The following is a 113,019-nucleotide window of genomic DNA, read 5'->3' on the forward strand; positions in this document are numbered from 1 at the left end:
GCGATTCCCGTGGGACGTAGTCGCCGCTGCCGCCAACCAGGAAGTCGAAATCGACCCCGGAATCGGCCTGCATGACGTGGTCGACATAGAGCCGCTCATAGCCGCGCGCATAGGGCGACGCGAAGGGCTTGAGTTGGGCGCGACGACGCGCCAGTTCGGCGTCGTCGACTTCCAGGTGGATTGATCGGCCCGGCACATCGAGCGCGATCATGTCGCCGTCGCGGACCAGGGCGAGGGGGCCGCCGGCGGCGGCTTCCGGCGCCACATGCAGCACGACGGTGCCGAAGGCGGTGCCGCTCATGCGCGCATCCGAGATGCGCACCATGTCGGTAATGCCCTCGCGCAGCAGCTTGGACGGGATCGGCATGTTGCCGATCTCCGCCATGCCGGGATAGCCGCGCGGGCCGCAGTTCTGCAGCACCAGCATGCTGTCCTTGTCGACCGGCAGGTCGGGATCGTCGATGCGCGCCTTCAGATCGTCGGCCGAGGTGAACACGACGGCGCGGCCGCGATGGACGAGCAGTTCCGGCGTCGCGGCCGATGGCTTGATCACCGCGCCGGAGGGGGCGAGGTTGCCGCGCAGCACGGCGATGCCGGCCTTGGGGCGGAATGGCTTGTCGAGCGGCAGGATGACCCGTTCGTCATGGCGCACCGCGGCGGCATTGTTTTCCGATTGCGTTCGGCCGGTGACGGTGAGCGCGTCTCCGTTCAGCAGCGACGCGATCTCGTTCAGCACGGCCGGCACGCCACCGGCGCGGAAGAAGTCCTCCATCAGATATTCGCCCGATGGCATCAGGTTGAGCAGGCAGGGCACGTCGCTGCCGAGCCTGTCCCAGTCTTCCAGCGTAAACGGGACGCCGAGCCGCCCGGCGATCGCCAGCAGATGCACCACGGCATTGGTGGAGCCGCCGAGCGCCGCGTTGAGGACGACGGCGTTTTCGAAGGCTTCGCGTGTCAGGATCCTGGAGAGGCGCAGGCCTTCACGTGTCATGGCGACGATGCGCTGGCCGGCCTCGAAGGAAATGGCGTGGCGACGCGCATCGACGGCTGGAATGGCGCCATTGCCGGGGAGGGCGACGCCCAGCCCTTCACAGAGGCTCGCCATGGTCGAGGCGGTGCCCATGGTCATGCAGGAGCCGGTGCTGGGCGACATCGCGGTTTCCGCCGCCATGAAGTCCTGCAGCGACATGGTGCCGGCGCGCACCGCTTCCTTGAAGCGGATGACGTCGGTGCCCGAGCCGATGCGGCGTCCTTCCCAGGAGCCCGAAAGCATCGGCCCGCCGGAGACGACGATCGTCGGGACGTCGACGCTGGCCGCACCCATCAGCGCGGCCGGGGTGGTCTTGTCGCAGCCGACCAGCAGCACGACGCCATCGATCGGGTTGGCGCGGATCGAGGCCTCGACATCCATGCTGGCGAGATTGCGGAACAGCATGGCGGTCGGGCGCATCAGCGCTTCGCCGAGCGACGTGACGGGAAACTCCAGCGGGAAGCCGCCGGCGGCATAGACGCCGCGCTTCACATGCTCGGCCAGTTCCCGCAGATGGCCGTTGCAGGGGTTGAGGTCCGACCAGCTGTTGCAGATGCCGATGACCGGGCGGCCGTCGAACATCTCGGCCGTATGGCCCTGGTTGCGCAGCCAGCTTCGATAGATGAAGCCGTAGGAATCCTGCCGGCCGAACCACTCCCGGCTGCGGAAACCCTTCTTGTCCCTGCTGTCGTCTGCCATTTCGAATCCATCGGCCGCTGGAGGTCAGTTCAGGCGAGGGATGCTCGCTCAGACGGCGAGGCCGCCATGCCACCAATGTTCGAACGGATTGGAATTCAGGATGTAGTCGATCGTCGTGTCGGCGACGCGCGGCAACGGCGTGCCCTCGACCTGGCTGTTGATGTTCTTCAGTCCTTCGACCGATTCCGCGACGCGGGCAAACGGAAAGTCCGTGCCCCAGAAGATCTTGTTGCGATCGGTGATGGTGTATTCCTGGGCGCATACCAGGATGTTGTAGAACTGCCACGGGCGGTAGTGCAGCGCCGATACCTCGCAATAGACGTTCGGCTGCTTGCGCGCGACGATGATGCACTCTTCGTACCAGGGGTGGCCCATATGGGCCATGATCATCTTCAGGTCCGGATAGCGCAGCGCGATCGTATCGACGTCGAGCGGGCGGCCATAGTTGACCGGCGCGTTGCGGCCATAGGTCGTGCCCATATGCATGGTAAGCGGCAGGTTGTTCTTCTGCAGATACTCGTAGACCGGCTCCAGCCGCGGATCGAGCAGCGAGACGCCATTGTAGATCGGGCCGAACTTGACGCCCTTGAGCTTCAGATCCTCCACGGCGTGGACCAGGAGATCCATGCAGTTGGGCATGCGGGGATCCACGGCGGCGAAACCGACGAACTTGTCGGGATATTTGGCAACCGCGGCGGCGGTGACCTCGTCATTGCCGTCGACGCCGATCGAATCCTTGTAGCGCAACGAGAAGATGATGGCCTTGTCGACATCGGCCATTTCGCGGGCCAGCGTATCCGCATCCGCCTTGGGGGCGAGGCCTGCCGCGCGGGCCAGGCCTGCCTGCTGGCCATAGAGCGGAGTAACCTGGTCATCGTTGTAGATATTGACGTGGCAGTCCACCAGCATGATCGGCCCCTCGTTTTTCCAGGATCTGCGTCTGTGTTGTTTAACGTTAAATTACACCCCACTTGACCCTGTCAAGAGGCGGATCGTGAAATGGGGGATTGCTTCCGGCGGCAAAAGCCGCTGAATGATCCGTTAATTCGAAAGTTGAAGCGTTGAATCGCGGGCCGGGGTGGACAAACGAAGCCCAAGGGCCAAAAGAGGATGAACGAGTTCCATGTCGGACAATGATTCCGGCCGCGCCCCGCGAAAGCGTGTCACGATAAAGGATGTCGCCAAGGCGGCCGACGTTTCGCCGATGACCGTTTCCAACGTGGTCAACGGCAAGCATCAATTCGTCAGCGAGCGGACCCGCAAGGCCGTCGAGCGCGAGATCGCCCGCCTCAACTACCGCGTCCAGCACAGCGCCCGGAGCCTTCGCGTTTCGCGCCGCCGCTCTGTCGGCATGATCTTCGTCGATGAGTCGCCGTCCTTCCTGGTCGATCATTTCAACGCCCATGTCGTTGCCGGCCTCTGCAACGTGCTGAGCACCGCCGACCACACCGTTACCGTCCAGGGCATCCGCGCCGGCCAGTTCAACCAGTCGTCGATCATCCGCAATTTTGCGGTCGACGGCTTTTGCGTCGTGCTGTCCGGCCCGCCGGACGAGCGCAACGCTATCCTGAACAGCCTGATCAACCTGGATCAGCCTCTGGTCCTGATGCAGGAGCCAATCGCCTCGCCCAATCAGGAAACCTGCATTGTCCGCCAGGATGATGCCGGCGGCGGCAGGCTGCTTGCCGACCACCTGGCCGCCCGTCGCGTCGGGACCGTGCTGGTGGTCGTGCCGAGCCAGAACTGGCCGGCGATCGATCAGCGCGTTGCCGGCTTGCGCGAGGGGTTCCTGGCGGCGGGGGGCGATGTCCGCATCGATGTGGTGCACGCGGAAACCGAGGAGTTCGACAGCGCCCGGGCCGCCGTCATCGGCTATCTCGACCGCCACCCCCTGCCGAACGCGATCGTCGGCGGCAATGATCGCTTCGCCATCGCGGCAATGTCGATCCTGCTCGATCGGGGCATCGCCGTGCCGGAGCGGGTGAAGATAACCGGCTTCAACGGCTTCGAGCAGCGCCGCTACGCCAGGCCGCTCGTGACGACGGTCATTTCCTCGGCATATGAGCTCGGCGAGCGGGCAGGGCAGATGCTGCTCACCCGTTTCGAGGAGGGACGTTTCCCGACCCGCGAACTGGTGCTGCCCGTCTATTTCGAGCTGGGTGAAACGACCTGAGATCGCGGCGGCCGTCCGGAATGCCGTGGAAGGTTGGCTTGAGGGGGCAAGTCAGCGTATGAGGCCTTGTTGAGTTCCACCGGGCGTGTTCCGCCGGGTGGAACCGGATGAGGGAAGCGACGCCGCGATGGACATCAATCCGAACAAGGTCAGCCGACAGGGGCTTCCATCCCAGGTCGCCGCCTTTGTGCGCTTCGAGATCCTGCGCGGAACCCTGAAGCCCGGAGACCGGCTGCCGACCGAGCAGGAATTCTCGGCCCAGCATGGCGTCAGCCGCGCCGTGATCCGCGAGGCGATCGCCAAGCTCCGGCATGAGGGGCTGGTCGTCTCGCGCCAGGGCATCGGCGCCTTCGTGGCCTCGCCCGAGGCAGCCAATTCCCTCACGCTGGAGCCAAACAGCCTCGCGGTTCCGGAAGACTACCGCCACCTCTACGAATTGCGGCTGATGCTGGAGACCGGCGCGGCCGAACTGGCCGCGATCCAGCGCACCGACGAAGATCTTGCGGAAATGGCCCGCTGCATCGACAATCTGGCCGAGGTCAAGGACCTGCACAGCGCCTATGTCGAGACGGACATCGCGTTCCACCGCGCCGTGGCCGGCGCGACGAAGAACCCGTTCGTCTCGTTGTTCATCGCCTTTGTCGACGTGAAGCTGAAGGAGAGCATTCTCATGGCGCTGCGCTCGCTCGACTTCACCAGGACGCAGGCGATCGCGCACGGTGAGCACCAGCGGATTTTCGAGGCGATCCAGGCGCGCGATCCCGCCGCCGCGGCCGCCGCGATGCGCTCGCACCTGACCAACTCGTCTCGCCGGCTGGGCCTGTAGAGCCAGCCTTGAAACGCCAACCGCCCCACCGGTTTCCCGGCAGGGCGATGGGGATCGTGGGGTGAACGAGCGAGGCTTATGCGACGTCGGCCATCGTTCGTGTCTCGCCCGATTTCAGCATGGCCTCGACCACCTGCACCGAGCGCAGGCCGACCTGTGCGTTGCCGCAGTTTTCGGTCGGGATGCCGAGGCAAATGTCGACGAAGGCCTCCACCGGCGTGACGCAGGTATAGGCGCCCGCGCCGGGCTCGATCGCCATCGCCTCGTCCTGGCCGTCGAGCCGGCGCAGCCAGAGCCGCTCTCGCTCGACGTCGAGCAGCAGCATACCCTCCGTACCGAACAGGCGGATGTCGACCTGGAACGGCGATCCGGGCGGCACCGAGGCGGAGCCCGACAGCGAACCGGTGGCGCCGCCGGCAAAGGTCATGGCAAGCGCATTGTGGATGTCGGTGTCGATCGCCGACTTGCCGAGCAGCGCGAACACGCTCTCCGGCTCCAGATCCGTCACATAGAACAGGCCGCCCAGCATGTGGACCAATTGGCCCCAGCCATAACCGCCAGTGCCGGGATGGGCCCAGGTGGCGCGTTCGGGCCGGAACATCTCGTTCTCGGTGCCCTGCAGCTCGCCGCCCGAGACGAGGTCCTCGATCGGCGTCGCCATTTGTGCCGAGACATGGCGGATGCGGCCGATGCGGCCCGAGGCGACCAGTTCGTGCGCCTTCTTGAAATAGGGCTGGAAGCTCCAGCCATAGGGCACGAGGATCTCGCGGCCGGCGGCTTCGGCGGCCGCGATCAGCTTGCGCGCGTCGTCCGAATTGGTCGCCATTGGCTTCTCGACCATGACGTGGCTGCCCTTGGCCAGCGCCGCCATGGCCTGTTCGGCGTGCAGATGGTGCGGCGACGCGATGATGACGCCGTCCATCTCGACATTGGCGAGCAGTTCCTCATAGGTCTCGTAGGCGTGCGCAAAACCGAACGCCTCCTTGACCTTGGCCAGTTCCGCGGCGCCGGGCCGCGCGACGCCGACCAGCTCGACGCCCGGATGGCGCTTCAGGATCGGCAGGTGGTTGGCGACGGCCCAGGAGCCGGCGCCGATGATGCCGATGCGCGCCTTGCGCCCGGCCTGGGCTGTCTCAGCCATGTGTGCTCCTTCCGGTCGGACTAGCGGCGCTTGGCGCCGGGGACGAAGGGCTCGCGGTCGAGCCACTTGCGGTACATGTCCGGCACGGCGCATTCCGGGTCGTTGAAATAGGCCTTGTAATCGACGCCGCCGACGAGCGCGATGTTGCCCCAGGGGTCGAGCGCGCCGGAGCGGACGATGACCTTGGCCTTCTGCGCCAGCGGACCGACGGTATCCTCATAGGTGACGGGCTCGAAGTCGCGCTCGTCGAACCAGGTGGTGAGCGAGCGATAGAGCGGCTTGTTGTGCTCGGCGACCTGGGACGCGAACATCACCTTCTCGACGATCAGTTCCGGTGCGATCACCGAATAGAGCTGGTCGAGCGTCGGGAGGTCGGCGCTGATGGCGAGGTCGATGCGCCAGGCGTCGCTGGGGATCGGGAAGCCCGCATCGACGATCATCATGATGTCGCCATGGCCCATCGTGGCAATGGCTTCGGCGAGTTCGGCGTTGAGAATACCGGAGCGCTTCATGGGTTTCTTCCTCTGTTAAGCCGCGCTGATCGCACGGTCGAGTTCGGCATGGGTAACGTCCCGCACGATCTCGTCGACGATCTTGCCGCCGCGGAAAAGCAGGATGCGGTCGGACAGGCGCGCGAGTTCCAGCGAGTCCGACGAGGTGAAGACGACGGCGGCGCCGGAATCGGCGATGCCGCGCAGGATATGATAGATCTCCGACTTGGCGCCGATATCGACGCCCCGCGTCGGGTCATCGAGCATCAGCACCTTCGGATCCATCACCAGCCAGCGGGCGATCAGCGTCTTTTGCTGGTTGCCGCCCGAGAGCGAGGTGATGCGGTTCAGGATCGACGACGTTCGGACCGAGAGGCGTTTGATAGCGGCCAGCGCCTTGCCCCGGCGCGTCGACCCGTCGCTCGCGTGCATGGCTTCATCGGTCGCCTCGGCGTTCCGCAAGACGCTCATCAGCGGCAGGATGCCCTCGCGCAGCCGGTCGGCCGGCAGATAGGCGATACCGCTGCGGATGGCGGCGCGGGGCGTGGAGCGACCGATGGGCCGCCCCGAAATCGAGATCGTGCCCGAGGTGGCGTGGTCCATGCCGAAGATGTGGCGCAGCAGCGAGGAGGGGCCGGAATCCGGCAGGCCGGCCAGGGCGACGATCTCGCCGGCGCGCACCTTCAGCGAGGCACCAGCCAGTTCGCGGCCATGCACGTCGGCGACGTCGAGCAGAACTTCCTTGGTCGGACGCGGCTTGACCTGGACCGGGAAGATCTCGGCCGGCTGGCGGCCCAGCATCGCGTCGACCACTTTCTCATGGTCGAACTCGGCAACCGGACGGGTGGTGATCAACGTGCCGTCGCGAATGACCGAAATGCGGTCGGCGATCGAGAAGATCTCGCCGAGCTTGTGCGAGACATAGATCACGGTGACGCCGACCGAGCGCAGGTGGCGGATGCGCTCCAGCAGGCGGGCGGCTTCGGCCGCGTTCAGCGCCGAGGTCGGCTCGTCGAAGATGATTACCTTCGCGTCCCAGGTCAGCACCTTGGCGACGGCAACCAGCTGCTTGTCGGACGAGGAAATGTCGCCGACTCGCATCGAGGGAAGGATTTTCTGTTCCTGGAGTTCGTCGAGCGCCTTGCGCGCCCGCGCCGCCATCTTGTCCTTGGACGGCTTGACGAAGCCGCTGTCGTCGATGCCGAGCGCGATGTTCTCGGCCACCGTCAGATTGTCGAACAGGTCGAGTTCCTGGTGCACGACGCCGATGCCGCAGGAGAGCGCATCGCGCGGCGTCTTCATCTTCAGTTCGGTGCCGAGGGGGCCGATGATGGCCCCCTCGCTTGGCTGGTAGACGCCGGCGATCAGCTTGATCAGCGTCGACTTGCCCGCGCCGTTCTCTCCGACGAGTGCATGAACCTCGCCCTGCTTGAACTCAATGCTGACATTGCGCAGCGCCCAGAAGCTCCCGAAGGATTTTCCCAGGTCGCGAAGCTGAAGCATCGAAGTCATCGGCGAATACTCTCGTTCTGGATCAATTGGCAGGGCAGAAAGGCAGCGGGCCTTACTCGGCCTGGTGCTTTTCGACGTTGGACTTGTCGATGACTTCGACGCCAGTGTCGGTGTGGCTCGGAGGCATCTTGCCTTCGGCATAGATCTGGTTGAGCACGAGCACGGCGTCGTGGCCCTGGCGCTGCGGGTTCTGCGTGATGGTCGAGGTCAGCGCGCCCGAAATGATCAGTTCACGCGTCTGCGGCAGCAGGTCGGAACCGACGACCGGGATCTTGCCGGCCATGCCGTTGCGCTCGAGATACTGGCCGATCGCGGGGAACGAGCAGCAATCGAGCGAGATGATGCCGGTGATATCCGGATTGGCCAGAACGGCGTTCTCGATCGCGGCGTAGATCTGCTGCGGCTCGTTGGTCGTGTTCACCAGGCTGGCGATGGTGATGCCGGGGTGCTTGGCGAGCGCCTGGCGGGCGCCGTTCTCGCGATCCTTCGACCACTGGGCAGCGGCGTCGACCGTGAAGATCAGGATCTTGCCCTTTTCGCCCATTTCCTTGACCAGCGTCTCGCCCATGACGACGCCGGAATAAACGAGGTCCTGGCCGACGAAGGTCAGGCGCTGCGAAGCCGGATTGTCGGTGTTGAAGGTGACGACCGGGATGCCGGCGGCGAGCGCCTTGTTGATCACCGGCGCGAGCGCGTCGGTCGAGGAGGACGAGACGGCGAGGCCGTCGACGCCCTTGGTGATCCAGTTCTCGAGCTCGGCAACCTGCTTCTCGGCGCCGCCGCCAACCGGGCCGGTGAACAGCGCGTTGACGTTGAATTCCTTGCCGGCAGCCTCGACACCGTTGCGCATCGGCACGGCGACCGAGAGCGCGGGGTCATGATAGGAGACGACGAAGGTCGGCTGTTCCTTGGCGGCCGCGCGGGCTTTGATCGCCGGCGACAGCGTGAAGTCGGCGGCCGCGGCCGGCACGAGCAGCGCGAGGGTCGCGAGGCCCGCAAAGAGTGTTGCGCGTAGCATGGTGGTATCCTCCCAGATGAAGTTCGTTCAGTTGATGGGTCGAATGGCTATTTCTTCGACGTCAGTCCGCCGATCAGCGCCGCGGTCAGCACGACCGCTCCGATCAGCGTGGTTTGCCAGAAGGGCGTCACACCCAGCAGGATAAGGCCGTTGCGTACGACGCCGATCAGCAGCACACCGAGCAGGGTTCCGGGGATGGAACCCTCGCCGCCTCCAAGCCGCGTGCCACCGATGATGACCGCGGCGATGACATCCAGCTCCAGGCCGATGCCCGTGACGGGCTGGACGTTTTCGAGAAATCCGAAATTGATGATGCCGGCGAAGGATGCGAGCAGGCCGGCGATCGCGAAGGCGATGATCTTGGTGCGCGAAACCGGCACGCCGACGATGCGGGCGGCGCGGTCATTGCCACCGACGGCGAAGATGTGGAAGCCGAAGGTCGTCTTGTGCAGCAGGAAGAAGCCGAGCACGGCGACGACGATCAGGACCAGCACCTGGTTCGACAGGTTGCCAAACAGGCTTCCCTGAGCCAGCCCGGTGAGGATCGGGGCGGCGCCCTGGCCGTGCGGCAGGGAAACCGGCATGCCGTTGCTCATCACCAGCGTGGCGCCGCGGATCAGATAGAGCGTGCCAAGCGTGGTGATGAAGGAGGGGATGCGTCCCGCGACCGTGATGGCGCCGTTCATCGCGCCGATCGCGAGGCCCAGCGTCAGCGTGATCAGGATCGCGGCGACTTCCGGCACGCCACTGACGATCAGCAGGCCGCCGACCATGCCGGCGAAGCCATAGAGCGAGCCGACCGAGAGATCGACCTCGGAGATGATCAGGACATAGGTGGCGCCGATCGCCAGCACGCCGAGCAGTGAGATCTGGCGCAGCAGGTTGAGGATATTCTGGCCCGTCAGGAACACGGGACTCGCGATGGCGAAGACGATGCAGAGCGCCAGCAATGCCCCGAAGACACCGGCCTCCCGGGTCAGCAGCAGCCCTCGCGCCGATTGTACCAGTCCACCCTGCGCGGGGCTGCCCGTTGCGACGTTCGTCATCATCCTATCTCCCTCGCATCGTCGCAGCTCAGCGTGCGGACGATTCCGTATCCGTTGGTCCACGAGGCGGCGCGCAACGATGCGGCCCGGCTCGCAGGGTGTTGATTTCATGAAATGGCTTGGCCCATTGCCGTATCGGGCAGGGCGGACGGACGGGCCGGCGGCGCAAGGCCGCCGACCGGCCGATTACTTCAGTTCGCCGGCGAAAACCGTCAGCTTGATATCCGGCAGAATGGTCGCGAGGTTGTCCTTGCTGACCGTCAGGATCGGAAGCACGACTTCCTTCTCCGTCTTGCCGCCTTCGAGCTTGGCGATGACGCTTTCGCCCGCCGTCTTGCCCATCAGGTAGGGCTGCTGCATGCCGCTGGCGACGATCGAGCCGCCTTCGATCATGGGCAGGAATTCCGGCACGCCGTCGAAGGCGGCGATCAGGGTCTCGCCACCGCGACGCATCGCGTCGACGGCGCGCTTGGCGCCCAGCGTCGGGGAATCCGTCTGGACGAAGATGCCGCGCATTTCGGGATGCGCCGTCAGCATGTCTTGCACGAAACGATAGGTTTCGTCGGCCGTGTAGGTCTGCATCTCGTTGCGGGCTACGATCTTGTGGCCGGCTTCTTCCATCGCCTTGACGAAGCCGTTGGTCCGCTTGACGCCGTTCTGGCGGGCCTGGGAGATGGTGACCATGCCGACTTCGGCATTCTTCCAGCCCTTGGCTTCAAACGCCTTGGCAAGCGCCTTGCCGACGTCATAGGCGCCCGCCTCGTCATTCGACGTGACGAAGGTGACGTATTCGCCCGAAGTCGTGCCGATGCCGGCGAAGCTTACCGGGATGTTCGCCTTCTGGGCGAGACCGAGAACGGCCGGTGCGGTCGAGGAGTCGGTGGGCGACAGGACGATGCCGGTCGCGCCCTTGACGATCGCATCCTGCGTATTCTGCAGCTGCGTCTGGGTATTGTTGCGGGAATCGAGCGCGACGAAGTCGTAGCCGTGCTCCTTCGCCGCCGCCTCGACGCCCTTCGACACATAACGCCAGAAAGGCGCGTCGAGCCCGGCCGAAAGATAGACGATCTGCTTGCCTGCGGCCTGCGCCGCCGGCATCGCGACAGAAGCCAGCAGGCCGAACGCGCCTGCCAGAGCGATGAACTGACGCTTGGTATAGGTCATGGTATCCTCCCTCATCGACGGCGGCATTCGCCGCCCTTCCTCGCGCGCCTAGGGCGCGCCGATAACGCCTTCCGAGATCAGACGGTCGATCTCCTCAGCCTCGAAACCCGCGGCACCAAGGACCTCGCGACTATGCTCGCCGACCAGCGGCGCGCCTCTCTCCACCGTCGACGGGGTCTTGCTGAAGCGGATGGGAAAACCGGGGGTCTTCAGATGGCCCTCGGAGTGATGTTCGTATTCGACGAAGCTACCATTGAACTTCACCTGCGGATCCTCGACCGTCTTGGCGAAATCGTTGACCGGGCCGGCCCAGAGGCCAAGCGCCAGCATCGCCTCGATCAAGTCGGCCTGCTTCCACTTCGCGCTGTGCTTGGCCACCAGCTGGTGGATCAGGTCGCGCTGCTCGAACGGATCGACGTCGTCATTCATCGCCAGGAAGGCGGGCTCGTCGAACAGTTCGCCGAGCTTGGCGAGTTGCGGGAAGGCGAGGGCGACATAGCCGTCCTGTGTCGCGAACACGCCATAGGGCGCTCGGATATAAACGTGGCCGTGCGGCTCCTGCGTGCGCTTCTGCGGCTTGCCGTCGATGGTGAAGACGGAAAGCTCCTGCATCTGGAAGGAGATGGCCGCGTCGAGCATGTTGACCTCGACGAGCTGGCCCTCGCCGGTGCGCTCGCGGTGCAGCAGCGCGGCCAGCGCGCCTTCGAAGGCGGCATAGGCGGTGGTCGCGTCGACGACATACTGGCCGATCGGCTGGGGCGGTCCGTCCGCCTGGCCGGTCGAATACATCGCGCCGGAGAGCGCCTGCAGCAACAGGTCCTGGCCGGGCCGGGCAGAATAGGGGCCCTCGGCGCCATAGCCGGAGATCGAGACATAGATCAGGCGCGGGTTGATCGCCTTCAGCGTGTCGTAGTCGACGCCCAGCTTCTTCGCCACATGCGGGCGATAGTTCTGCATGAAGACGTCGGCGTCCTTGACCAGCTTGTGCAGGGCGGCCTGGCCTTCCGGAGCCTTCAGATTGATCGCCAGGCTGCGCTTGTTGCGGTTCAGCGACAGGAACGAGGCGTTGATCTTGCGATTTCCGCCGCCCGCCGGCATGCGCCGCTGCCACTCGCCCTCGACCGGCTCGATCTTGATCACGTCAGCGCCGATGTCGCCCATGCGCTGGGCCGCGAACGGACCCGACATCGCAACCGTGCAGTCCAGCACGCGGTAGCCCGAAAGGATCTGGGCCTTGTTCCGCTTTTCCTGGCTCATTGCCTCTCCCGCTCGAATTTTTTCGCCAATTGAAATATGGCGGCTGTGTTGATCGTTGTGATAGCGCTAACAAGTCGGTATATTTGTTAGCGCCAACATGGGAGGCTGTCAATGCGTCGGAGACGATTTGGAAATGCTCCAGCCGGGGCGGGTGTCGTCACGATGTCGGACGTCGCCAGCCGGGCCGGAGTCTCGGCCCAGACCGTTTCCCGCGTCATCGGCCGGCCGGAGATGGTGACGGAGGAAACCCGCAAGCGCGTGCACGACGCGATTCGCGAGCTGAACTACATTCCCAACGAGGCGGCGCGGAACCTGGCCTCCAACAGCAGCCGCGTCGTGGCCGTCATCATCCCGACCCTGTCGAGTTCGGCCTTCTCGGCCCAGGTCAAGGCGACGATCGACACGCTGGAGATGCGCGGCATCTCGGTGGTCATCGGCAATAGCGAGTATTCGGCCGTGCGCGAGGAGCAGATCATCCAGACTCTGCTGGAACGGCGGCCGATGGGCTTCATCCTGACCGGCCTGCATCACACGCCGCGCGCCATGGACCTGATGCGCCAGAGCGGTGTGCCGGTGGTCGAGACCTGGGATACCGACACCGCGCCGCTCGATTGCGCTGCCGGCTTCTCCAACATCGCGGCCGGCCATGACGTCGGCTCGCTGCTGGCGGCCCGCGGCTCGCGCCGCATCGCTTTTGTCGGCGGTGCCGCGCACCAGGATTCGCGCGCGAACGGCCGTTTCATCGGCCTCTCGAAAGCGCTGGAGGAGGCGGACCTGCCGCCGCCGCTCCGGATCGAACTGGTGCTGCCGATGAGCACCCAGGACGGCATCAGCGGCCTCGACCAGGTGCTGCAGAAGGCGCCGATGACGGATGCGATTTTCTTCTCGGCCGATAGCCTGGCGCTCGCGGCGCTGCTCGAATGCAACCGGCGCGGCCTGCGGGTACCGGAGCAACTGGCGATCTGCGGCTTCGGCGATTTCGACCTCGCCTCGCTGGTGACGCCGGCGCTCACCACGGTGAAGATCCAGCCCGACGTGATGGGGCGCGCCTCGGCCGAACTGCTGCTGGCGCGACTTGATGGCGACGACAAACCCGCCAGCGTCGTGCTCCAGCACCAGTTGATCCGTCGCGGCAGCGCCTGACGCCGCCGCGACCTTTTCATTTATCTCCAAGGGATAGCGGCGATCCACTATTCCTTGGACATGCGCTAGATCCGGTACCAGCCTTCGGCCGTGGTGCGGAAAAGCTGGCGCTGCTCGTCGGCCGAATAGCCGGATACGATCTCGCGATAGGCGTTGACCACCGTCGGGTAGTCGCTGAACAGGCCATCCAGCGGCCAGTTGGTGCCGAACATGCAGCGCGACGGGCCGAAGGCCTCGATGCAGACCTCGATCCAGGGGCGGATCGTCTCCACCGTCCACTCATGATCGACCATGGCAAGCCCGGACAGCTTGCAGGCGACGTTGGGCGCCTTGGCGAGATGCTGGATGCCTTTGCGCCACTCGTTGAAATAGGGAACCGTGCGCTGCTTCGGAAATCCGCAATGGCCGAGGATGATGGTCGAGCGCGGAAAATCGCGGGCTAGATCAAACGCCTTGCCCATCTGCGGCCAGCCGGCATCCATGTCGTAGATCAGGTCGCGCTTCTGCAATTCGTTGAAGCCGCGACGGAAAGCCGGGTCATCGAGGAAATCGAGGCCGATGAAGGAGAGCATGCGCACGCCGCGGAAATTGGCGTATTGACGGTGCCGGTCCAATTCCGAGGCCGCATTGTCGGCGGCGAGATCGACCCGCGCGATGATGCCGTTCGGCATGCCGTGTTCGTCGGCGACCTTCTGCAGCCACTCGGTCTCGCGGACCGTATCGACCTCTCCATCGGCGGTTTCGATATGCACGGACTTGATCAGGTTGACCGGCGCGCCTTCGCGCTGCAGGTCGGTGACCAGATAGTCCTTCATGATGGCGGAATAGTCGCCCGAGGGGTGGCCGACGAAGGGCTTGTCGGTCAGCCAGCCGTAGCGGATCCCGCTCTTCAGGTCCCACAAATGGTGGTGGGCGTCGACGAATTCGAATGGCTCGTTGGTCATTGTTTCCTCCCGTCAGTGTCAGGCCGGCCGCGCCAGGACCATGGTGGTGAACGCGCCCAGCTGCACGATTTCGTCATTCTGATTGTAGACGGCGATATCGCGCACGATGACGCCGCGATCGCCCTTGCTGGTCCGGCGCGTGCTGCCGACGGTCAGCTTCAGGCGGATCGTGTCGCCGAAGAATACCGGCTTCTTGAACTGCCAGTTGACGCCAAGCAAGGCCACGGCGGTGCCGTCGAGCCCACCATCCCGGTCGGCGAGGCCGGCCGAGACGATCAGCGCCAGCAATCCATGCGCGATCGGCTTGCCGAACGGTCCCTTGGACGCGAACTGGTAGTCGGTATGGGCGGGGTTGTAGTCGCCCGAGAGTCCGGCAAAGGCCATGACGTCGGATTCGGTGATGGTCCGGCCGGGCGACCAGAGCTCATCCCCCTCGTGAAAATCTTCGAAATAGCGGGCCATTGTCGTCCTCTAACAGCGCTTCTTGTTAGCCTCTTGTTAACCGGCGAGGCCATTTTCGCCGATTGGGGCCGATGTCAGGTTAGCGCTATCATTAATGCACTACAAGCGGTGACCGCCGGGCACCGCGCGGGGCCTTTATGGCCTCGTAAACACGCCGGGCGAGGCTCCCCCTGCGGCATTCGGGTGGCGCTGCGCCTTTCGGCCTGTCCCTTGATCTGGCGCAAGGTCGCCCATCGACCGGCGTGACAGGACTGGCTGGGCTGGAGCAATGGATGGAGTGACGATGTCTATCGGGACATTGATGGTTCATATCGATGATACGAGGTCGGCTGCCGCAAGGGTGGACGCTGCCTGCAATCTTGCCGAGCGTTTCGATGCGACGCTGATCGGCATCGCGGCCTGCGCCTCCGAGGCGTCGTTGCTCGACCCGCTCACGGTCGGCGCCATGGTCGGTGAATACTCGCTGTTGCAGCGCGACACGGCGGAGACGGGGCTGAGGAGCGCCGAGAGGCTGTTCCGCAATGCTGCCGATCGCAGCGCCGCGCGGATGGAATGGTGTTCGGCCATGACCTATCCGGCCGGCTTCATCGCCGAGCAGTCGCGTCGGGCCGATCTCATCGTGTTGGGGCGGCGCGGGGCGAGCGCGCCCAATAATTCGGTCGAGCCGGGCGATGTGCTCATTCGCGCCGGGCGGCCGATCCTGCTGCTCCCGCCGGATACGCAGGCTCCGACTGGCAAGAACATCGTCGTCGCCTGGAAGGACACGCGGGAATCGCGCCGCAGCGTCACCGACGCGCTGCCCTTCCTGCGGCGGGCGAGCCGTGTCTCGATCCTGACCATGCCGTCGCCGGAAAGCGAGTCGCGATGGCGGCGGGGCGCGGAGGACGTCGTCGCCTTCCTGGGGCGGCACGGCATCGCCGCCACCTCTGTTGCGCTCGGGGAGAACTCGGAGCCTTCCGCCACCCGGATCTGCAACTTTGCCGGGGAGCAGGACGCCGATCTCGTCGTCATGGGCGGCTATGGCCGGGCCCGCGCGCGGGAATGGGTATTTGGCGGAACGACGCGCGGCATGCTGGAAACCGCCACCGTGGCCTGCCTGATGAGCCACTGAGCTCCAGCCGGGCGCAATCCGGCAAGGAAGGCCTACAGGCCCAACCGATAGAAGGCGTTGGCGTTGTCGCGATAGATTTTTCGCGTGTCGGCTTCCGAAAGGCCGAGATCGGCAAAGGCTCGGTCCAGCACCTCGACCCAGCGGGGCAGGGTGGTTGCCTGCAGGCAGACGGGATAGTCGCCGGCATAGATCACCCGGTCGAGGCCGAAGGTCTCGATCGTCGCCGCGATGAAGGGACGGAGATCCGCCTCGGTCCAGCTTCGGTGGTCGGCTTCGACCGGCAGGTCGGAGAGCTTGATCCAGAGATTGGGGTGGCGTGCCAGTTCGGCGATGTCGGCGCGGTACTGTTCGATCGCGCCGGCCCGGATGCCGGGCTTGCCGCAGTGATCGAGGATCAGCGGCACATCCGGGACATGCCTCACGAAGTCGCGGACGATGTCCATCTGGGTGTAGTTGACGTTGATCTCGAAATGCATGCCGAACCGGTCGAGCAAATTCACGCCGGTGATGAAGTCCGGGCTCAAGGTCAGCGCACGGGGATCGGCGTCGAACTCGACGATCCGGCGGATGCCCTTCACCATCGGATGCGTCTCGGCCATCTCGGCCAGGATCGGCTCTACCCCCGCGCCGCGTTCGAGCGGCGCCATCGGCACGATCGCCGTCAGGCGCGGATCGCGCCTTGCCTCGTCCTCGACGAAGCGGACTTCCTCCAGATATTGCCCGCGCTCGGCGTCGAAATCGGCGAAGCATTCGAGGAACACCATCGCCTCGACCGCGACCGATCCCAGATCGCGGGCGTAGTCCTCGACGTGATAGGGCCGGTCGAACAGCGGGTTGCCCTGGATCCAGGCGTAGTCGAGGCGGGCCGGATCCCAGAGATGCAGATGGGTGTCGACGATCGGAAAGGCGGGCATCGGCGGCTCTCTTTTTCGGTTTGCCTCAGGGCGTCGGCGCATCGGCTCGCAGCAGGCCCTCATGCTTCAACTCGGCCCAGAGCGCGTCGGGGATGGGGTGCTGCATCGAGGCGATGTTGCGGGTGACGTGATCCGGGCGGAAGCCGCCGGGGATCACCGACGCGACGAGGGGATGGTGCAGCGGAAACTGCAGCGCGGCGGCGGCGAGCGGCACGCTGTGGCGGGAGCAGACGGCCTCGATTCCGCGCACATGCGCGGCCTCGGCCGGCGTCGGCGGGTGGTAATTGTAGGTCGCGCCGGGAACGACGCCGGTCGCCAGGATGCCGGAGGCGAAGACGCCGCCGATGACGATGCCGACGCCGCGCTCTTCGCAGAGCGGGAATTCGTGGTCGAGCACCGGCTGCTCGGCGAGCGTATAGGGCAGGGCGACCAGTAAGAAGTCGAGGTCGAGCAATTCCAGGAAGCGCGGAATCGTGCCGAGCCGGTTGATGCCGGCGCCGATGGCGCCGATGCGGCCGGCCGCCTTCAACTCCTGCAAGGCCCGCATGCCGCCGGTCGCAAGCTGCGTCAGATGGGCGGATACCAGCGCCTCGGAACCGAGATTGGCGAGGTCGAGATCGTGGATCAGCAGCGCATCGACGCGGTCGAGCCCGAGCCGCTGCAGGCTGTCCTCATAAGCGCGCAGGACGCCGTCATAGCTGTAGTCGTGGCGGTGCTCGAAATGCAGCCCGTTCGGCCAGTCGCGCTTACTGGCAGCGAAAGCGTCGGGGTCGGCGGGGGCGGTAAAGACACGGCCGACCTTGGTGGTAAGCCAGAATTCCCCACGCGCCTGCCGGCGCAGGAAGCGGCCGATGCGGTGCTCGGAGAGCCCCCGTCCGTACCAGGGCGAGGTATCGAAATAGCGCAAGCCCGCGTCCCAGCCGGCCTGCAGCGTCGCCTCGGCCTCGTCGTCGCTGACGATGGTGAAGAGGTTGCCGAACGGCGCGCCGCCGAAGCCGAGTTGCGGCAGGCGGAGGGGAGTGCGCCCGAGCGTGCGCCGTGCAAACGGATCCATGATTCAGGCCGCGAGCCGGCCGAAGGGCATGGCGGTCGGCACGATCTGTGCGATCAACTCCTCGATCTCGCGCGCCGTGATCGGGTCGATGGTCGTCGTCGGGCTACGGACGAAGGCGGTGCGGATGACGCCGCGGCGGACCAGGATCTGCTTGTGAATGAAATAGAAGATGTCGCCGCCCTGTATGGCGAGGCGGTTGATCGCCATGATCGTCGCGTCGAAGTGCTGGCGTGCCCTGGCCTCGTCGCCCTGGCGGAACGCGTCCCAGACGGCGACGAAATCCGCCGGCTGGCTGCAGAACGGCATGGTTCCCAAGGCCCCGCGCCGCAGTTCCTCGATGAAATAGCTGCCGCCGGCGCCGCCGAAGATGGTCAGGTGGTCGCCGGCCTGCTGCGACATGGCGGCGACCTTGCTGGTGACCGGCAGGGTCTCGACCTTGATGTAGCGCACGTTCGGGCATTCGGCCGCGATCTTCAGCGCCAGGCCGGGCGATATCGGCGCCTGCGGCACGTCCTGCAGGATAACAGGGATGCCGACGGCGGCATCGATCGCCTTGTAGTAGTCGAAGATCTCCTCGGCGCTGATCGGCATGAAGGAGGGCGGAATCACCATCAGCATGTCGGCCCCCGCGGCCTCCGCCGCCTTCGAATAGAACACGGCGAGATCCGTGCCGGAGGCGCCGGAATTGATGACGATCGGCACGCGCTTGGCTGCTGCGTCGATCACCACGCGCGTCACCCGGGCGCGCTCGGCCTCGTTGAACTTGAACACCTCGCTGCCCAGCGCGACGCCGAGCCCATGCACACCGGCTGCGATGTTGAACTCGACCAGGTTGGCGAGGCTTTCCTCGTCGATCCGGCCGTCGTCATGGAACGGCGTAACCAGGATCGGCACGACGCCGTGCAGCGCGGGGAGGGACATGATGTTCTTCTCGGCTCTTCGGAATGAATGCTTGTCTGGGTCTGGGGCGCGTCTTCGTGCGAAGCGGTATCGGTTCGCGGGAACGCCCTAGGATTTGTGGAACATTTCTTCGAGGGGCGCCTGCCAGGGCGTGCCGTCGTCATTGTATTCCATGTAGGGCTCCATCATCTTCCACCAGCGCAGCGTGACCGGGTCGTGCGGCGCGCCGGGTGGCGGCTCGTGATCGCGTTCGAGATAGGCGAAGAGCAGCAGCCCGTAGCGATAGATCGAGAAGTTGCGGATGCCGTCGCGCTCCATGTTGGCCAGCATTTCCGGCCAGATCTCGTCGTGCTTCTGCTTGTAGATCGCCTCATGGCCTGGCTTCAGCTTCATCACCCATGCGACCCGCATGTCCGCCCCTCACTGTTTCGCTTCGCCGGCGGCGGCCGGCCAGGTGCCGCGAAAGCCCAGGCGGCGGCTGACATGGCCGCAGGCCTCGTTCAGCATCGCGACCAGCGGCAGGATTTCGGGGCCGGGCTTCTTGGGCGACGGTCCGGTGATGCTCATGGCCCCGACCGGTCGCGCCATGGCGTCGAAGATCGGCACCGAAACGCAGTAGACGCCGAGCACCACTTCCTGGTCGTCGATCGAATAGCCGCGATGGCGGATGCGCTTCAGTTCCGCCTCCAGCACACCGGCATCGGTGATCGTCTTCGCGGTATAGGCGGGAAGGGCACCGTCGAGCACCTCGCGCTGTTCGGCCTCGCTCATGAAGGCGAGCATCGCCTTGCCGGCGCCGCCGCAATGAAGCGAGCCGCGCGCGCCGATCCGCATGTCGAGCTGCATGCCGTCATTGCCGCGCACCTTGTCGATGCACACACCATGCTTGCCGCTCAATGCGTTGATGTTGACCGTCTCGCCCGTCGTTTCGGCGATCTTCTCGGCAAACGGACGGGAGAGCGCCGGCAGGGCGATCCGCTCCAACTGCAGGCCGCAGATTTCCAGCAGGCGGAACGACAGCTCCCATTCGCCGCCGGGCGTGCGCTCGGCGATGCCCTCCTGCTCGAGATCGAGCAGGAGGCGATGCACCGATCCGAGCGGCAGGCTGAGCTGGGTGGCGACGGCGCGCACGCCGAGCGGGCTCTTGCGCGCCAGCAGTTCCATCACCTGCACGGATCGGCGGATGCTCGACATCGCGGCTACCAGAACTTCTTTTCGAGCGCCAACGGGTCGATCAGATTGTCGTCGATGTAATCCCACTCGATCTCGTAGCCCATGCCGGGACCCTTGGGCATGTGGACATAGCCCTCGCTGTCGATCCGGTCGCAGGTATTTTTCAGGTACGGATGCGGCGCGTCATAGTCGACGCCGGGGGCCAGCAGGCCCTTCTCGTAATATTCGGAGGTGTCTTCCGAGGTAGCGCCGAGTACCTGGAGGTTGCCCCAGCCGGCCATGTGCATCTCGCAGCGCAGGCCATAGGCCTCGGCGACGATGGCCGTCTTGCGGGCGCCGGTGATGCCGCCGCGCACGACGTCGATGCGGCTCATGTCGCCGGCGCCGCGCAGGATCCATTCGGCGCGGCTGAACACGCCGCCGGCGACGATCTCCGGCGACAGGATCGGGATCGACAGCTCGCGCGACAGGCGGACATAGCTTTCGACCCGGTATTCCGGCATCGGGTGCTCGTACCAGTAGAAGTTCAGCTTCTCCAGCTCGCGGCCGACCTGGATCGCCTCCTCCATGGTCATGTAGGTGCCCCAGGGGTCGAACATCAGCACATAGTCCGGGCCGACCGCCTCGCGAACGAGATGGCAGGTCTCGATATCCGCCTTGATGTTGGAGGGGCGTCCGGGCGTCGGCTGGCCGGTCTCCGGGTTCCAGAAATAATGCGGGTGGATCTTGTAGGCCTGGTAGCCTTCCTCCTTGCAGGCGAGCGCGTGCTCGGCATAGACGCGCGGCACGCCGATATTCGGATAGGTCGAGGCATAGGCCTTGACCTTCTCGCGGCCTGCGCCGCCCATCAGCTTGTAGACCGGCGTGTTGAAGGCGCGGCCCGCGAGATCCCACAGCGCATTGTCGATGACGCTCGCGACGTTTTCCGGGATGTTGGCGACCCAGAGCCATTTCCACACCATCTCGCGGTCGAGCGGATCCTGGCCGCGCAGCAGCGGCAGGATGCGGCCGCGGATCATCTGCTGGTCGACGACGTTCAGCCCCTCGGCATCTCCATGCGAGCCGCCGCCGAAATAATAGCCGGTGACGCCCTCGTCGGTGTCGATCGCCAGCACGGTCTGCATCAGGTCGGCCTTGGGGACGGGCAGAGCGTGGCCCACGTCCCAGCGGTCGGCCCAGGTCTTGAACGTCTTGATCTTGATATCGGTGATTTTCACGGATGCAGTCCTCTGGCAGGCGAAAGGGCGCGAGATGAAGGCGAGGGTCTATTCATAGGCGTCGCCCCCGCGCATCCGGTCGAGCAGCACGGCCGCGAGCAGCAGCAGGCCGACGATGATGTTGACGTAGTAGGGGCTGACCGCCTTGAGATCGAGAATGTTGGAGACGCCGGCAACGGCGAGCAGGCCGAGCGCGCCGCCGATCGGGTTGCCCACGCCACCGCGCAGGATCGAGTAGCCGCCGATCATCAGCGCGGCATAGACCTGGAATTCGAGGCCGAAGCCGGTGGCGCGGGCGGCGCTGCCGAGCTGCGCCGTGAAGACGATGCCGCCAAGCCCGGCGCCGAACGCCGAGAGCAGCAGCGCCGCGACGCGGATCCGCTTGACCGGAATGCCGGCGCGCGCGGCGGCCTTGTCGTCGCCGCCGACCGCCTGCACATGCCGGCCGAAGCGCGTCCTGGCGACGACGATGGCGGCGATCACGGTGAAGCCGATCGCGACCAGGAAGAACAGCGGCAGGCCGAACAGGGTCTGGTTGACCAGGTCGGAAAGGCCGGGATGGAACGAAAAGATCGCGCCCTGCGGTCCGAGCAGCACCCAGGTGATGCCGCGCAGCGCCACCAGCATGCCCAGCGTCGCGGCGATCGCCTCGGCGCCGAAGCCGACGATGGCGATGGCGTTGATGGCGCCGAAGCCGAGGCAGGCGGCGAGCGTCACGGCCGCGGCCGCCCACGGGTTCCAGGCGAGCGTCAGCAACAGCGCGAACAGCGCCGAGGAAAAGCCGACCATCGAGCCGATCGAGAGATCGACGACGCCGGAGAGCAGGGCGAAGCCGGCGCAGGCACCGACCACCAGCGGCACGATGAGGAAGGCGCCCATGATGCCGACATTGCCGAAGGCGAGGAAGCGCGGTCCGATCCATATCAGGCCGACCGCGACCACGACGATCACCGTGAAGGCGATGCTGGCCACCGGGCCAGTCAGCAGGTCGCGCCACGGACGGTGCGGCACGATATACGGTGCCGGCGCGTTGCGCGGGGCGGTGGCGTCGGTCATGGAGTTCCCCTCCGCGCGCGGTAGCCATCGAAGGCGACCGCCGAGATCAGGATCAGGCCCTGGAAGATCGATTGGGTGTCGGAGCTCAGACCGAAGAAGACGAGCGCCGTCGGGATGGTCGAGAGGAAGCCGACGCTCAAAAGCAGCAGCCAGAAATTGCCGCGTCCGCCGGAAAGCGAGATGCCGGCCAGGATGACGCCGGCGATGACGTTCAATTGCAGCGCATTGGCCGAGCTCGGATTGAACGGGCCGCTGGTGGCGCAGAACAGTACGCCGGCAAAGCCGACGAAGCCGCCCGCCGCCGTGAAGATGGCGAAGCGGGTCGCCTTCAGCGAGATGCCGCGGGCGCGCGCCGCCATCCGGTTGCCGCCGACCGCGATGGCGCGGCGGCCATAGCGGGTGCGCGGGATCAGGAAGCCGACGACCAGCACGAGCGCCAGCATCGGCCACCAGATCGCGGGCAGGCCGAAGAGCTTGGCCCGGCCAAACTGGTGGATCGCCGAGCCGAGCGGCACTTCGGCCAGCTGGAAGGCGAAATAGAGCGCGGCGAGGCCGATGAAGTTGGTGGCGAGCGTGACGATGACGGGATTGAGCTTGGCGCCGACGATGATGACGGCGTTGGCGAAGCCCCAGGCCATGCCGGTCAGCACCGCACCAAGGATGACGACGGCGAAGGGAAGGCCGGCCTCCGACAGGCGGACGGCCACGAGGCTGGACGCGATCAGCGCTGCCGGCTGGCTCAGGTCGAGGAAGCCGCCCGAGATCGCGACCAGACCCTGGCCGATCGCCATCACGCCGACGATCGACATGGTGAAGCTGACGGCCAGCACGGTCTGGTGCGACAGGAAATCGGGCCGGTAGAGGCCGGTGGCTGCGATCAGCAGCAGCCACACGGCCAGAAGCGTGAGGCCGGTGCCCCAGCCCTGCAAACGCATCCCGGGCGATCGTATCCGGGCCGGGCTTTCGAGGCGTTGATCGAGGGACATCGGCGAACCCGGTTCTACTTGTTCGGGCAGAAGAGCGAGTAGGCGGTCGTGCCTGCCGGCGCTTCCAGCAGCTTGGCGACCCGCTCGGCCATGGCCGGCACCGCCTTGGCCTGCTCGGCGCTGACCGGGCAGGGCTCGACGCGCGATGCAGGATTGTCGGCGGCGGCCTTCAACGGCGGGATGTTGCCGGCGGCGATCGGCGCGATCACGTCGCGGATGGCGTAAACGGCGTAGCCTTCCAGGAAGTAGAACACCGAGCCGGCGAGATGCGGATTGACGTTGTCGCCGGTGATGAACGCGCCGTCCTGGCCCCAGCCGATGACCTCGTCGGCGCGGCCGAGCTGTTCGGCGGCGTTGATCAGCGACAGCACGCCGCCGTCATTGAGGCCGACGACCGCCATCTTCTTGGCGTCGGGATGGGCGGCGAGCAGGTCGCGCGCGGCCGGCAGGCCGACGGCCGCGTCGCCCTGGCTCTCGAAGCTGACCCATTTCTCGGCCGGAATGTCCGGGCAGATCTTTTTCAGGCCGGTCCGCATGCCGCCCGTGCGCCACTCGTTGACGATGCCGGCGGCGGCGCCCTCGGCCGAGACCACGAGATCGGGGTTGCAGGCCCATTTTTCCTTGATGACCTTGCCGAGCTGCTCGCCACCCGCGACGCCGGCTGCGAGATTGTCGATGCCGACGAAATACATGCCGGGATCGGCGATGTCATAGGTGACGACCGGGATCTTGGCGGCGTTCATCGCCTGGCTGATCGCCGGGTTGGAAGCCGGCTGGCCGTTGAACTGGATCATCGCGTTGACGCCCTCCTGCGCGAAGATCCTGGCGTTCTTCAGCGCGATGGCGGGGTCGTTGTTGTTGGAGAGCTCGATGTAGTCCCAGCCGTTCTTTTCGGCGAGGGCGCGGGCGACATCGCCCTGGGCCTTCATCCAGTCGCAGCAGGTATTTCCGCCGACGGCCATGCCGAGCTTGAACTTCTCGGCGGCGTTGGCGGACCAGGCGACGCCGAAGGCGAGCGGGACCGTGAGCGCCATCGTTGCGATGACGCGTTTCGAAATGCGCAACATGCTTCCTCCCTAAGGAAATGGTCAGTCTGGATGGTCCGCCACGGGCCGGTTGATCCGGTCTCAGGCGGGGATGGCGAGCTTGGCAGCCTCCGCTTCGGCATCGCCGGGGATCGCCCCGGTGATGAGGCCGACGATTTCCGATACCTGCGTGTCGCGCACGCTGCGCGTGGCGATCGAACGGCCGAGGCGCATCACGGTGATGCGGTCGGCGACGCTCATCAGCTGCTGCATGTTGTGGCTGACGACGATCACACTGACGTCGTGATTGCGCAGGTCGCGGATGACATCGAGTACCTGACCGGTCTCGCGCACGCCAAGTGCGGCGGTCGGCTCGTCCAGGATGACGATGCGCCGGCCCCACAGCAGGGCGCGTGCAATGGCGAGGCATTGGCGCTGCCCGCCGGACATGCCCTTCACGCTGACGTCGATCGAGGGGATCTTGACCGCCAGTTTGTCGAGGACCTCGCGCGCCCGGCTGCGCATCTTGCGGTCGTCGACAAGATTGAACAGCCGCGCCAGCGGATTGGACGAGAGTTCCTCGCGTCCGAGATAGACGTTCTGGAAGGCGCTCATCGTGTCGACCAGCGCCAGGTCCTGGTAGACGGTCTCGATGCCGGCATCCATGGCGTCCTGCGCCCGCTTCAACTGGACGAGCTTGCCATCGGCGAAGATCTCGCCGCTCGATGCGCTGATCACGCCGGACAGGATCTTAAGGAAGGTCGACTTGCCGGCGCCATTGTCGCCGACCAGCCCCAGGACTTCGCCGCGCCCGAGCGTCAGCGACGCGTCGGCCAGGGCGACGACGGCGCCGAAATGGCGCGTGATGTGCCGCGCCTCAAGTACAGGCGTGGTGGTTGTTTCTCGCATTCAAGTACGCCTCCATTCTGTTCCAATATTGGAACAGCCGTACCATATAATGAACGGTACGAAGCGGAGGAGAGCTTGTCAACGAGGGGAATGCGAGAAAGCGGATCTTGTCGCTCTTTGCGTCATGGTCGCTTTTGATGTCGCGGCGCGGCGATTTCTCATGCTGCGTTGCAAGACTATCCGCGTGGCTGGCGCCGTCGGATCGGCCCGCGTCAACTGGCGGGACGTTCCGGGCGAGCGCAACGATGCGGCCCACGGCGCATTGATAAGCTACCGAGAAACGTCAGGAGTGCCGCATGTCGGACGACAAAAAATCTGCCAGCAAGGATACGCCGAAAAAGCCGGCTCCGATGCCGCCCGAGGGGCCGCATGCGCGACCGGATCTGACCGACAAGGAGAAGACGCCCGGCACCGGCTCCTTGCCCGACCCCGACACAAAGGGCGTCGATATCGGGCCCGGCTGAACGGCGCTCGCTTCGCTCCTCATGGAAAGGCGGCGCCACGAGCGCCGCCTTCTTCGTTCTTACGTCTCAGGTGGACGATCAAACGCCCGGTTCGGCGCCGGCGACGTTTTCGATCGCCTTCAGGCAGAGATCCAGCACTGTCTTCTCGTCCAAGCTGGTATCGACCACGACATGCGGCAGGTCGATCGGCTCGAACTCGGCCCGGATCCGCGCGGCCTTCTCGGGATCCCGCTGGGCACGCACATTGCGCTCGTCGGCGAGCCCTCGCCGCAGCCGGCCCTCGATGACGGCATCCGGTGCCACGCAATGCAGGATCAGCAGGCGCGCGCCGCTTGCCTCGACCAGATTGGCCACCGTCTCGATTTCGGCCTTGCGCGAGAACGGCTTGCCATCGACGAGGATGAAGCCGGGCTTGGGCCGGAACAGAAGATAGTCGAGCACGCCGAGCAGCGCGTCCGTGCCGACCTGGTTCTGCTCGCTGCTGTAGTCGAGCAGGGCCTCCGGGAAGATCGCATCACGGATGTCGTCGCGGCTGAGCGTCACCGCGCCGATCGCCGGGGCGAGCCGGCGAGCGAGCGTGGTCTTGCCCGCACCGGGCAGCCCGACCAGAAGAAGGACCAGGGGAGGCGCACCGGGTTTCACGTCAATCAGCCCGGTTCTCGGCGCCGAACCACCGGATCCGCTCGGCGACGGCTTCCACGGCCAGGCTGCGGGCCTCGCCAAACGGTACGCGGGTATCGACGATCGGATCGTCGACGCCGTAATGGCGCTGGAAGGTGGAGCGGAACGCGCCCTTCACGGCGGCGTCGATGTTGATCTTGGCGATGCCGGCGGCAATCAGCTGGGCCACGGTCGCCTGCGGCACGCTGGTGCCGCCATGCAGCACGAGCGGCATGTTGACGGCGGCCGAGATCGCCTTGACCAGCGGCACGTCGATCGGCGCGTTGTCGGCAAGCTGGCCCGGCGTGTTGCCGATCGAGATGGCGAGATAGTCGATGCCGGTATCCCTCACGAACTGCACGGCCTCCTCGACGGTCGTCTTGCGCTCGATGACCTCGCCGCCTTCCTCGGCCAGTGTCTCGCCGATCTGCGCCTCGACGCCGACGCCGTGGCGACGGGCGAGCGACACGACGCGGCGGACGAGATCGACATTCTCGTCATAGGACGCGCTCGATGCGTCGATCATGACGGAATCGAAGCCGGATTCAATGCATTCGCGCACGATCTCATAGTGGGCGCCATGGTCGAGATGCAGGATCAGCGGGGCGGCCGAACGCTTGCGTGCGACGGCGGCCATGGCGACGAAATAGTCGAGGCCGACATGCTGGATGCCGCCCATCGTCGTGGAAAGCATGACCGGCGCCCGGTTGCGGTCGGCCGCCGTGGCGATCGCCTGCGTCGCCTCGAGATGGTGCGCGTTGAACATGCCGACGGCCCAGCCTTCGCGGTAGGCCCGGCCGATCCAATGCGTTGCGCTTTCCCTGATCATGCGATTTCCTTCAAGAGCAGTGCGGCGCCCCGGAGATTGGGGTCGGGGACGTCGCTGATGACGAGTGCGGGTTGGACGATGCCGGGATAGGTGAGTTCCGGCAGAAGGCGGCGGAGGCGGTCGAGATCGAACCAGGGCTGGCTGAGCGCGCCGCCCGTCAGGATGACGATCTCGGGCTCGAGCAGGGTCAGCGCCGCGGCGATCGCCTGGGCGAGATCGGCGAGCGCGCCCGGTGGCGGCTGGTCGGCAGACTGGGCCAGGCCCGAGGCGGTGGCGCAGAGGCAGCCGCGGTGGCCGCAATAGCAGGGGATTCCTTCCGGCCGCAGCACCATGTGGCCGAGCGCATTGGCGCCGCCGACGGCCCCACGCCAGACCTGGCCGTTGAGGATGAAGGCATGGCCGACGCCGGTGCCGACCGATATGTAGAGCGCCGATCCGGCCGCGCGGGCATGGCCGCTGGTCGCTTCGAAATGCGCGCCGCAATAGACGTCGGTCTCGACGACGACGGGGCGATCGAACGCCGCGCCGAGCCGCCGGCCGAGCGGCGCATTCCACCAGCGCAGGTTTTCCGCCCGCACGATGTGGCCGCCGGCGCCGACCACGGCGGCGACCGAGACGCCGATGCCCTCGACCTCGCCGCGATCGACACCCCATTCCGCGAGCACGTCGCCGACCGCCGCGACGAAGGCTTCCGGCGTCATGCCGTCCGGCCGGCGCGATCGGTGGCCATGCCGCCAGGGGCCGCTGCCGTCGCCGAGCGCCAGGCGCAGATGCGTTCCGCCGAGATCGATTGCGAGCCTCATTTGACCCCCGCGGCGGAAACGCCTTCGATGAAATGGCGCTGGAAAGCGATGAAGAAGAGCGTCGTCGGAACGGCGCCGAAGATGGAGACGGCCATGACCTGGCCGTACTGCGTGTTGAAGGCACTCTGGAACGCGGCCATGCCGAGTGGCAAGGTGCGCAGGCCATCGTCGCTGGCGACGATCAGCGGCCAGAGATAGCTGTTCCAGCTCAAATTGAAGGTCAGGATCGCGACGACGACGGCGCTGGGCGCCACCATTGGCAGGATCACCGAGAACAGGATGCGCGGCTCGCTGGCCCCGTCGATCCGCGCCGCCTCGATATAGGCGTCGGGAATCGCCACCATCGCCTGGCGGAAGACGAAGATGCCGACGACGTTGAAGGCGGTCGGTAGCAGCAGCGCCGCGTAGGTATTGGTCCAGCCGAAAGCATGCACCTCGAGGAACAGCGGGATCACGATCGCCTCGAGCGGGATCATGATCGAGGCCAGCACGATCAGCGCGACGGCGCCGGAGAAGCGGTACTGGAACTTGGCGAGGCTGTAGCCGGCGAGTGCGCCGAACACGACCGTGACGATGACCGAGACCAGCGCGGCCAGCACGGAGTTGAACAGATAGAGGAAGAACGGGCGCTGGCTCAGCGACGAGGTGAAGTTGCTGAGGCCGGCGCTGCCCAGCTCGAAGAGGCTGCCGGAGAACAGCTCCGAATTGGTCTTCAGCGACGCCGCCAGCATCCAGACGATCGGATAGAGCGTCAGGACCGTCGCGAAGACGACGATGGCAATGGCGAGCAGGCGCTCGGCGAGGGACCTATGCATGGCGGTGACGGTCCCTCAGAAGCCAGATCTGCAGCAGGCTGATGACCAGGATGCCGGTGAACAGCACGACCGAATAGGTGCTGGCCTTGCCCATCTGCAGGAAGCTGAACGAGGTCTTGTAGATCAGCAGCGTTAGGATCTGGGTCGAGCCGGCCGGGCCGCCATCGGTCATGATCTGCTGGAAAGCGAAGGTCTTGAGGCCGTTGACGGTCGACAGCACCACGACGAGCGCGATGGTCGGCTTCATCGAGGGCAGGGTGATGTGGCGCAGCACCGACCAGCCGCGCGCGCCGTCCAGCGCCGCCGCCTCGTAGTGGTCGCGCGGGATCGCGAGAAATCCGGCGAGGAAGATGATCGTGTAGTAGCTGGTTGCGTGCCACCAGCTGACGAGGATCAGCGCCCAGGGCGCCATGGCGCTGCTGGTCAGCCAGGAAACCGGCGCCATGCCGAGGAAGCCGAGGCCGTCATTGACCGGACCCTGGACGTTGAGCAGCAGCTTCCATGTCAGCGCCACGGAGACGAGCGGCATCACCGAAGGCAGGAAGATCAGCGTGCGCCAGACGCCCCGGCTGCGGCCGAGCTTGGTCAGCGACCATCCAAGCCAGAACGCGATGCCGAGCACCGGCACGACCGTGTAGACGACATAGGTGATGGTGATCCCGAGCGAGCGCAGGAACGCCTTGTCGCTGGCGAGCCCCAGGTAATACTTGAAGCCGACATAGCGCGGCGGCGAAAGCAAATCGTATTCGTGCAGGCTGATGAAATACGAGAACAGCACCGGGTAGAGCTGGAAGATGGCGATGAAGAGAAGAGCGGGCAGGCAGAAGAGGAAACCCCAACGGCCATAGCGGCTCGGTCCCGAGGCGGTTCGCGTCATGGAGAGCAATCCTGTTGGGGACCGGCGCGGCCGGGAGCGCCGCGCCGGTCCTGAGGTCCGGAGGAGGACCTTCGTCAGTTGGCGCGGATCTGGTCGATCTCGGCCGCGGCCTGATCGAGCGCCTCCTGGACCGGAACGCCCTGGGCGAACTGCTCGATGGCGTTCTTGATCGCCGTGCCTTCCTGCGCCCAGGTCGGCGAGCGCCAGACGAAGCTGCCGTGCTTCTGGCCTTCGGCGAAGACGGCGCTGCCGCGCGTCTGCTTGGCGACGTCGGTATCGGCCCAGCCCTTCAGGCCGGTCACGTAGCCGGTGGCGGCGAGATAGCCGTCGCTGTCAGAGGTCAGGAAGCGCAGGAACTCGAAGGCTTCCTTCTGGTTCTTCGAACCGGAGGTGACGGCGAGCGCGTAGGAGTTCAGCAGCGTCGCGGGCTTGGCCACGTCGCGCTGGGGCAGGGCGGCGACGACGTAGTCGGCCTTGACCTCATCGGAATAAAGCGGCGGCGCCCAGATGCCCGCGATCGCCATCGACTGGCGTCCCTCGCTGAAATCCTGCAGCGCGTTGACCGGGTTGACGGTGGCGAGTTCCGGGCCGCCGGTGCCGTCGGTGATCATGCGCTGCCAGGTCTCGGTGAACGCCTGGACGCAGGCCGGAGAGTTGATGGCGGCCTTGCCATCCGCGCCGATCACATCGCAGCCATACTGGACGAGGATCGGCCAATATTGCTGGGCGTACCAGTAGGGATCGAGGTTCCAGACCCAGTTGAAGCCGAGCCGGGTCGTCTTGCCGGACTCGTCCTTCTTCTGCAGCTTCTTCGACAGCTCGAATACGTCGTTCCACGTCTTCGGCCAGTTGGCCGGATCGTTGGCGTCGAGACCGATATCGGCGAAATGCTTCTTGTTGAGGAAGAGCGCCAGCGTGTTGAACTCTTCCGGCACGCCATAGGTCTTGCCGTCGATGGTAAGGCCCGAAAGCGCCGACGGCTGGTAGAGGGCTTCGAGATCGGCCTGCGACTTCTGGCCGAAGGCGGCCGGATCGACCGGCGCGAGAATGCCCTTGGAGGCATATTGCGGGAACAAATAGTCGAGAACGTTGATGATATCGGGCGGATTTCCGGCGGCGATGGCGGCGGTCAGCTTGACCTCGTAGTCGCCATGCGGATCCTCATGCAGCTTGATGGTCACGTCGGGGTGCTGGGCCGTATACTCCGCCGCCTTCTTGGCGATGAAGTCGGTGGCCGGCGGATAGGTGTGGTGCCAGAACGTCAGTTCCGCCGCGGTCGCCGAACCGGCGAGTGCCAGGGTAGAGGCCCCCGCCAGAGCCCAGCTCAGCAGAGCAGATTGGAATTTGCGCATGCGTCATCCTCCCTCGATCCCGCGCACTGCCGCGCCGCGATCGAACCGTCTCGTTGATCTCAGTCATGGGATGGAACCGGCGGGTGCCAGACCGGGCTACGCCTCTCCTCGACGTGCCCTTCGTTCCGATCCTGAGCGGACGCTAGCACGACACATTATGTGTCGCAATATGCTGATCAGGTGAATATTTGATGCATAACGTTTCTATATTGAAATTCGCGCTGCAGCATGAGGTGTCACCATGAGCGAGGCCGCCCCGGGTGAAGTCGCTTCCCTTCTGTCCCGCGTTTCCAGCATGCCCTTCTCGGCGGCGGAGAAGCGGGTTGCCGAATATCTGCTGAGCATCGCCGAATATGACCTCGCCGGGCTGACCTCCTCCGAACTGGCGGAGCGCACGAACACCAGCCGCTCGACCATCGACCGCCTGTCGAAGCGGCTGGGCTTTGCCGGCATCAAGGAGATGCGCAAGGCGCTGCTGCAGGAAAGCCGGGCGATGCAGACGCCGATCCGCGCCGCCTCGACGCTGGAGCCGGCGATCATCGCATCCGACGGTTTGGGCGAAATCGCCTTCAAGGTGTTCCAGAGCGCCTCGATCCGGGCGTTGAAATTTGCCGAGATCCTGTCCAACTCGCCGGAACTGGGCGAACTGGTCGAGGCGATCCGCACGGCGCGCAGCGTGCAGGTCTTTGGTGCCGGCGCCTCGGCGGTGGTGGCGCTCGACATGCACCAGCGGCTGCTCCGCCTCGGCATCCCGATCAATTTCTCGGAGGACCAGCACAACCAGATCGCCTGCGCAGGACTGATGAAGCCGGGCGACCTGGCGATCGCCATTTCCTATTCCGGGCGCACCAAGTCGACGCTGCAGGCGGCGGAAGTGGCCCGCTCCCAGGGGGCGCGGATCGCGGCGGTGCTCGGCGGCAACCGTTCGCCGCTGGCGACGCTGGCGGATATCCGCATCGTCACGCCGCCCGGCGTCAGCCTGTTCGGCGCCGACGCGGTGATGACCCGCGTGCTCGAACTGATGTTCAACGAGGCGCTGTTCCATTGCCTCGCCATCCAGAACCCGGAAATGCTGGAGAACGTCCGACGGATCGAGCGCATTCTCGGTGACGAGCGGGTCAAGTGACGTGCCCGATGTCGCGGCGCCTGCCGGTCAATCCATCATGCTGACATGCGCCGCTGCGACCTTCCAGCCGTCCTCGGTGCGGATCCAGGTCTGCATCTGGCGGCCGACCTGGCCCGGAAAGTCGGGGCGATGGAACAGCGTCGAGGCAATCGCGACGTTCTGGCCATACGTCGTGATGACGGTCTGAGACAGCGTGCGCTCGAACGGCTTCTGCACCGAGCGGAACTGCCGGACCTCGTCTATGCCGTGCTGCACTTCCGCGACGCCGTAGCGGATGGTCTGGCGCGAATGCAGGAACATCGCGTCGAGCGTCGCGCCGTCATTTTCCAGCAGCGCCTTCTCATAGGCTTCGAAGATCGCCGTCACCTCGGCGACCAGATCCGGGTCGTCGACAACAAGGGGCTCAGCCATCGGCCATGGCTCCTGCGAAGGCCGTCTCCAGCGCGGCGAGCGGCGCGGACCAGCCGACAATGCCACCCTGCGCCACGATCATCTCGATCGCGGCCGCCTTGAACTCCGGGAAGTAGCTCTCGGTCGCATCCTCGATCAGCAGGCATTCATAGCCGCGGTCATTGGCCTCACGCATCGAGGTCTGGACGCAGACTTCCGTCGTCACGCCGGCGAATACCAGTTGGCTTATGCCGCGTTCCAGCAGGGTCTGGTGCAGGCCGGTCGCCCAGAACATGCCCTTGCCGGGCTTGTCGATGACGATCTCGCCGGCGATGGGCGCCAGTTCGGCCAGGATCTGGTTGCCGGGCTCGCCGGCGATCAGGATCCGGCCCATCGCGCCTTCATCGCCGATCCGCAGGCCCGGCTTGCCGCGAAGGAGCTTGGCCGGCGGGCAATCGGAGAGGTCGGGCTTGTGCGCCTCGCGGGTGTGCACGACGAGCATGCCTTGCTCGCGGAAGAAACCGATCAGCGCCGCGACGGTCGGCACGATCGCCGTCAGCCGCGATACGTCATTGCCGAGCACGGCGCCGAAACCGCCGGGTTCGATGAAGTCGCGCTGCATGTCGATGACGACGAGCGCCGTCCTGGCCGGGTCGAGCGCGAAGTCATAGGGGCGGGCGGATACCGAAAGCGCCATGCTCAGTGCCCCGCCATGTGCTGGCCGATCGTGTTGCGGTCCGTGTCCTCGATCGCCGCGACATAGCCGATTGCCCCGCCCGACATCACCGCGACCCGGTCGGCGAGTTCGAGGATCTCGTCGAGATCCTCGCTGACCAACAGCACCGCCGCGCCGCGGTTGCGCTGCTCCATGATCTGGCTGCGGATTTCCGAGACGGAGGCGAAGTCGAGGCCGAAGCAGGGGTTGGCGACGATCAGCACGTCGACATCGCCGGAAAGCTCGCGCGCCAGCACCGCCCGCTGGACGTTGCCGCCGGAGAGCGTCTCGATCGGCGCGTCGGCCGAGGTCGTCTTGACCCGGTAGCGGTCGATCAGTTCCTCGGCGCGCTTGCGCATCGGGCCGGGCGACAGCCACCAGCCGAGGCTCGCCATCGGCGCCTTGTCGAAGGCGCGGAAGGCCATGTTCTCGGCAACGCTCATGCGCGGCACGGTGGCGTTCTTCAGCGGCTCCTCCGGCAGGCCGAACACCTTGAAGCGGTCGAAGTCGCCGCGCTTCGGTTCGAACGGCTTACCGTGGATGAAGATGGCGCCATCCTTCAGCGGTCGCTGCCCGGCCAGCGCCTCGACCAGCGCGCTCTGCCCGTTGCCGGAGACGCCGGCGATGCCGACGATTTCGCCGGCCTTCACCTTGAGATTGATCGCATTGAGCACGGGCCGGCCTTCGCCATCCTCGGCGACGAGGCCGGCGAGTTCGAGCACGGCCGGGCGATCGTTGTGCTTCCGCCGTTCGGCGCGCTCGCGGATCTCGGTGTCGCCGATCATCATCCGGCTCATCTCGGCGACGGTCGCCGTCTGGGCATCGCCCGCGCCGGTCAGCCGACCCCGGCGCAGCACGGTGAAACTGTCGCAAAAAGCCTTCACTTCGCGGAATTTGTGGCTGATCATCAGCACGGTGACCTCGCCGCGCCGCGCCATGTCGCCGAGCAGGCCGAGCACTTCGTCGGCCTCGCCGGGGGTCAGCACCGAGGTCGGTTCGTCGAGGATGACGAAGCGCTGCTCCAGATAGAGCAGCTTGAGGATTTCGAGCTTCTGCTTCTCGCCGGCCGAGAGCGAGGAGACCTGCTCGTTCAGCGGCACGCGGAAGGGCATCCGTTCCATGAAGGCTTCCAGCCGCTGCTTCTCCGCCTTCCAGTCGATGATGGCCGGTGCGTCGGCGCGCGAGATGACGAGGTTCTCCGCCGCCGTCAGGCAGGGAACCAGCGTGAACTGCTGGTAGACCATGCCGATGCCCAGCGCCCGGGCGTCGCGCGGGCTGCGCACCTCGACCTCCTTGCCGTCGAGCAGCACGGAGCCATGCTCGGGCGTGTAGAAGCCCATGATGCATTTGACGAGGGTCGACTTGCCCGCGCCGTTCTCGCCGAGCAGGGCGTGGAACGAACCCGGCTTGACGTCGATCGACACGTCGTCGAGCGCGGTGAAAGCGCCGAAGGTCTTGGTCATGCCGATGGTCTGCAGCGACGGGGCGCGCAGCGGCAGGCTGTCGGGGGCCGGGCGGGCGGCGATGTTCATGGCAGCGCCTCCAGGAATTCGGCCGATGTCGCGACCGCGCCGAAGACGCCGCCCTGCATCTTGATCATGTCGATGGCGGCGAGGTGGTTTTCCACCTTGGTGGCCGCGCAGCAATCCGACAGCAGCAGGCACTCATAGCCGCGATCATTGGCGTCGCGCATGGTGGTGTGGACGCAGACATCGGTGGTGACGCCGGTCAGGATGATGTTGCGGATGCGCTTGTTCTGCAGCACCAGTTCGAGATCGGTGGCGATGAACGATCCCTTGCCCGGTTTGTCGATGATCGCCTCGCCGGGCTCGGGCTGCAGTTCCGGGATGATTTCCCAGCCCGGCTCGCCGCGCACCAGGATGCGGCCGCAGGGCCCCTGGTCGCCGATGCCGGCGCCGATGCGCTGCGAGCGCCAGCGCTTGTTGGCGGGCAGGTCCGAAAGGTCGGGCTTGTGGCCCTCGCGGGTATGGAGGATCGGGTAGCCCTTGGCGCGCATGGCCGCCAGCACCGTCTGGATCGGGCCGATCGGCGCGCGGGTCAGCGAGATATCGTAGCCCATCGAGTCGACATAGCCGCCGGGCGCGCAGAAATCGGTCTGCATGTCGATGACGACGAGGCAGGTGTTGTGCGGCCCGAGATCGCCGTCGAACGGCCAGGGATAGGGGTCGGCGGCGACCGTGACGGCACCGGGCTTGAGGGCGGCGTCTATGCGTTCATCGACGAGTGTCATGGCAACCTCACGGGAAATTCGGGCTCACTTGACGATCGAGAGCTCGCCGGGCGCCTCGCGCGCAGCGCTCTTGGAACGGGCCGAAGCGATCATGATGAAGAGGGTCAGGATGTAGGGGGCCGCGTTGAAGAAGTAGTAGCCCTGGCTGACGCCGATCGACTGCAGCGACGGTCCGAGCGCCCCGGCTGCGCCAAACAGCAGGGCCGCCAGCACGCATCGGATCGGGTCCCAGCGGGCGAAGATCACCAGCGCCACAGCCATCAGGCCCTGGCCGGACGAGAGGCCCTCGTTCCAACTGCCGGGATAGAACAGTGACAGGAAGGCGCCGCCGACGCCGGCGAGGAAGCCGCCGGCCGCCGTTGCCAGCAGGCGGACCAGATCGACCGAGACGCCCATGGCGCGGGCCGAGGCGGCGCTGTCGCCGGTCATGCGCAGGATCAGGCCCCAGCGCGTATTGGCGAAGGCCCAGCGCAGGAACAGCGCCAGCGCGATGCCGAGGAAGAACAGCGGGTTGACCTGCAGCGCCTGCGCGACCAGCGGATCGGACGACCAGCCGCCGAGCGGGATCGCCTCCAGCCGCGGCGCGGTCGGCTGGATGTAGGGCTTGCCGAAGAAGAAGGCGAGGCCGATGCCGAAGCTCATGAAGGCGATGCCGACGGCGATGTCGTTCACCTTGGGCAGCTTGCAGATGTAGCCATGCATGGCGCCGAGCACGAGGCCGGAACAGCCCGCCATCAGCACGCCGAGCCAGGGACTGCCGGTGGTGTAGGAGCCGGCATAGGCGACCATGGCGCCGAGCACGAGATTGCCCTCGAGGCCGAGATTGATGCGGCCGGATTTCTCGGTCAGGCATTCGCCGAGCGCCACGAACATGAACGGGGTGGAGACGCGGATGGCGCCGCCGATCAGGGCGATGAAGACGATGAAGAGGTCGCCCTGGCTCATGACCGGTCTCCCGCGCGCTTCGGCTGCAGGAAGGGAATGCGGCCATAGAAAGTCTCGCTGACCAGCAGCACCACGAAGATCATGCCCTGCAGCACCAGCACGGTCGCGTCCGGCATCGCCATGCGCCGCTGCACCAGCCCGCCGGCCGCGGCGAGCGCGCCGAACAGGATGGCCACCGGCACGACGGCCAGCGGGTTCTGCCGGGCGAGGAACGCGACGAGGATGCCGGTGAAGCCATAGCCCGCGACCAGCGAGGCGTTGGCCTGGCCGTGGATGGCGGCGACCTCGAAGAAGCCGGCGAGGCCCGCGCAGGCGCCGGCAATGGCGCAGCAGGCGACGACGAGGAAGCCGACGGGCAGGCCCTGCGCCTGCGCGGCGCGGACATTGCCGCCGGTCATGCGCGCGGCGAAGCCGAAGGTGGTGCGCGACATCAGCAGCCAGAGGATCACCGCCAGGACGACGCCCGCGGCCAGCCCCCAATGCACCGACGTGCCCGGCATCGGGCCGATGCGATAGGCGTCGCCTATCGGCATGGTCGACGGCTTGTTGGCGGAAGCGGGATCGCGCAGCGCGCCCTCGACGAAGAAGTTCATGATCGCGATGGCGATGTAGGAGAGCAGCAGCGACGAGATCGTCTCGTTGACGCCGCGATAGTGACGAAGCCAGCCGGCAAGCCCGATCCAGAAGGCGCCCACCAGCATGGCGGCGATCGCCATGATCGGCAGGCCGATCCAGGGCGTCCAGCCGCCGCGCACCAGCGGAATGGCGATGGCTGCGGCCGAGAAGCCGCCGAGCACCAAGGCGCCCTCCGCCCCGATCAGCGTCAGGCCGATGCGGGCGGGAATGGCGAAGGCGAGGCCGGTCAGGATCAGCGGCGCGGCGCGCTGCAGCGTGTTCTGGATCGAGAAGGCCGAGCCGAACCCGCCGGTCCAGATCAGGTTGAAGAAGGTGACCGGCGACTTGCCGAGAAAGAGCAGGAAGACCGAGAACAGCGCCGCCGAGGCCACCAGCGCGCCGAGCGGGATGATCACCGCCTCGATCATGCGGATGGCGCGCGGGCTGAGGCCGCCGCGTTCGATCGAGGAGGAGGCGAGGACGGCGGTCATGGCCTGCCTCCCTTGTCCGGCAGTCTCGCGGCTCTGGCGTGCATCGTCCGGTTCCTTTTGCCTACGCGGTCGCGCGTTTGCGCTGCGGTTGGCGGCGGCATGGCGCCGCCGCCGGGAGGAAGGTCAGGTGGTGGAGCCCTGGACGCCTTCCAGCAGGTAGCCCATGCCGTCGAGGACCGGGTCGTAATTGTCCATCGTGCCTTCGATGACGATCTTGCCGGTGTTGTCCTTGAGCGGGCCGACATAGATCGGCTTCTTGGCCTTGAGCCCTGCGATCGCGGCATCGGCCGCCTGGATCGCCTCGGGCGTCGCGCCGGCGCCATAGGGCGTGTTGCGCAGCATGTCGTTGTGGTAGCCGCCGGCGATGAAGTTCGGCAGTTCGCTCCCCGTGGCGAGCGCATCGGCGTAGATCTTGTAGATCGTCTCCCACTTGTACTCGGCGCCGGTGATGAAGCCCTTTGGCGCCAGCGGCGCCTGGCTGGCATTGTGGCCGCAGCTCTTCACGCCGCGCGCCTCGGCCGTCTCGATGACCACCTTCGGGCCATCGACATGGCAGGTGATGACATCGCAGCCGGCGTCGATCAGCGCGTTGGAAGCCTCGGCCTCGCGCACCGGCAGCGACCACTCGCCGGTGAAGATCACCTGCACGGTGGCGTTCGGGTTGACGCTACGGGCGCCGAGCAGCACCGAGTTGACGTTGGAAAGCACCGAGGGGATCGGCTTGGCGGCGACGAAGCCGATCTTCCCTGCCTTCGACGACAGGCCGGCGGCGACGCCGTTCACGAAATGCGCCTGGTTCAGGTAGCCGAAATAGCTGCCGGCGTTCTTCGGATCGCCTTCCTTCCAGAGCGGCGCGGCGTGGCGGAACTGGACGTTCGGATACTTCTTGGCCGCCTCGACGACGAACGGGGTGTAGTAGCCGAACGAGGTGGCGAGGATCAGGTTGGCCTGGTCGAGGTTGATCATCGATTCCATCGACTGGGTGACGGCATCCGTCTCCGCCACCTTCTCCTCTTCGATGACGGTCACGCCCGGCACCTGCTTCAGGATGTCCATGGCGGTGGCATGGGCCTGGTTCCAGCCGAAATCATCGCGTGGGCCGACATAGACGGCGCCAATCACGATCGGGTTGGCGGCGCGGGCCGCGCCGAAGGGCAGGGCCGCCAGAGCGGCACCGGCGGCGCCGGCCTTGAGAAGCGAACGTCTCGTCAGGGACGATGTGAACATGCGAGGCTCCGTGGCTAAGGTTGCGTGTCCGGCGCGCCCCAGCGGCAGCCGGTCTGTCTTCCGGGGTAGAGGCAAGGCACATGCCATTCCCGTGTCGGGCGAAGGCTTGCTGGTAACGTCCTGTTAACCCTGAGATCTCGCTGCTGCCGGCATGAGAAGGCCTCCTGCCTTCCCAAGCGGCATGCCTCGAAAACGGGCATCCGGCTCGGGGCGTGGAGAAGGAGAAAGCGCGCCAGATGCGTCATGCGACGACCTCCGGCGATGCCTTGGCCGCGCCGGCGGCGAGCCAGGCGCGCCAGCCCCCGAAGCGGGTGATGTCGGCGGCGCCCGCAAGTCCCTGCGTCTCGCACAGGAAGCCCTTCACCGTGCTGCCATCGGCGAGCTTCACCGTGCCAAGGCCGAGCGGGGCGGGGATACCGGCCAGGAAGTCGCCGACCGTGCTCCTCGGCAGCGCCCAGACCTCGAGCGCGATCGATTGACCGCTTGCCGCGTGTCGGACCATGCCGGGGCGTGCCGGCGGTCCGCCGGCGAGCGCATAGAGGCCGTATTCCGGCGCGGTCAGCGTGGCGCGCAGGAAGCGGCCGCCCAGCGAGGTCAGCTGGTGGTTGAGCGGCAGACCGGACATATGCGCGCCACAGACGGCAATCGCGATCTCGTGGGTGGCGGGCAGGACAGCCTCGGGCAGGGTGATGGCCGGGCGAGGCCAGCCGGTCGCGCCCATCGGTCCCGCTTCGAGGCCGGCCGCAATGCCGGCGCAGAGCGCATCGCGGCCCTGGGTGGCGAGCAGCGTCACGCTTCCCGGCCGGCCATCGGCACGGAGTCCCGTCGGCACGGCGATGCCGCAGAGATCGAGCAGATTGGCGAAATTGGTATAGGTTCCGAGGCGCGAATTCGGGCCGAGCGGATCGGCGGCGACCTCGTCGAGCGTGACGAAGGTGGGAATGGACGGCACGCAGAGCGCATCGATGCCGGCGAGCAGCTTGCGGCAGGCGGCCTCGCGCTCCTTGAGCTGGTACAGGCCGCGAAACGCATCGACGGCGGTCAGCTTGAGACCGGGTTCGAGGATGGCGCGCGTGGTCGGATGCAGCGTTTCCGGCTTTTCGGTCAACCGGTCGCCCACGGCGGCAACCCGCTCGGCCAGCCACGCGCCCTCATAAAGCATGCGGGCCACGGCGAAGAAGGGTTCGAGGTCGATCTCGACCAGGCTCGCGCCCTGGTCAGCCAGTTTCGCGACGGTGGCGCGGAAGTCCTCGGCCTGAAGGGCGTCGCCGAAGGTGACGAGGCTCGCCGCGTCCGGCACGCCGATGCGGAGCGAGGCTGGCGGCGCGGTCAGGGCGGGAACCGCGACCGGGCGCGAATAGGCGTCCGCCTCGTCCGGCGCGGCGGCGGCCTGGAACACCGTCCACGCGTCGGCGACCGTGGTGGCGAAGATCGAGACGGTGTCCAGCGTGCGGCAGGCCGGCACGACGCCCGTGGCGGAAAGCGCGCCCAGCGTCGGCTTCAGCCCGACGATCGCATTCAGCGCCGCCGGCACGCGGCCGGAGCCGGCCGTGTCGGTGCCGAGCGCGAAGCCGACAACGCCATGCGCGACAGCGACGGCGGAGCCGGACGACGATCCGCCGGGCACGATCGCCGGGTTGATGGCGTTCTTCGGCACGGGATAGGGCGTGCGCACGCCGACCAGGCCGGTGGCGAACTGGTCGAGATTGGTCTTGCCGAGGCAGATCGCGCCGGCGGCGCGCAACCGCGCGACGACGAAGGCATCCGCCTCCGGCTGATAGGCGAAGTCGGGACAGGCGGCGGTGGTCGGCATGCCGGCGACGTCGATATTGTCCTTCACCGCGAAGGGGATGCCCCAGAGCGGGCGTCCGTCCGGCTCGCCCAGCGACCGGGCCTCGGCCAGCGCCGATCCGCGCGCGGCGTGGATGAAAATACCCGCATCGCCGACGGCGCCGAGCCGGCGGAAGGCTTCGGCGACAACCGCTTCGGGCCGCAAGCCGGCCCGGTAGGCGGCTTGCAGGGCTTCGACGGTGAAGGGCAGTTTCGAAAGGGTCATGGATCGCTCGGTGGCAGAGTTCGGCCCCGGCAAGGTGCAGCCTTTTTGTGTTCTCCAAAAATGCTATGAATTCAGCGATGCGGTGCAAAAAATGCACCGCCCTCGACGGGAGCGGCGCGATGCGGCACTTGCAGACCTTTCTGATGATCGAGGCGGTGGCGCGCGCCGGGTCGATGCGCAAGGCGGCCGAGGACATGAACATCACCGCCTCCGCCCTGGTCCGCCGCATCAACCGCTTCGAGGACGAGTTCGGGGCCGAGCTGTTCGAGCGCTTGCCCAGCGGGGTGCGGCTCAATTCGGCCGGAGAACTTCTGCTGCATCACTATCGCGCGACGCGGTCGGATCTCCTGCGCGTGCAGGGGCAGGTGGCGGATCTATCGGGCGAGCGGCGCGGCCATGTCTCGATCGCCTGCTCGCAGGCTCTGCTGCCCTATTTCCTGCCGCAGGAGATCGCCCGCTATCGCGCCGATCATCCCGGCGTCACCTTTTCCGTGCATGTGCGCGACCGCGCCCAGGCCGAGCAGGATCTGGCCAGCTATTCGAGCGACCTCGCCCTGGTGTTCGAGCCGGTCTATCTCGTCGATTTCGAGGTGCTGCACGTCATCCCGCAACCCGTTCACGTCGTCATGCGCGCCGATCATCCGCTGGCCGCGAGGCTCGAGATCCGCCTGCGGGATTGCCTGGATGTCCCGCATATCGCGCCGAGCGCGAAGTTCGGTGTGCGCCATCTGCTCGACTTCGCCGCGAGGCGGGGCTCGCGGCGCGTCTCGCCGGTGGTCGAGACGGAGAGCTTCGACATGATCCGCCACTATGTCCGGCACGAGAATGTCATCGGCTTTCAGATCGGCATCGGCCTGCGCGATCCCGGCGACGGTTCGCTGGTATTCCGGCCGATCGCCGAACGCGACCTGCCGGCCGGCAACCTGATCCTCGGCCAGATGCGCGGCCGGGCCCTGCCGGTCGCGTCCGCCCGCTTCGCCGTGCAGCTTGCCGCGAGCCTGAAGGACTATGCCGCCGGCGACGTCGTCGAGCGGTCGGGCGCCTAGCCGGAGAGCGGCGCCACCACGCGCGAACAGATCCAGTGGATCTGCGCCGCTCCTCGCCGGAGGAGACGCAGGCGCGCGCCATGCTGCTGTCGAAATAGAAGCTGTCGCCGGGGGGCGAGCACGGTCGGGGCATCATGCTCGGTGTGCAGCATCACCTGGCCCCACATCACGTGGAGGAACGCCTCGCCGGAATGGCGCACCAGGCTCGGAAATGCCTCGATCGAGCCGGCTTCGATCGTTGTCAGGGTCGAGGATGCGAGGCCGCAACGGTCAGCCAGTTGCTGCAGCGTCAGGTCGGCTACCCGGCGCAGGGTCGCGGCGATCGAGTCGCCATGGTGCGGCGTCCGCCCGATCCGCCGTTGATCCGCGAGAAGGGCGGCCCGGACCACCGGGCCGCCGTCGTCAGATCGCGATGCGGGCGTTGGTGCGGCCGTCGGCGGTGATCGAGGCCTGGATATGGCGGACGATCTGGTCGGCATGGGCGCTCGCCAGCGCATCGGCGCGCTCCACGTCGCGGGCGACGATCGCCGCGATCATGTCCTCGTGCTCGTTGACATATTCGCGCGGCAGCATGTCGTGGAACGACGAATAGTAGAGCCGCAGGATGCGCCGGCCCTCGTCCAGGAGCTGGGTGAAGAGGTCGGTGTAGTAACGGTTGCGGCCGGCGCGGGCGATCTCGATGTGGAAATCGCGGTTGGCCGCGATCATCGCCAGCGCGTCGCGCGCCTCGACCGCCCGGGTGAAGGCCGCCTGCCATTCGCCGATGCGGCGGATGTCGTCCTCGCGGTGATGCACGGCGGCGAGGCGGGTCGTCACCCGGTACATAAGCGTCAGCGCATCGAAGAACTGCGGCAGGCCGAGGAAGTCGATGTTCGCCACGATGGTGGCGCGGTTCGGCAGCGTCGTGATCAGGCCCTCGGCGGCGAGGCGGACGAGCGCCTCGCGGATCGGCGTGCGGGACAGCGAAAAACGCTGCGCCAGCTGAACTTCGTCGATCGGGCTGCCGGGCGGCAGCTCCAGCTCGATGATGTCGTTCCTGAGCGCCTCGTAGACATGGCCGACGCCGGATCCACGCCGGTGGGCGGTCGAGGTTTCGACGGTCTGCGCGTCGTTCTGCTTGCTCATGGTGGCGTCCGCCCCTCGCGTTCCGGTGCGGCCTTCTTAGCCAACAATCCGGTTGTGTGAAAAGTGTCGATGCCGTTTATTTTGTTTGTCGACAACAGGAATGCAGCTCGTTACACATGGTGCATTCAACCAATACAGGATCGTGCGCTTCATGAAGATCGGCGTGATCGGGGCGGGTATCGTGGGGGTTTCGTCGGCGCTGGCGCTGGCGGAACGCGGCCACGACGTTACCATCCTCGAGCGGGCCGAGGTCGCGGCGGGCGCCTCACGCGGCAATGCCGGCGCCTTCGCTTTCGCCGATGTGATCCCGCTGGCAACGCCCGGCATAATGCGTCGCGCCCCGAAATGGCTGTTCGATCCCGACGGCCCGCTGTCGATCCCGCCCGCCTATCTCCCGAAGATCGTGCCCTGGCTGCTGTCGTTCTGGCGCGCCAGCCTGCCGGATCGCTACCGCGCCGCCGTGGCCGCGCAGGCAGCGATGATGGCGCATTCGCAGGCCGCGCTGGAACGCCTCGTCGCCGGCCATGCGCTGGAAGGATTGCTGCGCCGCGAGGGCCAGTTGCAGCTCTATGAAGGCGAGCGCGATTTCCGCAGCAGCCTCGGATCCTGGGAGGCGCGCCGCGACGCCGGCGTCCGCTTCGAGTTCCTGGAGGGCACGGCGGCGATCGCCGAGATCCAGCCGGGCCTCGCGCCGCGCTTTACCCATGCCGGCTTCACGCCGGACTGGATCAACGTCGTCGATCCGGTGGTATGGACGCGCCGCCTCGCCGACCTCTTCGAGGCCCGCGGCGGCCGGATCGAGCGCTGCGACATCGGCGCGATCGCGCCCTCCGAGGGCGGCGTCCGCCTGGTTGCGTCGGGGCAGGAACGGTCGTTCGACCGCGTCGTCCTGGCGGCCGGCGCCTTCTCCGGACGGCTGCTCCGTCCGCTCGGCATCCGCCTGCCGCTGGAGACGGAGCGCGGCTACAACACCACGCTGCCGGCCGGTCGCTTCGACTTGCGCACGCAGGTGACCTTCGGCGGCCATGGCTTCGTCATCACCCGCATCGGCGATGGCATCCGCGTCGGCGGCGGCGTCGAACTCGGCGGGCTCGACCTGCCGCCGCGCATGGCGCGGGCCGACGCGCTGCTGCGCAAGGCGGCGACCTTCCTGCCGGGTCTGGACACGTCGGGCGGCGCGCAGTGGATGGGCTTCCGCCCCTCCATGGCCGACAGCCTTCCGGTGATCGACGCGGCGCCGGGCCATCCCGCCCTGGTGCTCGCCTTCGGCCACGGCCATCTCGGCCTCACCCAATCGGCCGGCACGGCGGAACTCGTCGCCGATCTGGTCGAGCGCAAGCCTTCCGCCATCGACATCGCGCCCTACAGGGCTTCCCGCTTTTCGAGCGTTTCAGCATGACCAATCACACCTTCTCCTGCATCGACGGCCATACCTGCGGCAATCCCGTGCGCCTCGTCGCCGGCGGCGGTCCGCGCCTGGAAGGCGCGAACATGATCGAGAAGCGGGCGCATTTCCTCGCCGAATATGACTGGATCCGCACCGGCTTGATGTTCGAGCCGCGCGGCCACGACATGATGTCGGGCTCGATCCTCTATCCGCCGACGCGGTCCGATTGCGACGTGGCGGTGCTGTTCATCGAGACCTCGGGCTGCCTGCCCATGTGCGGCCACGGCACCATCGGCACGGTGACCATGGCGATCGAGAACGGCCTCGTCACGCCGAAGGAGCCGGGCAAGCTTCGCCTCGACACGCCGGCGGGCCTGGTCACTGTCGAGTACCGTCAGGAGGGCCGCTTCGTCGAGGAGGTCCGCCTCACCAACGTGCCGGCCTTCCTCTATGCCGAGGGGCTGACGGCCGAGGTCGAGGGTCTCGGCGAGGTGACGGTCGACGTCGCTTATGGCGGCAATTTCTACGCGATCGTCGAGCCGCAGGCGAACTTCCGCGACATGGCCGATTTTTCGGCCGGCGAACTGGTCGGCTTCAGCCCGAAGCTGCGCGCGGCGTTGAACGCCAAGTACGAGTTCGTGCATCCGGAGAACCCGGCGATCCGCGGCCTGAGCCACATCCTGTGGACCGGCGCGCCGCTGCATCCCGAGGCGACGGCGCGCAACGCCGTCTTCTATGGCGAGAAGGCGATCGACCGCTCGCCTTGCGGTACCGGCACCTCGGCGCGCATGGCGCACTGGGCCGCCAAGGGGCGCCTCAAGGTCGGCGACGACTTCATCCACGAGAGCATCATCGGCAGCCTGTTCAAGGGCCGTGTCGAGGCGGCGGTGAAGGTCGGCGATCGCGACGCCATCATCCCCTCGATCGGCGGCTGGGCGCGCCAGACCGGCTTCAGCACGATCTTCATCGACGATCGCGACCCCTATGCGCACGGCTTCACGGTGATCTGACAAGGCGGGATCGAACCCGCCGCATCCGGCGCGCACCCTTCACGAGGACTTCCATGACTGACATCGCACTGATCAATGCCCGGCTTCCCGATCTCGACGCGGAGAGCCTCGGCGCGCCGACGACCGTGGTCGTCCGCAACGGCCGCGTCGCCGAGATCGGCGGCGCCGCGCCCGAGGGCATGCCGCGCTACGACCTCGCCGGCCGCACGCTGATGCCGGGCCTGATCGACTGCCATTTCCACGTCGTCGCCCATTCGCTCGATCTCTGGTCCAACGTCACCGCGCCGGATTCGCTGGCGGCATTGCGCGCCGCGAAGATCATGCAGGGCCTGCTCGACGCCGGCTTCACCACGGTGCGCGACCTCGGCGGCGCCGACATCGGCCTGGTGCGCGGCGTCGAGGAGGGGCTGATCGACGGCCCCGATCTCGTCATCTGCGGCAAGGGCTTGTCCATGACGGGCGGCCACTGCGACCTGCGCGCCCGCACCGACATCCGTCCGGACGCGATGGGCTGGCGGCTCGCCAATATGGGCGTTCTGGTCGACGGCGTCGACGACGTCCGCCGCGCCTGCCGCAAGATGCTGAAGGAAGGCGCCCGCTTCATCAAGGTGATGGCGAATGGCGGCGTCGCCTCGCCGAACGACCCGATCGACTCGCTGCAATATTCGGACGACGAGATCCGCGTCATGGTCGAGGAGGCCGGAAATGCCGGCACCTATGTCTCGGCGCACACCTATAGCGACGCCTCGATCCGCCGCTGCGTGAAGCTTGGCGTCAAGTCGCTCGAGCATTGCAACCTGATCGGGGCGGAGACGGCGGCGATGGCCGCCGAGGCCGGCTGCACCGCCGTTCCGACGCTCGCCGCCTATGAGGGCCTGAAATTCGAGGGCGCCGCGCTCGGCCTCGGTCCGGCCGAACAGGCCAAGGTCGACATCGTTCGCGACAAGGGGCTGGAGTCGCTGCAGATCATGCGCGACGCCGGCCTGCCCATGGCCTTCGGCACGGACCTGCTCGGGCAGCTTCGCAAGTATGGCGGGCTCGAATTCGACCTGCTCGCCAAGGTGCTGAGCCCGGCCGCGATCCTGCGCTCGGTCACCGAGATCGGCGCCAGGCTCTGCCGCCTGGAAGGCGAGGTCGGCGTGGTGGCCAAGGGCGCGCGCGCCAACTTCGTCGTCGTGGACGGCGATCCGCTGGCCGACGTGACGCTGCTCGGCCGCCCGGCCGAGACGCTGCGCGCCGTGCTCAAGGACGGCCGCATCGTGCGCGGCGCCCTGGCGGAGGCGGCATGATGGCCGTGCCGTTCGACATCGCGGAAGTCGCCGGGATCGTCGCGGGGCCGAACGCTGCCGCGAACCTGTTCGCCTATCTGCATGCCGGCATCAATCGCGACGTCGGCTGCGGCCTGTTGACCGCCTCGGTCTACGACATCCCGAACCTGCGCTCGCGCCGTGTCTTCTCGGAGGATCTCGCCGCCTATCCACTCGGCAACTTCAAGCGGCTCGACAAGAACCACTATTTCGAGACCGTGCTGGCCGGCAAGCAGGTCTTCTCGTCGACGACGATCGAGGAGATCGCCGAGGTCTTCTTCGACTGGGAGAAGATCCGGGCGCTGGGCTTCGAGTCCAACATGAACCTGCCCGCGATCGCCGACGACACGGTGATCGGGACGATCAACCTTCTCGAGAAGCGGGGGCACTACACCGCCGAGCGCGTCGCCAAGGCGCTCGCCTGGCAGCCGATCGTGACGCTCGCCTTCCTGCTTCTGCTGCGGGATGGCAATCACGAGGCGACCTTCCAGCCCGGCGTTTCCCTCGCCGGCCATAGCGCCATGGAAGAGGCCGCCGCGACCGCCTGAGCCTACCTCTCGACACAACAAGAACGAGCCGAAAAAGGCCGGGAACGACGGTTCCGTAGGGACCGTCGCTGAGATCAAACACCTGACGGAGACATAGAAATGAACATGAAATTCTTGACGGCCGCCGCCTTCTCGGCGCTCACGGTGATGACGCCCCTGATGGCGAGCGCCGAGGACGCGCCCGTTCGCGTCGCCTTCCTGGCGGCATCGAGCCAGAACGGCTTCAACCAGGCGATCTATGCCGGTATCGAGAAGGCCGCCAAGGCGTTCGGCGGCAGCGTCACCACCGAGATTTTCGACGGCGAATTCTCGGCGACCAAGCAGTACAGCCAGGTCGAGGACCTGGTCGCTGGCGGCCGCTTCGACGCGCTGATCATCACCCCCAACGACACGGTCGGCATCGCCACCGCGCTCGAGGACGCGACGGCAGCCGGCCTCAAGGTCGCGACCACCTTGTTCCCGGTCGGGCCCGAACTGTCGAACATGCAGCCGCAGGTGAAGGGCCTGACGACCACCGTCGCCACGGATCCATCGATCGGCGCGCGCGCCCAGGCGGAAAAGGTCGTCGAGTTCTGCGCCGACAAGAACCCCTGCAAGGTGGCCGTGATCATCGGCCAGCTGATCTACCCGTTCGATAATCTGCGCAACGAGACCTACAAGAAGGTGCTGGGCGAGCACAGCAACATCCAGATCGTCGCCACCGGCGAAGGCAATTACGATCCCAATGCCTCGCTGAAGGCGACGCAGGACATTCTTCAGGCCCATCCGGACATCAATGCCATCCTGTCCAATGCCGACCAGCACCTGATGGGCGCCGAGATCGCGCTGACCGATGCCGACATCGACCTTTCGAAGGTCTACACGATCGGCGGCGGCCTCAACCAGATCGCGGTCGACGCGATCCGCGCCGGCAAGTGGAACGCCACGCTGACGCAGGTTCCGGCGTCGATGGGCGCGGCCGCGCTGACGGCCATCGTCAAGAGCAAGCGCGGCGAGACGGTCCCGACCTGGATCGACGAATCCAAGCTGCGCGACATTCCCCAGATCGTCGACAAGGCCTGGCTCGACGCGCATCCCGACTTCGTCGCCGAGTGGCAGGGCTGACGCCAACGCGTCTTGCATGGCGGTGCGGCTCGGGCCGCGCCGCTTCCGCCCCGGACCACGAAGAAAGGAAAACCATGTCTGCGGAAGGCAATGCCGTCAGCATTCGTGGTGTCGTCAAGAGCTTCGGCGGGACAAGGGTCCTTGACGACATCAACATCGATTTCAGAGCCGGCGAGGTCCACGCCCTTGTCGGCGAGAATGGCGCGGGGAAGTCCAGCGTCGGCAAGATCGTCGGCGGCTACTATTCCGCCGATGACGGCGAGATCACCGTCTTCGGCGAGCGGATCGGCCGGTTCTCCCCGCGCGAGGCGCTCCTGCGCGGCATCGCGATGATCCACCAGGAACTGCAGCTCGTTCCCGAGCTCACCGTGGCCCAGAACGTCTTCCTGGGTCTCGAGAGCCACCGCGCCGGCCTGCTGGTGGGCGGCGACCTCGAACGCTTCGCCGTCATCGAGGCGACCTGTGATTTCGGCCTCGATCCCAGGGCCAAGGTGGCAAACCTTCGCATCGCCGAGCGCCAGAAGGTCGAGATCATGCGGGCGATCGCCCGCAATGCCCGCGTCATCATCATGGACGAGCCTACCTCGTCGCTGACCGAGGACGAGGCGGAGCGGCTGCACCAGTTGATCCGGCGGCTGAAGTCGAACGGCGTCACCGTCATCTATGTGAGCCATTTCCTCGATCACATCCTGGCGAATTGCGACCGCATCACCGTCATGCGCGATGGCCGCGTGGTGCGGACCGCCTCGGTCGAGGGCGAGACCAAGCAGAGCCTCGTCGACAGCATGCTCGGCCAGGCTTCGAACATCATCTGGCCGAGCCTTCCCCCGGCGCCGGCCGAGACGGTGAAGCCGATCGCCGAGATGCGCAAAATCTCGACCGATACCGGCCTGCGCGACATCTCGCTGCTCGTCCGGCCGGGTGAGATCGTCGGTCTGATCGGGCTGGTCGGCTCCGGTCGCACCGAGATCGGCCGCGCCATGTTCGGCGCCGATCCGATCGAGGCGGGCAGCTACGAGATCGATGGCGTGCCGCAGCGGCGGCTCAACGTCACCCGCGCCGTCGCCCAGGGCGTGGCGCTGGTTCCGGAGGACCGGCGCAAGCAGGGCCTCGTGCTGACGCAGACGACGCGGCCGAACATCAGCCTCGCGACCCTGGGCGGTCTCAGCCGCTTCGGCCTCCTCAACCGCAACGAGGAAATGGACCGTGTCCGCGCGATGATCCGGCATTTCGGCATCGTGCCCGGCAAGGTCGATGGCGAGGTCGCGTTCTACTCGGGCGGCAACCAGCAGAAGGTGCTGCTGTCGAAATGGGCCGTCGCCAAGCCGCGCCTGCTCATCCTCGACGAGCCGAGCCGGGGCGTCGATATCGGCGCCCGCCAGCGCATCCATGAATTCATCGTCGAGATGGCCGCTGCGGGAACCGGCGTCCTGCTCATTTCCTCCGAGCTGGAAGAGGTCATCAACCTCTCCCATCGCGGCTACCTCATGAGCGAAGGCCGGATCTTCGACGAGGTGTCCTGCCGCGATCTCACCGTGGACGCTGCGCTCAATCGCATCTTCCGGGAGCAGAGCCGCAACCACGACATCCAGGAGACAACCCTGCAATGACCGATACGCGTGCAATCCTGGCAGGCGGACGGCAGGCCCCCCGGTTCTCGGTCGCGTCCTTCGCGCGCGAATATGGCGTCCTCGTCATCATCGCCGCGCTGCTGATCGGCCTGACCCTTGCCTCCGACAGCTTCCTGACGCCCCGCAACCTGCTCAACATCGTCAACCAGAGCGCCCCGCTGGCGATCATCGCCTGCGCGCTGACCCTGGTGATCATCGCCGGCGGATTCGACCTTTCGACCGGCGCCATCTTCGGCGTCGCCTCGGTGTCGGCCGGCTGGATCGCCGTCAACGTCGATCCGGTGACGGCGATGATCGCCGGACCGCTGATCGGCGTGGCCCTCGGCCTCGTCAACGGCGTGATCATCACCGCCTTCAACGTGCATTCCTTCCTGGTGACGCTTGCCACCAGCCTCGTCTATCGCGGCATCGCCATCCTGATCACGGGCGGCGCGCTGATCCCCGTGCGCATTCCGGAGTTCGCCTGGCTCGGCCGCGAGAAGGTCGGGATGGTCAACATCGCCGTGATCGTCTTCGTCGTGTTCATGCTGGTCATGATGCTGCTCCTGAACCGCACGACCTTCGGGCGGCGCGTGTTCGCGGTCGGCGGCAACGAGGAGGCGGCGATCCTCTCCGGTATCCGCACCAAGCTGATCAAGATCGCCACCTTCGCGATCAGCGGCGGCGCGGCCGGCCTGGCCGGCGTCATCACCGTGTCGCGCCTCTCCATGGCCTCGCCCCAGGCGGGCGCGGGCATGGAACTCGAGGCGATCGCGGCGGTCATCCTCGGCGGCACGTCGATCATGGGCGGCGCCGGCGCGATCTGGCGTTCCGTCTCGGGCGTGCTGCTGATGGCGCTGATCGGCAACGGCTTCAACATCCTGAACGTGAACCCGTTCTTCAAGGATCTGACCACCGGCGTGATCATCGTCGTCGCGGTGGCGCTCGCGGCGTCGAAACCGCGCCGCTGATCCTTCGCGGGCGCGCCCGGCGCGCCCCCATTCGCTTCCGGCTCCCGCGACGGCCCGACGGTCGTCGCAGGCATCGGCACTCATTTGCCCGAGAGGTCGTTCATGACTGAGAAGATTACGCGTGTCTCCACCGACGTTGGCGGCACCTTCACCGATCTCGTCTATTTCGAGATGGACATGGCCACCGGCGTGCAGACCGTGCGGACGGAGAAGTCCGACACCACGCCGCCGGATTTCGAGAAGGGCGTGCTGAACGTCTTCGACAAGGCCGGCGTCGACGTCGAGGCGGTCGACTTCTTCGCCCACGGCACCACCGTGGTGATCAACGCGCTGACCGAGCGCAAGGGCGCCAAGGTCGGCCTGATCGTCACCCAGGGATTTCGCGACTCGCTGGAAATCGGCCGCGGCAACCGCCCCGATTTCTTCAACCTGAAATATGTGAAGCCGGAACCCTTCGTGGAGCGCTACCTGCGCCGCGAAGTGACGGGCCGCATGGACTATCGCGGCACCGAAGTCACGGCGCTCGATCTTTCGGAGCTCGACGCGATCGTCGCGGATTTCCGGGCCGATGGCGTCGAGGCGGTGGCGATCTGCCTGCTGCACTCCTACGCCAACCCGGCGCACGAGAAGGCGATCCTCGAGGGCGTGCGCGCCCGCTGGCCGGGCGTCACCGCCGTCGCTTCGCACCAGATCACCCGCGAATGGCGTGAATATGAGCGCACCAACACCACGGTGTTCTCGGCCTATGTGCAGCCCAAGGCGGAGCGCTATCTCGAGAAGCTCGAGAGCGGCCTGAAGGGCAGGGGCTATCGCGGCAATCTGTTCATCATGCAGTCGAACTGCGGCGTCGACTCGGTCGAGGCGGTCAAGGCCGTGCCGATCACCATGGTCGAGAGCGGCCCGGCCTCGGGCTTCTGGGGCGCGGCGGAACTCGGCCGCATCATCGGCGAGCCCAACGTGCTGGCGCTCGATATCGGCGGCACGACGGCGAAATGCTCGCTGATCGAAGGCGGCCAGGTGACGATCAAGACGGACTACTGGATCGAACGCAACCGTCGCTCGGCCGGCTATCCGATCATGGTGCCGGTGGTCGATCTGGTCGAGATCGGCAATGGCGGCGGCTCGATCGCCTGGGTCGACGACTTCGCCAAGCTGCATGTCGGCCCGCAATCGGCCGGCTCCACCCCAGGACCGGCCGCCTATGGCCGCGGCGGCGCCCGGGCGACGACGACCGACGCCAACCTGGCGCTCGGCCGCATCAATCCGGACTATTTCTGCGGCGGCACGGTCCAGGCCGATATCGGCGCGCTGAACGGCGCGCTGGCGGAACTCGCCGACAAGCTCGGTACGGCGCCGGTCGACGTGGCGCGCGGCATCGTCCGCATCGCCAATTCGAACATGGTCAACGCGCTCAAGCTCGTCTCGGTCAATCGCGGCTACGACCCGCGCGACTTCACCCTCGTGGTGTTTGGCGGCGGCGGGCCGATGCATGGCGTGGCGCTCGGCCAGGAACTGGGCGTCAAGAAGGTGGTGGTGCCGCGCGGCGCGCCGGTCTTCTCCGCCTGGGGCATGATGATGTCGGACCTGCGGCGCGACTATTTCGTCACCCGCCTGCTCGACGCCACCGACCATGCCGGCCTCGACGACCTGCTCGCCGGCATGATGGAGCTCGCGCGCGAGGAGTTCGCCCGCGAGGGTGTCGAGCGCGAGAAGATCTCGATGCGGCCGCTGGTGCGATGCCGCTACCAGAACCAGGAATTCGCCGTCGAGGTGCCGATCGAGGCCGGCCGGATCGGCCCGGCCGAGATCCAGGCGATGGTAACGTCGTTCCACGAGGTCTATGAGCGCGAATACACCTATCGCCTGCAGGCGGGGGTCGAGATCATCGGCCTGCACCTGATCGCGGCGAGCGAGGTCGGCAAGCTCGAACTGGTGCCGATGCCGGTCACCGGCGCGAGGCTGGAGGACTCCGTCAAGGGCCGCCGCATGGTCGACTACGCCACCGAGGGCGTGCACGAGGCGACGATTTATGACGCCACGAAGTTCGAGCCTGGCATGCGCTTCAACGGCCCGGCGATCATCGAGGATCCCGGCACCACCATCGTCGTCCATCCCGGCAACCGCGTCGAGATCGACACCTTCGGCAACACCCACATCGAGATCCGGGGCTGATCATGAACGACATGACGACCATGAAGGCCACGACGACCAGGGACTTCGATCCCGTCACCTTCGACATCATCCAGAGCGCGCTGGAGGCCATCGCCGACGAGATGTTCGTCGCGCAGGTGAAGACCTCGATGAGCGCGATCATCTACGAGGTGCTCGACCTCTCCACCTCGGTGCTCGACCGCCACGGCGAGATCGCGGCGTCGGGCGCCGGCATCCCCGCCTTCATCGGCGTGCTCGACAAGGCGATCAAGGGCATCTTCAAGAAGTACGCGCTGGACGAGATCAAGCCGGGCGACGTGTTCGCCTCGAACGATCCCTATTTCGGCGGCGTCACCCACCTGAATGACATGGTGCTGGCGGCTCCCGTCTTCCACGAGGGACGCCTGATCGCCTGGGTCTCCAACATCGCCCACTGGAACGATGTCGGCGGCAACGTGCCGGGCTCGATGTCCACCGACGCGACCGAGATCTTCCAGGAAGGCGTCCGCATTCCCGCGGTGAAGCTGTTCGAGGAAGGCCGCGAGAACAAGGCCGTGTTCGACATCCTCTACGTCAACACGCGCCTGCCGGACTATCTGCGCGGCGACCTCTGGGCCGGCATCGCCGGCCTCCGGATCGGCGAGCGGCGCGTGCTGGAACTGGTCGGGAAATACGGCGCCGACACCTTCGAGGCGGCGGTCGACGACTACATGCAGCTCGGCGAGCGCCGGGCCCGCGCCGCGCTCCGCAACATTCCCGAGGGCACCTATACCTTCGAGGAAGAGCAGGACACCGGCGCCATCCACCGCGTTACGCTGACGATCAATGCCGATGAGTTCGTCGTCGATCTCACCGACAATCCGAAGCAGAAGGGCTCGTCCAATTCGAGCCGCGAGGGAACGGAGATCGCCGTCCAGCTCGCCTTTAAGGCGTTCACCGATCCGGACGCGCCCGGCAATGGCGGCTTCTTCCGGCCGTTGAAAGTGGTGACCAGGCCCGGAACGATCTTCCACGTCGAGGCGCCCGGCGCTCTCGGCTACTATTCGGAAGTCGAGATCCGCGTGTTCGACATGATCCTGCGCGCGCTCGCCTCGCATTTCCCTGGCGTCGTTCCGGCCGGCAACTTCGCCTCGATCTGCGGCACCACCGTTGGCGGCCCGCATCCCGAGCATGGTCGCCACTACACCATCGTCGAGCCGCAGATCGGCGGCTGGGGCGCGTGGGAAGGCTCGGATGGTCCGAGCGGCCAGTTCTCCGGCTTCCACGGCGAGACCTTCAACTGCCCGGCCGAGGTCGCCGAAGCCCGCTACGGCCTCGCGGTCGACCAGGTCGCGCTCAATGCCGAGCCCGGTGGCGAAGGCCAGTGGCGCGGCGGCAAGGGCATCGACGTCCACTACCGCGTGCGCGCCGACGACAACTTCCTGTCGCTCGGCTACACCCGTTCGCGCATCCCGCCATGGGGCGTCGCGGGCGGTCTGGACGGCTCGACCAACTACATCGAGCTGCGCCGCACCGACGGCAGCAAGGAGCGTCTCTCCTTCGCCACCAATGTCGTCGTCAACACGGGTGACATCATCCGCGTCGTCACCGGCAATGGCGGCGGCTTCGGCGATCCCGCCCGGCGCAGCCCCGAGGCGATCGAGCGCGACATCCTGAACGGCTACCTGACCCCGGCGCGCGCCGCCGAGATCTATGGCCACGGCGGCTGAGTTCCGCTCCCCCTTGCGCGGCGAGACGAGCGGTGCCGGATCGCGGCTGGCGATCCGGCCCCCTGCAATCAGGGCGCGCAGGCTTGCGCGAGCCCATCGTCCGGCGAGGCCGCCGGGCCGTGTCCGTGCCCGACTGTTTCGCCATGCCGAACGCTTTCCGAGGCGTCTGTTTTCCGCTTTTTCGGACGCTTCCGGCCGCAGAGAAACGCTTGCCGAATGGATGCGGGAAAGAGCAGCCTGAAGTTGCTCCGGCTCGCGCAATTTTTGTCGACAAAAAAAATACAAATGATATGGTGAGCCAGGATCGATGCAGTTTCGGGCCTTGCGCCGCGAAGCCGAAGAAACAGGCTCTGAAGGAGAACCACATGAAGTCCGCCATTTTTGCCGGCTGCATTCCGGCGCTGATGACGCCGTGCAAGGCTGACCGCACGCCTGATTTCGACGCGCTGGTGCGCAAGGGCAAGGAACTGATCGCCCACGGCATGTCGGCCGTCGTCTATTGCGGCTCGATGGGCGATTGGCCGCTGCTGAACGACGCGCAGCGCATGGAAGGCGTGGAGCGCCTGGTGAAGGCCGGCGTTCCAGTCATCGTCGGCACCGGCGCCGTCAATACCGCCAGCGCCGTGGCGCTTTCCGCCCATGCCCAGAAGGTCGGCGCCCAGGGCCTGATGGTCATTCCGCGCGTTCTGTCGCGCGGCTCGTCGGTGGCGGCGCAGCGCGAGCACTTCAAGGCGATCCTCGCCGCCGCGCCGGACCTGCCGGCGGTGATCTACAACAGCCCCCATTACGGCTTCGCCACCCGCGCCGACCTGTTCTTCGCGCTGCGTGCCGAGCATCCGAACCTGATCGGTTTCAAGGAATTCGGCGGTCCGGCCGACATGACCTACGCGGCCGAGCACATCACCAGCCGCGACGACACCGTCACGCTGATGGTCGGCGTCGATACCGCCGTGTTCCATGGCTTCATCTATTGCGGCGCCACAGGCGCGATCACCGGCATCGGCAATGCGCTGCCGAAGGAAGTGCTGCACCTCTTCACGCTCTGCAAGGCGGCGGCGAAGGGGGATGTCGAGGCCCGGGCCCGCGCCCTGGAGCTGGAGAGCGCGCTCAAGGTGCTCTCGTCCTTCGACGAGGGCGTCGACCTCGTGCTCTACTACAAGCATCTGATGGTGCTGAAGGGCGACGCGGAATACACGCTGCACTTCAACGAGAGCGACGTGCTGAGCGACAGCCAGCGCAACTATGCGGGCTCGCAGCTGGCGCTGTTCGAAACCTGGTACGCCGAATGGAGCAAGCAGTTCGGCGACGCCAAGAAGAATGCGGCCTGATCGGGCGCAGCGACGAGGCCCTCCCACCGGGAGGGCCTTTTTCTTTTGCGATTCCGCGCCGCCAAGCGACCCAGGGGCCGATTCCATCCGCTGGAACGCGACATCCCCAGGAATCCGCGCGACGGCCGCGCAAATCGCACAGGCCGTAGCGGCAGGAGCCGGCGGCCGTGTCCGGCCGGCATCGGCCTGGATGCCGTAGCGTTCGCCGTGGTTTTGATCGGTCTGCACAGGCGGCGCGCAGAATTCCCCGTCGTCCATCCCGCTTTCGCGCCAGATGCCCAGTTCCTGGGCGATCTGGAAACGCCCGGCATTGTGTGACACGACTAGGACATCACCCTTTGAAGCCGTCGGGAGAAGCGCAATGCGATTGAAGGGGCTATGGGCCATGGGAGTGGCCGTCATGCTGGGAACCGCGTCGGCGTCGGCCGGCGAACTCAGCTTCTGGCACGCCTATGCCGGCCAGCAGGACAAGACCGACTTCATCAACTTCGCGCTCGACGCCTTCGCCAAGGCGCATCCCGACATCAAGCTCGATGTCGTGCCGGCCGAGCAGTCCGCCTACAAGACCAAGCTCAACACGGCGATGGCCTCCGGCAATCCGCCGGACGTGTTCTACACCCTGCCGGGCGGCTTCCTCGGCGCCTTCGTCGATGGCGGCCAGATGTATGCCCTGGACCAGGACCTTGCCAAGGACGGCTGGGGCGCCACCTTCCTCGAAAGCGCGCTCGCCCAGACCACCAGGAACGGCAAGGCCTATGCCGTGCCGGTCGACGTCGACGCGGCCGTGTTCTGGTACAACAAGGCGCTGTTCGCCGAGCATGGCTGGGAGGTCCCCAGGACCTATGACGAGCTCGTCGCGCTTGCCGAGAAGATCAAGGGCGAGGGCCTCATCCCCTTCGCGCTGGGCAACAAGGATTCCTGGCCGGCCACCTTCTGGTTCCAGTATCTCGAGATGCGCCTGAAGGGCTCGGGCGCCGTCGCCGCCTTCGTCAACAACGACGCCGACGCGACGCTGCTTCCCGAGGCCGGCGATGCCTTCGCCCGTGTCGCCGATCTCGCCCAGAAGGGCTATTTCCCGATCGGCTTCAACGGCATGAGCGACCAGGAAGCCAACATGCTCTTCCTGAACGGCCAGGCTGCGATGCTCCTGAACGGCACCTGGCAGATCGGCGCTTCGAAGGACGCGCCGGAGGGCTTCGAGCTTGCCTCCTTCGCCTTCCCGGAAGTTGCCGGCGGCAAGGGCGACCAGACCGACGTGCTCGCCGGCGTGGCGGCGGCGTTCGGCATTTCCGAGAAGGCCGCCAACAAGGCCGACGCGGTGACGCTGCTGCGCTTCCTGACCTCGCCCGAGGTGATGACCAAGTATGTCGACCTGCGCAAGACGATGGTCACCGTCAAGGACGCGACCACCGAGGCGGCCGCCGGTCCGGTCCTCTACGGCATCAGCAACGGCCTGATGAAGTCGGCCGGCCATCTCGACCCGTTCTACGACACGGCGATGCCACCGAAGGCGACCAACGCCTACTACACCAGCCTGCAGGGCGTGCTCGACGGCTCGGTCAAGCCCGAGGACGCGGCCAGGAAGCTGGAAGACGCGCTCAAGGCCGGCCAGTAACGACCGCTATCCGATATCGCGCGGCGGGGGCGCCCCCGCCGCGTGCGTTTGAGGGGAAAGCCTGGGGGACGGCCCGAGGAAGACCCAAGGAAAGTCCCAAGGACAACCCATGACATCGAGCTCGCGCGACGTCGCGCCGAAGGGGCAGACCCGCGCGGCACTCCTGTTCCTGCTGCCGGCCTTTGTCCTGATCGCGGTCTTCGTCGCCTATCCGATCGTCTATGCGGGCTGGCTCTCCTTCTTCCGATGGGACGGCGCCTCGGCGCCGACCTTCGTCGGCCTCGACAATTTCCTGCGCCTCGCCACCGACGCGATCTTCTGGAAGTCGCTCGGCCGCAACATCCTGATCGCCGCGACCGCGATCGTGCTGCAGGTATTCCTGGCGCTCCTCATCGCCTATTGCCTGGTCCGCATCGTCCCCTTCGTCAGCCGGCTGTTCCTGTTCTTCTATCTCGTGCCGGTGATGGTCAGCGAGATCTGCATCGGCCTGCTCTGGCGCTTCCTGTACAATCCCTATTTCGGGCTGGTGAACGCGTCACTGAAAGCGCTCGGCCTCGGCTGGCTGCAGCGCGGGTGGCTGGGCGATTCCGCCACCGCCTTTCCCGCCGTCGTCGTGGTGATGAGCTTCACCTATCTCGGCCTCTACGTGCTGCTCTTCGTCGCCGCCGTGCGCAATGTGCCCGAGAGCCTGTACGAGACGGCCGAAATCGACGGCGCCGGCCATTTCACCAGGTTCTTCTCGATCACCGTGCCGATGGTCTGGGACGCCGTCCGCGCCAACACGCTGCTCGCCATCATCGGCTCGCTGAAGACCTTCTCGCTCGTCTTCGTGCTCACCAATGGCGGCCCCAACCAAGCCAGCGAGGTCGTCTCGACCTATCTTTACAAGGCCGGCTTCAGCAGCTTCGAGATGGGCTACGCCGCGACGATCGGCTTTGCCCAGATCGTGCTGACGGCGGCGGGCGCCTTTGTCATCTTCCGCTATCTGAAGCGGGCGCGCGGAGGGAACGAGCGGTGAGAATGCGCGCGTCGACCCTCCCTGCCTCCGGCCCCGTCCGCCGCGTCACGCCGACGACCATCATCGTACTGGCGGTGCTGACCGCGCATGTCCTGATGGTGATCTTCCCGTTCGTCTGGGTGGCCTACAGCACGCTGAAGACCAACAAGGAGTTCATGCGCTCCGTCTGGGCGCTGCCGACCTCCTTCTCGCTCGACGCCTATGTCGGCGCCTGGAGCGGCGGCGCGCTCGGTACCTATGCGATGAATTCGCTCTGGATCATGGCCGGCGCCACCGTGCTCACCGTGATCGTCGCGACGCTCGCCGGCTATGCGCTGGCCGTCTACAGGCCACGCTGGATGGCCGGGGTGGAGCTGAGCCTGATGGCGGCGATGGCGATTCCCGCCTATGTCGCGCTGGTGCCGCTGGTCGTGCTGCTGCGCAATGCCGGCCTGCTCGACACCCATCTCGGCGTCATCCTGCCGACGGCGGCGTTCAACATCCCGGTCTCGATCTTCATCATGCGGGCCTTCTTCGTGACGCTGCCGCGCGAGCTCTTCGACGCGGCGCGGCTGGACGGCACGGGCGAGTTCGGGATCTTCCGCCATATCGCCATGCCGATCGCCTGGCCGGCCATGTTCACGGTCGCGGTCGTCAACATGATCTGGGTCTGGAACGACTTCCTGTTCCCGGTCGTGTTCATCAACAGTCCGGCGCGCAAGACGCTGCCGGTCGGCCTGACCGACTTCGTCGGCGAGCACATCACCAACTATCCGGTGATGCTGGCCGCGATCCTGATCGCCGCCATCGCCCCCTTGGTCCTCTTCGTCTTCTTCGAACGCCAGATCACGTCCGCCCTCTTGGGTGGCGCCGTGAAGGAATAACCAGGAGCTTCCCCATGTCGTCCAAGCCCCCGCTCTCGGACCTGAACTTCGCCAGCCAGGCCGTCTTCTACGATCCCGAAGAGCATTCGCAGTCGATCAGCTACCCGATCTACATGTCGGCCAACTTCCAGTATGGCGGCGACATCTACGACCAGATCGTGGCGGGCGCGCGCAAGGAAGTGAACATCTACTCGCGCTGCGGCAACCCGACCGAGTACAAGCTCGAGGAGCACGTCGCCAAGCTGACGGGCGGCACCGCCTGCCTCGCCACCGCGTCCGGCATGGCGGCGATCTCGCATGCGCTGTTCGGCATCCTGAAGGCGGGCGACCATGTCGTCGCCGACCTCACCACCTATTCCAGCACGCACGAGTTCTTCGATCACCGCGCGCAGGATTTCGGCCTTTCGGTCAATCTGGTCGATTGCGCCGATGTGAAGGCCGTCGAGGCGGCGTTCACCGACAAGACCAAGGTGCTCTACGTCGAGTCGATCGCCAACCCGACCATGAAGGTGCCGCCGTTGAAGGCGCTCGTCGAACTGGCGCATGCGCGCGGCATCGTCGTGATCTGCGACAACACCTTCGCCTCGCCCGCCGTCTGCCGTCCGCATGATTTCGGCGTCGACGTCGTCGTCGAGAGCGCGACCAAGTTCATCGGCGGTCACAATGACGCGGTCGGCGGCGTCATCACGCTGAAGTCCGACATCCTGCCGGCCGACTGGCTCGAGGATGTCCGCTGGAACACGCTGAACAAGCTCGGCGCGCCGCTGTCGCCATTCAACGCCTGGCTGCTGCTGCGCGGCGCGCAGACGCTGGCGCTGCGCCTGGAGAAGCAGTGCGCCAACGCCCGCAAGCTGGCCGAATACCTGGAGAAGCACCCGCAGGTGAAGCGCGTGTTCTATCCGGGCCTCGAATCGCACCCGAACTACGCCTCCGCCAAGGAGCAGTTGAAGGATGGTGGCGCCATGCTGTCCTTCTGCGTCGTCGACGAGGCGTCGGGCGTGCGACTGCTGAAGCGGCTCAAGCTCTGCTGCTTCGCGGCGAGCCTCGGCGGCCTGCGCACGACGACCCAGATGCCCGCCACCATGGCCTTCCTCGACATCCCGAGCCAGGAGCGCGAGGCGATGGGCGTGGTCGACGGCCTGGTGCGCTTCTCGGTCGGCATCGAGCACATCGACGACATCATCGCCGACGTCGACCAGGCGATCGCGCAGATGCATATCGACGTCTGAGCGACGCCGCCGCGCCCTCCGGCGCGTGTGCCCTGGCACGGAACAAAAAGCGGGCGGCCCGAGGTCATGGGCCGCCCGTTTTGGATTGCCCGGTTCAGGCGAGCTGGGGTTGGCTCGCCGGCCGGGCTCGCGATCAGGGCTTGAACCGGACCGGGGCGATGATGGTCTTGTTGGCGCCCGGCGGCGGTGCCGGGACCGGGGAAGCGCGGCGGGCGAGCGCCAGGACCTCCTGGTCGAGCTCCGGGAAGCCGGACGAACCGACCAAGACGGCGGAGAGCACATTGCCGCCATCGTCGACGCGGAAGCGGATGGTCGCCGTCCCGGTTTCCCTGCGCGCCTTGGCCCCGGCAGGGTAGCGCTTGCGGCGTTCGAGATGCGCCATCACCCGCGATTGCCACCGGGCCGGCGTCATCGACGAAGCGAACAGGCCGTTCATCGACTGCCGGGCGGCGGTGCGGTCCGCCTGTCTGACCTGGGCGGCTGCCTGGACGCTCGCCTTCGAGGAAGCCGAGGGTGCCGGGCGTGGCGGCTTCTTGGCCGGGTCCCTGGGCGGCTTCGGCCGGGTTCCCTGGACCACCTTGCGCATGGGTGGTCTCGGCCTTGGCGCGGGCAGAGGAACGGCGATATTTTCAAGCTCGGTCACGGCCTTGTCCTCAACAGGCTCGATCTCGTCGACCACCGGCTCGGCTTCGGCGATCTCCTGTGACGGTGCGGACGTCTTCTCGACGAATTCCTCCGGCTGCATCGCCTCGGCGACCTCCTGCACCGGCTGCATTGCGTCGGGCGTCGGTGCCTCGATCGGCTCGGCCATGTTGGGCGCGATCTCGGCCGCGTCCGCTGTCTCGGGCGAAATCTCTGTCTTCTCGGTGACCTCGGCTTCCGGTTCGGGCGCCAGTTCGATCACGATCGCCGGCGGCGGCGAGTCGGCCGCCGTGATCGGCGGCTCCTGCATCAGCCAGGCAGCCGCGCCGACATGGGCGGTCAGCACGACGAGAGCAGCGGAAGTCCAGAGCAGCGTTTCGCCGATCCGCGCGCCACGGCCGATCGAGCGGCTCCAGTCGGTCATGGCTCGACCGGGCCCGCCGTGGGCGCAGGCGCCTTGGCATCGGGCAGGACTTCCAGGCCGACCAGCGCGATCTTGAGATAGCCGGCCTTGCGCAGCAGGTTCATCACGTCCATCAGCGCGCGATAGGCGACCGCCTCGTCGGCGCGCAGGAAGATGCGGGCTTCCTTGTCGCCGGAGGTGAAGCGGTCGAGCGTGGCCGCGAGGGCTTCGCGCCGCACGGGATCATTGCCGACATGCAGCGCCAGGTCCGACTTCAGCGTCAGGTAGAGCGGCTCGTCGGGACGCGCCTTCGGCTGTGCGGTCGAGGCCGGCAGGTCGATGTCGATGTCGACGGTGGCGAGCGGCGCCGCCACCATGAAGATGATCAGCAGCACCAGCATCACGTCGATGAACGGCGTCACGTTGATCTCGTGGTTTTCTTCCAGCTCGCCATTGTCGCGCTGACGGATGCCCCCGGCCATGGCGATTACCCCGCCAGCCGGGCGGAGCCCGGCACCTTGGCATGATCGAGATCGCGGCTGACGAGGCGTTCGACGCCGGTCGCCGCGTCGGTCAGCAGCTGGCGATAGCCGGTGATGGCGCGGGCGAAGACGTTGTAGATGACGACGGCGGGGATGGCCGCCACCAGGCCGATGGCGGTGGCGAGCAGCGCCTCGGCGATGCCCGGCGCGACGACGGCGAGATTGGTCGTCTGCGATTGCGAGATGCCGATGAAGGCGTTCATGATGCCCCAGACCGTGCCGAACAGGCCGACGAAGGGCGCGGTCGAACCGATGGTGGCGAGGGCGCCGGTGCCCTTCGACATGCGGCGCCCGGCCTGGGCCTCGATGCGCGCGAGGCTGGAGCCCAGCCGCTCCTTGACGCCGCCATCGCCGGCATAGGCGAGCGCGGCTGACGACTGCCGGAGCTCTTGCTCGGCCGAGCGCACCATGAAGGCGGCGGGGCCGCCGCGCCCGGACAGCGTCCGGCTCGCTTCGTCAAGGCTCCCCGAGGACTGGAGGGTGGCGAGCGCCCGGCGGATGCGGGCGCGCGCGCAGGCCAGCTCGATCGACTTCGCCAGCCAGATCGTCCAGGTGATCAGCGAGGCGACGCCGAGTCCGACCATCACGGCCTTCACCACCCAGTCGGCCGCCATGAACATGCCCCAGGGCGACAGATTATGCGGCAGGTCGCTGCGCGTCTCCGGCGCCCGCAACCGGGTCGGCGTGCCGGATGGCTCGGCCGCCTCAGGCATGGGCATTGCGTCTCCGGCAACGCCCGGGCTCGGCTGGCTGACGGGATCCGGCGTCTGGGGCATTGGTGTCTCGGTCGCCCGTGGCGCGGCCGTGGCGGGCAGGGGTGCCGCATCCTGGGCGACGGCGGGATTCATCAGCGCCATCGCGAGAACCAGGGCCGCGAAGCCGCTTGCCCTGCGGCCTCCTCGCGGAGCCGGGGATAGGACGGCGGTCGGCGTCAGGTGGGGCATGATCGGCATCTCTCGGCTCGGAGGGCTGCAGGCTGCGGACGGCGTTCGACCCGGCCGCAAGGCCTGGATCGTCGCGATCCCGCAGGACAGGAGTCTGGGTGCCGACGGGCGATTGCCCTGGGTGCCTGAGGGGAGCGGCGGCAGGCCGGTTCGCCCGCCGCCCGCATGCTAGTCGTGTGGGCCAGCGTGTCGCTGGGGCGGATGTCAGGCGAAGACGTCCGTCACCAGGCCATGCACGCGGCGGAACGCGGCCCTGGCGCCTTCGATCATGCGAGCCTCTTCGGCCTCGTCGAGTTCGAGCGCGTCGAGAGCGGCGGTAAATGTCTTCCAGTGCAGGCCGCGGCCTTCCGGCGCGCCGGCGAGATGGCGGGCGCCGAAATCTTCCGACAGGCCGAGCTTGGCGGCTTCCTTGATCAGGAAGGCGGCGCCGAGATTGGAGCCCTCCGCGACATAGAGCCAGCCGAGCGCGGTCGGGATGTCGGCCTCGCCGCTGAAAACAGGCGCCGTCGCCGGGGCAGGGGTCGCGACTTCGAGATCGCCAAGGTCCTGCTCGACGTCGCCGAAGCGCCGGCGGCCGGCGAGGTCGGGCAGCAGGCGGTCGAGATCCGGGTTGGCGTAGAGCGCGTCGATGTCGCGATGGAACTGATGCTGCACCTGCAGGAACAGCGCATAGCGATCGCGGCTTTCGAACGGCCGGCCGGCCATGATCGACTGATCCAGCCGCCGATGGGTCTCGGTGGTCTCGGCCTTCAGCAGCTTGGCGCGGCCGACTTCGAGCGGCGTCATCCGTTCCATCGTCTCGCTCATGCGGGGAGTCTTTCCATAAAAGTTGACTTTCGCGCCTTGGTATAGCTCAGAACGTGGCTGTCAAGCTTGCTCGAAGGGAACGCCCCGGCGCAGGCATCCATCCAAGCATAAGCGCGTCCATGTAGTCGGCGTCCGTCGGATTGTCGACGGTCGCACCTCGAGATCGCCGTCGGGCATGCGCACCGCTGCCGTGACCGTGCCGCTCTTCCTCGGCGGAACATGCAACGGCGCATAGTCGTTCTGGTCGCAGCGTGCCGATGGCAGACGGGGCTCGGAGCGGTTGCATGTCGAGGGAACCTTGTTTCAGGGCGACCCGACCCATGGGGTGCCGGATCGCCCTGCCTCGGGGGAGGAGCGGGGTGTCTGGCGCTGGATGCCTAGAACTTCGCCGTCAGGCCGGCGCGCAGGGTGCGGCCGGGCGCGGGGATCGGGCCGGTCGACATGGCATCCATGTAGTAGCGGTCGCCAATGTTCTCGGCGCTGAAGTCGAGAGTGACGTCCTTGCTCACCTTGTAGCTGCCGAACAGGTCGACGATCGTCGACTTGTTCCAGACCGTCGGCGGGTTGACCGCGCCCGGAGCCAGCGCGTAGCCGCCGAGGCGCTCGCCGAAGGAGTAGACGCGCGTGCCGATCTCCAGCCTCTCGTCGAACAGGCGGGCGCCGACCGTGACCGTGCCCGAATATTTCGGCGGGACGTTCATGATGCCGTAGTCGCCGGCGGCGGCGGCTGCGCCGCAGACGCCGTTGCTGCCGCAGAATTCGATGTCGTCATATTTGGTGAAGCCGGCCTCGACGAAGAACTTGCCCGTGTCGTAGCGCGCGGACAGCTCGTAGCCGCGGAACTCGGCCTGGTCGATGTTCGTCCAGGTGTAGGTCGAGTAGGGCGCGCGGACGCGGACGATGTAGTCGTCGTAATTGTTGTCGAAATAAACGGCCTTGAAGCGAAGGGCGTCGCCGACGGTGAACACGCCGTCCCGCTTCACGTTGAAGCCGAATTCGACGTTCTTGGAGACCTCAGGCTGCAGGTCGGGGTTCTGGACCACGGAGCCGATGCCGATCACCGACCACTCGCGCAGGCTCGGCGGTCGCCAGCCCTCCGTGTAGGAGGCGAAGAGCTGCAGGCCGTCGAGCGGCATCACCGTGACGGTGGCCGAGGGATTGACGCGCGAGCCGCTGCCGGACGGCAGGGAGGAGAGAGCCTCGCTCTTGCCCTCGGCCTCATAGCTGTCATAGCGGAGGCCGCCTTCCAGCCGCAGCCAGTCCGTGACGTCCAGCCGGGTCTGGTTGAAGGCGCTCCAGAGCAGGCGGTCGCCATTCGGGTTGGAGTTGATGTAGATCGGCACGTCCGGGGCCGAGGGCGAGAAGACATAGCTCTGGGTCTCGCGGGCTCGCTCGTCGACGAATTCCAGACCGTTGTTGAGGGTCAGGAGGCCGAATCCCGTCTCGACGGTCGAGCGGTTCGAGATGTCTCCGCCATAGGTCCGCACATGGGTCTTGCCGTCCGCGTCGTATCCATAGGTGTTGGAGCGCAGCGTCTGGCTGAAGGTGTCGACGTCCGTGGCCCAGAGATTGGCCGTGACGTCGACGTAGTCATTGCCGGCCGGGTCATACTTGTAGGTCGACGTGAAGGTGTTGGTCGTCGTCTCGCTGAGGCCGAATTGGTTCGGCGGGTAGTCCGGAGTCGCGAACCCAAGAAGGGTCTCGTTGTTCTCGCCATATTTGTTGTTGTAGCGGATGTAGCCGAGCTCCAGGGACTGCCCATCGCCCCAATTGACTTTGCCTTTGGTGAGAAGCGTCGTCGTATTCTGCGAGGTGTTCAACACCTCGTCGCCGGGGCCGAAGAACGAGAACTTCTTCTCCGACGGGAATCTCGAGGCATTTCGGCTGGTGTTGAAGGTCGCGGCGCCGTTCTTGCCGGCGAAGTAGTTGCCCTGCTTGTTGCGCGCGAAGGCGGCGACGAATTCGTAGTTGTCCTCGACCAGACCGGCGGCGAGATTGCCGTTCCAGGCGTCGCCGTTGAAGCCGGGCGGGCCGTTGTCGATCGTCGTCGTTCCCGCTTCCGGCGGGCTCTGCGTGTTGGTGCCCAGCCGGCCGCGCAGGCGGGCGCCATAGGTCTGTCCCTCGGCCACGATGTCGCGCGCGTTGATCGTCCGCATGTTGACGACGCCGCCCATCGCGCCCGTACCGCCCGCGCCGCTATAGGGGCCCTTGTTGATGTCGACGCCCGCCAGCAGGTCCGGATCGACATAGACCTCGTTGCGGCTGCCGCGATAGCCGCGATAGGAGCCGTTGGTCTGTCGTGTGCCGTCGACCATGACGTTGACGCGGCTCTGGCCCTGCAGGCCGCGGATGTTCAGGTCCATCGAGGCGCCGACGCGGTTGCCGACCGCGTTGACGCCGGGCGTGTTGCGGAAGATGTCGCCGACCGAGGTCGGCGGCGTGCGCTGGATCTGCGCTTCCGAGACATGGGCGACCGATCCGGGCGAGGCGAAGGGGAGGTCCGACGCCGTCGTCGTCCCGCCCGCTGTCACGTCGATGGTGTCGAGGACGGTGGCGCCCTCCGTCGAGACCGGCACGCCGGGCGATCCCGCCGGGCCGATCGCCACCGTCGTGGCATTGGGAAAGGAGAAGACGAGGCCCGATCCCGCGAGGATGCGGGCGAGTGCCTCGTCGCGGCTGGCGCGGCCCGCCAGGCCGGGCGACGTCCTGCCGGTGGCCGAGGCGGCCAGATAGGTCACCTGCAGGCCAGACTGGCGGCCGAAAAGGACCAGCGCCTGGCTGAGCGGACCCGCGGGAATGTTGAATTCCACGGCCTGGGCCGCTTGGGCCCAGGCGGCGGGCGCCATGGCCGTCCCGGCGCCGATCGCCGTCGTCAGCATCCACGCAGCGACAAGCGCGTGGCGCGCCTCGCGTCCGTGCGCCGTCGCATTCCCCCAATTCCGCATCATGGCCTGGCAGTTCCCGTTGTTGGCGTGAGAGCGGGATGCCGTGCCTGAATGCTGGGTAGTGCTGTCCCTGCTGCTGATACAAACCGGACGCCGGGATTTTCACCCCGAGGGCACATTTTTTTCGCCGGCGGGGATGGCTATGTTCGCTCTGGCGTTCAGAGCGGCGAGATCACCGTCAGGAAGGACGAGGCCTGGCGCACGCGACCGCCGGCCGGCAGTACGACCGCCTCCAGCGCGCGACGCGGATCGCTGAGGTCGAACAGGCCGCTGACGCGCTGCGCGCCGACGAACGGGTCGGCGATGACGATCCGCCCGGGCACCCAGCGGCCGATCCGCGCCACGAGCGCCGAGACCAACTCCCGATCGGCCAGGATCAGATTGTCGCGCCAGCCGCCGATCTGGCCCGGCTCGCGCCGGCCGCGCTCGACGAGCTGTGCGGCGGCGTCGAAGCGCATCCAGTCGCCGGCCGCGAGATCGAGCGAAGGGATGGCCGGCCCGTCGATCCGCGTCTCGACCTCGCCGGCGTCGACAGACACGCTGGCAATGCCGGCATCGCTCGTGATGTCGAAGACGGCTGCCTGCGCGATCGCGGCGAGCGGGCCGGACTGGACCTGGAACGGGCGCCTCGGATCTCGGGCGACCTCGAAGAACGACATGCCCTTGAGCAAGGTGAGGTCGCGCTGCGTCTCGCCGAAACGAATGGCGATCGCCGTGTCCGGGCCGAGCGTCGCCACGCTGCCATCGGGGAGGGCGACGCGGCGGATCTCCCCCTTGTCGGTGACATGGTCGGCGCGGGCGCGCAGGATCGCGTCCGGCCCGAAAAGCGACCCGGCCGCCAGCGCGCCGAGGCCGACCGCACCGCCGAGCATGAGATGGCGCCGCGAGGGCGCGGCGCTCCGGCGCCGCGCGGCCTTCGCCTGCTCGGTCAGCACCTTGCCGCTCATGCCGTGGATTTCATGAACCTGCCGCCAGATGCGTTGGTACTCGGGACCGCGGGCACGCCAGGCGCGGACCCGCTCGATCGCGACCGGATTGTCGGGGGCTGCCTGCAGGCGGATGACCAGATCGATCGCCTCGTCGAGAAGCCGGTCCGTGTCTGGCGTCAGATCACTCATGCCGCTCCTCCGCCCATCGGCCCGCGTCGCGGCCGAGCCCCGTCCGTCCCGTTCCCGGGCCGTGGCGCGGCGCTCTTTTCCTCGCGTCCGGCATGTTCGCTCACAGCCCGCCGGTGCGCAGCACGATATGCCGGTAGGCTTCCCGGATCAGCGCCCAGGTCCGCGTGGTCGACAGGCCGAGGTCCTGCCCGATGGCGGCGATCGTCTGGCCGCCAAGGCGGTGGCGCTCGAAGGCGAGACGTGTCCGATCCGGCAACTCGGCCAGCGCCGCCTCGACCTGTCGCAATCGCTGGCGGTCGTAGATCACTGCCTCGGGCGAGGGCGCCGGATCCGCGACCCGCGTCAGCACGTCATCCGCCACATCGAGCATGGCCGAGCGCCGGATACGCTGGATGTGGTTGATGCTGAGATGGCGCGAGACCTGGTGCAGGTAGGCGCGCGGATTGTGGTGCAGCGTGCCGTCCTGCGGCGGCGATGCCAGAACGCGCAGGAAGGTATCCTGTGTGATGTCGGCGGCCGTTTCCTCGGGGAGCCCGCGCCGCCGCAGTGCACGCGTGATCTCCTTGGCGTGGCGCCGAAACAGGCTCTGTATGTCCCAGCTCATGCCCTGGCGCTCGCGCTGCCTTCGCCCGGCCGACCCCGCCATCGGGCCGGGGCATGGCAGCCTTCGGCCTTCGTGCAGGACGGGCGCGGACACGATCGGCGCTGCCAGCCGCGCGAGCGGATCCGGACAGGGCCTTCGGAACTATCGGTCGTGGACGTCGCAGTCATGGGAGTCGCGGTCATGGGCGTAGCGCGGGGTGGGGGAGGAGAGCCGCGCCGCCGACAGGGCGAGCGGTTCCGCCTGCTGCCGGAATAGCCCGAGCATAAAAGTGGTGCAACAACAATGATTTAGAGGCTTTCTAAGCCTCGCCTTCGTCGTCGCTAAACTTGGGGATCGGCGTGTCGGCGGGATTGGCGCCGGATCGTGGCGGGAGGGCGCGCCCCTCATCCCCGGCGGGATCGCGTGCGGGCTGATGGAAATCCAGCCGGTCAGACCTCTGGCCGCGCCGGCTCTGGCGACGCTGCCGGGCGGTGCTCTTCTCTGCCCGGAATTGCCGGAAGCCTGTCGGGCAGGCTGTTGCCGGCGGCCTGGGAGCAGGGACGTCCAGGCGCGGCTGCTGGCAAAACCGCGGGTTCAGCATGCTGGAGATAGCGTCCGACCGAAACCGGTCAGACCAAATTCCAGGCAGTGGGGATTGGCTGGGGTCGCGGCGTTCGGGCCGGCCGGTGCCAAGTGTAATGCGTATCCTGGAAGTCTTTCCTTTATAATTAGGTATATAGTTCAATCGTATTCGCCTGAAAATCAATCAAAGGGTAGTCAGAACTCCAGTCAATAGCCCAGAACGGACGGCAAATGTGATTGCATGGAATGTGGGTCGGTCAAATATAGGAAGATAGATTTGGATGGTGACATTATAGACAAATGTAATCATTGCATGCGGCCGCAATTTTCGCGGTTCTTCTTGCGAATTTTTGCCGAATTATCGATAAATTGCCCTGTTTTTAAGCCTGATCGAGTCTTGTGCATACTGCGCCGAAAATTTGTCGTTGTCGGCGCGGGCCTGCATCGCGACGATGCTTCTACACCTGCATTGGTCAGACCAGTCGTGCGGTGCCCCTCCCATCTCAAGGAGATAGACGTGCAGACATTCCCTCATACCTCCAGCGGCATGACGAGACGTCTGCCGGACGGCATTGGCGCCGCGCGGTCCCTGTGGCTGCGCAAGGCGCCGCTCAAGGGCATCTTCGCCGGCCTCGTCGGCGCCTTCATGGCGACGACCGTGCTGGGCACCGTCGGCGCCTTCGCGCAGGACGCCAAGACCACGCTCGTCGTGGCCGCGCCGCGCACGCCGGAATCGCTGGACCAGGAATATCCGCCGACCGAAGCCGGCCATGAAGTGCGCCGCAACGTGTTCGAGCGCCTGCTGACCTACAAGCAGAAGAAGGGCGACGACGGCATCTTCTATGAAGACTTCGATACCATCGACGGCGCGCTGGCCGAGACGTGGGAAGTCTCGGACGACCGCAAGTCGATCACCTTCCACCTGCGCAAGGGCGTCAAGTCGGCGCTCGGCAACGAACTCAACGCCGACACGGTGATGTGGTCGTTCCTGCGCGGCTGGAACATGAAGTCCAATTTCCACTGGTACATGACGCAGATCTTCAAGATCGAGGACTTCGACACCGCGTTCCAGAAGGTCGATGACTACACCGTCAAGGTCACGCTGCCCAATGCCTCGCCGCTGATCGAGCGGATCTGGATCAACAGCGATCTCGGCATTCTCGACTCGGTCGAGGTCAAGAAGCACCTGACCGATGCCGATCCGTGGGCCGCCTCCTGGCTCGCCACCAACACCGCCGCTTTCGGCCCGTATTTCATCAGCAAGTACAAGCCCGGCCAGGAAGTCGTCTACGACGCCAACCCGAACTATTTCCGCGGCGAACCGAAGCTGAAGCGCGTCATCCTGCGCGAGATGCCGACCTCGGCCAACCGCGTCGCCGCCATTCAGGCCGGCTCCGTCGACGTCGCCGAATATCTGCTGCCGCGCGAACTGGCGCTGCTCGAAAAGGCGCCCGGCGTCGAAGTGCACAAGGTGTTCGGCAACTTCATCCACCGCGTCGAGATGAACAACGCGATGCCGCCCTTCGACAACGTCAAGGTCCGGCAGGCCCTGAACTATCTGGTTCCGCGCGACGAGATCCTGAAGAGCGTCTATTTCAATACCGCGCGCTTCACCAAGAGCCCGATCTCGGAAATCTACCCGGGCTTCACGGACGAGTTCTTCGCCTATTCGAACGATCCGGCCAAGGCCAAGGCGCTGCTCGCCGAAGCCGGCTTCCCGGAAGGCTTCAAGACCCAGCTCGCCTACCGCACCGGCGACCAGCTTGAAGAAGAAATGGCCGTCATCCTGAAGTCGGCCTTCGCCAAGGCCGGTGTCGACGTCGAACTGCTGAAGCTGCCGGCCTCGACCCTGGTCGAGCGCTACACCAAGGGCGAAGTGCCGATGTACTTCTTCCGCGACATGGCGATCGTTCCCGATGCCGCCTATGTCGCCAATCTCTGGCTGAACAGCGCCTCGGCGATCAACTACTCCAAGTTCAAGAGCGACGAGGTCGACCAGCTGATCGACAGCGGCCTCAAGAGCACGGATGAGCCGAAGCGCCTCGTCGACATGAAGCGCGTGCAGCAGATCACCATGGAGCAGGCCCCTTGGGTCTTCCTGATGAACCCCGGCTACCAGCTCGCCACGCGGGCCAACGTCAAGGGCTACTCCTGGTACACGCCGAACGGCAACGCCTTCTTCGACCTCTCGAAGGAATAGCGAACAGCGCGGCCTCGCCTCCGGGCGGGGCCGCATCTCCTTCTCCGGTTGCGAAGACAGGAAAGATCCGATGACCGTGGCTGTTGCCAATCTTGGCGTCTACTGGCGGGCGATACCCCGGCCGTTGCGCATCATCACCAGCCGGCTCCTGATGCTGGTGCCGCAGATGTTCGGCGTCATGATGGTGACGTTCCTGCTGGTGCGCATGCTGCCCGGCGATCCGGCGCTGCTGCTCCTCGGCAACATGGCGACGCCCGACACGATCGCGGCCTTCCGCGAGAAGCTGGGCCTCAATCTCAGCCTGTGGGAACAGTTCGTCCATTATGTCGGCAATGCGCTGCATGGCGATCTCGGCGTTTCCATCTTCACCTCGAACCCGGTCGTGACCGATCTGCTGGAGCGCGCCCCCGCGACGCTGGAACTGATCACCTACGCGATGCTGCTGACGATCCTGATCGGCGTGACGCTGGCGATCATCTCCGTCGTCAGGGCCGGCGGCGTCGTCGACATCGGCAGCCGCGTCTACGGCCTCGCCGCCGGCGCCATTCCCGATTTCTGGGTCGGGCTGCTGCTGATCTATTTCTTCTTCTACATTCTCGGCTGGGCGCCGGCCCCCTTCGGCCGGATCGATACCTTCGTGTCGCCGCCGGATACGGTGACGGGCTTCTACACCATCGACAGCCTGATCGCCGGCGATCTCAACGCCTTCGTCTCGTCGCTCGGACGGCTGACGCTCCCGGTCCTCACGCTCGCCATCGTCAATGCCGGCGCGCTGATGAAGATGACCAAGACGACCTTCGCCGACATCTATCGCAGCGACTTCATCCGCCACGCACGCGCCTCGGGCCTTTCCGAAGGCACGATCCGCCGCATCGCGCTGCGCAACAGCCTGCCGCCGATCATCACCCTGGTCGGTTTCATGTTCGGCTTCCTGCTGGGCGCCGCCGTGCTGGTCGAGACGATCTTCGCCTGGGGCGGGCTCGGCCAGTATGCCGTGCAGTCGGTCGTCAACAGCGACTACCCGGCGCTGCAGGGCTTCGTCCTCGTCGCCGCGGCCTTTATCCTGATCGTCTACACGGTGGTGGACATCCTCTACGAACTCGCAGATCCGAGGATTCGCGTCTGATGACCCGCTTCATCCGCTACGTCTCCAGGCATCCGGGCGCGATGGTCGGGCTCACGCTCCTGGCCCTCCAGATCGCCTCGATCCTGTTCGCCCCCTGGCTCACCTTCTACTCGCCGGAGGAGGCCGATCCGCTGATGTCGCTGCAGCCCCCTTCGGCCGCGCACTGGTTCGGCACCGACGTCTCGGGCATGGATATCTATACCCGCATCGTCTACGCGACCCGCATCAACCTGCTGATCAGCATCGTCGCCGTCGCCTTCGCCTTCGTCGTCGGCGTGCCGATCGGCCTGCTGATCGGCTTCTATCGCAACTGGATGAGCGCGCTGGTCATGCGCGTGTTCGATTTCATCCAGTCCTTCCCGGTCTTCGTGCTCGGCATGGCGCTGGTGTCGGTGATGGGGCAGGAGATCTGGAACGTTGCCATCGTGCTGGCGGTGCTGTTCATCCCGATGTTCGCCCGCCTGATCCGCGCCGAGGTGCTGTCGCTGCGCGAGCGGCCCTATGTCAGCGCGGCGCGCTGCAGCGGGGCGACGGACGGCTCGATCATGTTCCGCCACATCCTGCCCAACGCCTTGACGCCGGCCATCGTCCAGGTCTCGATCAGCATCGGCCTCGCCATCCTGCTCACCGCCGGCCTCTCCTTCGTCGGCGCCGGCGTGCGCATGCCGACGCCGGAATGGGGCCTGATGGTCTCGACCGGCGCGCAGCAGATGATCCTCGGCGTCTGGTGGGTGGCGCTGTTCCCCGGCCTTGCCATCGTCATCTCCGTGCTCAGCTTCGCGCTGCTCGGCGACATGGTGAAGGACCTTTCAGACCCGACGACGAGGGAACGCCTATGAGCGATCGCAACTCCACCGCTCTGCTCAAGGTCGACAATCTCTCGGTCGATTTCGGCGAGGGTACGCCCCAGGCGCTTTCGAACATTTCGTTCAGCCTTGGCCGCGACGAGATCCTCGGCATTGTCGGCGAGACCGGCGCCGGCAAGTCGCTGCTCGCCCGCAGCCTGCTGAACCTGCTGCCCGAGGGCGGCCGCTTCACCAGCGGCGACATCCGCCTCGAGGGTGAGACGGTGCTTGGCATCAGCGAGGCCGAACAGCGCAAGATCCGCGGCGGCCGCATCGCGCTGATCGGCACCAATGCCAAGGCCCTGCTGTCGCCGGTCGAGACGGTCGGCGCGCAGATCGCCCGCGTGCTCCGCGCTCACCGCGACTGCAGCCAGAAGGAAGCCTGGAAGGCGGCCGTCGACCTGATGGTGCAGGTCGGCATCGTCAATCCGGAACGCCGAGCCAAGGCCTATCCGCACGAGCTTTCCGGCGGCATGGCGCAGCGTATCGTCATCGCCATGGCGATGGTGGCCGGCCCCGACGTGGTGCTCGCCGATGACGCGACGCTCGGCCTCGACGCCACGATCCAGGTCCAGGTGCTCGACCTCCTGGTCAAGCGCTGCCGCGAACTCGGAGCCGGCGCGGTGCTGATCACCCACGATCTCGGCATCGTCGCCCATTATTGCGACCGCGTCGCGATCATGAAGGAGGGGCGGATCGTCGAACTGGAAGAGGTCGGCAAGTTCCTGGCCGCGCCGAAGGAACAATACGGCCGGGCGCTGCTCGATGCCGCGCGGGTCCGCCCGACGCCGATGGTCGCCAAGGTCGAGGATCCCGTGCTCGAGAAGCAGCCCGAGACGCCGCTGCTCGACGTGCGCCGCCTGCTCAAGCTGTTCCCGATCGCCGGCACGCCGGACGTGGTGCGCGCGATTGACGACGTGTCCTTCTCGGTCAAGCGCGGCGAGACGCTGGCGCTGGTCGGCGAGAGCGGCTCCGGCAAGACGACGGTCGGGCAGTGCCTCGTGCGGCTGCTCGACAGCGATGGCGGCGGCATCACCTTCGACGGCGCCGACATCACGACCATGCCGGCGGCCGAATTCCGCGCCATGCGCCGGCGCATCCAGATGGTCTTCCAGGAGCCCTATGTCGCGCTCAACCCGCGCTGGCCGGTCAAGGCGCTGATCGCCGAACCGCTGCGCCTCGATCCGACGCTCGACCGCGCCGCGACCGACAAGCGGGTTCGCCAGCTGATCGACCTGGTGCAGCTTCCTGCCGGTATCGCCGAGGTCTATCCGCATCAGCTGACGGCCGGCGAGCAGAAGCGCGTCGGCATCGCCCGGGCGCTGGCGACGCGGCCGGATTTCGTCGTCTTCGACGAGCCGACCACGGCGCTCGATATCCGCGTCCGCGCCCAGATCATCGACCTGGTGCGCGACCTGCAGGCGGAGATGGGCATGTCGGCGCTGTTCATCACGCATGATCTCAATTCGGTGCGTTCGCTGGCGCATCGCGTCGCTGTCATGCGTTATGGCAAGATCGTCGAGGAGGGCGATACCGAGATGATCTTCTCCGCTGCGAAGGAAGACTACACCAAGGCGTTGCTGGCGGCCGAACTGCCGGTGGAACAGGGCACGGCCCAGCGCGACCGGGCCGAGACCCGACGTCTGGCGGGAGCCGCGGTATGAGCGACAAGGCAGTTCTCGTCACCGGCGCTGCCGGCCTGGTCGGCAATGTCGTGCGCCGGAAGCTGGAGACGCAGGGGCGCGCCGTCGTCGCGATCGACCGGGTCGACCGCAGCGCGGACGGCCAGCCGATCATCCCCTGCGACGTCAACGACATCCACCGCCTGCATGCCGTCGTCACCGATCACGACGTCGACGCGATCATCCATTGCGGCGCCTATTCCGGCCCGATGGTGGCGCGCGACAATCCCTATTCCATGGTGCAGGTCAACATCGTCGGCACCGCCAACATGCTGGAACTGGCCCGCGTGCATAAGATGCGGCGCCTGGTGTTCTGTTCCTCGACCAGCGCCTATGGCAATACGCCGGAGGGGCCGGTTCCCGAGGATGTCCCGCTCTATCCGACCACGGTCTATGGCGCGAGCAAGGCGGCGAGCGAGCAGCTGGTCTGGACCTATTTCCGCCAGTTCGGTGTCGATGCGGTGGCGCTGCGGCTCTCCTGGGTCTACGGCCCCGGCCGCACGACGGACTGCATGATCCGCACCCTGATCGAGGATGCGCTCGCCCGGCGGCCGACGCGGGTGCCGTTCGGCGCCGATTTCCATCGCCAGTACATCCATGTCGACGATGCCGCGGGGGCGCTTTTGCTGGCGCTCGACGCCGCCGACCTGCCGCGTCGCATCTATACGGTGACGGGCGGCACCTATCATACGCTGCAGGAGATCGGCGACATCGTGAAGACGGTTCTTCCCGAGGCCGACATCGAGATGCAGCCCGGCGCCGATCCGGTCGACGAGGTGCATCGGCGCTTCGATATCTCGGCCGCCCAGCGCGATCTCGGCTATGCGCCGAGCTTCGACCTCGAGGCCGGAATAAGGTCCTATGCCGACTGGATCGCCAGCCGGAAGCCGAATGCGGGAGCCCATTGATGAACGAATTTTCGCTTGCAGGCCGCAAGGCCCTCGTCACCGGCGGCAGCCGCGGCATTGGTGGCGAGACGGTCGAGCTCTTCGCCCGCTACGGCGCCGAAGTCGCCTTCTGCCACTATGGCGACGCGACGAATGCCGAGGCGCTGGTCGCCCGGCTGGCCGGCGAGGGCTACACGGTCCATGCGACCGAGTGCAACGTCGCCGAGGAAGCCTCCGTCGACGCGATGGCCGCCTGGGCCAAGGAAAAGCTCGGCCAGGTCGACATCCTCGTCAACCTCGCCGGCATTGGCGGCGACAAGGCCTTTGTCGATATCTCGGTCGCCGATTGGGACCAGATGCTGGGCGTGCATCTGCGCGGCACCTTCCTGGTCACGCGCCATTTCTTCGGCGACATGCTGGCGCGCGGCTATGGGCGGGTGATCAACTGCGCCTCGCAGCTCGCCTATAAGGGCGCACCGGGGCTGGCGCATTATTGCGCCGCCAAGGCCGGCCTCGTCGGCTTCACCCGCGCGCTTTCCTATGAGGGCGCGCCGCATGGCGTCACCGTCAACGCGATCGCGCCGGGCGCCACTGAAACCGCGCTTCTGAACGGCCTCAGCCAGGAATGGCGCGACATGAAGAAGGCCCAGCTGCCGATCGGCCGTTTCGGCAAGGTGTCGGAAATCGCCCCGACCATCCTGATGCTCGCCTCGGACGCCGGTGCCTACTATGTCGGCCAGACGCTGTCGCCGAATGGCGGCGACGTGATGGTCTGACGGCCGCCTGCAAGAAAACGTCCGATCCGGAGAGGGCTCCATGAGCGACTATGATCTCGTCATCCGCGGCGGCACCGTCGTCACCGCGTCCGATACGCTGCGCGCCGATGTCGGCATCCGCGACGGCCGCATCATCGCCGTCGCCGAAAAGCTCGACGATGCCGAGCGCATCATCGACGCCACCGGCCTGCTGGTCATGCCGGGCGGCATCGACAGCCATGTGCACCTGGCACAGCCGGCCTTTGGCGGCCCGGCCATGGCCGACGGCTTCGAGAGCGGCACGCGCTCGGCGATCGCCGGCGGCAATACGACGGTGATCCCGTTCGCGCTGCAGCCGCGCGGCGCATCGTTGCGCTCCAGCGTCGTCGACTACCACAAGGAAGCCGACGGCAATTCCTATTGCGATTATGGCTTCCACCTGATCATTTCCGACCCGAGCCCGAGCGTGCTCGGCCAGGAGCTGCCTTCGCTGGTCGATGACGGCTACTCGTCGTTCAAGGTCTTCATGACCTATGACGACCTCGTGCTGAACGACCGGCAACTGCTCGAGGTGTTCGACTGCGCGCGCGGTTGCGGCGCGCTCGTCATGGTCCATTGCGAGGGCTATGACGCGATCCGCTTCATGACCGAGAAGCTCGAGGCGGCCGGCAAGAAGGCGCCCTATTATCACGGCGTGTCGCGGCCGCAATCGGTCGAGCGCGAGGCGACGCACCGCGCCATCAGCCATGCGGAGCTTACCGACGTGCCGATCATGGTCGTGCATGTCTCCGGGCGCGAGCCGATGGAGCAGATCCGCTGGGCCCAGCAGAAGGGCCTCAAGGTCTATGCCGAGACCTGCCCGCAATATGTCGCGCTCACCGCCGACGACATGAAGGGCCTCAACATGGACGAGAGCGGCGGCAAATATGTCTGCTCGCCGCCGCCGCGCGACCATGCCAGCTGGGACGCGATCTGGGAGGGCATCCGCACCGGCGTGTTCCAGACCTTCTCGTCCGACCATTGCCCGTTCTTCTACGAAGGCGAGATGGGCAAGCTCAATCCCAAGGCGCGCACCTCCTTCCGCTGGGTGCCGAACGGCATTCCCGGCGTCGAGACGCGGCTGCAGATCCTCTACCAGAAGGGGGTCGTCGAGGGCCGCATCACGGTCAACGAGTTCGTCGCGCTGACCTCGACCAACCACGCCAAGATCTATGGCCTCTATCCGAAGAAGGGCTCGATCGCGCCCGGCTTCGACGCCGACATCGTGCTGTGGGACCCCAACCGCAAGGAGACCATCCGGCAGGAGCTGATGCATCACGGCGCCGACTACACGCCCTATGAAGGGCTGGAGGTTACCGGCTGGCCGGTCATGACCGTGCTGCGCGGCAAGGTCGTGATGCAGGATGGCGAGATCGTCGGCGAGCCCGGCGATGGCGGCTTCCTGAAGCGCTCGCTTTCGCCCTACGCTGTGCCGAACGGCGCCGCTCCCCTGTAACGAACGGATATTCCATGACGCAGCCCATCGCCATCATCACCGGCGCCGGCATCGGCATCGGCCGGGCCACCGCCTTCACCTTCGCCCGCGCCGGCTATCATGTCGTGGTGACCGACGTCCTCGAGGCGGAAGGCAACGCCGTCGCCGAGGGCATCCGCGCGGAGGGCGGCAGCGCCGAGTTCCAGTTTCTCGACGTCACCTCGACCGAGCGCACCGATGCGCTGGTCGCCGATGTCGAGGCGCGCTTCGGCCAGATCGACGCGATCATCGCCAATGCCGGCATCGCCAAGAAGGTGCCGCTCGCCGACCTCACAGACGACCAGTGGGACCGCACGCTCGACGTCGACCTGAAGGGCGTGCTGCGCATCATCCGCGCCGCGGCCCCCGGGATGCGCCGCCGCAAGTCCGGCGCCATCGTCGCGCTGTCCTCGATCATGGGCGTCGCCTATGGCTGGGACGAGCATGTCCACTATTCCGCCGCCAAGTCCGGCGTCGTCGGCCTGGTGCGCGGGCTTGGCGTCGAGCTCGCCCCGGACGGCGTCCGCGTCAACGGCATCGCGCCCGGCTATATCCGCACGGCGCAGGCGCTGTCGAAGGAGCACTCGCTCGGCCCCGAGGGGTTGGAGCAGGCGGCGTCCTTCATCCCGATGGGCCGCGTGGGCGAGCCGGAAGACATTGCCGACGTCATCCTCTTCCTCGCCTCGCCCGGCTCGCGCTATATCACCGGCCAGGTCATCGTCGTCGACGGCGGCCTGCTCGTCGGCCGCTACTGAAAATCCGGTCGCCGGTCGCCTTGGCGGCGGTCGGCGTCTTTCCTCATTCCCTGCAGGATCCGTCCGGAATGCCCCCGTTCCGCGATCCTTTTCGCGTCTCGCGCGAATGGAGTTGGTTTCCATGTCCCAGATCACCCTGATCACGACCGGCGGCACCATCGCCTCCCGGCTCGCCGCCGACGGCCGCGATGTCGTCGCCAGTATTTCCGGCGCCGACCTGCGCGAAACGCTGCAGGATCCGCTGGAGGGCATCGGGATCACGATCGACGAATTCTGCAATGTCGGCAGCTACGCGATCGACCTGCCGCTGGCTTTTGGTTTGGCGAAGCGGATCGCCGAGCATCTCGCTGATCCCGCCTGCGACGGCGTCGTCGTCACCCATGGCACCGACACGATGGAGGAGAGCGCCTGGATGGCCGATCTCCTCGTCGCCAGCGAAAAGCCCATCGTCTTCACCGGCGCGCAGCGGAGCGCCGATGAGCCCGATACGGACGGCCCGCGCAACATCGCCGCGGCGATCCGCATCGCCGCGAGCCCTGCCGCGCGCGGGCTCGGCGTCATGATCGCCTTCGAGCAGGATTTCCACGCCGCGCGCGACGTCACCAAGACCCACACCTCGCGCGTCGACACCTTCCGCTCCGGTGAACATGGCAAGCTGGGGGAGATCGATGGCGAGCGCGTCCTCGTCCAGCGCAAGCCCTTGGTGCGCAAGACCTATTCGGCCGAGCGGGTCGAGACGGATGTCGAGCTGATCAAGATGGTGATGGGCGCCTCCGACCGCGCCATCCGCTTCGCGGCATCGAGCGGCGCCAAGGCGATCGTGCTGGAAGGATTTGGCCGCGGCAACGCCACGCCGGATGTCACGCGGGCGGTCGAGGAACTGGCCGAAACCGGCATCCCCGTCATCGTCACGTCGCGCTGCCCGGAAGGCCGCGTCAAGCCGATCTACGGCAATGGCGGCGGCAAGGATCTGGAGCGCGCCGGGGTGATCTTCGCCGGCGACCTGACCGGCATCAAGGCGCGCATCCTCGCCTCGGTGCTGCTGGGCCTGGGGCTGGACCGGGAAGAGATCCGGGCGGAGTTTGAACTGCTGGGCGGGTAGGGGGCTTTCTTAGCCTCTGCCATGGGGAGAGGTCGACGGCGAAGCCGGCGGTGAGGGGTTGCGATCCCACCGGACAGGCCCCTGGGTTTCTGCCGTCATCCTCGCTTTCGCGAGGATGACGGCGAGCTTGACGATGCGCCCTGCGGAAATCCGCTCCAGGAGCGCCAGTCCGTCCTCACGCGCTCTTCGCCAGCCCGGCCGCCAGCGGCGCCAAGCCGTTGAAGGCGCGGAAGGAGCGCTCGACCAGGGCCGGGTCGAGCCCCCTGGCGATCACCACGAGATGCGTGCCGGTGACGCCGTCCGGCCAGCGCTCGAGATGCATCGGCTTGTGGATCAGGTGCTGCACGCCCTGGATCACGACCGGGCTGGCATTGCCATCGATGTCGAGTAGACCCTTCAGCCGCAAGATCTCGCCGCCATGCCGGTTGAGCAGCATCGACAGCCAGAGCCCGAAGCGCGCCCAGTTGAGCGGCGCATCGCCCGTCAGCACGAAGGCGCGGATGTCGCCGTGCCGGTTGATGTCGTGCTCATGCGCGTGGTGCGCATGGTCATGATGAGGGTGGCCGTGATGGTCGTGCGTGTGCGTCTCGGCCTTGAGCCAGCGGCTCACCTCCGCTCCACGCGCGGAAATGTCGTGGATGTCGCGCACGAACAGTGCCTCGTCGGGCTGCATGGTTTCGCAGAGTTCGAGGATTTCGGCCGCCGGGTTGAGCGCTTCGAGCCGGGCGCGCAGGCGGGCGGTGTCCTCGGCCGGGGCGATGTCGCTCTTCGAGACGATGATCCGGTCGGCGACGGCGACCTGCCGCTGCGATTCCGCGAAAGCGTCGAGGTTGCTCCAGCCGTTCGGCACGTCGACCACCGTGACGATGTTGCCGACGCGAAAATGATGCCGCAGCATCGGGTCGGCGGAGAGCGTGGCGACGATGGGCGCGGGGTCGGCGATGCCCGTCGTCTCGATCGCGATGCGGGAAAAGCGGGGGATCTCGCCGCTGCGGCTGCGCTCGAACAGCGACAGCAGGGCGGTCTTCAGATCGGTGCGGATGTTGCAGCAGATGCAGCCGCTTTTCAGAAGCACGATGTCGTCGTCGATCGCCTCGACGAGCAGGTGATCGAGCCCGACTTCGCCGAACTCGTTGATGATGACCGCCGTGCCGGAAAGCGAGGGCAGGGCGAGCAGTCGCTTCAGGAGTGACGTCTTGCCGGCGCCGAGAAAGCCGGTCAGCACATTGGCGGTGATCCGGTCGTCGATTTCGTCCGGGGCGGTCATCAGGAAATTCCCTCCATCCGGTCGAGGGTGGCCGGGTCGAGCGGGTCGAAGGTTCGGCCGGTGAGCCTTTCCGCTTCCGGCCAGATGGCGCCGAAATGGTCGAGGATGGCGGTCTTGCCGTTGCGGGCGCGTAGCGTGAAGCGGCCGGCCCATTCGTCCAGCGTCAGGCCATAGGGCTTCAGGATCTGGTTGGCGATGCGGGCGCGCGCCTGCCGCTCGGCCGCGGGCGTCAGCCCGGTCGCCGTAGCGGCGCTGCCGCCGGTCCAGTGGTCGCTGCCGCCAAAGGCGCCGCACAATCCGCACATCGTCTCGTCCTTCCGGCCCGGGCCTCGGGGGCACGGCGGCGATCCGAAAACCGCCGCCGCGCAGTTTAGTACCGCTCGATCAGGACTGCGGCCGCGCCGTGCCACTCTTCGGGAAGCGCTTGGCGAAGTCTTCGGCAATGGTTTCCATCGTCACGAACTTCACGCCCTCGAAGCCCTTCATGTATTCGAACAGCCGCTCATGCATCTTCAACACATGCGGCTTGCCCGAGACGTCGGGATGGATGGTCAGCGGGAAGACGGCGTAATCGTAATTCTCGTAGACCCAGTCGAACTGGTCCTTCCACATCTGCTCGATATCGCGCGGATTGACGAAGCCGTGGCTGTTCGGCGAGGCCTTGATGAACATCATCGGCGGCAGGTCGTCGAGATACCAGGAGGCGGGGATCTCGATCAGGTCGGTCTCTTCGCCCTGCACATAGGGCTTCATCCAGGTCGAGGGATGCTTCGAATAGTCGATCTTGGTCCATTCGTCGCCGACCGTCACGTAATAGGGGTGATGGTCGTTGTGCATCAGCGAGTGGTCGTACTTGATGCCCTTCTGCTTCAGGAGCTCGTTGGTCTTGGAACCGAACTCCCACCACGGCGCAACGTAGCCGCGCGGCGGCTTGCCGGAGAGCTTGGTGATCAGCTCGACGCATTTGTCGAAGATCGCCTCTTCCTGCTCGGGCGTCATGGCGATCGGATTTTCATGGCTGTAGCCATGCATGCCGATCTCGTGGCCGGCATCCGCCACGGCCTTCATCTCGGTCCAGAAGCTCTCGATCGAGTGGCCGGGGATGAACCAGGTGGTCTGGATGCCCCACTTCTCGAACATCCGCAGCAGGCGGGCACTGCCGACATGGCCGGCGAAGGCGCCGCGCGAGATGTCGCAAGGGCTATCCTCGCCGCCATAGGAGCCAAGCCAGCCGGCTACGGCGTCGACGTCGATCCCGTAGGATACGAAGATCTCTTTCGGCATGTCGTTCCTTTCCGCTTAACATCGGGGCGGCGGGCCGCCCGCTTTCAGACCAGTTCAACGATGGAGATGCCGACGCGATGAGCCGTGCGGCTCAGATGGCGTCGCATGTAGTAACCCGCGCCCTCGGGATCGTTCATCACCAGCGCTTCGACCACGCGCTCATGCTCGGCGACGGGATCCCAGAGCTTTTCCCGGGTGATCGGCAGCCGCGTGCTCTCGATCAGCACGCTGGCATAGCTGTGATGAATGTCCGAGAGCAGCCGGTTGCGCGAGAAGCGCATGATCATGGCGTGAAACTCGAAATCGACCTGCGCGAAGGCATCGACGTCGAACAGCCGCGCCGCCGTGCGGAAGGCCTGCAGATTGTCCTTGAGCAGGCCGATCTCCGGCGCGGTCAGCGCCATCGCCGCGAGCTGTGCCGCCTGGCTCTCGGCGATATAGCGCACCTGGTAGACTTCGGCCGGGCTGTAGCGGGCCGAGAAGCGCCACGACATGGCCGCGCCGGATTCCGCCACCGCATTGGGGTCGCGCACGAAAGTGCCGCGCCCGGGTTCGATCGACACCAGCCCGACGGTGGCCAGGATGGAGAGGGCCTCGCGCAGCGTGGCGCGGCTCACATTGAGTTCGCGCGCTAGCTGGCGCTGCGCCACGAGCGCCTCGCCGGCGACCAGTTCGCCATCCTCGATCATCCTGCGCAGCTTGACGACCGCAAGTTGCGCCAGGCTGGCATTCGGGGTGGATGGGTCGCTGGAACCGCCTCCGGTCAGACCGGTTTCGATATCCTGGGTGCTGGTGTCTGCCGTCATGCTTCCATTCGATTTTTTGGAGCGCGATGGCGCTCGCTCGCGATCATGGCAGCTTGGAATTGGTCCGACCAGACTTTGATTTGTGCAATCGCACGGTGCATCCGCCAGTCAAAAAGGCAGGTGCGGCCGAAGACAGTCTCGATACGGTCGAGATAGTTCGCGATATATCTTGATTTACGATATATCGAGATCTATATCGGCTTCATGAAACACAGACACACCCATGACGGCCGTGGCCGTCCCTTCGCCGCCCATGAGGATTTCTCGGGGCATCACGGCTTTCACCCACACTCCCATCCGCATGCGCTGCATGACCGGCCCGGCCGACATGGCCGTGGCGGCGGGCGCCATGGCGGTGGCCGCCTGTTCGATTATGGCGAGCTGCGCCTGCTGCTGCTGGCGATGATCGCCGAGCGGCCGTGGCATGGCTACGAGCTGATCAAGGCGATCGAGGAACGCTTCGGCGGCAGCTATTCGCCCAGCCCCGGCGTGATCTATCCGACGCTCGCCTGGCTCGACGACATGGGCTATGCCGCGATTGAACCGGTTGAGGCCGGCCGCAAGCGCTATCGTATCACCGCCGAGGGCGAGGCCTTCCTCGCCGCCAATCGCGCCGCGGCGGACGAGCTGCTGGCCCGCGTCGGCCCGGTGGGTCGGGAAGGGAGCGAGGCGGTTCCCGCGCCGATGATCCGCGCCATGGAGAACCTCAAGCTCGCCCTGCGGCTTCGCATCCAGCGCGGCTCGATCGACGCCGCCACCGCGGAGGCCATCGCCGCCGCCCTCGACGCCGCAGCCCAGACCGTGGAGCGCAGCTGATGACCGATACCAGCCCGAACCTGCAGACCGCCGTCGCCACCGTGGCAACGGAGCATGCGAGCCGCTACCTGCAGCAGCTCTGCAAGCATTTCGCGCACAAGCTTCCCGTGACCTTCGACGAGACGGCGGGACAGATCGATTTTTCGATCGGCACCTGCCGGCTGGCTGCGGCGGACGGCGTGCTGACCCTGACGCTGACCGCGCCGGATGGCGCCGAGATGCCGCAATTGCAGGATGTCGTGGTGCGCCACCTCGTGCGCTTCGCATTCCGCGAGGAACTCGCCATCGACTGGCGTCCCGCCTGAAACGGCGCTACGCCGCCTCGAATTCGCGGCGGGCGGCGCGGACACTGGCGACGATGTGGCGTTGCACCTCGGCGACCCGCCGCAGCCGGTGTGTGTCGGGGTGCGAGATCAGCCAGTAATTGCGGGTGAAGCGGATCTCCGGCAGCAGGCGCTTCAGCTCCGGAAAGCGCTGCGCGGCATAATCGTGCAGGATGCCGATGCCATGGCCGGCGCGCACCGCCTCCATCTGGCCCATCACGCTGCCGCATTCGAACCGGCGATGCATCAGCTGGCCGAGCCTGTCGGCATAGTCGAGCGCGCGGCTATAGACGAAATCCTCGACATGCGTGACGAACAGCCGGCCGGCGAGATCGGCCTCCTGTTCGATCGGCCCCGTCTCGGCCAGGTAGCGCTCCGAGGCGTAGACGCTGAGCGTGTAGTCGGTCAGCTTCTGTACCAGCATGCGGCCCTGCTTGGGCCGGTCGAGCGTGATGACGATGTCGGCCTCGCGGCGGGACAGCGAGAAGGTCCGGGGCAGCGGCACCAGCTGGATCACGAGGTCGGGATAGCGCGCCGCCATGCCGCCCAGCGCCTCGGCGAGGAAATAATTGCCGAGCCCGTCCGGCGCGCCGACGCGGACCGCGCCGCTGATCGCCTCCGCCGTGCCGGAGAGCTCGGCCTCGAGCTGCAGGAATTCGGATTCGACCCGTTCCGCCGTCGCGAGCAGCGCCTCGCCGGCCGGCGTCAGGACGCAGCCATTGGTCTGCCTCTCGACCAGCTTGGTCGAAAGCTCTTCCTCCAGCGCCGTCAGCTGGCGGCCGACGGTCGCGTGGTTGAGGCCAAGCCGTCTGGCGGCGCCGGCCAGCTGGCCGGTACGCGCGACGGCGAGGAAGATGCGAGTTCGATCCCAATCCATGTCAGGACTATAATTTCCGCACATCGGAACTGCAATTGTCGCGATTGCTGTGCAATTCTGAGAGGTCCATAAGCCCGGCATCGTAACCGGCTCGTGGAGGGCGACATGCCGAACCCGATTTCCCATTTCATCGGCGGCGGCCTCGTCGCCGGGCGCAGCGGCCGAACGGCCCCCGTCTATAATCCGGCGACCGGCGAGCAGACCGGCCTTGTGCCGCTCGCCTCGGCCGACGAGGTGCGCGAGGCGGTGGCCGCGGCGCGCAAGGCGCTGCCCGGCTGGGTCGCCACCACGCCGCTTCGCCGCGCGCGCATCCTCAACAAGTTCCTGCGCATCCTAGAAGACCGCACCGACGAACTCGCGGCGGTCATCACCGCCGAGCATGGCAAGGTGCTGTCCGACGCCAAGGGCGAGATCCAGCGCGGCATGGAGGTGGTCGAGTTCGCGACCTCGGCGCCGCAGCTGCTGAAGGGCGAGGTCACCGAGAATGTCGGTACCCGCGTCGACAGCCATTCTCTGCGCCAGCCCCTCGGCATCGTTGCCGGCATCACGCCGTTCAATTTCCCGGCCATGGTGCCGATGTGGATGTTCCCGGTCGCGCTCGCCTGCGGCAACTGCTTCATCCTGAAGCCGTCGGAGCGCGACCCCTCCGCCTCGCTTCTGGTCGCCGAATGGCTGAAGGAAGCGGGCCTGCCGGACGGCGTGTTCAGCGTCGTGCACGGCGACAAGGAGGCGGTCGACGCTCTCCTGTTCGACCCGGACATCGCCGCCATCAGCTTCGTCGGCTCGACCCCCATCGCGCGCTACATCTATGAGACGGCGGCGCGGACCGGCAAGCGCTGCCAGGCGCTGGGCGGCGCCAAGAACCACATGATCATCATGCCGGACGCCGATCTCGACCAGGCGGTCGATGCGCTGATGGGCGCCGCCTATGGCTCGGCCGGCGAGCGCTGCATGGCGATCTCGGTAGCGGTGCCGATCGGCGAGAAGACGGCCGACGCGCTGATGGCCAAGCTGGAGCCGAAGGTGCGCGCGCTCAACATCGGCCCGGGCACCGATCCCGAGGCCGAGATGGGGCCGCTGGTCACCGCCCAGCACCTCGCCAAGGTGCGCGGCTATGTCGATGCCGGCGTCGCCGAAGGCGCCACGCTCGTCGTCGATGGCCGCGATTTCAGGCGCCAGGGCTATGAGGACGGCTATTTCATCGGCGGGACGCTGTTCGACAACGTCACCACCGACATGAAGATCTACAGGGAAGAGATTTTTGGGCCGGTGCTGGCCGTGGCCCGCGCGCCCGATTATGCGACGGCCGCCCAGTGGATCAACGAGCACGAGTTCGGCAACGGCACCGCGATCTTCACCCGCGACGGTGACGCCGCGCGCGAGTTCGCGCACCAGATCCAGGTCGGCATGATCGGCATCAATGTGCCGATCCCCGTGCCGATGGCGTTCCATTCCTTCGGCGGCTGGAAGGCGTCACTGTTCGGCGATCATCACATGCACGGGCCGGAGGGCGTGCGCTTCTATACGAAGCTCAAGACCATCACCAGCCGCTGGCCGACCGGCATCCGCGCCGGGGCCGACTTCGTGATGCCGACGATGCGCTAGGAAAGAAGGCGCGCCCTGGCGAGGATGCCGGGCGCGCTTTCGGCCATCTCGAGCCGGCGGATCAGGCCTTGCGGCCGATCTCGAACAGGAACCAGCTGCGCCGCTCGGTTTCGTCGATCCAGACTTCGATCAGGCTTGTGGTGGCGACGTCGTTATGCTCTTCGGCCGTTGCGTGGGTCGAGCGCAGGAAGCCGACCAGTTCGCGGTTGTCGCTCGCCAGTTCCGCGATCATGTCCTCGGGCGTGACGAACTCGGCGTCATTGTCGGGAATGCGCTGCAGGCGGGCGATATGCCCGATCGAGCGGATCGTCGTTCCGCCCAGCTTGCGGGCGCGCTCGGCGATCGCATCGGTCATCGCGAAGATCTGGTCGCCCTGGTCGTCGAGCATCAGGTGATAGTCGCGGAAATGCGGCGCTGATCGATTGCATCGAGATGGCGCAGGTCGCCTGACACCGCGCCGGCACGAAAAAGGCCCGCATGTCGCGGGCCTTCTTCTTTTGCGGGATCGTCAGGACTGGCGCGCGCCGGGCGGCCCGCAGCCGATCACCAGCGCGGGGGGCAACGGGAAGGGCGAGGCAACCGCTCGGGAGCGGCGCGGCCCCAGGCATCAGTCATAGCGCGGGATCGGCCCGACCTGCGGGGTCTGGTTGGGCAGAGTCACCGTGACCTCGTCGACATAACACCAGCCCCAGCCTTCCGGCGGGTCGTAGCCTTCGATGATCGGATGTCGGGTGGCGTGGAAATGCGCCGTCGCGTGGCGGCCGGGCGAGTCGTCGCAGCATCCGACATGGCCGCATTGCCGGCAAAGCCGCAGATGCACCCATTCCTGGCCGATCTTCAGGCACGCCTCGCAGCCCTTGCTGCCGGGGGTGACGGTCCGGATAGTGTCAACGTGATGGCACTGCATCGACATGTCTCATCTCCAGGTGGGCGGATGGCGGAGCGGGAAGAGACGAGGGCGTCGCGCGGGGGGACGCGGCGCCCTCGCAGCCTGACCTAGGCGCGGATGAAGGCCAGGACGTCGGCGTTGAACTTGTCGGCCTCGGTTTCGGCGAGGCCATGCGGTGCGCCCGGATAGACCTTGAGCTCGGCGCCCTTGACGATCTTGGCGGTCTTCAGGCCGGCGGCCGCGATCGGCACGATCTGGTCGGCGTCGCCATGGATGACCAGCGTCGGCTTGTCGATCTTCTTCAGGTCCTCGGTGTAGTCGACCTCGGAGAACTCGTGGATGCAGTCATATTCGCCCTTGATGCCGCCCATCATGCCGAGCCGCCAGAAGTTCTCGCGCAGGCCCTCATTGACCTTGGCGCCCTCCTTGTTGAAGCCGTAGAACGGCATCGACAGGTCCTTGAAGAACTGCGAGCGGTCGCCGGCGGTGCCCTTGCGGATGCCGTCGAACGCTTCGAGCGGCGTGCCTTCCGGATTGGTCTCGGTCTTCAGCATCAGCGGCGGGACGGCGCCGACGAGGACCATCTTGGCGACCCGGCTGGTGCCATGGCGGCCGACATAGTGGGCGATCTCGCCGCCGCCGGTCGAATGGCCGACCAGCACGACGTCGCGCAGGTCGAGCGCCTCGATCAGTTCCGCCAGGTCGTCGGCATACTGATCCATGTTGTTGCCGTCCCAGGGCTGGTCGGAGAGGCCATGGCCGCGGCGGTCATGGGCAATGACGCGAAAGCCCTGCGAGCCGAAGAACAGCATCTGCGGCGCCCAGGCGTCGCCGGCCAGCGGCCAGCCATGCGAGAACAGGATGGGCTGGCCGGTGCCCCAGTCCTTGTAGGAGATGGTGGTGCCGTCTTTGACCTGGAACGTGCTCATGGGTCTCTCTCCGCTGGGATCTCTGGGAACCGGCTCGCTGCCGGCTGGGTGATGATGACAGGGACAGCATGGGACACACCCTGCCTCGAACTATTCTATGTAGGGGTATCCCGATCATACTTGAGTATGAGCCCGCCTCGGGACGGAGCGCCGCCGGGGAGGGAACATGGCTGGTCAATGCAGCGGCAAGGGTCCCGATCCCTATGGGGGCCGCCCAAGGGGGACTTAGGGCTCGGACGGGCGGAGAGAACCCCCGTCCCGATCTTGCGAACGGCATTAGCCCGCGCGCCTCAGGACGCGACGGGGCCGCCGGCCTTCTTCCAGGCGTCGATGCCGCCCTCGATGTGGCAGGCCGTCTTCAGCCCCACATCCTGCGCCGCCTGCACGGCCATGGCCGAGCGTTCGCCGAAGGCGCAGTAGAAGACGATCCGCTTGCCGGCCGCGACGGCGAGCGCATGCAGCAGGCCGCCGGCATCGAGATTTTCCTGCAGGGCCGGGTAGGGCGCATGGATCGAGCCGGGAATGACGCCGTGGGCGGCGACGACGCCGGAGCAGGTCGAGGAAGCGATCCTGACCGGCGACCGCCTGCTGACCCCGGGCGCCTGCCAGCCCTGTTCGATGGGCCTTCGCATCGCCTCGGCGGTGGCGCTCACCCAGGCCGGCGAGATGGAACAGGTCGATCGCTGCCTCAACGAGGCCGAGCGCATCGCCGGCATGTGGCAGGGCGCGCTGCCTGGAGCGGATAGCCGCGGTGATGCCGGCCGCCGGCGCCTTGGCCGTCCGGCAGGCCCGGGCAATCGCCTCTATCGACGGGCGAAGCGGGCGTGCTTGACGATCACGCCCTCGATCGTCTCGGGCCGGAGAATGGTGTCGATCGCCAGCTGCGCGGCGCCGAGGATGCCGCCATTGCCGTCCGATTTCGCCCGCACGATCTGCAATTCGCGGGTGGCGAGCGGCAAGGAGCGTTCGAAGACCAGCTGGCGCACGCCGGACAGCAGATGGTCGGCCGCGCCGGAAAGCGTGCCGCCGATCACGATCGTGCTCGGGTTGAGCACGCTGACGACATCCGCCGTCACTTCGCCCAGCACGCGGCCCGCCTCGCGCACGCAGCGGATCGCCTCGGGCTGGTTCGCGTGGACAAGGGCGACGATGTCGCGCGCGTTCTCGGCATCAAATCCCTTGGCGCGCAGGTCGCGGGCCAGCGCCCAGCCGGCGGCGCGCGCCTCGACGCAGCCGAGCTTGCCGCATCGGCAGAGCGGCGGATCGGCGGAATTGAGCTGGATGTGGCCGATGTCGCCGGCCGCTCCCTGTGCGCCGCGATAGAGCCGGCCATCGGCGATGATGCCGCTGCCGATGCCGGTGCCGGCCTTGATGAACAGCAGCTGCTCGACCTCGGGCCAGAAGCGGCGCGACTCCGACAGCGTCATCAGGTTCACGTCGTTCTCGACCACGACCGGCGCGCCGATCGCGTCGCCCAGCCAGGAGCGGATGTCGAAATTGTCCCAGCCGGTCAGGATCGAAGGGCCGAAGACGCGCCCGGCGCCGAAATCGACCGGTGCCGGCAGGCAGAGCCCGGCGGCCAGCAGGTCGCTGCGCGGCCGGCCGATGCCGTCGAGCAGGGAGAGAAACTGCCCGGCGATCCGTTCCAGCACGGGCAGCGGGCCGTCGCGCAGGTCGATCGTGCAGGTGGATTCGGCCAGGATCGCCGGTTCCAGCGTGGTGACGGCGGTGCGCAGGATGCTTTCGCCGACATCGGCGACCAGGATGACACCAAAGCCGGTGTTCATTTCCAGCACGCGCGTCGGCCGGCCGCCGCTCGGCAGGGTCTTCGGCGCCTCGTCGACCAGGCCGGCCGCGATCAGCGCGTTGAGGCGCTGGGTGACGGTGGTGCGGGAGAGTCCGGTGCGGTCGATCAGCTCGGCGCGGGACTGCGCCCGGCCCGAGGCGATCAGGGACAGGAGAGGGGCCCCGCTGGCCGCCGCCGCAATCTCGCTTCTATCCGGATCGTTCTGCACGAAATGTCGCTCTTTCTGCCGAACCAGGCCTGGCCCGGCTGCGTGCGCCCTGTTGCAAGCGCACGCTCCGGGCGACCGAACCGGCCGATTCGTCGGCTACCAGAGTGTATAGCCGCCGTCGACGACGAACACCGATCCGGTCACGAAAGACGACGCTTCGCTCGCGAGCAGCAGCGCGATCGGCGCGATTTCCTCCGGCGTCGCATAGCGCTGCATCGGCACCTCGTCGCGCCAGTAATGCGCGTAGTCCTCGTATTCGGTGCTGGCGATCTCGGTCTTCACATAGCCCGGCGCGATCGCGTTGACGCGCACGCCCGACTGCGCCCATTCGGCCGCCAGCGACTTGGTCAGGTGATGCACGGCGGCCTTGGAGATGCCGTAGGGCGAATGCCATTGCGGGCGGTTGATGATCAGGCCGGAGATCGAGCCGATATTGATGATCGAGCCGGAGCCGCGCTTGACCATCTGGTTGCCGACCACCTGGCTCGCCTTCCAGACGGCGTCGAGATTGATCGAGAACAGGCGCTGCCATTCGTCGTCGGAGAGCGTCAGCGCATTGGCGTGGAAGCCGATGCCCGCATTGTTGACCAGCACGTCGATCGGGCCGAGCTCCTTCGCCACGGTCTCGACCATGGCTTCGAGATCGTCGCGGTTGGCGACGTCGGTCTTCACGGCGATGGCGGGCACGCCGAGCTTCTTCAGGTCGGCGAGCGTCTCCTCGCTCTTGGCTTCGTCGCGCGCCGCGATGACGATCGACGACCCGGCTTCGGCGAGGCCGACCGCGATCGCCTTGCCGATGCCGCGGTTGCCGCCGGTGACGACGGAGACTTTGCCCCGCATCGAGAACTTGTCCAGGATCGACATGGGTATGACTCTCTCTTCGTTGAACTAGGGCCCGGCCGTCTCAGGCGGCGGGCTGGGGGCGATCAGGCTCGACTGGACGGCATCGGCCGGCAGCGCGCCGGTCATGACGCCGACCACGTCGCTCATCGAGGTCGTCTTCGGGCTGACGACGACGGCGCGGCGGCCGAGCCGGTGGATATGGATGCGGTCGGCGATCTGGAAGACGTCGGGCATCGAGTGGCTGATCAGCACGACGGAAAGTCCCTGGTCGCGCACGCGGGTGATCAGGTTCAGCACCTGGTTGGTCTCGCGCACGCCGAGCGCCGCGGTCGGCTCGTCGAGGATGACGACGCGCTTGCCCCACGCGGCGGCGCGGGCGACCGCGACGGCCTGGCGCTGGCCGCCGGAAAGGGTCTCGACCTTCTGGTTGATCGACTGGATGCGGATGCCGAGGTTCTTCATGTGGTCGGCCGCCTGCTGGCGCATGCGCGACTTGTCGAGCTGGCGGAAGATCTGCCCGCGCAGGCCCGGCTTGCGCAGTTCGCGGCCGAGGAACAGGTTCTGCGCGATGTTGAGCTGGGTCGCGACGGCGAGTTCCTGGTAGACGGTCTCGATGCCGGCGAGCCGGGCGCTGAGCGGGTTCTTGAAGTGAACCTCGGCGCCATCGACGAACACCGTGCCGGAATCGGGGATCGTCGCCCCGGTCAGCACCTTGATCAGGCTCGACTTGCCGGCGCCATTGTCGCCGACCACGGCGAGGATCTCGCCCTTGGCCAGCTCGAAATCGGCGCCGTCGAGGGCGACGACATGGCCATAGCGCTTGGTCAGGCCCATGGCCTGCATGGCGAGCGGCGGGGTGGGGTGGGTCGTCATGCGCGCTGTCCCCGGCCCAGATACTGATCGGCGCCGACGGCGAGGATGACGAGGAAGCCGGTGGCGATCTGCTGGTAGAGCGAGTCGATGCCGGCCTGGGTCAGGCCGTTCTTCAGCACCACGACGATGAGCGCGCCGACAAAGGTTCCGGCGACGCCGCCGCGCCCGCCGAACAGGCTGGTGCCGCCGATGACGACGGCGGTGATGCTGTCGAGGTTGGCGATCTGGTAGCCGCTCGGGTCGGCGATCGGCGTGCGGCCGAGCGCCTGCCAGCCGGCGAAGGCATAGAACACGCCGGCGAGCGCATAGACGCTGAAGATCACGCCATTGACGTTGACGCCGTTGAGGCGGGCGGCGGCGGGCGAATTGCCGATCGCATAGACGCGCACGCCCCAGGCGGTCTGGTTCAGCGCATAGGCGAGGATCAGCGTCAGCGCGATCCAGAGCATGCTGCCATAGGTGATGGTGACCAGGCCGAAGGAGGGACCCTCGCCAAGGATGGTCATGAAATCGGAATTGATCGGATAGCTGCGCGATTGCGTGTAGAGGCGCGCGGCAGCCGTCAGGATCGTGAACAGGCCGAGCGTCGCGATGAAGGGCGGAAGGCGGAAGCGCGTGATGATCAGGCCGTTGATCGAGGCGCCGACGACGCAGACGGCGAGGCCGACCAGCATGCCCAGCCCCGGATCGCCGCCGGCGGCGATGCTGCCCGCGACCACCATGCCCAGCACCATGATCGCGCCATTGGCGAGGTCGATGCCCGAGACGAGGATGATCAGCGTCTGCCCGAGGGCCAGCGTGCCGACGACGACGGATTGCTGGAAGATGAGCGACAGATTGCCCGCATTCAGGAAAGTCGAGGTCGTGACCGAGAAGACGACGAGGATCAGGACCAGCGCCACCAGCGGTCCGGCGACCGGATAGGCGAACAGTCCCGTGGCGGCGCGGCGCAATCCGGCGAGGAGGCCGGCAGGGGGATTCCCTGCCGGCTCCGCGTCGATCCTTGCCTGCCCGGTATCGGTGCGAACCCGGTCAGACGTTTGCATGGTCACTCTCCCCAGCAGTTTTCCAGGCCCCACTTGGAGTCCTTGGATTCAATGCCGTCCACCGGATTGTCGGTGATCAGGATGGTGCCGGAATTGTTGACGCCGGTGGGCTTGGGGCCGCCATTGACGGCCTTGACGATCGCCTCGACGGCGAGCGTGCCCATATTGGTCGGGAACTGCATCACGGTCGCGCCGATCGTGCCGTCGGCAACGCTGCGGACGCCGGAGCAGCTGCCGTCGATCGAGGTCATCACGATGTCCTTCTTCGCCCGCTTGATGGCGAGGAAGGCGCCCTGGGCCGCCGGCTCGTTGATCGTGTAGACGGCGTTGATGTCGGGATGGGCCGACAGCAGGTTTTCCATCGACGACTGGCCGGTTTCGACATTGGCCTGCGTCAGCGCGGTGCCGGCGATCTCCGGAGCGCCCTCGGCGATGCCGAAGCCCTTCAGGAAGCCGTCATGGCGCGCCTTGGCCGTCTTGTCGGAGAGATCGTAGTCGAGCATGGCGATGCGGGCCGGCGTGCTGCCGAGCCGGGCCTTCGCCCATTTGCCGATCAACTCGCCGGCGGCGAGATTGTCGGTCTCGTACGAGGCGTCGGCAGCGGTGGCGGGCTCCAGCGAGGTGTTGGTCGTCACCACGATGATGCCGGCGTCGCGGGCCTTCTGCACGATCTTGACCAGCGCCGAGGCGTTGGCGGGATCGAGCACGATGCCCTTGGCGCCGCGGTTGATCATGTTCTCGATCGCGGCGACCTGGGTCGCGGAATCGCCGGCGACGCTCGATTCCGCCGTCATGGTCTCGAGGCCATGCTTCTTGGCCGCGTCGACGCCCGCCTGCTGCAGCTTGGCGAAGAACGGATTTGCCAACTGCTGCTCGACGATGCCGATCAGGAACGTCTTGTCTTGCGCCTGAGCGCCGGCCGAAAGCGCCATGGTGGCGGTCAGCGCGAGCGTCGCGGGCATGGCGATGGACCGTAGGGTCCGGCTTGTCATCTTCAACATAGTCCTGGTCTCCTCCAACCTGGTTTATTGTCGAGTGTCACGGATGTGCCTGGTCAACCTCCCGCTCCGGGCTTGCGGGGTGGCTCGCGTATCGCGGTGTTTCCGACGAGCCGTTCGGAAAGCCGCCCGCCGTCCCAAGCGCGCGCATCGACTGGCGGAGCCGGTCGTCGGCGGCAAGCTGGCGGTATTGCTGATAAAGCGACGCGTAGACTTCGACGGCGGCGGGATCGGGCGTGAACCGGTCGAAGCGCCGGGCGCCGAAACGGGCCGCGCCGGCGGCGAAATCCGGGACGATGCCGGCCGCGACCGCGCCATGGATGGCGGCGCCGACGGCGGTCGGATTGGCGATGTCGGGAACCTCGATCTCGCGTCCGAGCACGTCGGCCATGATCTGCAGCAGCAGCGGATTGCGCCGCGACAGGCCGCTGGTCAGGATGACCCGGTCGATCGGCAGGTCGCCGGCGGCGAGGTGATCGAAGATCGAGCGCGCGCCATAGCAGAGCGCCTCCAGCAAGGCGCGATAGATCTGCGTCGAGCTGGTCGAGAGGTTGAGCCCGATCAGCAGGCCGCTGAGGCTCGAATCAGCGAACGGAACGCGGTTGCCGCTCCACCAGTCGAGCGCCATCAGGCGGCTCTGGCCCGGCTTCAGCGAGGCGGCGCTTTCGTCATAGAGCCGGAAGCTCTCCGCCACCGGCTCCGCGCGGGGGAAGTTGCGGATGTACCAGGCGAGGATGTCGCCGAAGCCGGCCTGCCCCGCCTCATAGCAGGCGAGATCGGGCAGGACGGCGCCATCGGCAACGCCCTCGATGCCGGGCGGCAGATCGCGCGCCCGGTCGCCGAGCAGCAGATAGGCGGCCGAGGTGCCGAGCGCGCCGACCAGCGTGCCGGCGGCGATGCCGTCCACGGCCGGCAGCACGACATGCGAGTCGATAACGGCGACGGCCACGGCGGCATCGCCACGAATTCCGGTTCGCTCGTGCCAGCCCGGCGCCAGCAATCCCGCGGCCGAACCCACGGGCAGGGGCGGCGAGAGCCGATCGGCAAGCTGCGGCACGGCATGGCCCGGATAGCCGTCTTCGGCCGAGAACTGCGCCTTGTAGGCGGCGAAGTCGAGGCTGCGGGCCTCGATCCTGGTCAGTTGCCAGACCAGCCAGTCGCCGGCCTCGATGAAGCGGTCTGTCTGATTCCAGATCGCGGGGGCTTCGGCCTCGATCTGCGCGGCCTTGGCCAGCAGCCATTCGCCCGACAGCCGGCCGCCGAAATTCTTCAGGAAGCGGCCGCCCTGGGCATTGATCGCATCAGCGTAGGGCTGCGCGGCGGCATGCTTCCATAGCTTCACGAAGGCATGCGGTTCGCCGGGAAGCAGGGCGGAAAGCGGGGTGCCGTCGGCACGCGCGGGCAGCGGCGTACTGGCGGTGAAGCCGATGCCGATTCCGGCGATCTCGAAGCCACGGCCGATCGCGGTCAGGATCGCCTCGGCCGCTTCGAGATAGTCGGCGGCGTCCTGCAGGGCGTAGGCGGGCGGCAGCGCCGTGCCGTCGGGCAGGGCGGAGGTCATGACGCCGTGCCGGTAGGGGTGGGTATGGCTCGCTTCCTGCTCGCCCGTCGTCGCATGGATGCGGACGCCGCGCGCCGACTCCGTGCCGAAATCCAGACCTAGCAGATAGACGTCAGCCACGATGCATCAAGCTCACTCCTGCGGAAGGCCGAATGGGCCCGCCTCGATCCTCTTGCCGGCGAGGGGAGAAACGCTTCCTGTCGGCGGCTGACGAATTAATGTCCGCACGTGGTCTTAAGTCAACTGAGTTATGTATATTTTTGGACGTATATAAATACGCGGCATTCGGGATGCCCAAACGAAAATCGCCCCGCCGTTGCCGGCGAGGCGATTGTGCGACGGATGAAGTGCGGCGGAGCCGATAGAACCCCGTTCAGGCGAAGGAGGGCAGCCTTTCGCCGGCCGGCCTGGCGGCGCTGGTTTCCGGCAGGCTTTCATAGTGCGCGAGGCGATCGCCGAGCGTCGGAATGTCGGCGATTTCGGCCATGTCGATCCGCCCGACGATCCGCCCCCGCGACAGCACAACGACCTCGTCCGCCACGTCGAAGATCTCCTGCACCTCGGTGCAGAAAATGATGACGGAGCGGCCGCGGGCGGCGAAGTCGCGCAGCAGTTCGTAGATGTCGGCCTTGCTGGAGATGTCGACGCCGCGCGTCGGCTCCTCGATCACGATGATGTCGGTGTTTTCCTCCATCGAGGCGCCAAGCACGACCTTCTGCTGGTTGCCGCCGCTGAGCGAGGTGATCGGATGTTCGGGGCTGCCGGTCTTGACGCGGTAGCGGGCGATGCCCTCGCGGGCGATCGCCTCCAGCCGGCCGGGATCGAGGAGGCGTGACCGGCCGCCCAGCGCGCCGAGGCCGAGCCGCGCCGCGAGATTTTCGCCGACGCTCATATTGTGGAACACGGTGTGCCGCCGGCTTGCCGCGAGATAGGAGACGGACGTGCGCCCGCGCGGCGTCAGGCTCTTGCGGTCCGCTTCGCACATCGGGCGGAAGGCGCCGATCGCCTGTGCCAGTTCGCGTGCGCCGGAACCCTCGACGCCGGAGAGCGCGATGATGCGGCCCGGCATCAGGTCCATCGAGATGTCGCGGAAGGCGTCGAGCCGGTCGGCGCAGCGGGCAAGGCGCCAGACTGGCGAACCGTCCCGGCTTGAAGTGGCCCCTGGCGCGGCGCGGGCGGTATCCGGCTTCTTCTCGCCGGCATGGCTTGCCGTCAGATGGGCGGCGATCGCGGTCTCGCTGATCTCCGCGCCGTTTATCTCGGCGCTGATGCGGCCGTCGCGCAGCACCAGCACGCGGTCGCAACTGCGCACGAAATCGTTCAGCCGGTGCGTGATCAGCAGGACGATGCGGCCGTCCCGAGCCAGTTCGCCCATGGTGGTGAAGAGCGCCTCCGATTCCTGTTCCGTGAGCGCCGAGTTGGGCTCGTCGAACAGATAGACGTCGGCATCGCTCAGCATGGCGCGGGCGATCTCGACGCGCTGCTGCACCGCCAGCGACAGATCGGCGAGTTCGTAATGCGCGAAGGCGGCGATCCCGAGCCGCGTCAGCACCGCCTCGGCGGCGGCCGGGTCCACGGCCATCCGGCCGAACCAGCGGCCCTCGCGACCGACGGCGAGGTTCTGCTCGACCGTCATGTTCGGCCAGATATGCGGCTCCTGGTGCACGACGGCGACCCGCTGCCACACATCGGCGACCGGGCCGTCGGGCCGCTGCAGCACGATCTCGCCGCTATCCGCCTTTTCCTCGCCGGCGAGCATCCGCATCAGCGTGCTCTTGCCGGCGCCGTTCGGGCCGGCAATGCCGATGATGCTGCCCGAGGTGATGTCGAGATCCAGCCCGTCGAGCGCCCGCGTCGCGCCATAGCGCTTGGTGATGCCCTTGCCGGTGAGCCGGATCATGCCACGGCTCCCGTGCCCGAGCGGACCGAGCGCTGGCCCGCGCTGCGGATCAGCTTCTGCGAGACGAGATCGAGCCACACGGCGCCGATCGTCACCAGGCCGATGAACAGGAGCTGGACGAAGGAGCTTACGCCGAGCAGGGCGAGGCCGTTGTTGAGGAGGGCGAGCAGGATGACGCCGAGCAGCGTCCCCATGATGGTGCCCCGGCCACCATTGAGGCTGGCGCCGCCGATGACGACCGCCGCGATGACCTGGAAGGACAGCGAGCTGGACTGGGTCGGCCCGACCGAGCCGACATAGGAAAAATCCAGGATGCCGGCGAGCCCGGCCATCAGCGCGCTCAGGACGAAGACGACATATTTGTACTTCTTCAGCGGCAGGCGGGCGACGCGGGCCGCCTCCGCATTGCCGCCCATCGCCATCAGGCGGAAGCCGAACACGGTGCGGTGGCGCAGGATCCAGAACAGGATGAAGGCGCCGACCAGCCAGAGCGTCTCGACGGGAATGTCATAGGCCATCAGCGCGCCGCCGAGGCCGTGGAAGAAGGAGAGTTCCCAGGCGGGCGGCAGCGGCTCGTTATAGGCCGGGGTGAAGGTGGTGGCGTTGCTGATCAGCAGCGACAGGCCATCGGCCACGTTCAGCATGCCCAGCGTGGTGATGAAGGAGGGCAGGCCGGCCCGGACGGTCAGGAAGCCGTTGAGCAGGCCGGTGAGCAGGGCGATGCCGAGGCCGGCCGCCAGCGCCACCAGCAGCGGCGTCGTGAAGGGCAGGCTTCCGCCGCCGAGCCAGAGCGTGGCGGTGACGGTGCCGGCCAGTCCGTAGACGGCGCCGACCGAAAGGTCGATTTCGCCGAGCAGGATGACCAGCATCTGGGCGAAGGCCACCATGCCGAGGGCGACCATGGAGCGGACCAGCGTCAGCATGTTTTCGGGGCTGAGAAAGGCCGAACGCTGCGACTGGACGATGACGGCGATGAGGACGATAGCCAATGCCAAACCAAGGGTTCGCAGGCTGTTCAGTACTTTTTGCTGCCCCAGGAGGGCAAGAGCGGACTGGGTCATGGTATCTCCGGGACGGCAGCGACAGGGAAGAAGCAGGACGGCGCGGGGACCTCGATCCCCGCGCCGTCCTGTCGGCGCTGAAAGCTAGCGGGCGGCCTTGAGGCGCTCGCGGCCTGCGTCCACGGTCAGTTCGTTCGCGCCGCCGGCCTGGGTGATGACGATCGGGCGCAGGAACTGCATCGGATCGGCCGGGGTCTCGCCCTTGGCCAGGAACTGGGCGCACTGCTCGACGGGAGCCTGGGCCTGGTTGTCGAAGCCCTGGTCGATCGTGACCAGCGTGTTGCCTTCGCCGATCGAGTCCAGGATGGCGCCGCTGACATTGAAGCCCGAGGCGAACACCTTGCCATTGAGCTTCAGGTTGCGGATGACGTTGCCGACGCCCTCAATGCCCTGGTCGGTGTGGAAGAACAGGGTGACGTCCGGATTGGCGGTCAGGAACGGCGTGACCGAGTTCAGCACTTCCTGCGTCGTGAAGTTCTTGCCGGTCGGGATGCCGCTCTTCACGTCATTGAAGAACTTCGCGTCGGGGAACACCGACTTGTAGCCTTCCATGAAGCCTTCCATGCGGGCCTGCGCCCAGGGCTGGTCGGGAGCGCCGCTGCCCATGGCGATCTGGTTGACCTTGATGCCCTTTTCCTTGATCAGCCGCGCGGTCGTCTCGCCGTTGATCTTGCCCGCCTGCACCTCGTTCAGCGCGTAGAAGGCGAAGCGCTTGGCCTTCGGCGCGTCGATGTTCAGCGTGAACACCGGAATGCCGGCATCGGCATATTTGTTGATGATGTTGGTGAACTGGTTCGGCAGCGGAGGCTGCAGCGCCAGGCAGTCGACCTGTCCCGAATTCAGCAGCGTCTCCAGCTCGGAAAGCTGCTTGGCGGTGTCGGGATTGACCGGTCCGACCATACGGCACTCGGCCGAAAGCGACTTGTTGGCGGTCTCGCAGCCCTTCTTCGTGCCGATGCGCATTTCGGCGCCCTGGATCGGCAGGCCGGTGCCTTCGATGCCGACCACGATGTTGGCTGTCTCGCCCGCCTCGAGCTTCTTGACGATGCGGGGCGCGAGCTTGAACTCCCCCCAGGGCATGGTGCGGCTTTTCGCGCCGTCCGGCACGGTGATGCCGGCCGCGTGGGCCGAGGTGGCTGCGCCGCAAACACCGGCAAGCAGCGCGGATCCGATTACCGCGAGCATGCGGCTTCTAAGGCGGGACATGAGGCTCTCCGTTCGCATCTGGAAGTGTTCTGTTAGGCAGAACTGTGTTTTGTGCACTCGAACTGTAACGGAGGGGCACGGCTTGTCAATACGACCGCCGGGGTCGTCTGGCGGCGTTTGAAGGGAGGGTCGGGCAGGCGTGCGGAAGCGCCCCCCGCACGCACGGGAGGTCGTGCCGGAACGGTTTTGGCGCTGGTACTAGCGGGGCGAGGGCAGGGCGGCGTGCGCGGGGCCGCCGAGCAGGAGGCTGATCCGATCGGCATGGGCGCGGACGATCGCGCCCAGCCGGTGCACGTCCTCGTCGGCGCGCTTCATGGTCGTGACGCTGATCGCGGCCACGGCGGCGCTGTTGCGATCGTAGATAGCCGCGCCGACGCACAGCACGCCGATATTGTCTTCCTCGTTGTCGAGGCTATAGCCACGCTCGGCGATCACTTTCAGTTCCTCGATCAGGGCTGCCGGTGTCGTGAGCGTGTGCTCGGTACGCCGCGGCATGCCGAGCCGCTTGAGGATCGCCTTGACCTCGTCCTGCGGCAGCCGCGCCAGCAGCGCCTTGCCGACCGACGAGCAATGCGGCAGCTCGCGCCGGCCAAGCGACGACATCATGCGGAACGGCCCCGGCGCATCGACGCGGCCGATGGCGACCGCATGGCCATCGTCCAGCACGGCGAGGCGCGAGGTCAGTTTCGTCGCGTCGGTCAGTTGCTGGAGGATCGGGGTCGCGATCTGGGTGATCCCCATCTCGGCCACCGCCCGGTCGCCCAGATGCACGAGCGCCAGGCCGAGCCGGTAGAGGCGGCCATTGCCGACACGGGTATCGGCCACGAATCCACGCGCCACCATGGTCTGCAGCAGGGTGAAGGCGGTGCTGCGCGAGACGCCGATCGCCGCCGCGATCTCGCCCACGCCCATGCCCTTGCTGTCGCCCGCGCCGAGGGCTTCGAGCACGTCGAGCGCCCGGCCGACGCTGCGCAGCGGGTATTTGTCGGGAGTGCTCTCGTCAGGCGTGCTGGACACGGTGGGTTGCCTTCTGGGTTCGCCGCGCCTGCAACGTGCAGGGCGGATAGGGCCGTTCGCACAACCGATACGCGGAACGATGGCCCGTTGACAATATCCTGGAACTGCCCCTACGATCTGCATAACAGAACTATGTTCTGCATAACAGAACGCAAGAATAATGACGACGGGGAAGTGCAGGATGTGGTCGAAACCTCAGAGTTTCTGTCCCGGGGAGGCACGCATGGATCGACCGGCTCCGGTCGGCGGGCGCGATCGCCGCCGTGTGCTTTCGACTCGGGCGGCTGCTGGCGGCCTCGTCTCGTCCCGATCCCGTGCCGGGCAACGGGCATAGCCGTCCGGGCTCATGCCCGCCTTTCCGGGGCTGTCCGCGGTCTCGCACCTTTTCCGATCCCTTCTTGAAGGCGCCGCCGCTCTCGGTTGCGCCCGCATTCTGGAGCCGACAATGGGCCTTCGCTTTGCCGTCGATACGGGCGGCACGTTCACCGACCTGATGGTCGCCACGGAAGATGGCGTTCTCAGCATGCACAAGGCGTCGACGACGCCGTCCGATCCGGTTGCCGGGGTGATCGACAGCCTGCGGATCGCTGCCGAGGCGGCGGGCGAGGACCTGCACAGCTATCTGGGTCGCGGCGAGATCCTCGTCCACGGCACGACGCATGCGATCAACGCCATCGTCACCGGCTCGACCGCCCGCACGGCCTTCCTGACGACCAAGGGTCACCCGGATACGCTGGTTTTTCGCGAAGGCGGGCGCATCGAGCCGTTCAATTTCACGGTGCCCTATACCGAGCCTTATGTGCCGCGCGCGCTGACCTTCGAGGTGCCGGAGCGCATCACGGTCAGCGGCGCGGTCAAGACGCCGCTCGACGAGGCGGCCGTGATCGGGATCCTGGCGAAGCTGAAGGCGGAGGAGGTCGAGGCGATCGGCGTGTCGTTCCTGTGGTCGGTGGTCAATCCGGCGCATGAACTGGCCGTCGGCGCGCTGATCGAAAAGCACCTGCCGGGCGTGCCCTATACGTTGTCGCACGAGATCAACCCGTCGATCCGCGAATATCGCCGCGCCTCGTCGACCTGCATCGACGCCTCGCTGAAGCCGGTGATGGGCGCCTATATGCGCGGCCTCGAGCAGCGGCTGCGCGACGCGGGCTTCGAGGGCCGCGTGCTCGTCGTCACCTCGCAGGGCGGCGTGATGGATGCGGCGCGGGTTGCCGAGGCCCCGGTGCATCTGATCAATTCCGGACCGAGCATGGCCCCGGTCGCCGCCAAGGCCTATGGCGCCGACGACGCGGCCGAAACCCTGATCGTCGGCGATACCGGCGGCACCACCTTCGACGTCTCGCTGGTGCGGCGCGGCCGCATTCCGCGCAGCCGGGAGACCTGGCTCGGCCAGCCCTTCCGCAGCCACATGACCGGCATGCCCTCCGTCGACGTGAAGAGCATCGGCGCCGGCGGCGGTTCGATCGCCTGGGTCGATGCGGGTGGCCTGCTTCATGTCGGGCCGAAGAGCGCCGGCGCGGTTCCCGGCCCCGTCTGCTACGGCCGTGGCGGCACGCGTCCGACCCTGACGGATGCCTCCGTGGCGCTCGGCTTCATCGATGCCGAGTTCTTCCTCGGCGGCAAGATGGCGCTCAACAAGCAGGGCGCGCTCGACGCGATCCGCACCGACGTGGCCGAGCCCCTCGGCAAGACGGTCGAGCAGGCGGCCGAGGTGATCGTGGCGCTGGCGACCGAGCACATGGTCCAGGCGATCATGGACATCACCGTCAACCAGGGCATCGACCCGACCCAGGCGACTTTCGTCGCGGGCGGCGGCGCCGCCGGCATCAACTGCGTGGCGATCGCCCGGCGTCTCGGCTGCAAGCGCGTGCTGGTGACGGAAGCCGGCGCCGCGCTTTCAGCCTCCGGCGCGCTGATTTCCGACCTGACCGCGCACCAGCAGGCCATGTTCCATTCGCGCAGCGACAGCTTCGACGTCGACGGCGTCAACAGGGTGCTGGCCGGCCTCAAGGCTTCTTGCGACGCCTTCGCGGCCGGCCCCGGCGCCGGCGCCAAGGCGGTCGAGATCGATTGGTCGACCGAGGCGCGCTACATGGACCAGGCCTGGGAAATCGAGGTCCCGCTCCGGGTGCCGAGCTTCGTCGGCGGCGATGACGTTCGCACGCTGGTCGCCGATTTCCACCAGATGCACCAGGACATCTTTGCCGTCAGCGACGACAAGGCGGAGATCGAGACCGTCAGCTGGAATGCCGAGGTGCGCTGCCGGATCGGTTCCGGCGTACCCGGCCGCCTCGCGGCCGACAGCCGCCCGGCCAAGCTGCCGTCGCGCCCGGTCCGCTTCCTCGGCACCGACTGGATCGACGCCGATGTCTGGCGGCTCGAATCCATCCCGGAAGGCCAGCCCTTGCTGGGCCCGGCCATCGTCGAATCCGATTTCACGTCGATCGTCATCGATCCCGGCGCAAAGGCCTGGCGCGACGGATCCGGCAACCTCGTCATCGAAGTCTGAGCGGAGAGAGACCCATGTCCGACACCAACAAGATGGATGGCTCGACGCTCGCGGTGCTGACCGCCCGCTTCGAGGGCATCGCCCGCAAGATGGCGAACACGCTGCACCGCACCGGCCGCTCCGGCATTCTCACCATCGCGCGCGATTTCTCCTGCGTGGTGCTGACCGCCAAGCACGAGCTGCTGGCCACCGCCGAAAGCCTGCCCAACCACGTGCTGCGCGGTCCCGACATCATGTCGCGCACGATGACCGACAACCATCCCGTGCTGAAGCGCGGCGACGCCTTCCTGCACAATTCGCCCTATCACGGCTGCACCCATCCGGCCGATCACTCGATCCTGATCCCGATCATCGACGAAGAGGGCGTGCATCGCTTCACCGTGCTCGCCAAGGCGCACCAGGCCGATTGCGGCAACTCGCTGCCGACGACCTATATGGGCGCGGCGCTCGACGTCTATAATGAGGGCGCGCTGATCTTCCCGGCCGTGAAGGTGCAGGACAACTACCAGCACGTCATGGACATCATCCGCATGTGCCAGATGCGCATCCGCGTGCCGGACCAGTGGTGGGGCGATTATCTGGCGACGCTGGGCGCTGCCCGCGTCGGCGAGCGCGAGATCCTGGCGCTCGGCAGGGAAATCGGCTGGGACCGGCTGGAGGATTATTCGCAGCAATGGTTCGACTACAGCGAGAAGCGGATGATCGAGGTGATCCGCGCGCTGCCCAAGGGCCGCGTGACGCGCACCAGCACGCATGACGCTTTCCCCGGCACGCCGGCGGAAGGCGTGACCATCAAGGCGACGGTCGAGGTCAAGCCGGACGAGGCGATGATCGAGGTCGACATGACCGACAATCCCGACTCAATGCCGAACGGGCTCAACCTGTCGGAGGCCTGTTCGCTGTCGGCGCCGATGATCGGCATCTTCAATTCAATCGATCACACCGTGCCGAAAAATGAAGGAAGCTTCCGCCGCATCAAGATCCACCTGCGCGATGGCTGCGTTGTCGGCCGGCCGCGGCATCCGACCTCCTGCTCGGTCGCCACCACCAATATTGCCGATCGCGTCGCCAATCCGGTCCAGGCGGCTCTGGCCGAACTCGCCGATGGCCTCGGCCAGGCCGAGACGGGTGCGCTGATCCCGCCCTCCTGCGGCGTGGTTTCCGGCGTCCACGACGGCAAGCCCTTCGTCAACGAGGTCTATCTCGGCTGCACCGGTGGGGCGGGCACGCCCTGGACGGATGGCTGGCTGACCATCCTGCATGTCGGCAATGCCGGCATGTGCTACCAGGACTCGATCGAGATCGACGAGCTCCGCCATCCGATCTTCGTGCATGAGCGGCGGCTGATCGCGGATTCGGAGGGCGCGGGCCGCTTCCGGGGCGCGCTCGGCGCTATTCGGAATTCGCGCCGGTCGATTGCTCGATGACGGTCGCCTATGTCAGCGACGGCAACGTCAATCCGGCGCTCGGCACCCGCGGCGGCCTGGCGGGGGCGACCTCGGCGCAATATCGCCGCCTGGCCGATGGCACGCTGCAGCCGGTCCCGGCCTGTGCCGAAGTCGTCATCGGTCCGGATGAGACCATGGTCTCGATCAGCGGTGGCGGCGGCGGCTACGGCCATCCGCACGAGCGCGATCCGGCCCGCGTCCTGCACGATGTCAAGGAAGGCTGGATTAGCCGGGACCGGGCGGCCTCGGTCTATGGCGTCGTGCTGACGGACGACAACCGGATCGACGCCGAACGGACCGCCGAGGCAAGGCAGGCGCTGCTTCCTGCCTAGCGTTTTCGCGAAGAAATGCTGGATCGCGCAACGAAAACGCGATCCGGCAATCCGTCATGCCCGTTCGGTGCGCCGGGCGGGCCGACCGGTCAGCGCGGGGCAGGGGCGGGACGAATGGGGTGAGGGCAGGCGCCTTGTCCACGACGACGACGCCGGCATGGGCCCGCACATCGCCGACTGGGGCGTGCCGCATATCCTGGTCAACAATGCCGGCAGCGATTCCAAGCCCAATGGCTCGGCTGGGGCGGGTTTCCGGGGCATGCGCATCCCTGGATTCGCGGCTCGCGACGGCGAGTTGATGGACATCACCACCAATGGGCCTGTCCTCATGCGCGATATTACCGAGAGCGGTGATGCAGCAACGCGCCCCATCCCGGTCGGAAGCACTCTCGATACGGCAGCTTGAAAGCGGACATGTTTCTAGGCTGTCGCAAGCGATTTGCCTCCACAAGACACCGCTTCAGAGGCAGCTTCCTGCTGGGCAATTGCGCCGACGGTCTTGGGTGGGGCAGACTTCTGTCTGCAACCCCGCCCATGCGATGTCCGCCGCGTCCCGAGTGGCAGGACCTGTTCCCGTAGTTACGGTAGATCAGCGCGCAATAGAGTCTCTGTCGACGTGATACAAGGCGACAGCGTTATTCTCAAAAATATCCGCCATCTCCGTGAGGCCGAAATGTCTGCTGAGAAGCGCCCGGGCAGTGTCGTGGACCTCGTCATAGCTGGCGACGAGCGTCGCTACCGGCCAGTCGCTGCCGAACATCAGCCGCTCCGGACCGAAGATACTTGCGACGTGATCAACATAGGGGCGCAACTGATCCAACGTCCAGCCATCTGGCGAGGCCTCCGTGACCATACCGGAGACCTTGCAGGAGACGTTCGGAAACGCCGCAATCTCGGCAATACGCTCGCGCCACGGATCCAGATTTCCCGCTGCGATCTCCGGTTTGGCGATGTGATTGACGACGGCACGCAGCCCCGGTGTCGCCGCCAGTGCCTTGGCCACATGCGGTAGGTGCCGTGTGAAGGCAAGGATGTCGAAAGCGAGCCCTGCTTCGGCGACGTTCTGGAGATGCTTCAGGACTCGCGGGCGCAGGATGAAGTCGTCATCCTCCAACTCCTGCAGCATGGGGCGTAGACCCACGAAATAGGGATTTGTCCGATAGTGCGCCAGCCGCTCGGGAAAGGCTGCGTCATCCATGTCGAGCCAACCAACCACGCCCGCGATAAAGTCCGTATTCTCCGCCAGATCCAATAGGAAATCGGTCTCTGCTTCTGTCTCGGCCGCCTGCACGACGATGGTCCGCGTGATCCCGGTTTGCGCCATCAGTGGCCGCAGATCATCGGGCAGGAAATCACGCAGCAAGGGGGCTACATGCGGCCCCATCCAACCATAATCGCCACGAGCGATCTTCCAGAAGTGCTGATGACTATCGAGCATGGCAGGCGCTTTCCTGGATGGAGATAGAAGAACAGTCGCTCCGTCTCGTTCGGCCCCTTCAGACTTCAGAGACGAAGCAAACCCTCGCGCAGCAGGGCGCGGTCTTACAAGCGGCGCTCGCCGCTCGCGATGACGGCATAGGCATCGCGCATTCGCTCGACGAATGTCGCCGGGGCCATAATCTCGATGCCGTTCGACCTGCCTTCGGCAGGGTCCGCGCTGGCCTGGAAAGCGTCATAGATGGGCTTCTCGACGAAATCGTAGAGCGGGAAGACTGTCGGAATGGCATCGAGCAACCCCGTCGCCGCAGTGCCTGGCAGATCGATCAGCCGGGTGGCGACGTTGCCGGCGCCAAAACTGGCGCCGGTGATGACGATCTCGTTGCCATGGCCCCTATCGTCGAGCGGCGCGAGAAGGGTGCCGTTCGGCAACGGATCGATAGATTTCAGCATCAGAACTCTTTCAATAGCCGGAATGCATCAATGGGTTCGTAGTTCGCTCGTCGCCGCTCAGAGGTGAGCGCGGGTCTTGCGGCGGGTCCAGACCACGAGCGCCACGCCCGTGATCAGGAGCGCGGCCCTGACGATCTGGCGCTGCGAATCCGTCCAGCCGAGCAATGCGGCACCGCTGAGGAGAGATGCGAGAAGCAGGACGCCGACGAGCGTTCCCATGACATTAGGCTTGCCCATCTTCAGGGCCATGCCGCCCAGGAGCACCGCCGTCAGGCCGTCGATGAAATAGGACGAACCGATATAGGGCTGTCCGGAGGAGAGGTCGGCGGCAAGAATGACGCCGGCGACCGCGGACAGAACGCCGGACAGACAATAGAGAAGAAAGAGCAGGCGGCCGGCCGGAACACCGGCCTCGACCACCGCGTTCCGGTTCTGCTCCATCGCATAGATGTAATGTCCGAACGTCGTGCGGTCCTGAAGCACCAGGGCGATCCCGTAGAGAGCGACGACGAGGATTGCCAGCACCGGCACGATGCCGACATTGGCATTGAGCACGATGCCGACGAAGCCGACCGAGTCAAACGGGATCGAGGTGCCCTTGCCGATCGCCGCGGCGATCGAGCCGGCGAGGCCTCCGGTCGCGATGGTGATCACCAGCGCCGGAAGACGCATGACCGCGACCAGCAGCCCGTTGAGGCAGCCGAAGAGGAGGCCGAAGAGTACCGCCACGGCCGAAGCCAGCGGCCAACCCGCTCCCATCTGGATGAGGCCCGCGACGATCATCGTGCCGAGCGCCGCCACCGACATGAACGAGACGTCGATCTCGCCGGCGGCGATGATCCAGGTCAGGCCCAGGAACATGATCGCCGAGATCGAGGCCGTCCGCAGGATGTCGTTGATATTGGCGGCGCTGGCGAAGCTCGGGCGCATCCAGGAAAAGGCGGCGACGAGCGCGACCAGCAGGAAAAACAGGCCATATCGAACCAGGAAGCGCCGCGCATCGAATCCGCCGCGCGGCGGCCGGGACGCAGTGGAGGACATGACGGCGCTCATGACCGTACCTCGCGCAGGGATGGGGACCGCAGGGGCTTCGCGGGGCGGGCCGGGCGCAAGCGCTTGAGAGCCGCGCTCACCTTTGGATCGAAGGCAGCGATGGCGACAATCAACACGGTCGAAACGATCGCGTCGGAGTAGAAATACGGCACGGCCATCAGGGTGAAGCCGTTCAGCATGGCCGACATCAGCAGCGTGCCGGCAATGGTGGCCGGTACAGAGGCTGCGCCGAACAGCGCTGCGCCCAGATAGACGGCGGCATAGGCCGGCATCAGCAACTGGCTGCCGGCGGTGACATTGGCCGCCCCCGACGAAGCGACCAGCAGCGTGATGGCAAGGCAGGACAGCGCGCCGCAGATCGCAAAGGCGGCCAGCACATAGGCCTTGACCCGGATCCCGGAATAGACGGCTGACACCCGGTTCTCGCCCGTCGCGTAAAAGGCGCGGCCGAAGCGCGAACCATGCAGCACCAGCGCCGCGATGGCGGCCGTCAGCGCGAGGATCGCCACCGGCGCGTCGAGGCCGAAATACTTGGCATCGTTCAGGTCGAGAATTCCCGACATGAAGAAGTTTTTCGAGATCGAGGCGCCATTCGAATAGAAATAGGAGAGGCCGACCGCGACGCCGCCGGTGGCGATGGTGGCAACGATGTCGGGGAGGCGCAGATAGGCTACCGCGATACCGTTCACGAGGCCGCAGGCGAGGCCGACCGCGACCGCGCCGCCAATGCCGACGCCGACGCCGAACTTGCTGGCGATCAGCCATCCGAGCGTCATGGCTCCGAGCGAGGCGACGCCCGGAAACGACAAGTCGAACTGGCGCACGACGATCACGAAGGTCAGCCCCAGCGCGGCCAGTCCCTGCACCGCCATATGGCGCAGCAAAGCGTGGATGTTGTTGCCGGAAAGATAGGCCGGCGTAAGGCTCTGGAAGATTGCCGCCACCACGGCCAGCAGGACGACGAAGGCGAGGATGCGAAGGATGATCGGATTCTTTGCGAGCGGTTTCATGCGGCGCGCGCTCCCATGATGCCGGCGGAGAGAAGTTGATCGCGGCTCGCGTTCCAGCCGCCTGTCTCGACGGGGCGCCCCTTGTAGAGCGCCATCACCCGGTCGGCGAGGCCATGCACCTCGTCGCAATCGGACGACATGACGATGACGCCGGCCCGGCGCGAGAGCTCGCGTATCAGCGTGTAAAGCTTGGCGCGGGCGCCGATATCGACGCCAACGGTTGGCTCGACGAAGATGTAGATGTCTGAAGCGCGGAACAGGCCCTTGGCGATGACGATCTTCTGCTGGTTGCCGCCGGAAAAGGCGCTGACGGGCCGGTCGAGTTCGAAGGGCTGCAGGCCGACGTCGCGGGCGAGCGCCTCGGTATCAAGGCGGTTGCGCCCGAATTTCAGCAGGCCGCCCAGGCGCGACGCACGGCCGAGATGGGCGACGGTGGTGTTGAACACCACGTCCTGCGTCATCGCCAGCCCCTCGGTGCGGCGGTCGCCCGGCACCAGGAAGATACCGGCCTTGAGCGCATCGTGGGGACCGCGGAAGCGAACCTCCTTGCCCTTCACCTGCATCGTGCCTTCATCGGGACGGATCGCCCCGAACAGGGTCTTGGAAAGCTCATCGACACCCGAACCGACGAGACCGAAAATGCCGAGGATTTCGCCGCGCCGCAGTTCGAAATCGACGCCGGAGAACAGGCCGCTGCGGCCCAGACCCCGTGCTGCCAGCAGGACATCGCCCACCGCCTTGCCGTCGCGCTCCGGAAACAGGTCGCCGGCCTTCTCGTCCAGCAGCAGTTCGGGGATCGAGACGCCGCGTTCGGTCGCTTCCTGCGAGGTGAAGGTCGCAACATTGCGCCCGCCCCGGAAAACGGTGAAGCGGTCGGCGATCTCGAAGACCTCCTCCAGCCGGTGCGTGATGTAGATGATGGCGATGCCGGCGGCGCGCAGGGAGCGCATCAACTGAAAAAGCGACGCCTTCTCGCGCTCGGTCAGCGTTGAAGTCGGCTCGTCGAGGATAAGGATACGGGTGTTCTCATTGCGTAGCGCGTGCAGGATCGCGACGATTTCCCGATCGACCGCCGGCATGTCGCCGATCCGCGCCCCAAGGTCGATCTCGATTGGAAAGCGCTGCAGCAGCTTCTGCGCCGCGGCGCGCATGGCCGTGCGGTCAATGCGAGCGAAGAGGCCGGGCTTGCGGCCTTCATGGCCGAGAAAGATGTTCTCGATCCCGGTGCAGTCGGGAACCAGCTCGGGATGCTGCTGGACGGTCGCGACGCCGGCTTCGATCGCCGCACGCGGCGAACCCAATTCGACCGGCTGGCCGTCGATCTCGATCGTGCCTTCATCATGCGTGTAGACGCCCGATAGGATCTTGATCAGCGTCGATTTGCCGGCTCCGTTGACGCCGAGAAGCGCGTGGATCTCGCCGGCCTCCAGCTCGAAATCGACTCCGCCCAGCGCCTTCACCGGCCCGAAGCGCTTATGGATGCCGAGCATCCTCAAAACTCTCGCCATGTATCGCCCTCTTCGAGAATAGGGGCGCGGCGACTGCAAGCCGCCGCGCCGATAGATCAGAGGGCTCGCACCCAGCCGAGTTTGGCGGCTTCGCCGGGCTGGTCATAATTGTCCGGGATCTCGATGTCGGCGAGGCTCTCCTGCGTGACGGCGTAGGACGGCGTGATGACGAAGCGCGGTGCCTTGCGTCCCGCAATCACTTCATGAGCGTAGAACGCGTTCATGTAGGCCATCTCGTAGAAGCTCTGCGCCATGGTCAGCGCGAATGGCGATCCCGCCTGGATGTACTCGAACGACTGCTGGCCGCCGTCGATGCCGGTGATGAAGGTGTCGCGGCCAGCCGCCTTGATAGCGAGCGTGCCTTCCGACGCCGCGCCATCCCAGGCACACCAGATCCCGTCCAGTTCCGCGTTGGCGGTCAGGATGTTGTCAACGACCTGACGTGGCGTCGTGGTTCCACCGAGGGCGAAGGCGATCTCATAGACGACCTGGATGTCTGGATAGCGCGCGAAGACCGACTTGGCACCCAGCGTACGCTGGTCCCACGATTCATTCGAAGGCAGGCTGACCAGGGCGACCTTGCCCTTGCCCTTCAGGCGATCGACGATGTACTGCGCCCCATAAGCACCGAGGCCGAAATTGTTCGACATCGCCGTGGAGGTGACGGTGGTGTTCGGCACGTAGCTGTCGCCGCAGAAGATCGGCACGCCGGAAGCAACCGCTGCCTGTACGGCCGGGGCGATCGCGGCGGCGTCGGCCGGGGTAATGAAGATCGCGGCCGGCTTCGACGCCACGAAGGCAGCGATCTGATCCGCCTGCTTCTTTACGTCGTAATTGGCGTCGGCGATGGTCAGGGTGCCGCCCAGGCGGTTGATCGCGTCCTGGTAGCCGTTGACGATGTGGCGGCCGGATTCCCAGACGGTCCAGCCGAGCGAGGCACAGAACTGTGCGTCCTGGGCAAAGGCGCGGCCCGGGCGTGCGAGTGCTGCCGCAACGGTCAGGGCGGCGGCGCCGCTCAGGAAGCCGCGGCGGGAGAGGCGCAGGCGGGCGGCCTGCGGGCTGTTGTCGCCTTCAGATGTCGTCATGGTGTCTTCCTCCCAGGGATTGAGATCGAAATCAGCCTCTCCGGGCTGGTTCCGCAGTTCCGACCACCGGCCGTTCAGCGCGACTGGTGCAGCAGTTCGAGATATTCCTCGCGGCTGGCGATCCGCGGGTTGGTGCCGTGGCAATGGTCCTGGAGCGCTTCGCCGGCGACGCGCTCCATCATCGCTTCGGTCACGCCCATCGCATCGAGACCGGACGGCAGGCCGATCGAGGCCGACAGCTCCGCCATCACGACATCCGGTTCGCCGCCGAGGATTTCCGCCAGCACGTCCCACTTCGCGCCGATCACGTCACGGTTGAAGCGCAGGACGGCGGGGGTCAGCACGGCGTTGAGCGTACCGTGATGGAGGTTCAGCTCGCGCACCGCGCCGAGTGGATGCGTCAGCGCGTGGACGGCGCCGAGGCCCTTCTGGAAGGCCATCGCGCCTTCCAGCGCGCACATCATCATTTGCCAACGCGCATTGCGGTCGGAGCCATCGGCGACGGCTTGGCGGATCGCGACAATGCCGCGCTTGAGACCATCGATCGCG

The 113,019-nt window shown here is 66.6% G+C and carries 104 protein-coding genes and 2 pseudogenes (1 of these 106 only partly in view); 36 read left to right on the forward strand and 70 right to left on the reverse strand.

Going from position 1 to position 113,019, the window contains the following annotated elements; genetic code table 11:
• Both OSH10_RS18170 and OSH10_RS18175 read right to left on the reverse strand, forming a co-directional pair.
• On the reverse strand, nucleotides 1-1,729 hold a 1,729-nt coding region (locus OSH10_RS18170), incomplete at its 3' end, for an IlvD/Edd family dehydratase (protein WP_266333386.1).
• 48 nt (nucleotides 1,730-1,777) lie between these two features.
• On the reverse strand, nucleotides 1,778-2,638 hold the full coding sequence (locus OSH10_RS18175) for an amidohydrolase family protein (protein ID WP_266333387.1): 861 nt from the start codon (nucleotides 2,636-2,638) through the stop codon (nucleotides 1,778-1,780).
• Nucleotides 2,639-2,852: 214 nt separating this feature from the next.
• On the opposite strand from OSH10_RS18175, the gene OSH10_RS18180 reads away from it, so the two are divergent.
• Both OSH10_RS18180 and OSH10_RS18185 read left to right on the forward strand, forming a co-directional pair.
• Nucleotides 2,853-3,902, forward strand: coding sequence for a LacI family DNA-binding transcriptional regulator (locus OSH10_RS18180; RefSeq protein WP_266333389.1), 1,050 nt, complete (start codon nucleotides 2,853-2,855; stop codon nucleotides 3,900-3,902).
• Between the two features lie 127 nt (nucleotides 3,903-4,029).
• Nucleotides 4,030-4,728: a FadR/GntR family transcriptional regulator gene (locus OSH10_RS18185; RefSeq protein WP_266333390.1), complete on the forward strand. Its 699-nt coding sequence runs from the start codon at nucleotides 4,030-4,032 to the stop codon at nucleotides 4,726-4,728.
• A gap of 76 nt (nucleotides 4,729-4,804) precedes the next feature.
• Here the strand turns inward: OSH10_RS18185 and OSH10_RS18190 are convergent, their stop codons facing one another.
• The 7 genes from OSH10_RS18190 to OSH10_RS18220 form a co-directional block, all read right to left on the reverse strand.
• Entirely contained in the window at nucleotides 4,805-5,869 is a 1,065-nt protein-coding gene (locus tag OSH10_RS18190) for a Gfo/Idh/MocA family protein (RefSeq protein WP_266333391.1), read from the reverse strand.
• A gap of 20 nt (nucleotides 5,870-5,889) precedes the next feature.
• A complete protein-coding gene (gene rbsD / locus OSH10_RS18195) occupies nucleotides 5,890-6,381 on the reverse strand; it encodes a D-ribose pyranase (RefSeq protein WP_266333392.1) in 492 nt (163 codons plus the stop codon).
• A 15-nt stretch (nucleotides 6,382-6,396) separates the two neighbouring features.
• Nucleotides 6,397-7,872, reverse strand: a complete 1,476-nt coding sequence (locus tag OSH10_RS18200) for a sugar ABC transporter ATP-binding protein (RefSeq protein ID WP_266333393.1) — start codon at nucleotides 7,870-7,872, stop codon at nucleotides 6,397-6,399.
• A gap of 52 nt (nucleotides 7,873-7,924) precedes the next feature.
• Nucleotides 7,925-8,890, reverse strand: a complete 966-nt coding sequence (locus OSH10_RS18205; protein WP_266333394.1) for a sugar ABC transporter substrate-binding protein — start codon at nucleotides 8,888-8,890, stop codon at nucleotides 7,925-7,927.
• 47 nt (nucleotides 8,891-8,937) lie between these two features.
• Nucleotides 8,938-9,936 (reverse strand): ABC transporter permease, encoded by a 999-nt coding sequence (locus tag OSH10_RS18210; protein ID WP_266333395.1) that lies wholly within the window; start codon nucleotides 9,934-9,936, stop codon nucleotides 8,938-8,940.
• A gap of 186 nt (nucleotides 9,937-10,122) precedes the next feature.
• Nucleotides 10,123-11,100, reverse strand: coding sequence for a substrate-binding domain-containing protein (locus tag OSH10_RS18215; RefSeq protein ID WP_266333397.1), 978 nt, complete (start codon nucleotides 11,098-11,100; stop codon nucleotides 10,123-10,125).
• 48 nt (nucleotides 11,101-11,148) lie between these two features.
• On the reverse strand, nucleotides 11,149-12,357 hold the full coding sequence (locus OSH10_RS18220) for a CaiB/BaiF CoA transferase family protein (protein ID WP_266333398.1): 1,209 nt from the start codon (nucleotides 12,355-12,357) through the stop codon (nucleotides 11,149-11,151).
• Between the two features lie 162 nt (nucleotides 12,358-12,519).
• Between OSH10_RS18220 and OSH10_RS18225 the strand changes: the two genes are divergently transcribed.
• Entirely contained in the window at nucleotides 12,520-13,500 is a 981-nt protein-coding gene (locus tag OSH10_RS18225) for a LacI family DNA-binding transcriptional regulator (RefSeq protein WP_266333399.1), read from the forward strand.
• A gap of 65 nt (nucleotides 13,501-13,565) precedes the next feature.
• Here the strand turns inward: OSH10_RS18225 and OSH10_RS18230 are convergent, their stop codons facing one another.
• Complete coding sequence (locus OSH10_RS18230) at nucleotides 13,566-14,444, reverse strand: amidohydrolase family protein (RefSeq protein WP_266333400.1); 879 nt, start codon at nucleotides 14,442-14,444, stop codon at nucleotides 13,566-13,568.
• 18 nt (nucleotides 14,445-14,462) lie between these two features.
• Entirely contained in the window at nucleotides 14,463-14,906 is a 444-nt protein-coding gene (locus tag OSH10_RS18235) for a MaoC/PaaZ C-terminal domain-containing protein (protein ID WP_266333401.1), read from the reverse strand.
• A gap of 301 nt (nucleotides 14,907-15,207) precedes the next feature.
• On the opposite strand from OSH10_RS18235, the gene OSH10_RS18240 reads away from it, so the two are divergent.
• Complete coding sequence (locus OSH10_RS18240; RefSeq protein ID WP_266333403.1) at nucleotides 15,208-16,017, forward strand: universal stress protein; 810 nt, start codon at nucleotides 15,208-15,210, stop codon at nucleotides 16,015-16,017.
• 32 nt (nucleotides 16,018-16,049) lie between these two features.
• On the opposite strand, the gene OSH10_RS18245 is transcribed toward OSH10_RS18240, so the two are convergent.
• The 10 genes from OSH10_RS18245 to OSH10_RS18290 form a co-directional block, all read right to left on the reverse strand.
• Nucleotides 16,050-16,931, reverse strand: a complete 882-nt coding sequence (locus tag OSH10_RS18245) for an amidohydrolase family protein (protein WP_266333404.1) — start codon at nucleotides 16,929-16,931, stop codon at nucleotides 16,050-16,052.
• Nucleotides 16,932-16,956: 25 nt separating this feature from the next.
• A complete protein-coding gene (locus OSH10_RS18250; RefSeq protein WP_266333405.1) occupies nucleotides 16,957-17,985 on the reverse strand; it encodes an aldo/keto reductase in 1,029 nt (342 codons plus the stop codon).
• A gap of 3 nt (nucleotides 17,986-17,988) precedes the next feature.
• Nucleotides 17,989-18,906: a dihydrodipicolinate synthase family protein gene (locus tag OSH10_RS18255; RefSeq protein WP_266333406.1), complete on the reverse strand. Its 918-nt coding sequence runs from the start codon at nucleotides 18,904-18,906 to the stop codon at nucleotides 17,989-17,991.
• 87 nt (nucleotides 18,907-18,993) lie between these two features.
• On the reverse strand, nucleotides 18,994-19,296 hold the full coding sequence (locus OSH10_RS18260) for an L-rhamnose mutarotase (RefSeq protein ID WP_266333407.1): 303 nt from the start codon (nucleotides 19,294-19,296) through the stop codon (nucleotides 18,994-18,996).
• Nucleotides 19,297-19,305: 9 nt separating this feature from the next.
• On the reverse strand, nucleotides 19,306-20,079 hold the full coding sequence (locus OSH10_RS18265; protein WP_266333408.1) for an IclR family transcriptional regulator: 774 nt from the start codon (nucleotides 20,077-20,079) through the stop codon (nucleotides 19,306-19,308).
• 5 nt (nucleotides 20,080-20,084) lie between these two features.
• Nucleotides 20,085-21,275, reverse strand: a complete 1,191-nt coding sequence (locus tag OSH10_RS18270) for an enolase C-terminal domain-like protein (protein WP_266333409.1) — start codon at nucleotides 21,273-21,275, stop codon at nucleotides 20,085-20,087.
• Between the two features lie 48 nt (nucleotides 21,276-21,323).
• Nucleotides 21,324-22,331, reverse strand: coding sequence for an ABC transporter permease (locus OSH10_RS18275; RefSeq protein WP_266333410.1), 1,008 nt, complete (start codon nucleotides 22,329-22,331; stop codon nucleotides 21,324-21,326).
• Entirely contained in the window at nucleotides 22,328-23,266 is a 939-nt protein-coding gene (locus OSH10_RS18280; RefSeq protein ID WP_266333411.1) for an ABC transporter permease, read from the reverse strand. The genes OSH10_RS18275 and OSH10_RS18280 overlap by 4 nt, the downstream gene beginning before the upstream one ends.
• A gap of 65 nt (nucleotides 23,267-23,331) precedes the next feature.
• Nucleotides 23,332-24,384: a sugar ABC transporter substrate-binding protein gene (locus OSH10_RS18285; protein ID WP_266333412.1), complete on the reverse strand. Its 1,053-nt coding sequence runs from the start codon at nucleotides 24,382-24,384 to the stop codon at nucleotides 23,332-23,334.
• A gap of 60 nt (nucleotides 24,385-24,444) precedes the next feature.
• Nucleotides 24,445-25,251: an ATP-binding cassette domain-containing protein gene (locus OSH10_RS18290; protein WP_266333413.1), complete on the reverse strand. Its 807-nt coding sequence runs from the start codon at nucleotides 25,249-25,251 to the stop codon at nucleotides 24,445-24,447.
• Between the two features lie 296 nt (nucleotides 25,252-25,547).
• On the opposite strand from OSH10_RS18290, the gene OSH10_RS18295 reads away from it, so the two are divergent.
• On the forward strand, nucleotides 25,548-25,715 hold the full coding sequence (locus tag OSH10_RS18295; RefSeq protein ID WP_266333414.1) for a hypothetical protein: 168 nt from the start codon (nucleotides 25,548-25,550) through the stop codon (nucleotides 25,713-25,715).
• Nucleotides 25,716-25,793: 78 nt separating this feature from the next.
• Here the strand turns inward: OSH10_RS18295 and OSH10_RS18300 are convergent, their stop codons facing one another.
• The 6 genes from OSH10_RS18300 to OSH10_RS18325 all read right to left on the reverse strand — a co-directional run bounded on the left by OSH10_RS18300 (nucleotide 25,794) and on the right by OSH10_RS18325 (nucleotide 31,051).
• Nucleotides 25,794-26,357 (reverse strand): AAA family ATPase, encoded by a 564-nt coding sequence (locus OSH10_RS18300; RefSeq protein WP_266333415.1) that lies wholly within the window; start codon nucleotides 26,355-26,357, stop codon nucleotides 25,794-25,796.
• Nucleotide 26,358: 1 nt separating this feature from the next.
• Entirely contained in the window at nucleotides 26,359-27,204 is an 846-nt protein-coding gene (locus tag OSH10_RS18305) for a class II fructose-bisphosphate aldolase (RefSeq protein WP_266333416.1), read from the reverse strand.
• Nucleotides 27,201-28,007: an ROK family protein gene (locus tag OSH10_RS18310; protein ID WP_266333417.1), complete on the reverse strand. Its 807-nt coding sequence runs from the start codon at nucleotides 28,005-28,007 to the stop codon at nucleotides 27,201-27,203. Before OSH10_RS18310 ends, OSH10_RS18305 begins: the two co-directional genes overlap by 4 nt.
• Nucleotides 28,004-28,822: a carbohydrate ABC transporter permease gene (locus OSH10_RS18315; RefSeq protein WP_266333418.1), complete on the reverse strand. Its 819-nt coding sequence runs from the start codon at nucleotides 28,820-28,822 to the stop codon at nucleotides 28,004-28,006. The genes OSH10_RS18310 and OSH10_RS18315 overlap by 4 nt, the downstream gene beginning before the upstream one ends.
• Nucleotides 28,815-29,699 (reverse strand): carbohydrate ABC transporter permease, encoded by an 885-nt coding sequence (locus tag OSH10_RS18320; protein ID WP_266333420.1) that lies wholly within the window; start codon nucleotides 29,697-29,699, stop codon nucleotides 28,815-28,817. Before OSH10_RS18320 ends, OSH10_RS18315 begins: the two co-directional genes overlap by 8 nt.
• Before the next feature lie 74 nt (nucleotides 29,700-29,773).
• Nucleotides 29,774-31,051 (reverse strand): ABC transporter substrate-binding protein, encoded by a 1,278-nt coding sequence (locus OSH10_RS18325; protein WP_266333421.1) that lies wholly within the window; start codon nucleotides 31,049-31,051, stop codon nucleotides 29,774-29,776.
• Between the two features lie 241 nt (nucleotides 31,052-31,292).
• On the opposite strand from OSH10_RS18325, the gene OSH10_RS18330 reads away from it, so the two are divergent.
• On the forward strand, nucleotides 31,293-32,177 hold the full coding sequence (locus OSH10_RS18330; RefSeq protein ID WP_266333423.1) for a MurR/RpiR family transcriptional regulator: 885 nt from the start codon (nucleotides 31,293-31,295) through the stop codon (nucleotides 32,175-32,177).
• 27 nt (nucleotides 32,178-32,204) lie between these two features.
• Here OSH10_RS18330 and hpxZ read toward each other — a convergent pair whose 3' ends face one another.
• The 8 genes from hpxZ to atzF form a co-directional block, all read right to left on the reverse strand.
• On the reverse strand, nucleotides 32,205-32,588 hold the full coding sequence (gene hpxZ / locus OSH10_RS18335; RefSeq protein ID WP_266333424.1) for an oxalurate catabolism protein HpxZ: 384 nt from the start codon (nucleotides 32,586-32,588) through the stop codon (nucleotides 32,205-32,207).
• Entirely contained in the window at nucleotides 32,581-33,264 is a 684-nt protein-coding gene (locus OSH10_RS18340) for a cysteine hydrolase family protein (protein ID WP_266333425.1), read from the reverse strand. The genes hpxZ and OSH10_RS18340 overlap by 8 nt, the downstream gene beginning before the upstream one ends.
• A gap of 2 nt (nucleotides 33,265-33,266) precedes the next feature.
• Nucleotides 33,267-34,814, reverse strand: a complete 1,548-nt coding sequence (locus tag OSH10_RS18345; RefSeq protein ID WP_407660731.1) for an ABC transporter ATP-binding protein — start codon at nucleotides 34,812-34,814, stop codon at nucleotides 33,267-33,269.
• Complete coding sequence (biuH, locus tag OSH10_RS18350) at nucleotides 34,811-35,533, reverse strand: biuret amidohydrolase (RefSeq protein ID WP_266333426.1); 723 nt, start codon at nucleotides 35,531-35,533, stop codon at nucleotides 34,811-34,813. Before biuH ends, OSH10_RS18345 begins: the two co-directional genes overlap by 4 nt.
• Nucleotides 35,534-35,557: 24 nt before the next feature.
• Nucleotides 35,558-36,478 (reverse strand): ABC transporter permease, encoded by a 921-nt coding sequence (locus OSH10_RS18355; RefSeq protein ID WP_266333427.1) that lies wholly within the window; start codon nucleotides 36,476-36,478, stop codon nucleotides 35,558-35,560.
• Entirely contained in the window at nucleotides 36,475-37,584 is a 1,110-nt protein-coding gene (locus OSH10_RS18360; protein WP_266333428.1) for an ABC transporter permease, read from the reverse strand. The genes OSH10_RS18355 and OSH10_RS18360 overlap by 4 nt, the downstream gene beginning before the upstream one ends.
• A 123-nt stretch (nucleotides 37,585-37,707) precedes the next feature.
• Nucleotides 37,708-38,811, reverse strand: coding sequence for a BMP family ABC transporter substrate-binding protein (locus tag OSH10_RS18365; RefSeq protein WP_266333429.1), 1,104 nt, complete (start codon nucleotides 38,809-38,811; stop codon nucleotides 37,708-37,710).
• A 241-nt stretch (nucleotides 38,812-39,052) separates the two neighbouring features.
• Entirely contained in the window at nucleotides 39,053-40,867 is a 1,815-nt protein-coding gene (gene atzF, locus OSH10_RS18370) for an allophanate hydrolase (protein ID WP_266333430.1), read from the reverse strand.
• 119 nt (nucleotides 40,868-40,986) lie between these two features.
• Between atzF and OSH10_RS18375 the strand changes: the two genes are divergently transcribed.
• On the forward strand, nucleotides 40,987-41,913 hold the full coding sequence (locus OSH10_RS18375) for a LysR family transcriptional regulator (RefSeq protein WP_266333431.1): 927 nt from the start codon (nucleotides 40,987-40,989) through the stop codon (nucleotides 41,911-41,913).
• Here OSH10_RS18375 and OSH10_RS18380 read toward each other — a convergent pair.
• Together OSH10_RS18380 and OSH10_RS18385 are read right to left on the reverse strand one after the other, a co-directional pair.
• On the reverse strand, nucleotides 41,910-42,302 hold the full coding sequence (locus tag OSH10_RS18380) for a helix-turn-helix domain-containing protein (RefSeq protein ID WP_266333432.1): 393 nt from the start codon (nucleotides 42,300-42,302) through the stop codon (nucleotides 41,910-41,912). The two genes, OSH10_RS18375 and OSH10_RS18380, sit on opposite strands and share 4 nt — an antisense overlap.
• 13 nt (nucleotides 42,303-42,315) lie before the next feature.
• Nucleotides 42,316-43,038 carry a GntR family transcriptional regulator gene (locus OSH10_RS18385; protein ID WP_266333433.1) on the reverse strand — a complete coding sequence of 241 codons (723 nt, stop codon included), beginning with the start codon at nucleotides 43,036-43,038 and terminating at the stop codon, nucleotides 42,316-42,318.
• Between the two features lie 151 nt (nucleotides 43,039-43,189).
• Here OSH10_RS18385 and OSH10_RS18390 point away from each other — a divergent pair, with 151 nt between their 5' ends.
• The 14 genes from OSH10_RS18390 (at nucleotide 43,190) to OSH10_RS18455 (ending at nucleotide 60,888) form a co-directional block, all read left to right on the forward strand.
• Complete coding sequence (locus OSH10_RS18390) at nucleotides 43,190-44,437, forward strand: NAD(P)/FAD-dependent oxidoreductase (protein WP_266333613.1); 1,248 nt, start codon at nucleotides 43,190-43,192, stop codon at nucleotides 44,435-44,437.
• Nucleotides 44,434-45,435 (forward strand): 4-hydroxyproline epimerase, encoded by a 1,002-nt coding sequence (locus OSH10_RS18395; RefSeq protein WP_266333434.1) that lies wholly within the window; start codon nucleotides 44,434-44,436, stop codon nucleotides 45,433-45,435. The genes OSH10_RS18390 and OSH10_RS18395 overlap by 4 nt, the downstream gene beginning before the upstream one ends.
• Before the next feature lie 53 nt (nucleotides 45,436-45,488).
• Nucleotides 45,489-46,724, forward strand: coding sequence for a metal-dependent hydrolase family protein (locus OSH10_RS18400; protein WP_266333435.1), 1,236 nt, complete (start codon nucleotides 45,489-45,491; stop codon nucleotides 46,722-46,724).
• Nucleotides 46,721-47,290 (forward strand): hypothetical protein, encoded by a 570-nt coding sequence (locus tag OSH10_RS18405; protein WP_266333436.1) that lies wholly within the window; start codon nucleotides 46,721-46,723, stop codon nucleotides 47,288-47,290. The genes OSH10_RS18400 and OSH10_RS18405 overlap by 4 nt, the downstream gene beginning before the upstream one ends.
• A 99-nt stretch (nucleotides 47,291-47,389) precedes the next feature.
• Nucleotides 47,390-48,394, forward strand: a complete 1,005-nt coding sequence (locus OSH10_RS18410) for a sugar ABC transporter substrate-binding protein (RefSeq protein ID WP_266333437.1) — start codon at nucleotides 47,390-47,392, stop codon at nucleotides 48,392-48,394.
• A 74-nt stretch (nucleotides 48,395-48,468) separates the two neighbouring features.
• Complete coding sequence (locus OSH10_RS18415) at nucleotides 48,469-50,004, forward strand: sugar ABC transporter ATP-binding protein (protein ID WP_266333438.1); 1,536 nt, start codon at nucleotides 48,469-48,471, stop codon at nucleotides 50,002-50,004.
• A complete protein-coding gene (locus OSH10_RS18420; RefSeq protein WP_266333439.1) occupies nucleotides 50,001-50,975 on the forward strand; it encodes an ABC transporter permease in 975 nt (324 codons plus the stop codon). The genes OSH10_RS18415 and OSH10_RS18420 overlap by 4 nt, the downstream gene beginning before the upstream one ends.
• Nucleotides 50,976-51,077: 102 nt before the next feature.
• The gene (locus tag OSH10_RS18425; RefSeq protein ID WP_266333440.1) at nucleotides 51,078-53,147 is read left to right on the forward strand and encodes a hydantoinase/oxoprolinase family protein; all 2,070 of its coding nucleotides are present in this window, start codon (nucleotides 51,078-51,080) and stop codon (nucleotides 53,145-53,147) included.
• A gap of 2 nt (nucleotides 53,148-53,149) precedes the next feature.
• A complete protein-coding gene (locus OSH10_RS18430) occupies nucleotides 53,150-54,835 on the forward strand; it encodes a hydantoinase B/oxoprolinase family protein (protein WP_266333441.1) in 1,686 nt (561 codons plus the stop codon).
• 365 nt (nucleotides 54,836-55,200) lie between these two features.
• A complete protein-coding gene (locus OSH10_RS18435; RefSeq protein ID WP_266333442.1) occupies nucleotides 55,201-56,163 on the forward strand; it encodes a dihydrodipicolinate synthase family protein in 963 nt (320 codons plus the stop codon).
• A 400-nt stretch (nucleotides 56,164-56,563) separates the two neighbouring features.
• Nucleotides 56,564-57,778: an ABC transporter substrate-binding protein gene (locus tag OSH10_RS18440; protein ID WP_266333443.1), complete on the forward strand. Its 1,215-nt coding sequence runs from the start codon at nucleotides 56,564-56,566 to the stop codon at nucleotides 57,776-57,778.
• Nucleotides 57,779-57,887: 109 nt separating this feature from the next.
• Complete coding sequence (locus tag OSH10_RS18445; protein ID WP_266333444.1) at nucleotides 57,888-58,796, forward strand: carbohydrate ABC transporter permease; 909 nt, start codon at nucleotides 57,888-57,890, stop codon at nucleotides 58,794-58,796.
• A gap of 2 nt (nucleotides 58,797-58,798) precedes the next feature.
• The gene (locus OSH10_RS18450; RefSeq protein ID WP_266333445.1) at nucleotides 58,799-59,659 is read left to right on the forward strand and encodes a carbohydrate ABC transporter permease; all 861 of its coding nucleotides are present in this window, start codon (nucleotides 58,799-58,801) and stop codon (nucleotides 59,657-59,659) included.
• Between the two features lie 14 nt (nucleotides 59,660-59,673).
• Nucleotides 59,674-60,888 (forward strand): trans-sulfuration enzyme family protein, encoded by a 1,215-nt coding sequence (locus OSH10_RS18455; protein WP_266333446.1) that lies wholly within the window; start codon nucleotides 59,674-59,676, stop codon nucleotides 60,886-60,888.
• Nucleotides 60,889-61,021: 133 nt separating this feature from the next.
• On the opposite strand, the gene OSH10_RS18460 is transcribed toward OSH10_RS18455, so the two are convergent.
• The 7 genes from OSH10_RS18460 to OSH10_RS18490 form a co-directional block, all read right to left on the reverse strand.
• The gene (locus tag OSH10_RS18460; protein ID WP_266333447.1) at nucleotides 61,022-61,954 is read right to left on the reverse strand and encodes an energy transducer TonB family protein; all 933 of its coding nucleotides are present in this window, start codon (nucleotides 61,952-61,954) and stop codon (nucleotides 61,022-61,024) included.
• Entirely contained in the window at nucleotides 61,951-62,415 is a 465-nt protein-coding gene (gene exbD, locus OSH10_RS18465) for a TonB system transport protein ExbD (RefSeq protein ID WP_266333448.1), read from the reverse strand. The genes OSH10_RS18460 and exbD overlap by 4 nt, the downstream gene beginning before the upstream one ends.
• 5 nt (nucleotides 62,416-62,420) lie before the next feature.
• Entirely contained in the window at nucleotides 62,421-63,332 is a 912-nt protein-coding gene (gene exbB / locus OSH10_RS18470; RefSeq protein ID WP_266333615.1) for a tonB-system energizer ExbB, read from the reverse strand.
• 291 nt (nucleotides 63,333-63,623) lie between these two features.
• The gene (locus tag OSH10_RS18475; protein ID WP_266333449.1) at nucleotides 63,624-64,226 is read right to left on the reverse strand and encodes a biliverdin-producing heme oxygenase; all 603 of its coding nucleotides are present in this window, start codon (nucleotides 64,224-64,226) and stop codon (nucleotides 63,624-63,626) included.
• Nucleotides 64,227-64,603: 377 nt separating this feature from the next.
• Nucleotides 64,604-67,174 (reverse strand): TonB-dependent receptor, encoded by a 2,571-nt coding sequence (locus OSH10_RS18480; protein WP_266333450.1) that lies wholly within the window; start codon nucleotides 67,172-67,174, stop codon nucleotides 64,604-64,606.
• Between the two features lie 155 nt (nucleotides 67,175-67,329).
• Nucleotides 67,330-68,289: a FecR family protein gene (locus OSH10_RS18485; protein WP_266333451.1), complete on the reverse strand. Its 960-nt coding sequence runs from the start codon at nucleotides 68,287-68,289 to the stop codon at nucleotides 67,330-67,332.
• A 100-nt stretch (nucleotides 68,290-68,389) separates the two neighbouring features.
• Nucleotides 68,390-68,893, reverse strand: coding sequence for an RNA polymerase sigma factor (locus OSH10_RS18490; protein ID WP_266333452.1), 504 nt, complete (start codon nucleotides 68,891-68,893; stop codon nucleotides 68,390-68,392).
• Nucleotides 68,894-69,971: 1,078 nt separating this feature from the next.
• Here OSH10_RS18490 and OSH10_RS18495 point away from each other — a divergent pair.
• The 9 genes from OSH10_RS18495 (at nucleotide 69,972) to OSH10_RS18535 (ending at nucleotide 80,319) form a co-directional block, all read left to right on the forward strand.
• Entirely contained in the window at nucleotides 69,972-71,654 is a 1,683-nt protein-coding gene (locus OSH10_RS18495) for an ABC transporter substrate-binding protein (protein ID WP_266333453.1), read from the forward strand.
• A gap of 70 nt (nucleotides 71,655-71,724) precedes the next feature.
• A complete protein-coding gene (locus OSH10_RS18500) occupies nucleotides 71,725-72,780 on the forward strand; it encodes an ABC transporter permease (protein WP_266333454.1) in 1,056 nt (351 codons plus the stop codon).
• Nucleotides 72,780-73,619 carry an ABC transporter permease gene (locus tag OSH10_RS18505; protein WP_266333455.1) on the forward strand — a complete coding sequence of 280 codons (840 nt, stop codon included), beginning with the start codon at nucleotides 72,780-72,782 and terminating at the stop codon, nucleotides 73,617-73,619. The genes OSH10_RS18500 and OSH10_RS18505 overlap by 1 nt, the downstream gene beginning before the upstream one ends.
• Nucleotides 73,616-75,289: an ATP-binding cassette domain-containing protein gene (locus tag OSH10_RS18510; protein ID WP_266333456.1), complete on the forward strand. Its 1,674-nt coding sequence runs from the start codon at nucleotides 73,616-73,618 to the stop codon at nucleotides 75,287-75,289. Before OSH10_RS18505 ends, OSH10_RS18510 begins: the two co-directional genes overlap by 4 nt.
• Complete coding sequence (locus tag OSH10_RS18515) at nucleotides 75,286-76,215, forward strand: NAD-dependent epimerase/dehydratase family protein (RefSeq protein ID WP_266333457.1); 930 nt, start codon at nucleotides 75,286-75,288, stop codon at nucleotides 76,213-76,215. Before OSH10_RS18510 ends, OSH10_RS18515 begins: the two co-directional genes overlap by 4 nt.
• Nucleotides 76,215-76,970, forward strand: a complete 756-nt coding sequence (locus tag OSH10_RS18520; protein WP_266333458.1) for an SDR family NAD(P)-dependent oxidoreductase — start codon at nucleotides 76,215-76,217, stop codon at nucleotides 76,968-76,970. The genes OSH10_RS18515 and OSH10_RS18520 overlap by 1 nt, the downstream gene beginning before the upstream one ends.
• A 40-nt stretch (nucleotides 76,971-77,010) precedes the next feature.
• Nucleotides 77,011-78,444, forward strand: coding sequence for a dihydropyrimidinase (gene hydA, locus OSH10_RS18525; protein WP_266333459.1), 1,434 nt, complete (start codon nucleotides 77,011-77,013; stop codon nucleotides 78,442-78,444).
• Nucleotides 78,445-78,458: 14 nt separating this feature from the next.
• Complete coding sequence (locus tag OSH10_RS18530; protein WP_266333460.1) at nucleotides 78,459-79,217, forward strand: SDR family NAD(P)-dependent oxidoreductase; 759 nt, start codon at nucleotides 78,459-78,461, stop codon at nucleotides 79,215-79,217.
• A 121-nt stretch (nucleotides 79,218-79,338) separates the two neighbouring features.
• A complete protein-coding gene (locus OSH10_RS18535) occupies nucleotides 79,339-80,319 on the forward strand; it encodes an asparaginase (RefSeq protein ID WP_266333461.1) in 981 nt (326 codons plus the stop codon).
• 175 nt (nucleotides 80,320-80,494) lie between these two features.
• Here OSH10_RS18535 and OSH10_RS18540 read toward each other — a convergent pair whose 3' ends face one another.
• The 4 genes from OSH10_RS18540 to OSH10_RS18555 all read right to left on the reverse strand — a co-directional run bounded on the left by OSH10_RS18540 (nucleotide 80,495) and on the right by OSH10_RS18555 (nucleotide 83,676).
• Nucleotides 80,495-81,586, reverse strand: coding sequence for a CobW family GTP-binding protein (locus OSH10_RS18540; protein WP_266333462.1), 1,092 nt, complete (start codon nucleotides 81,584-81,586; stop codon nucleotides 80,495-80,497).
• The gene (locus tag OSH10_RS18545; protein WP_266333463.1) at nucleotides 81,586-81,891 is read right to left on the reverse strand and encodes a hypothetical protein; all 306 of its coding nucleotides are present in this window, start codon (nucleotides 81,889-81,891) and stop codon (nucleotides 81,586-81,588) included. Before OSH10_RS18545 ends, OSH10_RS18540 begins: the two co-directional genes overlap by 1 nt.
• Nucleotides 81,892-81,970: 79 nt before the next feature.
• Complete coding sequence (locus tag OSH10_RS18550) at nucleotides 81,971-82,870, reverse strand: polysaccharide deacetylase family protein (RefSeq protein WP_266333464.1); 900 nt, start codon at nucleotides 82,868-82,870, stop codon at nucleotides 81,971-81,973.
• 44 nt (nucleotides 82,871-82,914) lie between these two features.
• Nucleotides 82,915-83,676, reverse strand: coding sequence for a FadR/GntR family transcriptional regulator (locus OSH10_RS18555; RefSeq protein ID WP_266333465.1), 762 nt, complete (start codon nucleotides 83,674-83,676; stop codon nucleotides 82,915-82,917).
• Between the two features lie 204 nt (nucleotides 83,677-83,880).
• Between OSH10_RS18555 and OSH10_RS18560 the strand changes: the two genes are divergently transcribed.
• Together OSH10_RS18560 and OSH10_RS18565 are read left to right on the forward strand one after the other, a co-directional pair.
• Nucleotides 83,881-84,492: a PadR family transcriptional regulator gene (locus OSH10_RS18560; RefSeq protein ID WP_266333466.1), complete on the forward strand. Its 612-nt coding sequence runs from the start codon at nucleotides 83,881-83,883 to the stop codon at nucleotides 84,490-84,492.
• Nucleotides 84,492-84,797, forward strand: a complete 306-nt coding sequence (locus OSH10_RS18565; protein WP_266333467.1) for a DUF2218 domain-containing protein — start codon at nucleotides 84,492-84,494, stop codon at nucleotides 84,795-84,797. Before OSH10_RS18560 ends, OSH10_RS18565 begins: the two co-directional genes overlap by 1 nt.
• Before the next feature lie 7 nt (nucleotides 84,798-84,804).
• Here OSH10_RS18565 and OSH10_RS18570 read toward each other — a convergent pair whose 3' ends face one another.
• Entirely contained in the window at nucleotides 84,805-85,692 is an 888-nt protein-coding gene (locus tag OSH10_RS18570) for a LysR family transcriptional regulator (RefSeq protein WP_266333468.1), read from the reverse strand.
• Between the two features lie 105 nt (nucleotides 85,693-85,797).
• Between OSH10_RS18570 and OSH10_RS18575 the strand changes: the two genes are divergently transcribed.
• Nucleotides 85,798-87,297, forward strand: a complete 1,500-nt coding sequence (locus OSH10_RS18575) for a CoA-acylating methylmalonate-semialdehyde dehydrogenase (protein WP_266333469.1) — start codon at nucleotides 85,798-85,800, stop codon at nucleotides 87,295-87,297.
• Nucleotides 87,298-87,358: 61 nt separating this feature from the next.
• Here the strand turns inward: OSH10_RS18575 and OSH10_RS18580 are convergent.
• The 14 genes and pseudogenes from OSH10_RS18580 to OSH10_RS18645 form a co-directional block, all read right to left on the reverse strand.
• Nucleotides 87,359-87,715: pseudogene (locus OSH10_RS18580) on the reverse strand (Dps family protein); the annotation flags it as partial.
• Between the two features lie 189 nt (nucleotides 87,716-87,904).
• Nucleotides 87,905-88,210 (reverse strand): UBP-type zinc finger domain-containing protein, encoded by a 306-nt coding sequence (locus OSH10_RS18585; protein ID WP_266333470.1) that lies wholly within the window; start codon nucleotides 88,208-88,210, stop codon nucleotides 87,905-87,907.
• Nucleotides 88,211-88,293: 83 nt separating this feature from the next.
• Complete coding sequence (locus OSH10_RS18590) at nucleotides 88,294-89,115, reverse strand: alpha/beta fold hydrolase (RefSeq protein WP_266333471.1); 822 nt, start codon at nucleotides 89,113-89,115, stop codon at nucleotides 88,294-88,296.
• Nucleotides 89,116-89,405: 290 nt separating this feature from the next.
• Complete coding sequence (locus tag OSH10_RS18595) at nucleotides 89,406-89,747, reverse strand: rhodanese-like domain-containing protein (RefSeq protein WP_407660732.1); 342 nt, start codon at nucleotides 89,745-89,747, stop codon at nucleotides 89,406-89,408.
• 171 nt (nucleotides 89,748-89,918) lie between these two features.
• Complete coding sequence (locus OSH10_RS18600; protein ID WP_266333472.1) at nucleotides 89,919-91,130, reverse strand: ROK family transcriptional regulator; 1,212 nt, start codon at nucleotides 91,128-91,130, stop codon at nucleotides 89,919-89,921.
• A gap of 96 nt (nucleotides 91,131-91,226) precedes the next feature.
• A complete protein-coding gene (locus tag OSH10_RS18605; protein ID WP_266333473.1) occupies nucleotides 91,227-91,994 on the reverse strand; it encodes an SDR family NAD(P)-dependent oxidoreductase in 768 nt (255 codons plus the stop codon).
• A 24-nt stretch (nucleotides 91,995-92,018) separates the two neighbouring features.
• Nucleotides 92,019-92,846, reverse strand: coding sequence for an ATP-binding cassette domain-containing protein (locus OSH10_RS18610; RefSeq protein WP_266333474.1), 828 nt, complete (start codon nucleotides 92,844-92,846; stop codon nucleotides 92,019-92,021).
• On the reverse strand, nucleotides 92,843-93,892 hold the full coding sequence (locus tag OSH10_RS18615; RefSeq protein WP_266333475.1) for an ABC transporter permease: 1,050 nt from the start codon (nucleotides 93,890-93,892) through the stop codon (nucleotides 92,843-92,845). Before OSH10_RS18615 ends, OSH10_RS18610 begins: the two co-directional genes overlap by 4 nt.
• Before the next feature lie 2 nt (nucleotides 93,893-93,894).
• The gene (locus tag OSH10_RS18620) at nucleotides 93,895-94,893 is read right to left on the reverse strand and encodes a substrate-binding domain-containing protein (protein ID WP_266333476.1); all 999 of its coding nucleotides are present in this window, start codon (nucleotides 94,891-94,893) and stop codon (nucleotides 93,895-93,897) included.
• A 37-nt stretch (nucleotides 94,894-94,930) separates the two neighbouring features.
• Nucleotides 94,931-96,571 carry an FGGY-family carbohydrate kinase gene (locus tag OSH10_RS18625; protein WP_266333477.1) on the reverse strand — a complete coding sequence of 547 codons (1,641 nt, stop codon included), beginning with the start codon at nucleotides 96,569-96,571 and terminating at the stop codon, nucleotides 94,931-94,933.
• A 253-nt stretch (nucleotides 96,572-96,824) separates the two neighbouring features.
• Nucleotides 96,825-98,351: an ATP-binding cassette domain-containing protein gene (locus tag OSH10_RS18630; RefSeq protein WP_266333478.1), complete on the reverse strand. Its 1,527-nt coding sequence runs from the start codon at nucleotides 98,349-98,351 to the stop codon at nucleotides 96,825-96,827.
• Nucleotides 98,348-99,412, reverse strand: a complete 1,065-nt coding sequence (locus tag OSH10_RS18635) for an ABC transporter permease (RefSeq protein WP_266333479.1) — start codon at nucleotides 99,410-99,412, stop codon at nucleotides 98,348-98,350. Before OSH10_RS18635 ends, OSH10_RS18630 begins: the two co-directional genes overlap by 4 nt.
• Nucleotides 99,413-99,496: 84 nt before the next feature.
• Nucleotides 99,497-100,618: a substrate-binding domain-containing protein gene (locus tag OSH10_RS18640; RefSeq protein ID WP_266333480.1), complete on the reverse strand. Its 1,122-nt coding sequence runs from the start codon at nucleotides 100,616-100,618 to the stop codon at nucleotides 99,497-99,499.
• A 198-nt stretch (nucleotides 100,619-100,816) separates the two neighbouring features.
• Nucleotides 100,817-101,635, reverse strand: coding sequence for an IclR family transcriptional regulator (locus tag OSH10_RS18645; RefSeq protein WP_266333481.1), 819 nt, complete (start codon nucleotides 101,633-101,635; stop codon nucleotides 100,817-100,819).
• A gap of 445 nt (nucleotides 101,636-102,080) precedes the next feature.
• Between OSH10_RS18645 and OSH10_RS18650 the strand changes: the two genes are divergently transcribed.
• The 3 genes and pseudogenes from OSH10_RS18650 (at nucleotide 102,081) to OSH10_RS18665 (ending at nucleotide 106,330) form a co-directional block, all read left to right on the forward strand.
• A complete protein-coding gene (locus OSH10_RS18650; protein ID WP_266333482.1) occupies nucleotides 102,081-104,144 on the forward strand; it encodes a hydantoinase/oxoprolinase family protein in 2,064 nt (687 codons plus the stop codon).
• Nucleotides 104,145-104,233: 89 nt separating this feature from the next.
• Nucleotides 104,234-105,924, forward strand: a pseudogene (locus OSH10_RS18655) (hydantoinase B/oxoprolinase family protein).
• 157 nt (nucleotides 105,925-106,081) lie between these two features.
• Nucleotides 106,082-106,330 carry a hypothetical protein gene (locus tag OSH10_RS18665; RefSeq protein ID WP_266333485.1) on the forward strand — a complete coding sequence of 83 codons (249 nt, stop codon included), beginning with the start codon at nucleotides 106,082-106,084 and terminating at the stop codon, nucleotides 106,328-106,330.
• A 183-nt stretch (nucleotides 106,331-106,513) separates the two neighbouring features.
• Here OSH10_RS18665 and OSH10_RS18670 read toward each other — a convergent pair whose 3' ends face one another.
• The 7 genes from OSH10_RS18670 to OSH10_RS18700 all read right to left on the reverse strand — a co-directional run.
• Nucleotides 106,514-107,362, reverse strand: a complete 849-nt coding sequence (locus OSH10_RS18670) for an amidohydrolase family protein (RefSeq protein ID WP_266333486.1) — start codon at nucleotides 107,360-107,362, stop codon at nucleotides 106,514-106,516.
• Nucleotides 107,363-107,466: 104 nt separating this feature from the next.
• The gene (locus OSH10_RS18675; RefSeq protein ID WP_266333487.1) at nucleotides 107,467-107,814 is read right to left on the reverse strand and encodes an RbsD/FucU domain-containing protein; all 348 of its coding nucleotides are present in this window, start codon (nucleotides 107,812-107,814) and stop codon (nucleotides 107,467-107,469) included.
• Between the two features lie 57 nt (nucleotides 107,815-107,871).
• A complete protein-coding gene (locus OSH10_RS18680) occupies nucleotides 107,872-108,855 on the reverse strand; it encodes an ABC transporter permease (RefSeq protein ID WP_266333488.1) in 984 nt (327 codons plus the stop codon).
• An 8-nt stretch (nucleotides 108,856-108,863) separates the two neighbouring features.
• Nucleotides 108,864-109,877 carry an ABC transporter permease gene (locus OSH10_RS18685; protein ID WP_266333489.1) on the reverse strand — a complete coding sequence of 338 codons (1,014 nt, stop codon included), beginning with the start codon at nucleotides 109,875-109,877 and terminating at the stop codon, nucleotides 108,864-108,866.
• A complete protein-coding gene (locus OSH10_RS18690; RefSeq protein ID WP_266333490.1) occupies nucleotides 109,874-111,367 on the reverse strand; it encodes a sugar ABC transporter ATP-binding protein in 1,494 nt (497 codons plus the stop codon). Before OSH10_RS18690 ends, OSH10_RS18685 begins: the two co-directional genes overlap by 4 nt.
• Before the next feature lie 74 nt (nucleotides 111,368-111,441).
• Nucleotides 111,442-112,470: a sugar ABC transporter substrate-binding protein gene (locus OSH10_RS18695; RefSeq protein WP_266333491.1), complete on the reverse strand. Its 1,029-nt coding sequence runs from the start codon at nucleotides 112,468-112,470 to the stop codon at nucleotides 111,442-111,444.
• A gap of 74 nt (nucleotides 112,471-112,544) precedes the next feature.
• Nucleotides 112,545-113,019, reverse strand: the 3' end of a protein-coding gene (locus OSH10_RS18700) for an iron-containing alcohol dehydrogenase (protein ID WP_266333493.1). It continues 638 nt past the right edge of the window; the window shows 475 of its 1,113 coding nt (coding positions 639-1,113); its start codon lies off the right edge, out of view — the gene reads right to left on this strand; the stop codon is at nucleotides 112,545-112,547.

This window comes from Kaistia defluvii, from assembly GCF_026343955.1.
Classification (GTDB): Bacteria; Pseudomonadota; Alphaproteobacteria; order Rhizobiales; family Kaistiaceae; genus Kaistia; species Kaistia defluvii.

Coding starts and splice junctions, on each gene's coding strand:
- OSH10_RS18175 (WP_266333387.1), bottom strand. CDS start 2,638: ATGCTGGTGGACTGCCACGTCAATATCTACAACGATGACCAGGTTACT.
- OSH10_RS18180 (WP_266333389.1), top strand. CDS start 2,853: ATGTCGGACAATGATTCCGGCCGCGCCCCGCGAAAGCGTGTCACGATA.
- OSH10_RS18185 (WP_266333390.1), top strand. CDS start 4,030: ATGGACATCAATCCGAACAAGGTCAGCCGACAGGGGCTTCCATCCCAG.
- OSH10_RS18190 (WP_266333391.1), bottom strand. CDS start 5,869: ATGGCTGAGACAGCCCAGGCCGGGCGCAAGGCGCGCATCGGCATCATC.
- rbsD (WP_266333392.1), bottom strand. CDS start 6,381: ATGAAGCGCTCCGGTATTCTCAACGCCGAACTCGCCGAAGCCATTGCC.
- OSH10_RS18200 (WP_266333393.1), bottom strand. CDS start 7,872: ATGACTTCGATGCTTCAGCTTCGCGACCTGGGAAAATCCTTCGGGAGC.
- OSH10_RS18205 (WP_266333394.1), bottom strand. CDS start 8,890: ATGCTACGCGCAACACTCTTTGCGGGCCTCGCGACCCTCGCGCTGCTC.
- OSH10_RS18210 (WP_266333395.1), bottom strand. CDS start 9,936: ATGACGAACGTCGCAACGGGCAGCCCCGCGCAGGGTGGACTGGTACAA.
- OSH10_RS18215 (WP_266333397.1), bottom strand. CDS start 11,100: ATGACCTATACCAAGCGTCAGTTCATCGCTCTGGCAGGCGCGTTCGGC.
- OSH10_RS18220 (WP_266333398.1), bottom strand. CDS start 12,357: ATGAGCCAGGAAAAGCGGAACAAGGCCCAGATCCTTTCGGGCTACCGC.
- OSH10_RS18225 (WP_266333399.1), top strand. CDS start 12,520: ATGTCGGACGTCGCCAGCCGGGCCGGAGTCTCGGCCCAGACCGTTTCC.
- OSH10_RS18230 (WP_266333400.1), bottom strand. CDS start 14,444: ATGACCAACGAGCCATTCGAATTCGTCGACGCCCACCACCATTTGTGG.
- OSH10_RS18235 (WP_266333401.1), bottom strand. CDS start 14,906: ATGGCCCGCTATTTCGAAGATTTTCACGAGGGGGATGAGCTCTGGTCG.
- OSH10_RS18240 (WP_266333403.1), top strand. CDS start 15,208: ATGGTTCATATCGATGATACGAGGTCGGCTGCCGCAAGGGTGGACGCT.
- OSH10_RS18245 (WP_266333404.1), bottom strand. CDS start 16,931: ATGCCCGCCTTTCCGATCGTCGACACCCATCTGCATCTCTGGGATCCG.
- OSH10_RS18250 (WP_266333405.1), bottom strand. CDS start 17,985: ATGGATCCGTTTGCACGGCGCACGCTCGGGCGCACTCCCCTCCGCCTG.
- OSH10_RS18255 (WP_266333406.1), bottom strand. CDS start 18,906: ATGTCCCTCCCCGCGCTGCACGGCGTCGTGCCGATCCTGGTTACGCCG.
- OSH10_RS18260 (WP_266333407.1), bottom strand. CDS start 19,296: ATGCGGGTCGCATGGGTGATGAAGCTGAAGCCAGGCCATGAGGCGATC.
- OSH10_RS18265 (WP_266333408.1), bottom strand. CDS start 20,079: ATGTCGAGCATCCGCCGATCCGTGCAGGTGATGGAACTGCTGGCGCGC.
- OSH10_RS18275 (WP_266333410.1), bottom strand. CDS start 22,331: ATGACCGACGCCACCGCCCCGCGCAACGCGCCGGCACCGTATATCGTG.
- OSH10_RS18280 (WP_266333411.1), bottom strand. CDS start 23,266: ATGCGTTTGCAGGGCTGGGGCACCGGCCTCACGCTTCTGGCCGTGTGG.
- OSH10_RS18285 (WP_266333412.1), bottom strand. CDS start 24,384: ATGTTGCGCATTTCGAAACGCGTCATCGCAACGATGGCGCTCACGGTC.
- OSH10_RS18290 (WP_266333413.1), bottom strand. CDS start 25,251: ATGCGAGAAACAACCACCACGCCTGTACTTGAGGCGCGGCACATCACG.
- OSH10_RS18295 (WP_266333414.1), top strand. CDS start 25,548: ATGTCGGACGACAAAAAATCTGCCAGCAAGGATACGCCGAAAAAGCCG.
- OSH10_RS18305 (WP_266333416.1), bottom strand. CDS start 27,204: ATGATCAGGGAAAGCGCAACGCATTGGATCGGCCGGGCCTACCGCGAA.
- OSH10_RS18310 (WP_266333417.1), bottom strand. CDS start 28,007: ATGAGGCTCGCAATCGATCTCGGCGGAACGCATCTGCGCCTGGCGCTC.
- OSH10_RS18315 (WP_266333418.1), bottom strand. CDS start 28,822: ATGCATAGGTCCCTCGCCGAGCGCCTGCTCGCCATTGCCATCGTCGTC.
- OSH10_RS18320 (WP_266333420.1), bottom strand. CDS start 29,699: ATGACGCGAACCGCCTCGGGACCGAGCCGCTATGGCCGTTGGGGTTTC.
- OSH10_RS18325 (WP_266333421.1), bottom strand. CDS start 31,051: ATGCGCAAATTCCAATCTGCTCTGCTGAGCTGGGCTCTGGCGGGGGCC.
- OSH10_RS18330 (WP_266333423.1), top strand. CDS start 31,293: ATGAGCGAGGCCGCCCCGGGTGAAGTCGCTTCCCTTCTGTCCCGCGTT.
- hpxZ (WP_266333424.1), bottom strand. CDS start 32,588: ATGGCTGAGCCCCTTGTTGTCGACGACCCGGATCTGGTCGCCGAGGTG.
- OSH10_RS18340 (WP_266333425.1), bottom strand. CDS start 33,264: ATGGCGCTTTCGGTATCCGCCCGCCCCTATGACTTCGCGCTCGACCCG.
- OSH10_RS18345 (WP_407660731.1), bottom strand. CDS start 34,814: ATGAACATCGCCGCCCGCCCGGCCCCCGACAGCCTGCCGCTGCGCGCC.
- biuH (WP_266333426.1), bottom strand. CDS start 35,533: ATGACACTCGTCGATGAACGCATAGACGCCGCCCTCAAGCCCGGTGCC.
- OSH10_RS18355 (WP_266333427.1), bottom strand. CDS start 36,478: ATGAGCCAGGGCGACCTCTTCATCGTCTTCATCGCCCTGATCGGCGGC.
- OSH10_RS18360 (WP_266333428.1), bottom strand. CDS start 37,584: ATGACCGCCGTCCTCGCCTCCTCCTCGATCGAACGCGGCGGCCTCAGC.
- OSH10_RS18365 (WP_266333429.1), bottom strand. CDS start 38,811: ATGTTCACATCGTCCCTGACGAGACGTTCGCTTCTCAAGGCCGGCGCC.
- atzF (WP_266333430.1), bottom strand. CDS start 40,867: ATGACCCTTTCGAAACTGCCCTTCACCGTCGAAGCCCTGCAAGCCGCC.
- OSH10_RS18375 (WP_266333431.1), top strand. CDS start 40,987: ATGCGGCACTTGCAGACCTTTCTGATGATCGAGGCGGTGGCGCGCGCC.
- OSH10_RS18385 (WP_266333433.1), bottom strand. CDS start 43,038: ATGAGCAAGCAGAACGACGCGCAGACCGTCGAAACCTCGACCGCCCAC.
- OSH10_RS18390 (WP_266333613.1), top strand. CDS start 43,190: ATGAAGATCGGCGTGATCGGGGCGGGTATCGTGGGGGTTTCGTCGGCG.
- OSH10_RS18395 (WP_266333434.1), top strand. CDS start 44,434: ATGACCAATCACACCTTCTCCTGCATCGACGGCCATACCTGCGGCAAT.
- OSH10_RS18400 (WP_266333435.1), top strand. CDS start 45,489: ATGACTGACATCGCACTGATCAATGCCCGGCTTCCCGATCTCGACGCG.
- OSH10_RS18405 (WP_266333436.1), top strand. CDS start 46,721: ATGATGGCCGTGCCGTTCGACATCGCGGAAGTCGCCGGGATCGTCGCG.
- OSH10_RS18410 (WP_266333437.1), top strand. CDS start 47,390: ATGAACATGAAATTCTTGACGGCCGCCGCCTTCTCGGCGCTCACGGTG.
- OSH10_RS18415 (WP_266333438.1), top strand. CDS start 48,469: ATGTCTGCGGAAGGCAATGCCGTCAGCATTCGTGGTGTCGTCAAGAGC.
- OSH10_RS18420 (WP_266333439.1), top strand. CDS start 50,001: ATGACCGATACGCGTGCAATCCTGGCAGGCGGACGGCAGGCCCCCCGG.
- OSH10_RS18425 (WP_266333440.1), top strand. CDS start 51,078: ATGACTGAGAAGATTACGCGTGTCTCCACCGACGTTGGCGGCACCTTC.
- OSH10_RS18430 (WP_266333441.1), top strand. CDS start 53,150: ATGAACGACATGACGACCATGAAGGCCACGACGACCAGGGACTTCGAT.
- OSH10_RS18435 (WP_266333442.1), top strand. CDS start 55,201: ATGAAGTCCGCCATTTTTGCCGGCTGCATTCCGGCGCTGATGACGCCG.
- OSH10_RS18440 (WP_266333443.1), top strand. CDS start 56,564: ATGCTGGGAACCGCGTCGGCGTCGGCCGGCGAACTCAGCTTCTGGCAC.
- OSH10_RS18445 (WP_266333444.1), top strand. CDS start 57,888: ATGACATCGAGCTCGCGCGACGTCGCGCCGAAGGGGCAGACCCGCGCG.
- OSH10_RS18450 (WP_266333445.1), top strand. CDS start 58,799: ATGCGCGCGTCGACCCTCCCTGCCTCCGGCCCCGTCCGCCGCGTCACG.
- OSH10_RS18455 (WP_266333446.1), top strand. CDS start 59,674: ATGTCGTCCAAGCCCCCGCTCTCGGACCTGAACTTCGCCAGCCAGGCC.
- OSH10_RS18460 (WP_266333447.1), bottom strand. CDS start 61,954: ATGACCGACTGGAGCCGCTCGATCGGCCGTGGCGCGCGGATCGGCGAA.
- exbD (WP_266333448.1), bottom strand. CDS start 62,415: ATGGCCGGGGGCATCCGTCAGCGCGACAATGGCGAGCTGGAAGAAAAC.
- exbB (WP_266333615.1), bottom strand. CDS start 63,332: ATGGCGCTGATGAATCCCGCCGTCGCCCAGGATGCGGCACCCCTGCCC.
- OSH10_RS18475 (WP_266333449.1), bottom strand. CDS start 64,226: ATGAGCGAGACGATGGAACGGATGACGCCGCTCGAAGTCGGCCGCGCC.
- OSH10_RS18480 (WP_266333450.1), bottom strand. CDS start 67,174: ATGATGCGGAATTGGGGGAATGCGACGGCGCACGGACGCGAGGCGCGC.
- OSH10_RS18485 (WP_266333451.1), bottom strand. CDS start 68,289: ATGAGTGATCTGACGCCAGACACGGACCGGCTTCTCGACGAGGCGATC.
- OSH10_RS18490 (WP_266333452.1), bottom strand. CDS start 68,893: ATGAGCTGGGACATACAGAGCCTGTTTCGGCGCCACGCCAAGGAGATC.
- OSH10_RS18500 (WP_266333454.1), top strand. CDS start 71,725: ATGACCGTGGCTGTTGCCAATCTTGGCGTCTACTGGCGGGCGATACCC.
- OSH10_RS18505 (WP_266333455.1), top strand. CDS start 72,780: ATGACCCGCTTCATCCGCTACGTCTCCAGGCATCCGGGCGCGATGGTC.
- OSH10_RS18510 (WP_266333456.1), top strand. CDS start 73,616: ATGAGCGATCGCAACTCCACCGCTCTGCTCAAGGTCGACAATCTCTCG.
- OSH10_RS18515 (WP_266333457.1), top strand. CDS start 75,286: ATGAGCGACAAGGCAGTTCTCGTCACCGGCGCTGCCGGCCTGGTCGGC.
- OSH10_RS18520 (WP_266333458.1), top strand. CDS start 76,215: ATGAACGAATTTTCGCTTGCAGGCCGCAAGGCCCTCGTCACCGGCGGC.
- hydA (WP_266333459.1), top strand. CDS start 77,011: ATGAGCGACTATGATCTCGTCATCCGCGGCGGCACCGTCGTCACCGCG.
- OSH10_RS18530 (WP_266333460.1), top strand. CDS start 78,459: ATGACGCAGCCCATCGCCATCATCACCGGCGCCGGCATCGGCATCGGC.
- OSH10_RS18535 (WP_266333461.1), top strand. CDS start 79,339: ATGTCCCAGATCACCCTGATCACGACCGGCGGCACCATCGCCTCCCGG.
- OSH10_RS18540 (WP_266333462.1), bottom strand. CDS start 81,586: ATGACCGCCCCGGACGAAATCGACGACCGGATCACCGCCAATGTGCTG.
- OSH10_RS18545 (WP_266333463.1), bottom strand. CDS start 81,891: ATGTGCGGATTGTGCGGCGCCTTTGGCGGCAGCGACCACTGGACCGGC.
- OSH10_RS18550 (WP_266333464.1), bottom strand. CDS start 82,870: ATGCCGAAAGAGATCTTCGTATCCTACGGGATCGACGTCGACGCCGTA.
- OSH10_RS18555 (WP_266333465.1), bottom strand. CDS start 83,676: ATGACGGCAGACACCAGCACCCAGGATATCGAAACCGGTCTGACCGGA.
- OSH10_RS18560 (WP_266333466.1), top strand. CDS start 83,881: ATGAAACACAGACACACCCATGACGGCCGTGGCCGTCCCTTCGCCGCC.
- OSH10_RS18565 (WP_266333467.1), top strand. CDS start 84,492: ATGACCGATACCAGCCCGAACCTGCAGACCGCCGTCGCCACCGTGGCA.
- OSH10_RS18570 (WP_266333468.1), bottom strand. CDS start 85,692: ATGGATTGGGATCGAACTCGCATCTTCCTCGCCGTCGCGCGTACCGGC.
- OSH10_RS18575 (WP_266333469.1), top strand. CDS start 85,798: ATGCCGAACCCGATTTCCCATTTCATCGGCGGCGGCCTCGTCGCCGGG.
- OSH10_RS18585 (WP_266333470.1), bottom strand. CDS start 88,210: ATGTCGATGCAGTGCCATCACGTTGACACTATCCGGACCGTCACCCCC.
- OSH10_RS18590 (WP_266333471.1), bottom strand. CDS start 89,115: ATGAGCACGTTCCAGGTCAAAGACGGCACCACCATCTCCTACAAGGAC.
- OSH10_RS18595 (WP_407660732.1), bottom strand. CDS start 89,747: ATGCGAAGGCCCATCGAACAGGGCTGGCAGGCGCCCGGGGTCAGCAGG.
- OSH10_RS18605 (WP_266333473.1), bottom strand. CDS start 91,994: ATGTCGATCCTGGACAAGTTCTCGATGCGGGGCAAAGTCTCCGTCGTC.
- OSH10_RS18610 (WP_266333474.1), bottom strand. CDS start 92,846: ATGACGACCCACCCCACCCCGCCGCTCGCCATGCAGGCCATGGGCCTG.
- OSH10_RS18615 (WP_266333475.1), bottom strand. CDS start 93,892: ATGCAAACGTCTGACCGGGTTCGCACCGATACCGGGCAGGCAAGGATC.
- OSH10_RS18620 (WP_266333476.1), bottom strand. CDS start 94,893: ATGTTGAAGATGACAAGCCGGACCCTACGGTCCATCGCCATGCCCGCG.
- OSH10_RS18630 (WP_266333478.1), bottom strand. CDS start 98,351: ATGATCCGGCTCACCGGCAAGGGCATCACCAAGCGCTATGGCGCGACG.
- OSH10_RS18635 (WP_266333479.1), bottom strand. CDS start 99,412: ATGACCCAGTCCGCTCTTGCCCTCCTGGGGCAGCAAAAAGTACTGAAC.
- OSH10_RS18640 (WP_266333480.1), bottom strand. CDS start 100,618: ATGTCCCGCCTTAGAAGCCGCATGCTCGCGGTAATCGGATCCGCGCTG.
- OSH10_RS18650 (WP_266333482.1), top strand. CDS start 102,081: ATGGGCCTTCGCTTTGCCGTCGATACGGGCGGCACGTTCACCGACCTG.
- OSH10_RS18665 (WP_266333485.1), top strand. CDS start 106,082: ATGGGCCCGCACATCGCCGACTGGGGCGTGCCGCATATCCTGGTCAAC.
- OSH10_RS18670 (WP_266333486.1), bottom strand. CDS start 107,362: ATGCTCGATAGTCATCAGCACTTCTGGAAGATCGCTCGTGGCGATTAT.
- OSH10_RS18675 (WP_266333487.1), bottom strand. CDS start 107,814: ATGCTGAAATCTATCGATCCGTTGCCGAACGGCACCCTTCTCGCGCCG.
- OSH10_RS18680 (WP_266333488.1), bottom strand. CDS start 108,855: ATGTCCTCCACTGCGTCCCGGCCGCCGCGCGGCGGATTCGATGCGCGG.
- OSH10_RS18685 (WP_266333489.1), bottom strand. CDS start 109,877: ATGAAACCGCTCGCAAAGAATCCGATCATCCTTCGCATCCTCGCCTTC.
- OSH10_RS18690 (WP_266333490.1), bottom strand. CDS start 111,367: ATGCTCGGCATCCATAAGCGCTTCGGGCCGGTGAAGGCGCTGGGCGGA.
- OSH10_RS18695 (WP_266333491.1), bottom strand. CDS start 112,470: ATGACGACATCTGAAGGCGACAACAGCCCGCAGGCCGCCCGCCTGCGC.